This window comes from Nocardia brasiliensis NBRC 14402 (genome assembly GCF_000308475.2).
In the GTDB taxonomy this organism is placed as follows: domain Bacteria; phylum Actinomycetota; class Actinomycetes; order Mycobacteriales; family Mycobacteriaceae; genus Nocardia; species Nocardia brasiliensis.
On record NZ_BAFT02000030.1, the window covers coordinates 1 to 92,822 of the forward strand.

Consider the following 92,822-nt stretch of genomic DNA (forward strand, 5'->3'; position numbering starts at 1 on the left):
CGGGTGGTACCCGGCGGCCACGGCACGCCCAGCGCGGCAGGCACGACCAGCACGGCGAGCGCGGCAGGCACGACCCCGCGGCGCGGGAGGTGCGGTGGGGTCAGGGGGTCGGGCGGGCCAGGTCGGGGCGTTTGAGGTAGTCGGTCAAACCGATCACGTTGCCCCAGGGATCGGTCAGTTCCACACTCCAGCCGGTCGCGACTTCGAAGGGCGCGGTGCGCATGTCGACACCGTGCCCTTCGAGTTCCGCCGCCGCGGCGCGCGCGTCCGGCACCTCCAACCACACCCGCATGGCCGGGGCGGTCCCCGCCCCGCGGCCGGGTCCAACTGCGCCATGATGCCGGGCGTCTGCGCCGCGACGCCGAACAGGGCGATCCCGCGCTCCGGCACCGTGAACCGCACCGAAAGCCCTAGCCTGCTGCCGTAGAACTCGACCGCCGCAGCCAGATCCCCCACCGGAACCAGCACATTATCGATCCCTCGCACATCCACCCCGCCATCGTGCCGCAACCCTTCCGACTTCACGCACCCTTTCCGTCCTCCCGCACCCCCTGTGCCACGCCACAGCGAGTGCGCGAACGCAGAACCAGTGCGGGAACCAGAAGAAGTGCGCAGCGGGGGCCGCCTCCAGGCTCGAGGCACGGGACACCGCATTGCCCGGCTAGAACCCTGGATCTCGAACGCACTCGGCGATTGCGATGACTACACCGTCTACTACGCACCTCGGGACTACGAGAGGGCCGCCCGCCGAGGCGAGGAGGGCTGCTGCTTCGGCGACGCTCGGGGTGCCGACTGCCGCGGCGGTTCGCGAATCCGGCTTCGGCACAGTCACTTCGGCAAGTTCCGTAGCACTGAATGCCTGCACACGAACCGCCAACTCCACCGCCGCCCCTTGTATCCCGGCCTCCACCGCCCGCCGATCGATCGTCGCCAAACACTCGATCGCGCGCTCCCCCACCACCTCCCGCACCACCCGCACGATGCGCTCAGCAGTGGTCCCCGGCCGCACCCCGAGCCCGACGACAACCTCACCCATCCGCCGCGCGCTTTCCGGCCTGCGCCCCACCAAGCCCGAGCCCGCGACCGACACCGTGACCGTGACCGTGACCGCAGACGACCACACTCCGCGTCACGGCGCGTACATCCATCCCGGCCGCTCCCCGCCGAGCACGTACAGGCGGCCCGCACTGCTGCGACCGCGGACGAACGCACTCGGCCCAGCGACCGACACAAGAACTCGCGAACTCCGCTGCGACCCTGACGAAACAGGTTTCCGCTGAGGGGCTTCCATCGCGACAGGTGCGCAGAGGAGACGTCGACGTGGCAGACGAGAGCGCCGTCCATGACGCAGACGCCGTCACTGCCGCTCCCCGCCGAGCACGGACGGCGGCCCACACCGTGACCGCGGAAGTGCGCACCCGATGTCAGCGACCGACACGAGAACTCGCGAATTCGGTTGCGGCCGCGACGAAACGGTTTGTCGCCTCGGGGTTTCCGGCGGGGTGGGTGTGCAGGTAGGAGGCGTGGACGCGGTGGACGAGGGCGCCTTCCATGGCGCGCGTTCCGTCGCTGCCGCGCCAACCCCATGCGGGGGCGGCGGTATTCGACGTGGTCAGGCGGGTGCGGTGGAATTCGTGGCCGCGTACTCGTTCGCCTGCCCGCCACAGTGCGGAGTCGGCCAGTGCCACGGCGTCGCGGTAGCCGAGGGTCAGGCGTGGTCCGAATTCGGCGTCGGCGTCGACCACGCCCGCCATCGGATGGCCGTCCAGGGTGCGCGTGAGGTACAGCAGGCCCGCGCATTCCGCATGCACCGGCAGACCTCGCGCCGCAAGCGACCGCACCGCCGCGAGCAGACTCGTGTTCGCGGCCAGCTCGGCCGCATGCTCCTCGGGAAACCCGCCGGGCAGCACCAACCCGGCCGTCCCGCTGGGCAATTCGTCCCGCAACGGATCGAACACCCGCACCCGCGCCCCCGCCGCACTCAACAACTCACGATGCTCCGCATACCCGAACGTGAACGCCGGACCCCCCGCCATCGCAATCACCGGCCCCACCCCTGTACGAAAACCACCTCCCCCATGCACCGAACCGCCACCGCCCCAATGATCACCGTCGCCCCCGACACCTCCTGCGCCTCCTGCACGACCACCACCGCGCCCGCCTTCACTTCCCCTTCGAACGGCACCGTCTCCCCCACACCCACCGCCGTCTCCTACTCCGCGACTTCCGACCCCGCCCCCGCAGGCAACCACGCCGCCTGATCGGGCCCCGTTGTCCCTGACACCATCACCACCGGGCGCAGCCACGCCTTCACCCCGACCGCCGACGGCCTCGTCCCCCTCGCGAACACTGTCGCCCCCCACACCATCACCTTCGGACGCAGCCACGCCTTCACCCCGACCGCTGGGGGCCTCGTCCCTCTGGCGAACTCCGTCGCCGCCGACATCATGAACCGCACCGGCGTGGACAGACCGCCCGTCCGCACCGGCGACGGCGAAACCGCCGCGTGCCTCCGCTACGACTGTCTCGGGATCCCACGCCGCGCCCGCGACGCTCGAGCGGGCCAGTGCCGCTATGGCGCGCAGGTCTAGGTGGGCGGCGACGAGATCGGTCATGGCGGCGACGGCGGCGGTGGCGGCGGAGCCGTGTTCGACGGCGGGGATCAGGCCGAGATGCCTTGAGGGCACTTCTAATTCGGCCATGCGCGGCAACGAGCCGAGGACCGGGAGGCCGACGCGATCGCAGGCGGCGCGCAGCACCTGGTCGTGGCGTTCGCTGCCGACGCGGTTCAAAATCACGCCGCCGAGCCGGATTCCGCTGTCGAAGGTCGCGAAGCCGTGCAGCAGGGCGGCCAGGCTTTGACTGTGCCCACGCGCGTCGACCACCAATATCACCGGCGCACCGAGCAATCCGGCGACCTGCGCAGTGGATCCTTCGGCGACCGGACCCGCATGGTGTTCATCGATACGGCCGTCGAACAGCCCCATCACCCCCTCGACCACCGCGAGGTCACAGCCGAGTGAGCCGTGCCGATACAGCGGCACCACGCGTTCCGGGCCGACCAGCACCGGATCGAGATTGCGGCCCGGCCGTCCCGCCGCCAACCCGTGGTATCCGGGATCGATGTAATCGGGCCCCACCTTGAACGGCGCGACCCGATGCCCGGCCCGCCCCAGCGCACCGATCAACCCCGTCGCGACCGTCGTCTTCCCGCTCCCCGAGGCAGGAGCGGCGATCACCACCGCAGGCACGCCCGCCATCAGCGCCCCCACCCCGAGCCGGCGACCGCAGGTGCCCCGAGTCGACTCCCCGGATCTTCGCACCCGGCACCCGCAGCGCCGAAGACCCGCAGACCTTCAGTGTCCGAAACGGAACCCCTTCGCGCACAACGTATCCCGCGCACAGACACCGACACCACGAGCGCCCCCGCTCCGGCGGCGCCCCCACCCGCCGCCCGCTCACCGAGGGGGAACTGACGGCGGCACCCACTCGGGTTTCGCCGCCACCAGTTCCCCCTCGACGAACTCACCATTCGATACCGCGCTGACCTTTGCGGCCCGCGTCCATGGGGTGCTTGACCTTGGTCATCTCGGTGACCAGGTCGGCGGCGTCGAGCAGGGCGCTGGGCGCGTCGCGGCCGGTGATGACGACGTGCTGGTTCCCTGGGCGGGTGCGCAGGGTGTCGACGACCTCGTCGATGTCGACCCAGCCCCATTTGAGCGGGTAGGTGAATTCGTCGAGCACATAGAAGCGGTGCTGTTCGGCTTGCAGTCGACGGGAGATCTCCTGCCAGCCGGCCAGCGCGGCGGCGGCGTGGTCTTCGTCGGTGCCCTGCTTGCGGGTCCAGGACCAGCCTTCGCCCATCTTGTGCCATTCGACGGGACCGCCGGCGCCGGTCTGCTCGTGCAGGGTGCCGAGGGTGCGAAAAGCGGCCTCCTCCCCCACTTTCCATTTGGCGCTCTTCACGAACTGGAACACGGCGACGTCGAAACCCTGGTTCCAGGCGCGCAGGGCCATGCCGAACGCCGCGGTCGACTTACCCTTGCCCGGCCCGGTGTGCACCGCCAGCACCGGCTGATTGCGCCGCTGCCGTGTGGTGAGCCCGTCTTCGGGCACGGTCTCGGGAACACCTTTGGGCATCGAATCTCCTTGTCAGTCACGGCTCGTCGCCGAGCCGCCGGTTCAGCACAGGTACCCGGCGTCCCGGCCAGGGACCGGGACACCCGCGACGCGGTCGCGGCCCGAACCACTCCGTCTCGTTGCGGCAGACACGTCCGCATCGCCGCTCAAGCGGCACGCGCCCCCGCCCGCCCGGACCCGGCACGCACGATGTCGGCGACCGAATCCCCGGTCAGCTCAGCCAATCTCAGGTATCCGCCGCGCAGTTCGCGGGCGAGTTCCGCGGCGAGCCCGAGCCGGATCATGCCGCGCTCGCAGTCGACGACGATCGAGGTGACGCCGTCCTGCGCGAGCAGCGCGGCCGCGGTCCGGGCGCGCGGCACCGGGTCGACCCCGCCGGTGGCGCGACCGTCGGTGAGCAGCACCAGCATCGGGCGGCGACGCGGGTCGCGGACGCGTTCACGCTGAACGATCTCGCGCGCTTTGAGCAAGCCCGCGGCCAGCGGCGTCTTGCCGCCGGTGCGCATCCCGGACAGCCGCCGGACCGCGATATCGACCGACGAGGTCGGCGGCAGCACCAGTTCGGCGTCCTGGCCACGCACGGTGATCACGGCGACCTTGTCGCGCCGCTGGTACGCGTCCCGGAGCAACGTGACGACCGCGCCGGTAACGGCGGACAACCGGTCCCGGGCCGCCATCGACCCGGACGCGTCGACCACGAAGACGACCAGATTCCCTTCGCGCCCTTCGCGATACGCGCCCCGCAGATCCTCGGCGACCAGTTTCAGCGGCCCGTCGCCGCGCCCGCGCGCGTGCTGATGCGGCGCGGCGGCGAAGACGGTGCCGAGCAAGTGCAGACCGGTGCCGGTGTCCGAGGTGGGCCGCACGACCCGGCCATGCCGGGATTCCGCGCGCGAGCGGCGGCCGGGCGCGCCTTCACCGATGCCGGGCACCTCGAAGCGCGGCGGCGGCGCCGCGGCGGAAACCGGTGCGCCGGTGCGCCCTTCGCGGGCCGGCCGCCCACCACCGGGACCGTCCGGCGGCGAATCGGGATCATCGTCGGGGTCCGGCCCCGTCGTCTCATCGCTCGCCGTGGTTTCTGTGCCGGATTCGTCGCGGGGCGGATCACCGGCCTCCGGACGAGCGTCACCGGACTCGTCGCCGGCGCTGGACGTTCCGTCGTCGGTGGCCGATTGTTCCGCGTCTTCGCGCGCCACCTCGTCGGCGGCATCGCGCATCGCGTCGTCGAGCTGCTCTTCGCTGATTCCCGGCTCGTCGAACGGGTCGCGCCGGCGCCGGTGCGGCAGTGCGAGTTCCGCGGCGACCCGCACGTCTTCTTCGGTCACGACGTCGGCCCCGCGCCATGCGGCGTGCGCGGTCGCGGTGCGCGCCACCACCAGGTCGGCGCGCATGCCGTCGACGTCGAAAGCGGCGCACAGCGCGGCGATCCGGCGCAGCTCGGTGTCATCGAGGCGCACACTCGCCACCCGATCGCGCGCGCCCAGGATGCGTTCGGCGACGGCACGATCCGCGGCGGCGTAGCTCGCGGCGAAGCCGGCCGGGTCGGCTTCGTAATCCAGCCGCCGGCGCACCACCGCCATCCGCACGTCCACATTCCGCGAGGCGGCCACGTCGACGGTGAGCCCGAACCGGTCGAGCAGCTGCGGCCGCAGCTCGCCCTCTTCCGGGTTCATGGTGCCGACGAGCACGAATCGGGCCGGATGCGAATGCGAGACGCCGTCGCGCTCGATGTGCACCCGGCCCATGGCCGCGGCGTCGAGCAGCACGTCGACCAGGTGGTCGTGCAGCAGGTTGACCTCGTCCACGTAGAGCACGCCGTGGTGCGCGGCCGCCAGCAGGCCGGGGCGGAACGCCTGTTCGCCGTCGCGCAGTACCCGCTCCAGATCCAGCGAGCCCACCACGCGGTCCTCGGTGGCGCCGACCGGCAGCTCCACCAGCCGCGCGGGCCGGGCACCGGTCTCGTCCACCACCGGCGGCAGCAACTGCGCGAGCGCCCGCACGACGGTCGATTTCGCGGTGCCCTTCTCGCCGCGCACCAGCACACCGCCGATACCGGGGTGCACCGCACACAGGATCAACGCGAGCTGTAACCGCTCTTGACCGACCACGGCGGAGAACGGGAACCCGGCCTCCCCGTCGGCGGCCGAGCGCGCGGACGACCCGGTCAGCGACCCGGGCGACGACAGTCTTTCGGCATGGGACAACGACACGCCCCAACTCTAGGCGCGCCACCCCGCGCCGCCGACGCTGCCCCACGCCGCGACCCCTCGACGGGTTCTAGCCCTTGCGCATCGGCAGGTGCGGGATGCCGTCCTCTTCGAATTCCTCGCCGTCGGGCTTGAATCCGTGCTTGGCGTACATGTCGACCAGGTAGGTCTGCGCGCTCAAGCGCACTGTCGCCGAGCCGACCTCGGCCAGCGCCGCCTGCAACAGCCGGGTGGTGTAGCCGTGGCCCCGCGCCGGGACCGCGGTGCAGAGGCGGCCGATCCGGAACGTCTTCACACCGTCGACGTGTTCCTCCAGCAACCGCAGGGTCGCGATGACCTCACCCTCGTCATCGAGCCAGAAGTGCCTGGTCTCCGGCAGCAGGTCGAGGCCGTCCAACTCCGGGTACGCGCACTTCTGTTCGACGACGAAGACTTCTACCCGGAGTTTCAACAGCTGATAGAGGATGGCGGTGTCGAGATCCAACGCCCAGGACCGTTTGAGAGCAACCGTTGACATCATCGCCTGTTGCTATCACAACTAGACGTTTGCCGCGACCCCCGCGTGCTTCGGCGTGTTACCCGAATCACCCGTGAGGTTCAGCGTCTTGGACGTCCAGTCCCACACTTCGCGGAACAACGCCTGGTCCTCGGAGAGCTTGGCGCCCAACGACGGAATCATTTCCTTCAGTCGCGGCGTCCAGCCCGCGTACTCCGCGGGGAAGCAGCGCTGCATCACGTCGAGCATCGCGGTGACACCCGTCGACGCACCCGGCGACGCGCCGAGCAGGCCGGCGATGGACCCGTCCGCGGCGGCGACCACGGCGGTGCCGAATTCGAGCACACCGCCCGCGCCCTTGCGCCGGATCACCTGGACGCGCTGGCCCGCGGTGATCAGCTCCCAGTCGCGGCCGACGGCGCGCGGGATGAACTCCTTGAGCGTGTCCACCTTGCCCGCTTCGGACTTGAGCAGCTCACTGACCAGATACTTGGTCAGCCCCAGCTCGGTGACGCCCACGCCGAGCAGCGAGAACAGGTTGTTCGGCTTCACCGACTTGAACAGGTCGGTGAGCTTGCCCTCCTTGAGGAACTTCGGCGTCCAGCCGGCGTAGGGGCCGAACAGCAGGCCCGGCGTGCCCTTGATGACGCGAGTGTCCAAGTGCGGCACCGACATCGGCGGCGCGCCGACCGCGGCCTTGCCGTACACCTTGGCCTCGTGCTGCCGGATCAGGTCCGGGTTGGTGCAGCGGAAGAACTGACCGCTCACCGGGAAACCGCCGAAGCCGTCGATCTCCTTGATGCCGGACTTCTGCAGCAGCGGCAGCGCGCCGCCGCCCGCGCCGACGAACACGAATTTGCTGTTGAGCGTGCGGGTTTCGCGGGTGCGCAGGTTGCGCACCTTGACCAGCCAGGACCCGTCGGACTGCTTGGCCAGGTCGCGCACCTCGTGCCCGAACGCCAGATCCGCGCCGGTGCGGCCGAGGTAGGCGAGCAGTTCCTGGGTGAGCGAACCGAAGTCGATATCGGTGCCGCCCTCGGTCCAGTTCAGCGCGACCGGATCGGAGAAGTCGCGCCCGCGCGCCATCAGCGGCAGCCGGCGGGCGAACTCGTCGGGGCTGTCGATGTACTCCATGCCTTCGAACAGCGGGTGCCGCGACAGTGCGTCGTAGCGCTTGCGCAGGTAATCGACGTTGTCCGCGCCGTGCACGAAGCTCACGTGCGGGATCGGGTTGATGAACGTCGAGGGCTCGCCGAGGATGCCGTTCTCGACCGCGTAGGACCAGAACTGGCGCGACACCTGGAATCGCTCGTTGATGTCGACAGCCTTGGTGATGTCCACCGAGCCGTCGGCGTTCTGCGGGCTGTAGTTCAGCTCGCATAGCGCCGAGTGTCCGGTGCCCGCGTTGTTCCACGGGTCGCTGCTCTCCGCCGACGCGGCGTCGAGCCGCTCGAACAGGGAGATCGACCAGTCGGGCTGCAGCTGCCGCAGCAGCGCGCCGAGGGTGGCACTCATGATGCCGGCACCGATGAGTACTACATCGGTCTTTTCAGTCATCGCAGCGTTCGGCACGGGTAGATCGACTTCCTTGTCCTTCTGCGCGGGCCCACCGGGCGGGTGGACCTGCCTGGGCACGGTACTTACGTGTGATGCCTCGGTTCGGAAACCATGGCGGGGGTTAGGTTACCCGCCGTTCACCTAGCTCCAATTGTGCACCTCACCACGCCGATCCCCCGCGCCGAACCCGCCGAATGTGACATAGATTGTGTGTGTGACAAAGGAAACTTCACTTGCCGTTCCCGAGACGCGCACGCAGGCCGACGGGCAGTGGAAAGCCGATGTCCTCGGCGCGAACTACCAGCAGCGCACGCTGTCTTTCGGCGCCGATCCCGACGGTGAGGGTGAGGTCGTGGCCACGCTGGTCCGATACGCCCCGGGCGGCGAGATCGCGGCCACCGCGGGCGCGGTGCTGTACGTGCACGGGTTCACCGACTACTTCTTCCAGGAGCACATCGCCGAGCATTTCGCGGCGCGCGGCTACCAGTTCTACGCACTGGACCTGCGCAAGTGCGGACGCTCGCTGCGGGACGGCCAGACACCGCACTATGTGACCGATCTCGCACTGTATGACGAGGAGTTGAACGAGGCCTTACGCATCGTGCGCGCGGAGACCGGCGCGCCGGTGGTGCTCAACGCGCATTCGACCGGCGGACTGATCCTGGCGCTGTGGCTCAACCGGCTCAACAAGACCCAGGGCACAGCGCAGGCGGGCATCACGGGTCTGGTGCTCAACAGCCCCTGGTTCGATCTGCACGGGCCGTCCTACTACCGGACCGTCGGCACGCCGATCATCAAGGCGGTCGGGCGTTTTCGGAAGATGCTCGAGCTGCCCGCGAGCAAGGCCAGCAGCTACGGCGACAGCCTGCATCACAGCGTCGCGGGCGAGTGGGACTACAACCTGGACTGGAAACCGTTGCAGGGCTTCCCCATCCGGTTCGGCTGGCTGCGCGCGATCCGCAACGGCCACGCCGAATTGCACGGCGGTCTCGACATCGGTGTGCCGTCGCTGATCCTGCGCTCCCGGATGACGAAGTTCGCCCGCAAGTACGGTCCCGCCGTCGACGTGGCCGACGCGGTGCTCGACGTCAAGCAGATTCAGCGCTGGTCCGGCTGCCTCGGCGACCGCACCAACATCGTGCCGATCGACGGTGCACGCCACGACGTGTTCCTGTCCGCGGCCGAGCCGCGCGCACACGCGTTCGCCGAACTCGACAGCTGGCTGGATTGGCTGGCCGGGTACCTGGCCCAGGCACCCGCCGCCAACGGCTCACCAGGTGCTGGTGCGTAGCACGATCTCGGTGGCCAGCTCGTGGTCGGCCTCGGTCGCCACGTTGCTGACGTCGACGTCGACCACCCGGAATTCGCCGTAGACGAAGCGGCCGGAGGCGTCGGCGACCGACCGGGGCAGGTTCTTGGTCACCAGCACCGTGGTCGGCAGTTCCACCGGTCGCACGGTGGCGTCGGAAACGGTGCCGTCCGCGCCCGGGGCCGCGGGATGCCCGCGATCGGCCACCACGAGGCTGATGAACCGGCCGAATCCGGCCGCACAGGTCCGCCAGGCCAGGTCCGCGCCCGCACCGCGGGCGGCGACGTTCGCCCAGGGCACCCCAATCTCGTCCAGGATCGCGGTGACGCCCGCCGCGTCGAGCCCCTCGATCGTCTCCGGCACCACGGTGCGCAGATCGGAGTTGTGCAATCGGGCACACACCTGGTCGTAGACGTCCACCGGGTCACCGAGATCGGGCAGCAGCAACACGCTGTGCCGGGATTCCGGCCCGTCGACCCGCACGGTCCATGCCCGGTCACCGACCGTGATCTGCCGAGATTTCATGCCGAATCACGCTACACGGCTCAGCTGAACGAAGTCCGGTCTTCCTCGGTCGGGCTCAGGCCAGTAATCGCATTCCGGCCTGCTCGCCCGCGTTGTGGTCGAACGTGACGGTGAGATCGCAGCCCGCCTCCTGGCCCAGCTGCTGGATGAGCGCGTCGGCGAAGTCCGCGCCGTCGGCGGCCCGGCGCAGCGCCTGGCGCACGGTGTCGGCCCGCTCGATGACGATCTCGGTGGAGTCCAGCAGGCCGAGCAGCACGTCGGTGACCGCCTCGGGATCCTGCTTGTAGCCGCGGCGCAGCACCCAGTGGATCTCGGCGAGCACGATCATCGTCACGTAGCCGGGCCGGCTCTCGCTGAGCCCGTCGATCACCTGGTTGGCCCGCGCGGACTGCTCCGGGTCGTCCTGGGTGAGGTAACGGATCAGCACGTTGGCGTCCAGACCGATCATTTCTGCTTGCCTTCCACGATGTTGCCCGTGATGGCCTCGTTCATCTGCACGAGCCCGATCGGCGAGCCGGACCAGCCGACGATTCCCTTGAGCGACTTGATGGTCCGGGTTTCGGGCACCAGTTCGTAGGTGCCGTTCGCGGTCGGCACGAAAGCGACCCGGACCCCCGCCCGCAGCCCCATCGCGACCCGGACGTCGATCGGGATGGTGATCTGCCCCTTGCTGGTCACGGTCGCGGACACCACATTGCCCGACCTGCCGCCGGGTCTCTTGTCTGCTGCCATTTCGCTCACCGACCAAACTTCCGTGCCGAGGACCCGTGCCTTACCCGGGGTCGAATTCCTTACTGAAAGGTAAGGGGCGGGGTTCGCCGCGTCAACAGTTCCGGTCGACGTCGGTGCTCGCGCGCGTGCGCAAGATCGGCAATCCGGCCGGCGCGCCCGCGGCGACGAGCCGTTCCAGCTGGGCGATATCCAGGTGCTGTTCGATCAGGTCGGCCAGCAGATCCAGCTGGCTCGCGCGGACGGCGTCGACCGAAGTGTCTTCGGCGGCAACGAAACCCGTCCGGCCCGCGGCGGTGGCCACCGAACGCAGCCAGGCCCGGCGGAACTCGTCCGATTCGAGCAGCCCGTGCAGGTGCGTGCCCCAGAGCGCCGCGCGGACCGAACCTTCCGGCTCGCCGTCGAGCCGCAACCACGCCGGATCACCGCTGCGCACCACCCGTCCGTGATGGATCTCGTAGCCGTGCAGCGGAATTCCCGCGACCTCAGCCGCGTAGCCGTGTCCGCTACTGCGCCGCAACACCTTCGGATCGGCGAAGGAGATCTCCAGATCGAACAGGCCGAGCCCCGCGACCTCCCCCACGCCCGACTCGACCGGGTCCACGATCCGGGTGCCCAGCATCTGGTAGCCGCCACAGATACCGAGGATCGGCCGTCCGGCGCGGGCGCGGGCTTCGAGCACATCGGCAAGTCCGTTGCGCCGCAACCATTCCAGATCCGACACGGTCGCCTTGCTGCCCGGCAGCACCACCAGGTCGGCCTCCCCGAGCCGGGAGGGTTCGCTCACCCAGCGCACGGAAACCCCCGGCTCACAGGCCAACGCCTCGACGTCGGTGGAGTTGGAGATACGCGGCAACCGGATGGCGGCGACCGTCAGCCATTCGGTGCCGACGGGTGGGCGCGGACGGCCGACCGGCGCGTCCGCCACGGTGCTCAGCGAATCCTCGGCGTCGATCCACAGGTCCTCGGCGAACGGCAGCACCCCGAGGGTGGGGCGGCCGGTGAGTTCGGACAGCCGGTCCAGGCCGGGGCGCAGCAGCTCGACATCGCCACGGAACTTGTTCACCACGAAACCCGAGATCAATTGCTGGTCTTCGGGTTCCAGGATCGCGACGGTGCCGAACAAGTGCGCGAGCACGCCGCCGCGGTCGATATCGCCGACCAGCAGCACCGGGAGCGACGCGGCCTGCGCGAGTCCCATGTTCGCGAGATCCGTTGCCCGGAGGTTGATTTCGGCGGGCGATCCGGCGCCCTCAGCGATCACCACATCGAATTCGGCACGCAGGGCGGCGAATTCGGTCGCGACCACGGCGCGCAGTTCCTGGCGATGCCGGAAGTAGTCGCGCGCACCGACGGTGCCGACCGCCTTGCCCCGCACCACCAGTTGTGAGCGCCGGTCACTGCCCGGCTTCAACAGCACCGGATTGAACCGCACGCTCGGCTCCAGGCCGCAGGCCCGGGCCTGCAACGCCTGCGCCCGGCCGATCTCCCCGCCGTCGAGGGTGACCACCGAGTTGTTCGACATGTTCTGCGCCTTGAACGGCGCGACCCGCACGCCGCGCCGCGCCAGCATCCGGCAGATCCCGGCCACCACGACGCTCTTGCCCGCGTCCGAGGTCGTACCCGCGACGAGCAGCGCACCTTTCACCGCGACGGCCGATTTCCGCGGCCCCACGGACCGAGCCGTCCGCTCACGGCAAGGTCAGGATTTCCGCGCCGGTTTCGGTGACTACCCAAAGGCGCGAGCTTCGGACCGAGCCGTCCGCTCACGGCAAGGTCAGGATTTCCGCGCCGGTTTCGGTGACTACCAGGGTGTGTTCGAACTGGGCCGTCCATTTGCGGTCCTTGGTGACCACGGTCCAGCCGTCGTTCCAGATCTCGTAGTCGATCCCGCCGAGGTTGATCATCGGCTCGATGGTGAACGTCATGCCCGGCTCGATGATCGACTCGATGGCGGGCTGGTCGTAGTGCAGGATCACCAGTCCGCTGTGGAAGGTGGGGCCGACGCCGTGCCCGGTGAAGTCGCGCACCACGCCGTAGCCGAAGCGGTTCGCGTAGGACTCGATCACCCGGCCGATGACGTTCAGCGCCCGCCCCGGCCGCACCGCCTTGATGGCCCGCAGCGTGGCTTCCTCGGTCCGCTCGACGAGCAGACGCACCTCCTCGTCCACCTCGCCGGCCAGGTAGGTCTTGTTGGTGTCGCCGTGCACGCCGTGGATGTAGGCGGTGACGTCGATATTGACGATGTCGCCGTCCTCGATCACGGTGGAGTCCGGAATGCCGTGGCAGATCACCTCGTTCAGCGAGGTGCAGCACGACTTCGGAAAGCCCTTGTAGCCCAGGGTCGACGGGTAGGCGCCGTGGTCGCACATGTACTCGTGCGCGATCCGGTCCAGTTCGTCGGTGGTGACGCCGGGCGCGACGGCCTTGCCCGCCTCTGCCAGGGCCTGCGCCGCGATCTTGCTCGCGATCCGCATCTTCTCGATCGTCTCCGCGGTCTGCACCCAGGGCTCGCGACCCTCGTTGACGGTCTTCTTCCACGCGTATTCGGGGCGCTCGATCGTGCGCGGGACCTCGCGGGTGGGCGAGAGGGTCCCGGGGGTCAGCGGCTTACGAGTGCGGACAGACATGTGAACAGGGTAGTCGGCGCGCGGCGGCCGCGCCGACGGCCCTACTGGTCGTGGAACTCCCGCGCGGTCCGTTCGACGACTTCGGCGACCGAGCACACCGCGTGCACGCCGCTGACAGAATGACCGCCGCTGTAGAGATCGCGCCAAGCCTCGGCTCCGTCCGCCTGCGCGAGCAACGTGCCGACGTCGGCATCGCCGGTGTGACGATCGAGCTCCAGGCCCGCCGCGTCGAGCGAGGGCCGCAGCATGCTGGTGGGCAGCCCGGTCAGGGCCGAGGTGCGGACGCGGACGGGAACGCGGAGCCGCCGTGGAATACCTGCGGACCGTGGTCCGTTTAGGGTGGTAGTTGGCATCGACACTACCTAGGAAAGAGGGTCCACCGTGGAATTGGGACTCACGACGTTTGCGGAGCTGTACCCCGTCGGCGATCGGCCCGCGCCGAGTGCGGCCGAGCGGCTGCGCCAGGTGGTGGACGAGGCCGTGGCGACCGAGCGGGCCGGGCTCGAGGTGTACGGCGTCGGGGAACACCATCGCAAGGATTTCGCCGCTTCCGCACCCGCGGTCGTGCTGGCGGCGATCGCGGCGCGCACCGAGAAGATCCAGTTGACCAGCGCGGTGACGGTGCTGAGTTCTGACGACCCGGTCCGGGTGTATCAGGATTTCGCGACCCTGGACGGACTGTCCAACGGTCGCGCCGAGCTGATGGCCGGACGCGGGTCCTTCACGGAGAGTTTTCCGTTGTTCGGCTACGACCTGAGCGACTACGACGAACTCTTCGAGGAGAAACTGGCGCTGCTGCTGCACCTGCGCGAGGACGGTCCGGTGAACTGGAACGGCAAGTTCCGGGCACCGCTGCGCGACGCAATTGTCTACCCGCGCACCGACAATCGGCCGCTGCCGGTATGGATCGCGGTCGGCGGTAGCCCAGAGTCGGTGGTCCGCGCCGGCCTGCTCGGCCTGCCGTTGGCCATCGCTATCATCGGCGGCCAGCCCGCCCGGTTCAAGCCGCTGGTCGACCTTTACCACCGCGCACTCGCCGAAGGCGGGCACGACAAGCAGCCCGTCGCGGTGCACGCGCACGGCTATATCGCCGACAGCGACGAGCAGGCCGTCGCCGACTTCTACGAGCCCTATGCCCTCGCGATGAGCACGATCGGCCGCGAACGCGGGTGGGGAGCGATGACCCGTCCCCAGTTCGAGGCCCTGCGCTCGAAGGAAGGTTCACTGTTCGTCGGCACCGCCGACTACGTCGCCGAAAAGATCGCCGACATCCGCGACACCCTCGGCCTGGACCGCTTCATGCTGCACACCAGCGTCGGCACCCTCCCGCACGAAAAGGTCCTGCACAACATCGAATTGCTCGGCGAGAAGGTGGCGCCCCAGGTTCGCTGATCGCAACCGGCACCGAGCCCTCGACTCAAGGGCTCGGTGAAACTGGTTAAGGCACAGCGATTTCGTTTACCCATCGTTTGCCAGAACAATGATTGACATGGTCGCCGGACGTTTGTTTGCCTTACAGCACCCAAACATCGGACCGTACTACTGAGACGGCATGGACAAAGATTCGGCGGGTTCATCGCTCGCGGGTCGAGATAGGAACCGATGCCGAGCTCGAGACTGAAGTCACGGCCGCTGAACAGGATGGACAATCCTTACGCGATAAACATCGATGAATTGTCGTGCCGGCAGGTAGCGCGCCGCGATCCGCTCTCCGCCGATGCGTTGCTGGCGAATCTTCCGGTAATGAACGCGGCGGCCGATCTACGCCAGCTCGCGACCGCGTTCCGCGAGTTGCTGACCCGGGCGCGCGAGGCCGAGTTACCGGATATCGCCGATCGGCTGGCGGCTATGCGCGATGTCGGCATGCTCATGTCTTCTTTGCGCAGACACGGTGTCGAGCCGCTCGATGCCGTGCCCGAAGCCGCCGGCGTATTGCTCGCGTGGGGCCATTCGGCGGGCATGGTGCCCCGGGACACCGTGCTGCACTATGGCGCGTGGAATCCGCGAGGGAAGCGCCAGCGGATGTTCCTCGGCGAGGATCAGGAAAACGTCGTGCTCGATGCGGTCCGCGTGAGCACCCTGCTGATCAGCGAGATCGCGCCGCAGCTGGCGGGTTTGGCCGAACTCCACCCGGACGACACGGCTTTCGGCGAGATCTGCCACGCGGCGGCCGACCAGTTGGAGACCCTGCCGCAGTTGATGAGCGGCCTGTACCGCACCGTCGATCCGATCGAGTTCTACGCCGCACGATTGCGGCCGTTCATGGCAGATGTGGTCGTGGCCGACCGCTCGTACTACGGCCCCGCCGCCGTCCACGTGCCGCTGTATCTGATCGACCGGCTCGTCTGGTCGTCCGATCACGGGGGCGTCGGCATGACGTACTTCCAAGACGATCTGCTGAACTACGGACTCCCCCGGTGGCGGCGGATGTTCGAACACACCACGGACACTGAGTCATTGGTGACCAGGCTCGTCCGGGAATTCGACCGCCCCGACGGCCCGCCTTCGACCAAGGCGGCCTACGCCATGGACGGCGTCATCCGAATCCTGGACGGACTGGTCACTTTTCGCACCAAACACGGCCTGCTCGCCCGCGCCGCCTACACCGACGGCACGCGCTACGCCATGGGCATCGCAGGCGTCAGTCCCGCCGTCCTCGACCACGTCCTCGCCCTCACCCGCCGCTGCGCGGACTGGGCCCGCACCCGCCGCAAAGGCGCCCGAACCTGATCGGCCCCGCGAAATCAACTGCTACACAGATCTATTCATCGAGGTGTGCTTCGAAGGCGATGCGGTCACCCCGGTAGAGGCCGCGGACCCGTTCGATGGGCGCGCCGCCGGTGTCGACGCTGCGGCGGTGCAGGAGCAGCAGGGGCAGGGCCGTGGTGCATTCGAGCAGGGCGGCCTCGCGGGGTGAGGCGAGGACGGTTTCGATGCGTTCGGTGGCGCGGCCGAAGGCGACGCCGGCGGCGCGCACCGCGGCGTACAGCGAGGTGGTCGGGTCGTAGCTGGTGCGCAGATCGGCGAACCGATGCAGCGGCAGGAAGGTGCTCTCCAGCCCGATGCGTTCGCCGTCGGCGAGCAGCACCCGCTCCAGGTGCATGACCGAAGTGCCCACGGGCACAGCGAGATCACGGGCCACATCGGCATCGGCGGGCACGTCGTCCCAGCCGACGAGCAACCGTCCGGGGACGCGGCCGTAACTGATCGCACCCTCGGTGTAGGAGCGCAACGACAGCGGTTGCACCATTTTCGGGCGCGAGACCACCGTGCCCCGGCCCTGCCTGCGAATCCGCCCCTCCACCAGCAGGTCTCGCAACGCCTGCCGCACCGTTTCCCGTGCCACCTCGAATCGAACGGCCAGATCCCGTTCGGACGGAACCGGATCCCCCTCGTGCAGTTCTCCGAGGATCGCCTCGATCTCGGTGCGTACGCGATAGGACTTCGGTAGCCGATCCGGCAGCGCGAACTCCGCGCGCCCGCCCCCGCCGCCCGCCGCGGCACCGACCCTGCCCACCTCCGTCGCGTCCATGGTCCCCAGCGTACCCGCAATTGGTCTATACCAATTGTTAACCTGCCGTTCGCGCCACTAACACCCGTTGGTCTAGACCAATGTGCACCATGGTCGCATGCGATTGGTCATCATCGGCGGTGGGATCCTCGGCACCGCGCACGCCCTGGCCGCTGTCCGCCGCGGTCACGAGGTCGTGCAGGTCGAGCGGGAGACCGAGGCGCGCGGCGCCACGGTCCGCAACTTCGGCCTGGTCTGGGTTTCCGGCCGGGCCGCGGGCGAACTCGAGCTGACCCTGCGCTCCCGGCAGCTGTGGGAAGAACTCGGCGGCAAGGTCCCCGGCGTGGGTTTCCGCCCCGCCGGATCGATCACGCTGGTGCGCACGCCCGCCGAGCTGGCGGTCGCCGAACAAGCCGTTGCGGACCCGTCGGCCGAAGCCCGCGGTTTCGCCTTGCTGGAGCCCGCCGAGGTACGTGCGATCAACCCCGCGCTGCGTGGCGAATTCCTTGCCGGACTGCATTGTTCGGCCGACGCGGCGGTGGAGTCCCGACAGGCGCTACCCGCGATCCGCGCCTACCTCGCGGCCACCGGCCGCTACACCTTCCACGCGGGTACCGAAGCCAGATCGGTCACCGACACCGCCGCCGGTGCGACCGTGCACGACGACCAGGGCCGCCGATTCGACGCGGACCTGGTGCTGGTCTGCCCCGGCGCGGCACACACCGGACTGACCCGTGAGCTGGCCGGTGTGCTGCCGGTGCGCCGGGTCCGGTTGCAGATGATGCAGACCGCGCCGCTCGGCGAGCCGCTCACCACCGCCATCGCCGACGGCGACAGCTTCCGCTACTACCCCGGCTTCGCGGGGGCGGCGGTCGACACGCTGAATCGCGAGCAGTCCCAATCGGCGACCGCCGCGGAGCACAAGATGCAGTTGCTTTGTGTGCAGCGCTTGCACGGCGGCCTGACCATCGGCGACACCCACGAATACGACGAGCCGTTCGCCTTCGACGTGGACGAGGCGCCCTACGAACATCTCACCGCGGTCACCGAAAAACTGCTCGGACGCGCACTGCCGCAGGTGGTTCGGCGCTGGGCAGGCGTGTACAGCCAGAGCACCGATCCCTGCGCGCTCGTCACCCGCGCCGCGGCCGGAAAGCACACCTGGGTCGTCACCGGCCCGGGCGGCCGCGGCATGACCCTCGGACCCGCACTCGGCGAGGAAACCGCCGAACTTCTGAATCTGTGAGGACAACCTTGTCGGACAACACTATTCAACTGGCCGTGCTGGACATGGCGGGCACCACCGTGGCCGACGGCGGCTTGGTGCTGCGCGCCTTCGAGGCGGCCGCCACGGCGGCAGGCATCGCGGCAGAGGGGCCGGAGCGCGAGGCGGCCCGCACCTATGTGCTCGACACCATGGGCCAGTCCAAGATCGCCGTGTTCCGCGCGCTGCTCGGCGACGAGGACCGCGCGCAGCGAGCCAACCTGACCTTCGAGGCCGCGTACGAGGCGCAGATCGACGAGGTCGCGATCACCCCGATTCCCGGTGCCGCCACGGCGATCGGCAAGCTGCGCGGCGCAGGCGTCAAGGTCGCGCTCACCACCGGCTTCAGTCGCTCGACCCAGGACCGCCTGCTGCACGCGCTCGGCTGGCACGACATCGCCGACCTGACACTGGCGCCCGCCGACGCCGGACGCGGACGCCCCTACCCCGACCTGGTACTCACCGCACTGCTGCGCCTGCAGGCCGATGCGGTGGATCGGGTTGCGGTACTGGGCGATACGACCAGCGATATCGCCACCGGCCTGGCCGCGGGCGCACAGATCGTCGCGGGCACGCTCACCGGCGCGCACGACGAGGCACAGCTGCGCGCGGCGGGCGCCACCCACGTGGTGCCCTCGGTCGTCGAATTCGCCGAACTGATCCTGGCCGAACACTCCTGACCGGCCCGTCCATTCCTTCGACTCCGACACCCTCACGAACCGAAAGTTGTAGTCACGTGCGTACTTCCAACACGCAGACCCGCCTCGCACGCCGCCGGTCCCGGGCCGCGCTGCTCGTCGCGGCCGTCACCACCGTCGCGGCCACCGCGGCCTGCGGCGGCACCGGTACGGACAGCGCGAGCGGTAAGACCGTCACGGTCTATTCCGCCGACGGCGTAGGCAGCTGGTACCAGAACCAGTTCGCCGAGTTCGAGAAGCAGACCGGCATCGCGGTCAACCTGGTCGAGGCCGGCTCGGGCGAGGTCGTCAACCGGGTCGACAAGGAGCAGGCCAACCCGCAGGCCGATGTCGTCGTCACCCTGCCGCCGTTCATCCAGAAGGCGAAAGCCGCTGGGCTGCTGCAGGACAGCGGCGTGGACACCAGCGCCGTCCCGGCCGCGGACAAGGACGCCGAAGGTAAGTACGTCACGCTGGCGAACAACTACCTGTGCTTCATCGCCAACCCCGCGGTCGACGCGAAGGCACTCACCTGGGACGACCTGCTGCAGCCGGAATTCAAAGGCAAGCTGCAGTATTCGACGCCCGGCCAGGCCGGTGACGGCACCGCGGTCCTGATCCTGTTGCAGAAGTTGCTCGGCAAGCAGGGCGCGCTCGACTATCTGGCCAAGTTGCAGGCCAACAATGTCGGGCCGTCCTCGTCCACCGGCAAGCTGCAGGCCAAGGTCGACAAGGGCGAGCTGAGCATCGCCAACGGCGACGTGCAGATGAACCTGACCACCATCAAGGAGAAGGGCTCGAAGTTCAGCGTGTTCTTCCCGGCCGCGGCCGACGGCAAGAAGTCGACCGTCGCGGTGCCGTACGTGATGGGCCTGGCCAAGGGTGCGCCGCATCAGGCCGACGCCAAGAAGCTGATGGACTTCCTGCTCTCGGCGCAGGCGCAGAAGTCGCTCGGCACAGACGCTTTCGCGGTGCCCGCGCGGGCCGAACTGCGCGAGACCCCGGCCGCCGGTTCGGGCCCGTCGCCGAGTTCGGTGTTGCAGGGTGTCGAGCTGCTGCCGGTCGACTGGACCAAGGTGCTCACGGATCTGGACGGCGACCTCGCCGCGTACCAGAAGGCCACCGGTAGCTGAAAAGCGCTAGCGCACAAGGGAGTCGATCATGTCCACCGGTGACGCGCGGACCAAGTCATCCACCTCAGCCTTGACCGGGACGCGGCCCGGCGCCGAACTGGCGATCGTATTCGATCGGGTCGGCGTCAGCTATCGCAGCGGCCGTAAAACCACTGTCGCACTGGCCGATTTCACTTTGCGCGTCGCCGCGGGTGAGACGGTCGCCCTGCTGGGACCCAGCGGTTCGGGGAAGTCGACGGCGCTCAAAGCCTTGGCCGGTTTCGTCCGGCCGACCTCGGGCGCGGTCCGGCTGGCCGGTCGCGACGTCACCGAACTCTCCCCGGCCAAGCGCGGGATCGGCGTCGTCGTGCAGTCGTACGCACTGTTCCCGCATATGACCGTGCACGGCAATGTGTCCTTCGGGCTGAAGGCACAGCGCGTGGCGCGCAAGGAGATCAGCGCGCGGGTCACCGAGGCGCTGGACATGGTCGGCATGGGGGCCTATGCCAAGCGCCTGCCCCGGGAACTGTCCGGCGGGCAGCAGCAGCGGGTGGCGATCGCCAGGGCGCTGGCCATCCGGCCCAAAGTGTTGCTGCTCGACGAGCCGCTCGCCGCGCTAGACGCCCAGCTGCGCCAATCCATGCTCGGCGAGTTACAGCAGTTGCGGGCCGCGCTGCCGGAGACGGCCATGCTGTATGTGACCCACGACCAAACCGAGGCGCTCGCCTTGGCCGATCGCATCGCGGTCATGCGCGATGCCCGCCTGGTCGACCTCGATACCGCCGAAAACCTTTGGCGTCGCCCGCCTTCCGATTTCACCGCCGCCTTCCTCGGCGGAGCGAACCTGCTGTCCTGCACCGTGAACCGGGTGTCCGGCGGCGCGGCCCTGGTCACTGTCGGCACCCGGACGCTGCGGGCGGAAGCGCCCACACCCGGTGTCGGTCAGCAGAATTGGGCTCCGGACTCGCCCGCGCTGCTGTGTGTGCGCCCGCACACCATCCGGATCGGCGCCACCGCCGAACGAGACGCGCTGCACGGCACGGTGACCACCGCGGTCTGGCGTGGTGCCTCGACCCGCTTGCACCTCGCCATCGAAGGGCTGGCCGACGCGGTCACCGCCGACGTTCCCGGCCACGTGGAGACGGCGGTCGGCTCGGTCGTCGGGGTCCGCTTCCCCGACCCGGCCGGTGTCCTCATCCCCCGCGCGGTGGGGGCGGACGCATGAGCACACCCGCGCTGCTCGAACCGATCACCGAACTGAGCCCGCAACGCCCCGTGCGGCAACGCAACTGGAAACCGGTGCTCTGGAGTCTGCCGCCGATGCTGGTGGTGCTGGGCATCGCGGTGTACCCGATCGTCCGGGTACTCGCCGAGTCGACCGTGACGCCGTCCGGCCGGGGCGCCGCGGTGTGGTCGGACGTGCTCGGTTCCGAATCGTTCCGGAACGCGTTGTGGCGCACGGTGTCCATCGCGGTCGTGTCCACCGCCGGGTGCCTGGTGCTCGGCACCTTCCTGGCCATCGTGCTCGCCTTCGTGCCGTTTCCCGGCGCGCCCGTGGTGGGCCGGCTCATCGATACCGTGCTGACGCTGCCCTCGTTCCTGATCACGCTGGCTTTCACGTTCCTCTACGGCACCGCGGGCGCGGTGAACGCGCTGATCGCCGAGCTGACCGGGGGCACCGAGCCGGCACTGGACTTCCTCACCACCCCGCTCGGCGTAATCCTCGCCGAGATCACGTTCTTCACCCCGTTCGTGGTGCGTCCGCTGCTGGCCGCGTTCGCGCAGTTGCCGCGGGAACAACTCGATGTCGCCGCGAGCCTGGGCGCTTCGCCGTGGCGCGTCCTGCGTCAGGTGGTGCTCCCGGAGGCCTGGCCCGCGCTGGCGGCGGGCGGCAGCCTGGTTCTGCTGTTGACGCTCAACGAGTTCGGCATCGTGCTGTTCACCGGCGCGAAGGGCGTGCTGACGCTGCCCGCGCTGATCTACACGCGCGGCATCGTCACGTTCGACCTGCCCGGCGCCGCGGTCCTCGCCTCGGTACAGGTGCTGTTGTCGCTCACGCTCTACATCGGCTACCGGCTCGTGTTCGCGCGGTTCACCGGTGCCGCCGCGAAAAAGGACTGAAACATGCTGGTGTGGACGAAAAAAGGCAGAGCCGTCGTGCTCGCGGCGTTCGCGCTCGTCGTGCTCGTGGTGTTCCTCGCCCCGATCGCGACGGTGGCGGCGGCCGCGCTGGCGGGCAGCTGGACCGGCCCGCTGCCCGCGGACCTCGGCTTCGCCAACTTCGGGCGGGCGCTGTCCGGCGAGCAGGCGGCCAGTCTCTCGGTGAGTCTGCAGACCGCGCTGCTGGCCGGCGCCTTCTCGCTGGTGCTCGGCACCTGGGCGGCGCTGGCGGCGCGCGAGGCGCCCGGCTGGTGGCGGCGCTGGACCGATGCCGTGTTCCATCTGCCGGTCGCGGTCCCGTCGGTCGCCATCGGCCTCGGCGTGCTGATCGCGTTCAACGAGCGGCCCCTCCTGCTCGGCGGCACGAAATGGATTGTCATCCTGGCGCATTCGGTGCTGGTGCTGGCGTACGCGTTCAGTGCGGTATCGGCCGCGTTGGACCGGATCGACCCCGGCTACCGGCAAGCCGCCGAATCGCTGGGCGCGGGACCGGCCAGGGTTCTGTTCCAGGTGACGTTGCCCTTGCTGCTGCCCGCCCTCGGCGCGGCCGCGGGCCTGGCCGTCGCGCTGTCGATGGGCGAACTCGGCGCCACCATCATGGTGTACCCGGCCACCTGGAAGACGCTGCCGGTCGGCATCTTCGCCCAGACCGATCGCGGCGAGGTCTTCGACGCCGCGGCGAGCACCACCCTGCTCGTGCTGACCACCCTGGTGGCGCTGATCCTGCTCGGACGGATCCGCAGCCGCGCGACCCTGCGCTGACCCGGCCCGCGTTGGTCCCGGCCGGTGCGCGCCGGCCGACCTAGGATGGCGAGGTGACCGCACTTCCGTTGATCTTCACCGCGGGCTGGGCGAGCGGGGTGAACGCGTACGCCGTCGTCCTGCTGCTCGGCCTCTTCGGGCGCACCGGCCTCGCCGATTCGGTGCCCGCGGCGCTGCAGCGGACCGATGTGCTGATCGCCGCCGCGGTGCTGTTCCTGATCGAAGCGGTGGCGGACAAGATCCCGTACCTGGACTCGTTCTGGGATGCGTTCCACACCGTGGTGCGGCCCCTCTCGGGCGCGGTGGTGGCGGCTTTGATTGCCGGACAGGACGGTTCGCTGCCGGAGCTGGCGGCCGGCGCGGTCGGTGGCTTCAGCGCGCTGGCCAGTCATCTGGTCAAGGCGGGCACGCGGATGGCGATCAACACCTCGCCGGAGCCGGTCAGCAACGTCGTGGCGAGCACCGCGGAGGACACCGCGGTCGCCGGGATCGTCACGCTGGCGATCTTCCATCCGATCCCGGCGGCGATCATCGCGGGCGTGCTGCTCGTGCTCGGTTCGGTCGTGGTGGCCTTCCTCGCCACCCGCATCCGCCGCTATCTGCGCCGCCGCCGGGAACGCAGGGCGGCGCGGCACGTGCCCGCGACCTGATTGCCCCGCGTACCTCGTCAGCTCCCACCCAGCGGTATCCGAAAGGCGGGCCGTCGAACCATGGCAGCACCGGCGACAAAACTCCTGAAGGACCTCGAACCGCTGGCCGCGCCGCAGCGCAGGCGCGCGATCGCCGCCACGGCCTTGCGCCTGAGCGGCACACCCGAGTTCGGCGCACTGCTCGGCGACCTCGGGGCGCGCGGCCACTACGAGCGCGTCCTCGCCATCCAGCTGGCCACGGTCGCCGCCGACCACGCCCACCTGCTCGCTCAACTCGATTCGGCGGAAGCGGAATTCGGCTGCCGCGCACTCGCCGGGCTGGTGCGCATCGGCATCGCCCCGGCGGAACTGGTCGCCCGGGTGCCGCGATTGCCGCAGCGCGTCCGGCGCACGCTGTTTCGCGCGATCGGGCGTCGTTCGGCAGGCCCCGAGCCGGCCGATGCGCTATTGCCCGAGATCAGAACGCATTTCGGCGATACCGAGGCGGCGCATATCCTGCCGTACTGTTCCGCGGCGGTGGTCGCCGAATACCTGCCACGGCTCGACTACGCCACGTCGAATTGGCGCACGCTGCACCGCAAACACTCCGATCTCGTGCTCAGTTATCTGGAGGGCCTCGCCGCGCTGGCCGGGGAAGCGGAGTGGCCGCACCTGTGGCCGTGGGTCGCCGCGGGCGCCGACACCGGCGCACTACGCCACCCGGACCGGCTGCTCGCCCTCGCCGCCCGCGCGGTCCGGTATGTGCCGCTCACCGGACTGCACCGTATCGTCGGCGCGCTGGCCAGGCACGACGTGGACGCGGTCGGCGCTTTGATCCTGCATCCGAGTGGGCGCGGCTCCGGTCTGACCGGACGTGCCCTGTTCACCGCGTTGCGCGAACTACCGGACGACCGGCTGATCGCCTTGTGCGCCGCCTACCCGGACCACCAGCGACGGGCCTTCCTGCGCACGCTGGCACCGGCGCGGCGGGCCGCGGTGATCCAGGTGTTCATCCGGCCCGGCACCGATCCCGCGCGGGCCGATCTCGACGCGCTGGACCAGCTGCCCCGAGACGAGCGGACGGCGCTCGCCCGGCTGCTGCTCACCAAGCACGGCGGCACCGAGGTCCGAGCCGTCCGCGAGCGCTTGATCGCCCGCCTGCCGTGGGACGAGGCCGAACCCGCACTACGCGAGAGCATTCGCCGGCCGACGGCCGAGGAGCGCGCGCAGGCCTATCCGCTGCTGGTGACCGCCGCGATCGGCAGCCGCGATCCCGCAGCGGTCGGCGCGCTGCTCGACCTGCTGCGCCGACTGCGCAACGAGCAGGACCCGGTGCGGCGCATCGCGTTACAGGCGATCGGCCGGATCCCGCCCACGCTGTTGCGCAGTGCCCACCTGCCCGCGCTGGAAATGCTGACCGCCGATGCCGTACAGGCACGGGACCGGTCGTCCGCGACCATCGACGGCGTCGGCCGGATCGCCCGCACGCTGCTCGTGCACGGAGCCCGCACCGGCGACACCGCCTTCGCGAGCGCGGCCTTACGCATTATCGAAAGCCTTGCCGCACACGAGAGTTCGGTACCGCTGTGGCGGCTGCACCGGGACCTGCCGCGCGGCGCGGACCACCGCGTCTTCGATACCCTGCGCCCCCGGCTCGACAGCGCCGCCGCCCGCGACGAGTGGGATCTCACTTTGCGCCTGGCCCAGGGCCTGGACCGGCGCGCCTGGCAGGTACCGGCGTTGCAGCAGTTGCTCTTACGCGCCTGCGGCGCGCGCGACGACCACGTCATCCGTACCGCCGTCGATCTGGTGCTGGCGAACCCGGCCACCCGCGACGAGCACCTGGCCGTCCTGCTGCACCGTGACCGTTCCCTCATCGCGCTGCCGCGGGTGCGGCAGTTGATCGCGACGCGCCGCACCGACCTCCTCGGCCTGGTCCTCGCCGGGGCGAACCCGGGCCGCTTCGGTTCGCCCAAAGTGCGCATGGTGCCGGACTTTTCGACGGGATTCGGGGGATGGACGCCACGACAGGTCGAACTGTACGCCCGAGCGCTCACCGCGCTGGTGCGGTCGAAGCAGACCGCGCCGTGGGAGAAGGCTTGGGCGATACAGCGTCTGGGTCGCCTACCCGAGAGCGTCGCCCGCCTGCGCGGCTATCCGGACGACCCGGAACTCACGGTGGCCGAGGCCGCGCTCACCGCGCTCGGCCGCAGCGATCCGGCCGCGGCCGCCATCGATGTACTCGGCCGCTACGTGACCGGCGACCGCGCCCGGGTCGCGGTGAGCGGCATGGCTTCCCGCGCCAGGAGCATCGCCCCCGACCGGCTCGCGGTGGCCTTGCGACCACTGCTGGACTCCGCGAAGGTCACCTCCGTGAAAGAGGGCGTGCGTCTGCTGGCGACGTTGCACGCGCCGGCCGCGATGCCCACGCTGCGAGCGCTCTGGGATCGCCCGGAACAGCACCGAGACGTGCGGCGCGCCATCGTCTTCGGCTGCCGTTGGCTGCTGCGGCACGAGGAGGCATGGCAGATCCTGGACGCGGCCGTACGGCTGCCCGAGGTGGCGAGCGAGGTGCTGGCGCTCACCCCCGGCGAGCTTCCGATCGTGCAGCGGCATCGCATGGCCGAACTCGTCCACACGGTGGCCGCCGACCCGGATACCGCGCTCGCCGGAACCGCGCTGCGAGTACTGGGTACCTGGCACCGCTGGGCGCCCGCCGACACCGGCGACCTCCTGGTGCGCAGGCTGACCGACCTCGGCGAGGTCGGGTTGTGGCGGCAGGTGGTGCCCGTGCTCGTGCACGGCGGCTTCCACCCGCGCATTCCGGCGGCCGTCGATCGGCTGCTCGCCTCGGCGGACCTGGTGTCGGCCGATCGTGATCTGCCTGCACGCCAGCGACTCTCGACCTTACTCGACGCGCTGGCCATCGCCGCCGAGAGCTCGGAGCAGGCGCGCACGATCGCCGCGACCGTCGCCACCCGGCTCGCGCACGAGCCCGGCTGGCAACGTGCGGCCATCGATCTGCGGCTCACCCGGATCCAGTGGGCCGAAGCGGATTCCGGGGTGCTGGCCATCCGGCAGGCGTGTGCGCACGCGCACGGCGCACTGCTGACCTACCCGGCGCAACGGCTGCGGTCCCGGCTGGCGGCCGCACCGAATGTCGTTGACGCGGACACCATGGCAGCGGTGGTACGGGCGGTATCCGCCGACTCGACCGCGGCGGCCCTGTGTGCGCTGACGTTGATCTCGCAGTGCGGCACGCACTTCGGCTGGACCGCGGACTGGGCCGAACTACTCGCCCGAATGCGGTCGCACGAGCAGGAGGATGTGCGGTTCGCCGCGCACGAGGTCTTCACCGTTGCGGAGTGATTGCGGAGGGCGGGTTTTCAGCGGGCGTGCCGCGCCAGTCGACCACGCGGCACGCCGGGCGAGGCGCCCCGTTGCGCCCGCCGTCACTGTGCGACAACGTGAATGCCCGGGCGAAATCACTGGTCGGATGATTGCGCCCGGCACGTCGCCTATAGGGCTGTGACGCCGTCGGGTCCGAGCGTCACTTTCACGAAGGCAATCGACGACGGCCACCGGCCACGTCGGTTACCAAATCAGTGTACCCGTCAACGAGTTCGGCCAAGTGATACCAATGTTTATGGGTATTGTCGCTGCGCGCACCCTCGGTGTCGATGGCTTGATTGGCGTCCACCCAGCTGCGGGCCATTCGATCCACCACCGCGCCGAGGCTTTCGGTGTGCAGCGACGCGCCATTGCGATGCTGGGGTATCTCCTTGCCGATCCAGTCATTGATGTCGTCTACCAGTTCGCTTCTGCGGCAGTCGATTTCGATGATCAGAGCGGAGTCTCCGACCTGTCGCCGCCGGGCGTGTAGCTCGGCGAGCGCATGTGCCGAGCGCAGCATTTCCCGGTCCTGGAAACGGCGCCCCTGAAAGGCACACAACAATTGCGGAGCAGTCGGCAGTACCCCCACCGTTGGCGCACTCATGCCTCCACCCCGACTTCACCCGACACCAACGCGCTTTGTACCAACATAATTGGCTCTCGATTCGGTTATCCCGGTCATCGGATCGGTTGTTCACAACTAGGCTAGCTGGATCATGCTCTTACAGATGCAAGAACGCAAGAGTGCGTCCGCATTGCTGCACCAACTGTGTCCTAACGCCGTTTCACTGCCCATCACTGCACTGCCGCAACAACTTAGGGCCAGCACCGGCAGCGCCGGGACCAGCGATTTCGACTAGCAGACCGATCGGCCTGGCTACGGTCGCGCAATCGTGAGCTACCGACCGGTTCGTCTCGGAACGGAGACAAAACGGGCTCGAAAGCCGCAGCTTTCGAGCCCGTGCCGGGAACCGAGAAGTGGAATCGGCGTTCAACGCATCCTGGTGAAAGTCGCGTAGTGATCGCCTGTGTACCAGGCGGAGTGATCGCTGCCGGTGACTATTCGCTCGGCATCGCGGTTGTGCCCGGGCTGTTTGATGTTGACGTCCCACTCCCGGTACGCGATCGTCTTGCCCGCCGCGTCGGCGCGCGGCAGGGTGCCGTCGCGGTTCTGCCAGGTGCCGCCGCCTTTGGTGCCGGAGCCGTCGTCCGGCGGCCAGGTGCCCGCGTCGATGCGTGCGAGCGTGTCCCAGGCTCGCTGCGGAACGCTGGCTCCGACCAGCGTGATCGAGTCGGCCGGCATCGGCCGTGCCGCTTGTTGCGCACCCGTCGACAACCCGAGCACCAAGGTCAGGCCCGCCACCAGCGCGGCAACGGTGATCCCGACACGCTTCGCTATCGATGCCACCCCAATCATAGGCGCAGAACCTACTGCCCCGAGCCGAACACCAGGTTTCCGCAGGTTTCCGTGCGGTGAAGATTGGGGTGCCGAGGGCGGGCATGAAATGTCATGTGTGCCCGCAAACCTCGGTTCCGCGCAGCATGGAACGGGGTACGCTCTGATTTTCGCTGGCGCACATCGGAGGGATGTTGTCATGGCAGGCAAGCGCACCGTCCTGACCGTGCGATTGCGCAGATTGGCCGCGATGCTGCACGAGATGCGCGAACACGCCGGGCTCAGCAAAGAAGAGGTCAGCGCGAAAACCGGCATCAACGTCACCACGCTGTATCGGATCGAGACCGCGCAGGCTCGGCCGCAACGGCGCACCCTGCAGGCGATGCTCGACCTGTACGGCGTGAGCGAGGAGCAGCGCGAGGACGCCAGCGAACTACTGTCGGACGCACTCAAGCCCGGTATGTCGCGGGCTTACGAGGGCAGCGTCTCCGAGGTCTACGCGGCCTACATCAACTTCGAGGCCGAGGCGCTGTCCGCGCGGCACTACCAGACCTCCACCATTCCTGGACTACTACAGACCATGGAGTACGCGACCGCGGTGATCGACACCTCGATGCCGAAGGTGGAGGCGTCGGTGATGGAGGACCGTGCCCGCGCCAGGATGGACCGCGCCGCCAACCTCACCAAAGAGGAACCGCTCGAGCTGTGGGTGGTGATGGACGAGGCGGCGATCCGGCGTACCGTCGGCGGGCCCGCGGTGATGCGCGGCCAGCTGGACCGGCTGCTCCAGGAAACCAAGCGCAAGAACGTGATTCTGCAGATCCTGCCGTTCGACGCGGGCGCCCACCCCGGGATGGCGGGCTCGTTCACGCTGCTCGACTTCCACGACCCGGCCGATCCGGAACTGGTCTACGTGGAGGGCATCGCGGGCGACGAACTGATCGAGGGCCATCCCGAGATCCGGCGCTTCGGCGTGATCTTCGACCAGTTGCGTGCCATGGCCCTGAGCCCTCGCGATTCCGCGGCGATGATCACCGACGCCGCGGGCAAGATGGGCTGACTAGGCGCGGCTGGCCCGGCGGTAGCCGACGGCCGCAGGCACCGCGAACAGCACGATCGCCCCCACCGACCACGCCACCGTGGCGAGCAGCGGCGCCCGGACCGCCCCGCCGAGGGACAACCCGCGCATCGCGTCGATCGCATGGGTCATCGGTTGATGCGCGACGATCGGCTGCGCCCAGCGCGGATACGCGCTCAGCGGCGCGAAACCCGTGCTGAAGAACATCATCAGCGACGAGCCGAGCGAAACCGCCTCCACCAAAGCGGCTTTCGCGGTGCACACGGCGACGGCGGTGACCAGTGTCGCGAAGCCCAGCCCGTAGAGCAGCGGCACGCCGAACAGCGCGAGCCCGGCCAGGACGCCCTGCTCGAAGCGAAACCCGAGCAGGACTCCCACGGTGAACAACACGGTGGTGCACACCAGGATTCGTACCGCTTCGGCGACGATCCGGGACGCCAAGCCGGACGCCCGGTGCACCGGCAGCACCCAGAGCCGGGCCAGCAGTCCCTGGTCGCGCTCCCGGCCCAGCGTGATCGCGCCGGCCAGCGAACCGGACATCACCCCCACCAGGGCCACCATCGGCACCGAACCGTACAGCGCACTGGCACCGGCGAAGATCGAGATCTGCTTGCCGAGCACGGTGTTCAACACGATCAGCAGCAGCGCCGGGAACACCAGCGACTGCACCGTCGTCAACGGATCACGCCCCCAGCGCAGCAGCAACCGCCGCGTCTGGATGACGGTCTGCGGCACCAGCAGTCGCCAGCTCTCGGTCCGTCCGGACACCACCGGCAATGCCGCGGCAGCGCGAGTTCCGGTCATCCCGACCTCCGCCTGGCGACCACGGCACCGAGCCCACCGAACACCAGGAAAAGGCCTACCGCCCAAGCCAATCCGGGCCCGAGCACCGGCCGGCTCACGACACCGGCGTTGCCGCTCGGGTCACCGGCCAGCGCGCGCATCGCGTAGACGAACTGGGACACGGGCTGGTTGCGCGCGAATCCTTGCAGCCAGGAGGGGAATTGGTGAGCCGGTGCCAGACCCGTGGACACCAGGCCGAGAACGAGCTGCGGGAAGATCAGCGCCTGCGAGATCGCCTCGGGCTTGGCGACGATACTGCCGATCAGGTCGGCGCCGAGGGTGAGCGCCAACGCCACCAGCAGCACGAAAGCGACGAAACCTGCCGTCTCCAGCCGGCTTCCGTAGAAGCGCACGCCGATCGCCCAGCCGCATACCAGAGCGACGGCCAGCGAGACGGCGGCACGATACAGCGCCGCGGCGGTCCGTGCGGCCAACGGCACCGCGGACGGCATCGGCAGCGACCCGAACCGCACGGTGAGCCCGTCTCGAGCATCGGTCGCGGCCCGGAACGCGGCCGAGGTCGCGCAGAACGCCACCGCCTGCATCACGATCATCGGCAGCAGGAACTGCGCGTAACTGCTGAGTCCGTGCCCGTATCCGCTCATCACCAGGTTCAGCGGCACATAGAACCCGAGGGTGAACACCGTGGGCGCGACGACCGCAGTGATCAGCTCGCCGTTGCGCCATGACGGCCGCACCAACCGGCAGGTCAGCACCCACCACTGCGCCACCGCGCCGAACCGCGGCCGCGGCGCCACGGTGGGCAGGCTCATTCGCACGCTCTCATCCTGCGACCGCACCCTCTCATCCTGCGGACAACCGCACCGGTTCCCGGGGAACCCGCCCCGGTCCGCATGTCGCGGACGGTTGTCTATGGATACCGAGACAGCGGGCGATCCGGTTCACCAACCGGGCCAGGTTGCGGCGAAAGCCGCATTCGGTCGACTATTTTCACCTGGTTCTGGGTACTTCATCCATCTGTCACACAGAGACCGGGAGGGGAACCATGGCCGACACAACCGCTGAGCGGGCCGCCGAGCCGGAGCTGAAACGGGTGATGGGCCCGGGCTTGCTGCTGCTGTTCGTGGTGGGCGATATTCTCGGGTCGTCGATTTACGCGCTCACCGGCAAAGTCGCGAACGAAGTGGGTGGCGCGGTCTGGGTGCCGTTCGTGGTCTCGTTCCTGGTCGCCCTGGTCACGGCGATGAGCTATCTGGAACTGGTCACCAAATATCCGCACGCGGCGGGCGCGGCCCTCTATACCCACAAGGCTTTCGGCATCCAGTTCTTCACCTTCATGGTGGCGTTCGCGGTGATGAGTTCCGGTATCACCTCGGCGGCGACAGCCTCCCGGGCCTTCGGCGCCAACTTCTCCGCGGCCTTCGATCTCGACCTCGGCCCGGGCGCGGTGATCACGCTGATCGCGCTCGGCTTCATGCTCCTCGTCGCCGCGATCAACCTGCGCGGCGTCAGCGAGGGCGTGAAGCTGAACGTGGTGCTCACCTGCATCGAGCTGACCGGCCTGCTGATCGTCATCGGGATCGGCTGCTGGGCGCTCGGCGTCGGGGACGGCGATTTCAGCCGGATCACCGAATTCGAGACCGGCGACCGGACCGCCGTCGGCGGCGTCATCGCGGCCACCACCCTGGCGTTCTACGCCATGGTCGGTTTCGAGGACTCGGTCAACATGGCCGAGGAGTGCAAGCAGCCGAGCCGGATCTTCCCGAAGGTGCTGCTGGCCGGCCTCGCCATCACCGCGCTCATCTACGTGCTGGTGTCCATCACCGCGGTGGCCCTGGTGCCGATCGCCGAGCTCGGGCAGGGCGACACCCCGCTGTTGCAGGTGGTGAAGGTCGGCGCACCGGCGTTTCCGACCCATGTCTTCGCCTACATCAGCATGATCGCCGTGGCGAACACCGCGCTGATCAACATGCTGATGGCCAGTCGCCTGCTCTACGGCATGGCCAGGCAGGGCGTGCTGCCTCGGCAGCTGGGCCGCGTCCACTCGGGGCGGCGCACGCCGTTCGTGGCGATCCTGTTCACCACCTTGCTCGCGCTCGGACTGATCGCGTTCGTCGGCGAGGTGCCCGAACTCGGCGGGACCACGGCACTGCTGCTGCTCGCGGTGTTCACCGTGGTCAACGTCGCCGTTCTGGTGTTGCGGCGAGATCCGGTCTCGCACGAGCATTTCCGGACGCCGACCGCGCTACCCGTCATCGGCGCGCTGACGTGCGGCTTCCTGGTGACACCGTTCACCGATCGCAATCCGCAGCAGTACGTGATCGCCGGCATGCTGCTCGGTATCGGCGTCGTGCTCTGGGGTGTGAACCACTTCGCGATCAAGCGTCTGCACGCCGAACCGTCCACCGCGGAACCGTCCGCGTAGTGGCCGATCCGACGGCCCGGATCAGCGGGTGACGCGAGGCGAACCGGTGGGTAATGTGTGCCGAGATGACCAGCATGGACGCTCGTTTCGGTGATGCCACCCGAACCGTGCCCCTCCCCAACCCGTGGGATCTGTCCGCGTACCTCGCCGCCGTCGCCGCGCACCGGGGGCGCTCCATCACCCTGCACACCGCGCCGAAGGCGTTGCTGCACGAGATCGGTTGCGGCGCCGGGGGTCTGTGGGTCGCGCGCACGCACGACGACATCATCGTCTACGACGGCGACGCGACCGGACGCAACGCCGACCACATCGTCCTGCACGAGGTGGGGCACATGCTGCTCGGCCACGGCGAGCAGGAGCCGGCCCGCACCGATCCGTTGCCGCCGTCGCTGGCGGTGCTGCTGCCGGCGATGTCACCGCGATCGATCAAACATGTGCTGGGCCGCCGCGATTTCGGCGAGGATCGCGAACGCGAGGCGGAGGTGTTCGCCGATATGACGATGGTCTACGCGATGTTGCCGCGGCGGCGGGCTCGCTCGTTCCGGTTGTTCGGCCGCGGCCGGTAGTCACCGGTCGTCGTAGGGATCGTCCGGTAAGCGGCGGATGCCGTGGCGCAGGTCCTCGACCAGCTGCTGGTAGCCGGCGGCCAGCGCTTCGATGCGCACCCACGCGTCGTAGAAGACGGGTTCCGGGGCATAGGTCAGTGCGGTGCTCGCCTGCGCGGTCATCTCGGCGAGTCGATCCACCAGCCGGCCGACCGTTTCGGGATGTTCGACCGCGGCGAGTTCCGGGACCGGCGTGGCCAGGGTGACCCAGCGATCGATGGTGCGCACCAGCTGGATCCGCCGCCGCTCGATCTTGATCGACTCGGCGGCCGGGGTGCGTTCGCGCGCCAGATGCAGCTGCGCCAGCTCACCGGCGGCCTCCAGCATCGGGTGGTCCGCGTGCGGAAACCCCCGCAGCGCCGCCAGCAGCAGGTACTTGCCGGGGATGACCCGGTCGTTACCCGAACGGTTCACGTCAGCGGCGCCTGACACACATCGATAGCGTGAACGAGAGTGCCCCCCTCCACGTCGTTTTCACCCACTTCCGTCGGTCCGACACGCAGCATTCGCCCAGCTCCCCACCAGTCGGCCGCACGTGCACCGGGCTTCGGCTAACTCTGAGTGACCACACCTTAATCTGCCACTCGGAAGTAATTTCCTGGGGCTATGCCCAACCGACGCGCCGTCGCAGCCAATCCCGGGCAAGTCCGGCGAAACGTCGTTGATGCGTGCGCAGCTTCGGCGAACTCGGTATCACGGGCTTGCGTGAGTTGGTGGCCCAGTATCCACCCATCGCACAGACCACCGCATCGACGGCCCCCGGATCGACCGCGGCGGTGACCGGGTGGGTCGCGATGATCGGGTCGGGGTCGACCCCGGCTGCCGCGAACGACGGCGCCAGCAGGACCAGGTCGAGCCAGGCCGCGCCCCGGCACGCCCACGCCCAGTCGACCACGAGCACCGCCGCGTCCGCCCGCCGCAGCAGATTGCTCGGACTCAGATCGGTATGCAGCAGCGTTTCCCCGGAAGCGGCTGCGAGCCAGGTCTTTTCGAGTTCGGCGAGCCGGTCCAGGTGCCGCAGCGACCAGTCGTCCAAGTCGGTGGGCGGGCCCTGCTCGGCGAAGGTGCGCCACCCGACGAACGCCGAGCCCAGCGCGTCCGCGATGGTCGGTACATGCGGTACCGGGTTCGGTGTCAGCACCTGCGCCATCCGTCCGATGGTGCGCAGCACATCGGCCGACTCCCCCGGCTCGGCCAATCGCGGATGCGCGCCCTCGACCTCGTCGAACGCCGCGACGAACCAGCCGGCGATCTCTTCGCCGAACCGGCACCGCGGCGTCGGCACCCGCTCCGGCAAACACAGCGCCGTCCGTGCCTCCGACCGGTACGCCGTCGCGAGATCGTCCGCGGCGTCGATCGCTTTCACGAAAACCCGTGCGCCGTTTGCCAACCGCACCCGGGCCGCAAGTCCGTGACTGAATCCGCCACGCTGGCCGACGGCGCGCCGCACCGTGCCGCCGAGCCGTTCCTCGATACCCGCGCGGACCTCGTGCGGCAGTTGCCCCCAGTCGATCCGGAAGGCGGTGTCCTCCTCGATCCCGGTCATGCCCACATCCTGTGGGGTGGCCGCGCCGATCTCCAGTGAATAAGTACCTCGATCAACCCGCGTCGGCGAGGTAGTCCGGGCCGCCGACGTAGGTGGTGTGGCCGGACTCCGCGGTCGAGGTGGTGGCTTCGGCTACGGCAGTGGCGAATTCGGCAACGGTGGGCAGCGCGGCCTGCTCGCGCCGAGCCGAGACCGCATCCGGATTCCGGCGTTCCAGCAGTTGCACGATGATCGTGCCGTCGATCATGTCACCGGAAACGATGTGCAGCGGGATATCTCGCGCGGCGAGCTCGGGAATCATCGCCCGCAGCGCGTCCTCACCGGCGCGCTTGCTCGCGGCGATGGGCTCGTAGTCGGCGGGCACCGGCTTGCGGCCGTGGAAGTGCGCCTGATGACTCGTGACGAAGACGATCCTGGCGCCGGATGGCATGTGCGGCAGCGCGAATCGCACCAGCCGGGTCTGCGCGTCCCGGTTGATCGCCATGGCGTAGCCGGGCGCGGCCTGGCGCTCGAGACCGCCCGAGGCATTGAGGACGAGCACGTCGATCCGGCCGAACTGCGCGACGATGCCCTCGATCAAGGCGCGGGCCGAATCCTCGTCGGAGATGTCCGCGCCCGCGGTGGACGCGCTACCTCCGGCGGCCACGATCCCGTCGGCGATCACCTTGGCGCGCTTGAGCTTTTCGCGATAGTTGATGATCACGTGATCACCACCGGCCGCCAGGATCCGGGCCGTTTCCGCTCCGATGCCCCGGGACGCGCCCGTGATCAGAACGACCCTCTGTCCGTCTGCTTCGCCCACCGTCGCCCTCTCGATCGCGGGCCCGGCGGCCCGGCGAATTGCTTCTAATTCAGAACCACTATGGTAGTTCTAAATGAGAAGCGCAAACGGGGCGACGCCACCGAACGGCGGGCGAGATCCGGCGAACGCGCCGGTCCTTGCCGCGATGGAGCTGCTGGGCCAGCGCTGGATGCTGCGCATCCTGTGGGAATTGGAACCGGGCCGCCTCGGCTTTCTCGAGCTGCGCCGGCGCATGGACAACTGCTCGTCGAGCATGCTCTCGGTCCGGCTCCAGCACCTGCAAACCGCGGGCCTGATCGTCAAGAACGCGGACAAGTCCTACGAGTTGACCACCGCCGGAACCGGACTCACCGCCGCGCTGCGCCCGCTCTGGGACTGGTCGCGGCACTGGACGCCCACCGGGGGCGAACCGGCGGTTTGACCTTCGGCCTACTCGAGACTTCATGATGGCCGGGTGGCAGAGTCCGGCAAATTGATCACGATCGGCGTGCTCGCGCGAGCCAGCGGGCTCACGGCGAGCGCGCTGCGCTTCTACGACGACTGCGGGCTCCTGGTGCCCGCCCAGGTCGATCCGCTCACCGGGTACCGGTACTACACCGAGGAGCAACGAGAACGCGCGACGCTGATCCGCAGGCTGCGGGCCATCGAGGTGCCGCTCGACGCGATCGCCGACATCCTGACCGGTGATGTCCGGCGCGCCGAGCAACTGCTGGATCGGCACGTGGCCGACCTGCACCGGCGGGCACGCGCGGCCGAACAGGCCGCGGCGGCGATCAAACAGACGCTGGCCGGCGACCGGGTCACTGTGCCCGCGGCGCTGCTCGCCACGGCGTTCCAGCAGGTACGCGCCGCGACTGCGGTGAATCCCGAAATCTCGGTCCTGGCAGGCATTTCGTTCGAAGTGGACGCCACATCGCTGACGCTGACCGCCACCGATCGATACCGGCTCTCGACCAGGAGCGTGGTGCCGCGGGAGCGCCGGGGAGCGGACTGGTCCCTGGTCGTCGACGCACGCGAACTCGGACCGATCATCGAGTGGCTCGGCGAGCTCGACGAAATCGTCGCGGCGCCAACGGCTCAGGGGCTGAGACTGGTCAGCGGCGATGAACAGCGCTGCTGCGCCGTGATCGACGAGCGGTTCCCGGACTACCGCGCCATGCTGGACGCGCTCGCGCCGGCACGGCTGCGCGTGGTCACGGCCCGTGAACCGCTGCTCGCCGCCCTCGAAAGCGCCTCTGCCACCGTTCGATTCGCGGCCGAGCGCACCGGGCTCATGATTTCGGACGCCCACGGCGCACACCGGCGGTTGCCCGCCGAGCGCACCGGCCCCGATCTCGCCCTGACCTTCACCACCGCGACGCTGCGCTCGGCGATCCACAGCGCGCTCGGCCCGGATCTCATGATCGACATCGCCGCCGCCGACCGGCCGGTCGTCGTCCGTTCCGCCACCGACGGCGACCTCACCACCCTTGTCATGCCCACCCGTCCCACCGCACCGGAGGAGAACCAATGACCACGACCGACACCACCATGACCGCCATCACCCACGCGGTGGAACTCGGCCGGGACGGACAGCCCGACGCCGCCCGCACCGCACTGCTGGACCTCTGGAATTCCCTTGGCCCCCAGGGGGATCCGCTGCACCGCTGCGCACTCGCGCACTACCTGGCCGACCTGCACGACGACCCGGCCGAGGCGCTCACCTGGGATATCCGCGCCCTCGATGCGGCCGACAGCCTGACCGATGCCCGGGCCCAGCAGTACCACTCGTCGCTGCAGGTCCGCGGCTTCTATCCGTCGCTGCACCTGAACCTCGCGGACAATTACCGCAGGCTCGGCTCGTTCGCCGCCGCCCGCCGCGAAATCGCCGCCACCCGTACGACATTGCCGGACCTGCCGGACAGCCCCTACCGCACGGTCATCCACACCGCGCTCGGCGAAGTGGAAACAGCCGTGCGGGCCGGCGACACCAGCCCACGCGCGTCTGCCCCGACCGGTCGACCGGATGCCGGTGAATAGGGCGACGCTTTCTGTTCCAGCGAGAGAATGAGGCCGCCGTTCAGGTAAAGCTACCCTTATTGCCGACGGGATTCGGCGGTATGTGAAACCCCCGGGAACCAACAGGTTTAGGCTGTGCGCCGTGGTCGAATCCCAACCGCCAATCGCACCCCATCCCGATATCGCCCCCTTGGCTGCGCTGCTCGGCACCTGGCGCGGCAACGGACACGGCGAATACCCGACCATCCAGCCGTTCGACTATCTGGAAGAAGTCCGGTTCGGTCATCTCGGCCGGCCGTTCCTCACCTACCGGCAGCGCACCCGCGCGGCCGACGACGGCCGCCCGATGCACGCCGAAACCGGATATCTGCGCTGCCCGCGTCCGGATCGGGTGGAATTGATCTTGGCCCATCCCACCGGGATCACCGAAATATGCGAGGGCGCACTGACGGTCGACGACGGTGCGCTGCACCTGGAATTCGACTCGACCAGTATCGGCCGTTCCAGTACCGCGAAACTCGTTACCGCACTCGGCCGTACCTTTCAGGTCAAGGGCGACACGATCGACTACACGGTGCGCATGGCCGCGGTCGGCGAGCCGCTGCAACACCACCTCGCCGCCACCCTGATCCGCGCCGAGTAGCCCGGAAAAATCTCTCCCGATTCGATGGAACCGAACGCCGTCGTGTCGCGTCGAACCAGTATCGGACCCGGACGGCCGCCGACGACGTCGTCCTCCGGAGTAGCCGATCCGGTACCGGACGACGACAACGGGAGGACCCGATGGCCGAAGAGCTCCGAGTACGGCCCGATCAGCTGGACGAGTTCGCCGCCACACTAGGCGACCTGGCGGGCCAGGTCGGCTCCGCGAAGGACTACGCGGCCACCTGGTTCGCCTTCGGCGACCACGACGGCCGGATCTATGCGCAGGTCAAAGGCATGCTCGAGGAAGTACGCCGGAATCTCGAGTCCAATTACATCCACCTGCGGGTGCTGAGCGAGACAGCGTCGACGGAACTCGCCAACAGTGCCGAGATGTACCGGACCACCGATCTGGCCACGGCGATCCGCCTGGACCGCACCTACGTCGGGGTGCCGAAGTGACCGGCCCGGCGGCGGCCCTGCAGGTTCCCGAGGCCACCGATCCGCTGCCCGGCTGGATTCCCTTCTTCCTCGGCGGGAACTACGTCTCCCCGGCCTACTACATCGGTCAGGCCATCCAGAGCATCACCGGCACCGATGTATTCGGCCTGGCCTCGGAGTTCGTCGCGGGCGACTGGGCGGGGGTGAAGCAGGCCGCGGACGCCGCGGGAAACCTGGCCGGATTCAACGCCGCCTTCCACGATTCGCTGGAGACCGAGTGCCAGCGCCTGCTGTCCGAGTCGTGGCGCGGCAACGCCGCCGACCAAGCCCGCGGCTACTTCCACCATCTCGCGGGCGGCGTCGAATTCCAGGTCACGGCACTCCGGGAGATCGAACGCACGCTGAACAACATCGGCAACTCCATGCTCAACCTGGCTCGGCTGCTCGGCGACCTGCTGCAGGACATCGTCGATTGGACGATCATGTGGCTGGCCGAAATGGCCGCGGCCACGGTGCTGTCCTCGACGCTCGTCGGCGCTCCCGGCGCGGCCGCGGCCGCCGCGGTGGCCGCCGCCCACGCCGTGATGATCTTCGCCCGATTCGAGCAGATCCTGACCGTGACGACGGGCGCGTTCAAAACCGTCGTCGGCCTCGGCGCCACCGCACTGGAACTGTCCAACAGACCGCCGAGCGAGCTGCCGCCGCTGGGCACCGCGACCTACGACCACCCGGGAGCGTGACCGAATGCCGCAGCAACCCGAAGTCGTCTTCGATGTGGCGCAGGGCGATCTCGGCGCCGCACGCCACCTGCGCCGCTCGCTCGAGGTGCTCGCGTCCTCGACCGCGGACCCGGAATTGCGCCGCACCCTCGGCGAGGTGCTCGCCGGCCGGGCGAGCATGCGCGAGTTCGGCAAATCCGACGGGTTCGCGCGACTGCTCGACGGTATCGCCCAGGGCATGTTCCATCGTGCCGGCGCGATGTCGGCGGCCGAGCGCGAACGACTGGCCGCGCTCGGGCAAGCGGAATTGGATCAGCTGCGCGAGTCCGGCGCGTCGCACGAGCAATCCGAACCCCAGGCGGCGGTGCGGCCCGACACACCGAACCGCGACCCGATCGCCGACCCGGGCGAGCCGGACGCGGACGACCGGTACTTCGAGGACCATCGGCGCCGTGGCTGGCTCGAATAACCGCTACCGGAGCAGATTCGACCTGCCGTTTCCCGGCGGATGGGATCGGCGGGCGTTCTACTCATATCGGTACGCGGTCCTGCCGTGCTGCGTCGCGGTGGTACTGCTCATTCCGCTCAGCGCGGCCGTGCTCGGGCTCGGCCGCCTGGTGCACGGCACAGCCGACGCGGGCACCCTGCTCGGCGCCGCGATCTGGACCGCGGTGACCGCGGGCGTGCTCTGCGCGCTGTGGCGAGCCTGGCCGAAAGACGCCGTGGTACAGGCGAGCACCGTGCTCACCGGCCCCGAAGCCCAGTCCGCGCTGGCGATCCCGGTGCGGCTGCCGTCCAGGATCCGGCCGGTGGCGCTGGCCACGGGCGGCGTGCTGCTGATCGGATGCGGCGCATGGTTCATGGCCTGGAAATTCGGCACCGATCCGTCGCTCGGATATCTCGTATGTGCGGGGCTGAGTGCCGCGGGCGCATTGTGTCTTTTCCTGGCACGCCATACATTTCGGCCGCACGTGACGCGAGCGAATACCGGAATACTGCTCACCCCGCGGCAATTGCGCACCGACCACGGCGCCGGCCCGGTCGTGCTCGACTGGACCGATATTTCCGGCATTCACGCCGCCCATGTCCGCAACAGTCCGGCCGCGCTCGCTACCGCCGCGGCGACAAACATGATCGTCGTCCTGGTCGATGATCCCGCAGTACTCGGTCCGGACGATCCGACGACCACACCGGACGAACGTTTCCCCGATGCGGGCTACCTCGCCTATGAAATACCCCATCAGCAAATCGACACCGACCCCACCCTGGTGTTCCACGCACTGCGTTATTACCTGCACCACGGAGAGCTCCGCCGCGAACTCGGCACCGAGGCCGCGTTGCGCCGATTCCGAAGGGGACATTTCGCCGCCCCGGGCGATTCCGGCGCCTCGACAGAACAGACCGATCCGGCAAAATCCGGATAGCGTCCGCTCGAGCGCAAAGAGTGCGCGATTTTATCTGTCCGAATGGCCCGTTCCGTGTACTTGTTCCAGCATCGATGGATTTCGCGACAAGGTCGCGCGCCAGCTGGGTAGTCTCACCGCAGACCATTCGAGAATGTGACCCATACCACTATGGCCCACGCTGTGCCATCGGCCACATGTCCTTGTTCACCGAATCGCCCAGAGATTACGGTTCGATCAGCCAGCAAACTTTCAGTCAACTTCGCGTGGCGAACCCACTCGATGCAAGAACCCCGTCGACACCCCTGACCTGAGGGAGCCGAACAATGAAGCGTTCCACCACCGTTCTGGCCAGCGTCGCCATCATTCTCGGGGGCGCGGCGACCGTCGAGATCCTGGACGGCGGTGATGCCGGCGCCATCATTCTGGAGCACGGCGCGTCCTCCAGCAATCAGCAGGCCGGCCCCGGCAGCACCCAGCGGTAGCCGCCGTCAGTAACCACCGGGCAACGCGGCGAACATATCGCGGGTGACCGCGACCGCGTTGTCTGAACTACCGCCCTTGACCAGCAAAGTCGCGAACGCCATATCCCCGCGATAGCCGACGAACCATGAGTGCGACCCGCCCTCCACCTCGGCCTCGCCGGTTTTTCCGTACACCTCGCCCTGGTCGGCGATCCGCTCGGCGGTGCCGCCGGTGACCACCCGGCGCATCATCGCGCGCAGGCCGGCGATCACCGCCGGGTCGGGCGCGTCGCCGGGATCATCGATGGTCGTGGTGCGACCCGCGATCAGGTACGGCACCGGCAGCGAGCCGTGCGCGATCGTCGCCGCCATCAGCGCCATGCCGAACGGGCTGACCACCACCTTGCCCTGGCCGATGCCGTCCTCGGTGCGCTGCACCAGTTCATCCGCGGGCGGTACCGACCCGGTGAACGTCGGCAGACCCGCGATCGTGTAGCCGGTGCCGAGTCCGAATTTCATCGCGGCGTTGTGCAGGGCGGTACCCGGCAATCTGCTGGCTATGGTCGCGAACGAGGTGTTGCACGACCGCTCGTACGCCGTGATCATCGGTACGTCCCCGACGGTGAAGAGATTGTAGTTGGGAATCATGCGCTCGCCGATGGTGATTCGGCTCGGGCAGGGCAGCACCGTGTCCGGCGTCGCGATACCGGTGGACATCGCCGCGGCCGCGGTCACCGTCTTGAACACCGAGCCGGGCGGATACTGACCGATGGTCGCCACCGGCCCGTCCCGATCGGCCGCCTTGTTCTGCGCGATCGCCAGGATCGCGCCGGTGGAGGGCCGCAGCACCACCATCATGGTCTGGTCGGGGCGCAGGTCGACCGCGCGTTGCGCGGCGTTCTGCACGTTGCGGTCCACGCTGAGCGAGAACGACGGCGCAGGTTGCGCCGGCACCTCGGTGAGCACGTCGGTATCGGCGCCGTTGGCGTTCATGGTGACCACGCTCCAGCCCGCCTTGCCGTCGACCTCCGCGATCACCGTCTTGCGCACCTGCGCGAGCAGGTCCGGCGCGAAATTGCGATCGGTGGGCACCAGATCCCATTCGGAGGTGAGCTGCACTCCTGGCAAACCGATGAGATCGGTACTCACCTGGTCGAATTCGTTCTCGTTGAGCACCATGACGGTGTACGCGCCCGGAGTAGCGGTGGCCGCGTCCCGGATGGCTTCGGGGGTGAGCTTCGGATCGAAGCGGTTCAGCGCGGCCGCCAGGGCCGTTGCCACCGCGCCGGGATCGGGCGCGCTCGCCGCGGTGAACGCGACCCGGGACACCTTGCCGGGCACCAGCACATCGCTGCCCGCCTGCTCGTTCACCCGGGCCCGCGGCGCGGGCGTGGCACGCAGCGCGAGCGTCTGGGTGTTGCCGAGATTCGGGTGGATGTTCGAGGAGGTCCAGCGCACCACCCAGCGGCCTTCGCTGCGGCCCATCTGCAATTGGCCGGTGTAGCGCCAGGTCCGGTTCTTGGGCAGCCGCCACTCGTAGGTGTAGTCGACGGTCGCGGTGTCGCCGCTGACCCGCGCCGAGCCGGTGCGCGCGTCCAGTCCCTCCGCCTGCAACTGGTCCCACGCGGAATTCAGTGCGGCGGTGGCCTTTTCGGGTTGGTTGGTGAGCCGGGCCGCGGCCGCCGGGTCGCGCGAGGCGAAGGCTTCGACGAAATCGTCGGCGACCGGCGTCGGTCCCTGCGGACCGCCGCCACAGCCGACGGCGGACAGCGTGAGCACCGCCACGCTCAGCGCGCCGAGCAGCGATTTTCGCAACGGTACCGTCCTGGTCTGCATCGGCACCGATGGTAGTGGCCACCTCCGGGCAAACCCCGGCGGCACACCGTGTTTCAGTCGAGCAGGATAGTGGAGAAGGTCGCGATCTGCCGGAATCCGACGCGGCTGTAGGCCCGGCGGGCGATCGCGTTGTAATCGTTGACGTACAGGCTCGCGGTCCGTCCGGAGGCCACCACGGCGTTCGCGATGGCCGCAGTGCCTGCGGTGCCGCGCCCGCTGCCTCGATGTTCCGGATGCACCCAGACACCTTGGATCTGACCGGTGCGCCGCGACAGCGCCCCCACCTCCGCCTTGAACACGACCTCGCCGTCCTCGAAACGTGCCCAGGCCCGGCCGGATTCGATCAAGCTCTGAATGCGCCGCCGATATCCGCGGCCGCCGTCACCCGCACGCGGATCGACGCCGACCTCCTCGATGAACATGGCGATCGCCGCACCGAGATAGCGATCTATTTCGTCCGGGCGCACCCGGCGCACATTCGGATCAGGAGTCGCCAGTGGCGGTTGCGCGAGCGCGAGCAATGGTTGCTCGCCGCGTAATTCGCGTTCCGGACCCCAATGACCAGCCAGCATTTCCCACAGCGGCAAAGCCAATTCGCGCCGCCCGACCACCGAGGACGCTATTCGAGGCCAGCGCACGGCACGATCGGCGAAGGCGCGCAACGCGTCGTGGTCGCCACGCAACGGCACCAGATTCGCGCCGGAGAAACACAGCGATTCCGACGGCCCGCCGCGGCTCCACAATTCACCCTGCCCGCAGCGCGCGGCATCGAGGCCGAATTCCTGGAGCCGGGCCGCGACCATACACGAGGCCACCGGATCGGCGTCCAGAACTCGAAGGACCTGCGCCAGGTCCCGATTCGCGAGCTGCCGCGCGGGGACATATTTCGCCCTTCGCGTCGGCTCCAGCAGACTCCGCACGTTGACAGCCTGCCACGAATATCCGCGATGTGGTACGGCTATGCCGAACGCAACAGTCCCGCCGTTAGCCGACCGTGACCACGGGCTCGCCCGAGCCGACGTCCTCGCCCATTTCCTCGGCGATCCGCATGGCCTCTTCGATCAGCGTTTCGACGATCTGCGCCTCCGGCACAGTCTTGATGACCTCGCCCTTCACGAAGATCTGGCCCTTGCCGTTGCCCGAGGCCACACCGAGATCCGCTTCCCGGGCCTCGCCCGGTCCGTTGACGACGCAACCCATCACGGCCACCCGCAGCGGCACCTCCATGCCCTCCAGTCCGGCGGACACCTCGTTGGCCAAGGTGTACACGTCAACCTGAGCGCGCCCACAGGACGGGCAGGAGACGATCTCGAGCTTGCGCGGCCGCAGATTCAGCGACTGCAGGATCTGGCCACCGACCTTGATCTCCTCGGCGGGCGGCGCGGACAGCGAAACCCGGATGGTGTCGCCGATGCCCTCCGAGAGCAGCGCACCGAATGCCACCGCGGACTTGATCGTGCCCTGGAACGCCGGACCCGCCTCGGTCACGCCGAGATGCAGCGGGTAGTCGCTCTGCGCGGCCAGCTGCCGGTACGCCTCCACCATGATCACCGGGTCGTTGTGCTTGACCGAGATCTTGATATCGCCGAAGCCGTGCTCCTCGAACAGGCTCGCCTCCCACAGCGCGGACTCGACCAGCGCCTCCGGGGTGGCCTTGCCGTACTTCTCCAGCATCCGCTTGTCCAGCGAACCGGCGTTGACACCGATCCGGATCGGGATGCCCGCGGCGCCGGCCGCCTTGGCGACCTCGCCGACTCGACCGTCGAATTCCTTGATGTTGCCGGGATTCACGCGCACCGCGGCACAGCCCGCGTCGATCGCGGCGAAGATGTAGCGGGGCTGGAAATGGATATCGGCGATCACCGGGATCTGACTCTTGCGCGCGATCGTCGCCAGCGCGTCCGCGTCTTCCTGACGCGGACAGGCCACCCGCACGATGTCGCAGCCCGAAGCGGTGAGCTCCGCGATCTGCTGCAGGGTGGCGTTGATGTCGTGGGTCTTGGTGGTGGTCATCGACTGCACGGAGATCGGGTGATCGCTGCCCACTCCGACATTGCCCACCATCAGCTGGCGGGTCTTGCGTCGAGGTGCGAGAACGGCCGCGGGTGCGGCGGGCATCCCCAATCCGATTGTGCTGGTCACCTTCGGCTGCCTACTTTCCGTCCGTACATTCCGGGCCGTTCGCCTACGAGCTTAGTCGCGCCCGCCGAACGGCCACCCTGTGACGCCCGCGACAACGTGCTCTCCCCTAGGGCCGGCGACAGGGTACCGCGCCGGCGAAACTCAGAACAGTTTGATCGGATTCACGATGTCGGCCACCAGGGTGAGCACCATGTACGCGCCGCCGATCACCACCGCGACGTAGGTGACCGGCAACAACTTCAGATAGTCCACCGGCCCACCGGGGGCGAGTCCCTTCCAGCCGCGGATGGTGTTGCGGACCTTCTCGTAGAGGACCACCGCCATGTGGCCGCCGTCGAGCGGCAGCAACGGCAGGATGTTGAACGCGCCGAGGAAGAAGTTCAGGCTGGCCAGCACCAGGATGAAGACGTTCCACAGGCCGCGTTCGGCGGTCTCGCCGCCGATCTTGCTGGCGCCGTACACGCTGACCGGGGTCTCCGCGTCGCGCTCGCCGCCGGTCACCGCGCTCCACAGCGCGGTCACCTTCTGCGGCAACTGGGCCAGCGACTGGAAAGTGCGCACGAACATGTCACCGGTGAACGCGCCGGCCGCGGGAATAGCGGCCAGGACGTTGTATTGGACCGGCTCGTAGAAGTCCATGCCGACGCCGACTGCGCTGACCTCACGCCCCGCACCGCCACCCTCGGGGTAGCGCACGACCCGCTCCGGGGTCACCGGGATGGTGAGGCTCTGCCCCTTGCGATCGACGGTGTAGGTGAACGGACCGTTCTGCTTCTGGGTCTCGGACTGGAATTCCTTCCAGGTCTTCACGTTCACCCCGTTGACCGCGGTCACCAGGTCACCGCGTTGCAGTCCCGCGCGCTGCGCCGGACCGGTACCGGTGCACGGTTGCATGCTGCCGTCCGGATTCTGTTGCGCCACACAGTCCATCACCCCGAGCGCGGTGGCGGGCGGCTGATCGAACCGGGGCAGGCCCCACCCGACGGCGAGGAACACCACCAGGATGTAGCCGAGCAGGAAGTTCATCGCGATACCGCCCGACATCACCACCATCCGTTTCCAGGTGGCCTGGCGATACATCGCGCGTTCGACCTCTTCGGGCTGCAACTCGTCCAGCGCGGTCATGCCCGCGATATCGCAGAAACCGCCGAGCGGGAGCGCTTTGAGCCCGTACTCGGTCTCACCCCGCCGGAACGAGAAGATCTTCGGCCCGAATCCGATGAAGTACCGCCGCACCTTCATACCGGTGGCTTGCGCGGTCCACATGTGCCCGCATTCGTGCAGCGCAATCGAAATCGTGATGCCTAGAGCGAACAGCACGAAACCCAACGCGAACACCATGTGATTTACAGCCCTCCTGCTGTGCGCAGCTCGCCTGATGACATGCGGCCGCCCGGTCCGGCCGCCCACAAACCCGGGTGCGCGAGTCCGTCGCGGCCGCGAGCCCACGACCACAGTAACCGGACACCCATCAGCCCCGGGTGCTCAGTCTGCCAGCCGAGGCTCACTTCGCGAGTCGGAAACCCTCGGACGCGGGTCCGCGCCGGACGGCACGGTCGGCCCCGCCTACGCGGGATCGACCCGGCCGCGGGTGAAATCGCGGGCCCAGGTGTCGGCGGCCAGGACCTCGGCGAGCGACGTGGGTTCGGGCCGCCACTGGTCGGCGGCCTCGACCGCCGCCGCGACGGTGCGCACGATCTCGGGGAAGCGGATCTTGCCGTCGAGAAACGCCTGCACCGCGACCTCGTTGGCGGCGTTGTAGACGGCGGTGACGCTGCCGCCCGCCTCGCCCGCCCGCCGGGCCAGATCGATGGCCGGGAAGACCGCGCTGTCGACCGGCTCGAAGGTCCAGGTGGAGGCAGTGCCCCAATCGCAGGAGGCGGCCGCGCCGGGCACCCGGTCCGGCCAGCCGAGGGCCAGCGCGATCGGCAGTTTCATATCCGGCGGGCTCGCCTGCGCCAGCGTGGAACCGTCGGTGAAGGTGACCATCGAGTGCACGATCGACTGCGGGTGCACGGTGACGTCGATGCGGTCGTACGGAATGCCGAACAGCAGGTGCGTCTCGATCAACTCGAGGCCCTTGTTCACCAGCGAGGCCGAATTGAGCGTGTTCATCGGGCCCATCGACCACGTCGGATGTGTCTTGGCCTCAGCCGGATTCACCGATTCCAGCATCTCGGTGGTCCAGCCGCGGAACGGACCGCCCGATGCGGTGAGCACGAGACGGTCCACCTCGTCGGCCCGCCCGCCGCGCAGGCACTGGGCCAGCGCGGAATGCTCCGAATCGACGGGCACGATCTGGCCGGGTGCGGCCGCGCGGGTGACGAGTGAACCACCCGCGACCAACGACTCCTTGTTGGCCAGCGCCAACCTGGTACCCGAGTGCAGGGTGGCCAGGGTGGGCTCGAGGCCGAGCGAGCCGACCAACGCGTTGAGCACGACGTCGGCCTCGGTGCGGCGGACCAGTTCGGTCACCGCCGCGGGCCCGGCGAGCTCCAGATCCAATTGCGCGGCGGCGGCCGGGTCGGCAACCGCGACATTGCGCGTCCCGGTGGCCGCCATCTGCTGCGCCAGCAGCGCCGTATTACCGCCGCGCGCCGCCAGGCCGACCACCTCGAACCGGTCGGGATTGGCGGCGATCACCTCGAGCGCTTGGGTACCAATGGATCCGGTGCTGCCGAGGAGCAGGACTTTCACGATGTCGGACACCCGTTCATTGTGGCGCACAGAAAAGTTCGCGCGACGGGCGTGGCCCGACTGTCAACGACGCCCCGTCGTATGTCACGATATCGAGCAGCAGTCCCTTCGAGGTCGTACCGGAACCCGCGGTACCCGAACCAGCTAAGGAGCGATCGTGGCCGCCACGGAACTCGAACCCGCCAGCACCGAGCGCGGCATCGTCACTCACGTGGACACCGCCGAGGTCCCCTCCGCCGCCTGGGGTTGGAGCGGCGAATCGCCCAAGACCTTCCGCGTCGCGGGCTGGATCACCGCGCTCATCCTGATCGCGATGGTGATCGGCAACCACAAGGGACATGTCGAGGACATCTTCCTGATCGGCTTCGCCGCCGCCATCGTCGCCATCCTGATCCGCGACTCGATCCTCAAGCGCAAGCCGCGGTAGGGAATCGTCCCGCCCGCGCGGACGTGGTGCCGCGGACGACGCCTGCTCGACGGCGCCACCGCATCACACTGACTTCGGTGATCGCCGCGGTTGCCGGCAAGGCGCATCATGGCCTCTGCGAACGCGCGGGGTGACCGACCTCGACCCGGTCACCGACGTGCTCCGGCGGCAACGCGTGAAGTGGCGAGTGGGGACACGTCGATGTAGCGGCCCCCGCTCGCTCAGCGTCCGCGGCGCTTCGCCGGCTTCTTCTTGGGCTGAGATTTCCCGGCAGTCGGCCGCTTGGCCGGTGTCTTCTTCTGTGGCGCAGGGCTTTTCGCGCGCGTGGCCGGTGAGCGGGAGCTGCGTTCGGAGCGGCCCCGCACAACGCCGACGAACTCCTCGACCAAGTCCGTGGTGCGCGCAGCGGGCCAAGCCAGGGCGATCTCGGTGTCCGCACGATCCATGACGGTGCGGTAGACGACATCCTTGCGGGCGTGCAGCCGCGCGATCGAATGCGGCACCACGGTCACCCCGACGCCCGCGGCCACCAATTCGATGGCGTCCGCAGCCGCGTCGATATCCGTGGCGTCCTGCATCCACTCGCCGGACAGGTCCGCCATGCCGACCTGGTCGAAAGCCGAGATCGGGTGATCCTTCGGCACCACGACGACCGGCACCTCCCGATAAAGCGGAATCGCGCTCATCCCGTCCCGATCGATCGGCAGCCGGACGAAGCACAGATCCACCCGCTCGTCGCGCAACGCCGACTCCTGCTCCGCCATCGGCAGCGCCACCACCTCGAGCGGGATGTCCGGAAACCGCTCACCCCAGATCCGCGTCCACTTCGACACCGTGACGCCGGGCACGAACCCCACCCGCAACGCGGGCGCCGCCGCCGGAGTCTCGGCCGCCACCTCCTCCGCTCGCGCGATCAACTCCCGCGCCGCCTCCAGCAGTTCCACCCCGTCCGCCGTCAGCTGCGTCGGTTGCGCGCCCGGCACGAACAGTTTCGTACCGAGTTCCGCTTCCAGATCGATCACCGTCTGACTCAACCGCTGCCGCGAAATGTTCAGCCCCTTCGCCGCCCGCGCGAAATGCAATTCCTCGGCAACCGCGACAAACCACCGCAGGCGCGCGATATCGATCGACTCGAACCGGCTCATGCAGGGAAGCGTATCCGTACCGGATAGGCTGGTGCAGTGAGCGAGCGACAGCGAGTGAATCGAAGGCACGGCGCCCTCAGGCTTACGACGGAGCCGAGCGTCAGCGAGGCGCAGCCGTGAGCCTGGACCCGCAGCAGATGAAGCCCCTGACCGCAGCCAACAAGCTGGGCATCTATCTCCCCGCGGCTCCCGAATCCTTCCGAACCACTCCCCTGTCCCGCGCCGACCTCGAGGCCTTGCGCACCGATCCCCCGGAGTGGCTCACCGAACTCCGCCGCACCGGCCCCTTCCCGCGCGATATCACCGCCCGCAAACTCGGCATCTCCAACTCCGGCCTCTCCCGCGCCGGCGTCGCCGACGCCCTCACCGCCGACGAGATCGCCGCCCTCCTCGCCGACCCGCCGGAATGGCTGACCCGCGAACGCGAAACCTACGCCGAAGTCCGCAAGGAAAACGAGCGCATCGCCACCAAGGAAGCCGAGCGCCGCGCCGCCACCAACCGCCCGGCCAAGAACCGCTTCTGACCGTTCTGCTCGCTGCGGGTTGTCGGCCGCGGCCGGTAGAACAAGTGCCGCAGCCGCTACGGCACGGCTGGGGAGCCGCCCGCCACCACCGGCAGTCCGGCGGCTTTCCAGGCTCGGAAGCCGCCCACCAGGTCGGTGGCGTCACGTATGCCTAGTTCGCGGGCGTCGCGGGCGGCGAAGCTGGAGGCGTAGCCTTCGTTGCAGAAGATCACGACCGGTGTATCCGGGGTGAGGTCGGGGAGCCGATGGTCGCCGTGCGGGTCGAGGCGCCATTCCAGGACGATGCGTTCGACCACGACCGCGCCGGGAATCTCGCCCTCTGCCGACCGGTTCGCGTAGGGCCGGATGTCGACCAGCAAGGCGCCTGCGGTGCGCAACGATTCAGCCTGCTCGGGACTGACGCGCACCAGGTTCTCGCGCGCCCGGGCGAGCAACGCCTCGGCGCTCATGCGCCGGAAACATCTGCGAGAGTGCGGTATTCGCGCATCGGCCGCAGCGGCGGCGAGTAGGCGTGCACCGTCGCGGCGTCGTGGGCGCTGGTGTTGCGCAGCCGGTGCGCCCGCTCCGGACCGAACGCCACCGTGCTCCCGGCGCGGCGCTGAGCGGCACGGACCGGACTGTTCGGGAACGCGAATTCCTCGTCCAGTTCGCCGTGCAGGACCGTGAACGAACCCGAGGCGCCCCCGTGATCGTGCGGTTCCGTCCCCTGCCCCGGCATCCAGGACAGCAGCCACAATTCGACGCCCATCGTCAGCGCCAGCCGCACCCACCAGCGTTGCGCCGGATCGAAACGCACCATGTCGAGCAGCGGCACGGTCAGCTCGCGCGTCACCACACTTGTCAGCTCGTGCAGTTCATCGGGGGTCCACAGGGTGCGATCCGCTCGGACGAGCTCGTCGAGCAGCGGCAGATCGAGATCAGGGTGCAGGTCTTTGGCGTGCTTCAATTTCACCGGAAGTGACGTGGTCACAGTGCGCTCCTGGCAGAGGTGTGGCGTGCAAGGTCGGGTTACGTCACCGACGACACGCACAGGCCGCGACACGAACCAGGTCGACGACCCGGTCACTGGTCAGCAGAAGCCTTTGCACGAGTGCAGCTTACACAGCCCGCCGCCGCCATGGGGACGCTGCGCCCTGACAACAACCAGCCAGTCCACTAACCCGCCCGCATCTCCCGAACGAACTCGCGATACAGAAATTTCTGATGCAACCCCTCGAGATTGCCCGCATGCCGCCGAAACGGCACCATCGCCAGCCGCAACGGCCGCGTAACCGGCACCCCGGTCCCCCACTCCGCCACCGAAGCGACCGTTTCGATCAACCCGTCCTCGGTCGCGTTCCGCTCGGCGGAGTCCAGTCCGAGGTGCCGCAGCAACTGATCCCGTACCCCTTCCACGTCGAGCTCCAGCCGCCGCGCTTCCTCCTCGGTATCACAACGAGACAGCGCCCTACGGAAATCGACTGCACGAGAACGGTATTCATCGATTCGACCGCACACCATCTCCAGCCAGCGGTCCGGACTCGACCGCCCGCGATCCTGCAACGACCACAGCCGCCCACCTAGCAGCGGAAGCTGATACTCGAGCAGTTGCAGGCGTCGTCCCTCCCGCGGTCCGGCGACCTTGCGGATATCACTGGGAATCCCGCGAACCGCGGAAATAACCTCCTCGATCGTGTTCTCCGGAACGCCGTCGTCGAACAGATCGAACATGACCGAGAAATCACGCCGCAGCGGATGCGGCGTATACGCAACACCATTCACCTTCGCCCGCGCCGAGTAACGCAGCGAACGCACGAGTGTGGCAATCAGCCACAATTGCTGGTGCGTGTCCGCGATCAGGTTGCGGAACTGTCCCTCCATCGCGAACGACGAGGCCCGCGCCCATTGACCGAACGCGTCGAGTTCCACACCGTCCACGCCGCCGATCCGAGCGCGGTGATGGTCGTCGATCCGGACGTTTTCCCACTGGTAGTCCGCCCACGCCGCGATGTTCGCCAGCATGCGCTGACCGCCGCCGCGCTCCTGCACCTCTCGATCCGCTCTGCGGGTCTTGTCGATGAACCGCAGCATGGTCTCGACACCGGTTGTCTTCAGCGTCTCCATCGCCGCGGCTTCGGCGGCGTCGAGCGCGGGCCGATCCTGCGGGCCGATCGCCATCGGCACCGCGATTCGGAGGTCGAACAGATGACGCAGGATTCGCGGATAAGTACCGTAGTCGGCGGCCACCGGATTCAATTTTGTCGGGTGCGGCACCAGCACTTCGTCGAAGTAGATCAGGGACTGTACGAGTTCCGCATAACACTGCTGCGCAAAAGGATCGCGCGGCCTTGCCGGTTGCCGGGAATTCTGCGAAAGAATGAATTCCTCCGCGCTGATGAACGTCGTGACGTCCACCATGACACGATTCGACATCAACCGCTCCGCGACTCCGCCAGTACCTGAATGAACCAACGGACCGAATCGGGTTCGCCCGCAACTGTTTCGGCGAATGTCGGTTCGCGTTGCGCGAGAAACTGCGGCTGCAGTGGTAGTTGACTCCGCCCGTCGCCGCCGGTCGCCGTGCGGCCCATGGCAGTGGCCAACCCGATGCCCGCCACCCCGTCCCAAACCTTCTGGTTCGGCCGGTAGAACAGGTCGAATTGCTGGTCCGGCGCCTGTGTCCACGCGGACAGATCGATGCAGGTGCGAACCATGTCCAGCGTCTGAGAGGTGGTGCGCAGCTTCATCGCGCACCCGATATCCGCGAGCGGGGCTTCGAAATTCCGGGGCACCGAACCTTTGCTGCGTGTGACGGACGCGCGTCGCGGTTTCGCCGCCGCCGTCAACTGCGGGGCCGGCTGCCCGTTCACGACGACCTCCCCGGACCAGTGGATCGCGATCGGCGTCCGGCCGGCACCCAATTCGGGCGCGAGCACATAGGCGGCCACCGGCACGCCCGCGTCGAGAAGGCACACGACACTGCAGAATTCACGCCCGTCCGGCGAGACGAACTCGCTGGTGCCGTCGATCGGGTCGATGATCCAGGTCGGCTCGCCCGAACTCGGCAGCTCGGCCTCGTCCTCCTCCGCGACGAACCGAGACCCCGGATAGTGCCGTTGAATGGTCTCGATGATCGCCGTCTGCGTCGCGAGATCCGCCTCCGACAGCAACGTGTCATCGGCCTTCCGATCTACCTGCAACGATGCGAGATTCTTCCGATACCCGCCGAGCAACGGCAGCAACTGCTCGTCCAATGCCTTCCACAACGATCCGACATCGCTCAAGGGAGCCCTCCGCACGAGTTGGTCCTCTGAGGGTAGCTAAATCACCGGCTCCTTTGAGCCGATGCTCACGAATCCGACACGAACGCCGACCTGCGCGCTTCGGCTCTCCCGCCGAACAGACTCCCATGCAACGGGTTTCAGGTTGGATGCCCACCGGTTCGCCTGCTGGGTAGTGTGCGGACGGCGTTCCTACGCAACGCCCCTGCCGGCGGGTGCCACCTGCTAATTGTCGGCAGTAGCGAATTCTGGGTGCGCCGGGGCGGCCTCGGCCGTCGGCTGCATGATGAAATCGCCGCCGCGCTTGGCGATGTCGCGCGATCGCACGGTGACGAGTTGCGTGACCTGCTCCATCAACGGTTGAAACAGGACGGAGCCGGGTCGACTTGGCGGTGCGCCGGTCCGGGTACGTCATGGACGCACTGGTCACGACCGACACCGGGGCGGCAACCGCGGTCGTCCTCGATACCGGCGCCGCTTCAGCCGAGGAGTTCGCCCGCCATCTCCGGCCCCAGCAGCGACGTGCGGCGCTGCTGACAGCATCCGGTACGCAGCGGAAAGGGTATCGTCTGCCCGCCTGGCAGCTGTTCGAGAATCGGCCGACTCCGCAGGTCGCGGCGTAGCTCCAACAAACTGGACGGTGGTCCAATACTGTGCTGCGGTTAACACTCAGCAAGTCTTGCTTGTGACGACTCGCCGACTACCGTTGAAGTCATACATTCATGCGGAATCGCTATCGTCAGCGGGGCTGCGCGACGCCCACGCCGTCGCGGGACAAGTCCGCAATCCCGAACCGATGCGCGGTACCGCCGTGCCGACAGGCCGAAACCGAGGATGAGTGCGCATGACCCGATCGACGAAACTCGTTGCCGTGGTGGCATGTACGGCTGCCATCGTGGCCGGCTCGGTCACATCGGCCCAGGCCGACCCGGAACCCGCGGGCCTCCGGTACACCGCGCAGGCCGTCGGCACTTCGATGACCCTTACCACGGACACAGGCTCCCTCGACACCGCCGACGACCGCCTCGAGATCCGAGACAACGACGGCAACCTGATGGCCGCGTTCCCGCTCGGCTACTACCGGGACAACCAGCGCTACCCGATCGCCGCCGTCATCGACGGCAACACCGCGACCCTGACCCCGAGCGTCGACCCCGCGACCGCGACACCCGCCCCCGGCACCACCGACCAACTGCACGACGTCGCCCTGGACCCCACCTCCCCCGCGTTCGGCGCCGCCCTGTCGACCTTCTCCACCGTCGTCGGCATCGGCACCGCCCTGGGCACCATCATCGGCACCCTCGTCGGCGCGTCCCTCGGTTGCCTCCTCGGCGGCCTCCTCGTCGGCGGCGCCGCCACCCTCCCCACCTTCGGCGTCCTCACCATCCCCGGGTTCCTCGGCGGCTGCATCGTCACCGCCATCCCCGGCGCCGCCCTCGGCGCCATAGTCGGCACCATCGCCTTCGGCGTCCCCGCCATCATCATCGGCGGCATCCTCCTCGCCGGCACCCTCGGTGCGATGTGAGGCGCGACGCAGAGCCTCGGGCGCTCAACTGCTGTCGTCGGATACCCAACTGTCGATTCGACACGACAAAGGGGAATTCCCGCCGAAGGTGTGGCTCCACTTCGTCGGCCGGTCCTGGCGATAGACTGATCGTGCAAGCACTCTCATCGAGAAGAGACCACAGATGGACCCGACGCACGGCGAGCGGAGATACCACAAGCCTGTCGCCGTCCCGGAAAACCTACACCTCTTGGTCGGTCCGACCACCGGCGTCGTCCACCTCCCTGCTCACCTGGATTGGTCCGGTCATGCGGAATACGATCTCGACCGCCCAGGTCGGATCGTCGATCTCTACCGCACGGTGATCAACGAAGCTGCCAGCGCGAGTGACCTGCACACTTATCTCAACGAATCAGTACTCGAGCGACTCTGGTCCTACATGTGGCTTCCCGTGCAGACCAAACTCGCCTGAGAGAATCGATTTCCCGAGCTCGCCCAACTGAGCCGACTGGCTTCGGCGTACGCGTCCAGTGGAGCCACACCATCGCAAACTCGCCGAAATCGCACTCTCGGTAGCCGGTGACCAGGGCTTCGCGCTGGCCGGAGGTTACGCCATCCGTGTGCACGGTATGGGCGAACGTCCCAGCGGCGACGTCGATCTTTCACCGACTGGCACCGTCGTGCCGACTTCCCCGGTGCCCGGTCCGCACCCACGACCGCCAGGCTGTCGTGCCGTGGTGGAATTCCTCTGCGCCGCAGCGCTGTTACCGTCGCAGCTGCCGCTGTCGCGGTGAGTGCGTCGGTTTCGGAGAGCACCAATCGCTGACCGGTGGCAGCGGTGATCGATTGCACGGCAGCCGATTTCGTCGCGTCGAGCCCCATCAGGAATACCATGGTGATGTGCTCGGGCAGTTCTGAGATGCGCGTGGCGACGGGATATGGGCGACTCGACGTCACCGGGACGACCGAGGCTCGAATCGCCGTGTGTTCGGTCAGGAGTGCGGTGTAGTCCTCCATTGCCGTCCAGCACGAGCGACTCGTCCGTTCGTGGAGGCCGCTTCCGTCCCACACCGCGACCACCGCGACACCGAGGGAATTCGAGGTTGGCGCGACGTCGTGGTTCGTGCCGGAATCGATGTGACTGGTCATTGCCGATGCCTCGCTCTCACGGACTCGGGCGCGGACGTGATGTATGGATCTTGGAAAATCCGAAACCAACCGCCAGCGCGCTGAGCGGTGATCGACGGGCGGGTCAGCCGCGTCCGTGACGTCGTTCGTAGGCTTCCCGGGCCGCGGCACCTCGTTGGCGTTCGCGCTGGTCGGCCAGTGCCGGGTCGAGGCCGTGTTTGGCGAGGCGAGCGCGACGGTAGACGTACATGAGCGCGGTGGTGAAGTAGATGAGCGGCAGGTACAGCAGTGCCATCATCGCCAGCCCCATCCACAGTGGGCCGGGGATCAGCAGGAACAGGCACAGCGGCGGAATGATCGGGATCAGGATGCGCAGCAGGTAGCGTCGCGCTGCGCCCGCTCCGGTGAGATCTTGGATCACCCACTCCGACATCGATGTCGGCAAGGTGCCGCCGGTGATGTAGCGGATCCGTTGCGTGAGTTTGGGTGTGGTGCGTTCGGTCATGGGGTGCTCCGGGCGAGGGCGGGCGCCAGCTCCCGGGCACAGGCGATGGCGTCGGGTGTGTGGTCGAACAGGTGTGCCGTGCCTCCGGCGGGCAGCGCGCCGATGGCGGTCAGCCGCCGCTGGTGGTCTTCGCGCAGGCCCGACATCAACACGATGACGTGGTGGTGTTCGAGTTTGCTGATGGCGTCCTTGAGCACCAGCGCGCCGGTGGTGTCCAGGGCGGTGACGTGGGACATGCGCAGGATGACGACGTGGACGTCGGAGACCTCGGCGAGTTCGAGCAGGAACCGGTGGGCGGCGGCGAAGAACAGTGGTCCGTCGAGACGGAAGGCCACGATGTGGTCGTGCAGCAGGTCGTGTTCCTCGGCCAGGTGATCGGTGTCCTCGATCGGCAGTTCGAGCGGGATCTGATGTAGCCGAGCCTCTTTGGCCACCGACCGCAGTGCGAGCAGCACCGCGATCGCGACCCCGACGGCGACCGCGGTCACCAGGTCGAGCGCGACGGTGACGACGAAGGTAACCGCCATGATGGCGGCATCGCCCTTGGACGCCCGGGCGATCGCGGACAGTGACGCGGTCTCGACCATCCGTACGGTCGTCGCCAGCAGCACCCCGGCCAGCGCGGCAAGCGGAATATCGGCGACCAGTGGCGCGGCCAGGTAGATGATCGCGGCCAGGATGACCGCGTGGGTGAGCGCGGCGAGGCGAGTGCGGGCACCGGAGCGCACATTGACCGCGGTGCGGGCGATCGCGCCGGTGGCCGGGACGCCGCCGAACAGGGGTGCGGCGATATTGGCCAGCCCTTGGCCGAGCAGTTCCCGGTCGGGGTTGTGCCGGGTGCCCACAGCCATGGAATCCGCGGCGGTCGCGGACAGCAGCGACTCCAACGCCGCGAGCGCGGCCACGGCCATCGCGGGCGCGAGTAGCGAACCCAGTTGGTCGAGGTGCACGAATCCCAGTGTGGGAGCGGACAACCCGGCCGGCAGTGCGCCGATCGGAGCCAGGTCGAGATCGAACAATCGCGCGGCCACGGTGGCGGCTGCCACGGCGATCAACGCGAACGGCAGTTTCGGGAGCCAGCGACCGCCGATCAGCATGATCGCGGCCACGGTGAGCGCGGTGACCAGTGTCAGGTGATGCGGCCCTGAGATGTATTGGCGCAGTGCATCGATCGCGACCTGCCACACCTTCTCGCCTTCGGCGTGGGTGATGCCGAGGGCGGACGGGAACTGCTGCAGCGCAATAACGACCGCGATACCGGCGGTGAAACCCTCGATCACCGGAGCCGGCATGTATCGAACTACCCGTCCGACCCCGGCGACCGCGAGCACCACCAGCACGAGGCCGGCCATCAGCCCCACGGCCAGCACCCCGCTCCCCCCATGCCGGTGGAAGATCGGCACCAGGACCACGGTCATGGCGCCGGTCGGCCCGGACACTTGGAAGCGGGAGCCGCCGAACACCGCAGCCACGATGCCCGCGACGACGGCGGTCGCGAGACCGGCTGCAGCACCGAGCCCGGAGGAGATGCCGAAACCGAGCGCCAGTGGCAGCGCCACCAGCGCAACGATCAATCCGGACAGCAGGTCCGCTCCCGGGGAGCGGACCGCGGGTTTCCAGTCCGACCAGGCCGGTAGCAGCGCTCGCACGGTCAGCGCCCCTGGGCGGCGGTGCCGTCCGAAGGCGCCTCGGCGAGAAGAGTTTTCAGCGCGGCCAGCTGCTCACGCAGTTGTTCGGGCAGCCGGTTGCCGCCGATAGTGGCGTACCAATCGTCGATCGATCCGATTTCGGTCACCCAATCGTCGGTGTTCACCGCGAGCGCGGCGGCGGCGAGTTCACGCTCGGCGGCGGACAGACCGTCGAGATCGAGGGCCTGCGCGGTCGGCACGTAGCCGATGGGCGTCGTCTCGGCGGGCGCGGTGCCGTCCAAGCGCTCCAACGCCCATTTCAGCACCCGCACATTGTCACCGAAGCCGGGCCAGAGGAACTTGCCGTCGGCGCTGCGCCGGAACCAGTTGACCTGGAAGATCTTCGGCAGTTGCGCACCCTCGCGGTCGGCGAGCGAGAGCCAGTGCGCGAAGTAGTCGCCGACGTGATAGCCCAGGAACGGCAGCATGGCCATGGGGTCGCGGCGCACGACACCGACTTTGCCGGCTGCGGCGGCGGTGGTCTCCGAGGACAATACCGAGGCGGTGAACACTCCGTGGGCCCAGTCGAAGGTTTCGGTCACCAGCGGGATGGTGGAGGCGCGGCGGCCGCCGAAGAAGATCGCCGAGATCGGCACGCCAGCGGGGTCGTTCCACTCCGGGGCCACCGAGGGGCACTGTTCGATCGGGGTACAGTAACGCGAATTCGGGTGTGCGGCAGTGGTTCCCGAGGCCGGGGTCCAGTCCTTGCCGTGCCAGTCGATCAGGTGGTCCGGTGCTTCGTCGGTCAGCCCTTCCCACCAGATGTCGCCGTCGTCGGTGCGGGCGGTGTTGGTGAAGATGGAGTTGCCTCGGTCGATGGTGGCGATGGCGTTGGGGTTGGTCTTGGCTCCGGTTCCCGGTGCGACACCGAAGAATCCGGCTTCGGGGTTCACCGCGTAGAGCCGACCGTCCGCGCCGAAACGCATCCACGCGATGTCGTCACCGACCGTTTCGGCTTTCCAGCCCGGGAGTGCGGGTTCGAGCATGGCGAGGTTGGTCTTGCCGCAGGAGGACGGAAACGCCGCCGCGATGTAGTGCGTCTTACCCTGCGGCGAAGTCAGTTTCAGGATGAGCATGTGCTCGGCCAGCCAGCCCTCGTCGCGCCCGAGCACCGAGGCGATGCGCAGCGCGAAACACTTCTTGCCCAGCAGCGCGTTGCCGCCGTACCCGGAGCCGTAGCTCCAAATGGTGCGGGCCTCCGGGAAATGTGAGATGTACTTGGTCTTGTCGCACGGCCACGCGACATCGTCTTGACCGTCGCCCAGCGGCGCACCCACCGAGTGCAGGCACTTGACGAATTCGGTGTCCACGGTGAGCTTGTCCCACACCGCCGCGCCGGAGCGGGTCATGATCTGCATGGACGCCGCGACGTACTCCGAATCGGTGATCTGCACACCGAACTTCGGGTCTTCGGCGTTCAAAGGCCCCATGCAGAAGGCGATCACGTACATGGTGCGACCGGCCATCGACCCGCGATAATGCTCGGTCATGACGGTGCGCATGTCGACCGGGTCGACCCAGTTGTTCGTCGGCCCGGCATCGTCCTTGTTCTCTGAACAGATGAACGTCCGGTCCTCCACCCGCGCTACATCCTCCGGGTCGGAGACACACCAGAAGGAGTTCGGCTTCTGCTCCAGCGGCACGAACGTGCCCTTGCCCACCAGGATGCCGGTGAGCCGGTCCCACTCCTCGCGGGAGCCGTCGCAGAACACGATGCGCTCTGGTGCGGTGAGTTCGGCGACCTCGGCCACCCAGGCGAGCACGCCCTCGTTTTCGGTCGGTGCCGAAGCGGCCCCTGTGACAGCGGTGGACTGATTGGTCACGGCGAGTTCTCCTTCGCAAAACTGCTAGGTAGTGAGTTTAGAAAAGCTGCAATCAGTGAGGACGCGCACACCCCCCGACCGGGTGTGCGGGTTCGTTTACGCGGGCTGTTCCAGCGCTTCGACCTGGCCCGCGACCACGCCGGTGAGGATGGCTCGGGCGGCGGCGAGTAGTTCGGCGACGTCGGAGGTGGTGAGTTCGTAGGTCACCGAGAGCCCTTCGCGACGGGCGGCGACCAATCCGGCGCGGCGCAGGATCGACAGCTGTTGGGAGAGGTTGGCTGGCTCGACGCCGATCTCGGTGAGCATTTCCGACACGGCGTGCTCACGCTCGCTGAGCAACTCCAGCACCCGGATGCGCACCGGATGGCCGAGGGTTTTGAAGAAGTCGGCCTTCATCTGATAGAGCGGCCGTTGCAGTCCTGGCATGTGCGCGCCACTCCTTCCGCTGACGGCGGGGACCGATGACCGCCCTGTTGATTGCGAAGTTTAGCAAACAGCGCAACTACGCTGACAGCCGCGTATCGCTCGCGCCGCGAAGCCACCTCACCACAGCCGGGCGCAGCGTGTCCGGGCAGAGGTCGAGGCGACTGACCCCGGCCACGACTGTAAGCGTGTGATGGTCCAAGCGTGACAGCGCAGTGGACGTCGTGTTCGTTCAGTCGGACCAAACGAATCCCGACACTGTCGGCGGCTGTGCGTGAAGCGCTGTGCGAATCCGCACCGCGAGCAACTGCCGACGCGGTGGTCGATGAGTAAAGGTCGACTAGGTTCCTCGATTGCTGATTGCGACCCTATTCGACTGCGATCACATCCCGACAGACCACTGGTCGCACCCTTATCCTCACCCATTTTCCCAGGTCGGATCGTTTCGCCGGGAATCGGAATTGCACGGTGCCAGTCAGCCGGGAACATTGCGAGCCCGTGGGATCAGCCCATGGAGGCCGAAATACCACCGGGGACAGCGCGATTCGGCCTGATCAGAAAGGAAAGCCGCACATTGACTTCTCTGGAAAGCGACGGTCGCCGACATGGCGCTGTATCGGAGCGCTATCCCTCGGCAGCGAGCTGCCCGCAGGCCGCGGCGATCTCCTGGCCCCGCGTATCACGCACCGTACACGGCACACCCTGCCCCTGAACCCGCCGAACGAACTCCCGCTCAACAGGTTTCGGACTAGCATCCCACTTGCTGCCCGGTGTCGGATTCAACGGGATCAAGTTCACGTGCACCTGGGAACCGAGAGCCTTGTGCAGCTTCTCGCCCAGCATGTCGGCACGCCAGGGCTGATCGTTGACATCCCGAATCAGCGCGTACTCGATCGATACACGCCGACCCGACTTATCGGCGTAATAGCGTGCGGCGTCGAGAACTTCGGCGACCGGCCAGCGGTTGTTAACCGGGACCAGGGTATCGCGGAGTTCATCATCGGGAGTGTGCAGCGACACCGCGAGAGTGACCGAAAGATCCTCATCAGCCAGCTTGCGAATCGCCGGGGCCAAACCCACCGTCGACACCACCACATTCCGCTGCGAAATCCCGAAACCATCCGGCGAGGGCGAGGTAATGCGACGCACAGCGGAAACTACACGCTTGTAGTTGGCCAGGGGCTCACCCATGCCCATGAAGACGATGTTGGAGAGTCGGCCGGGGCCGCCGGTGACCTCGCCGTCGCGCATGGCGGCGGCCGCGGCACGGACCTGGTCGACGATTTCGGCGGTGGACAGGTTGCGGTTCAGGCCGCCCTGGCCGGTCGCGCAGAACGGGCACGCCATACCGCAGCCGGCTTGGCTGGAGATGCACAGCGTCGCCCGGTCGGGGTAGCGCATCAGCACGCTTTCGAGCAGCGTGCCATCACCCGCGCGCCACAACGTCTTTCGGGTTTCGCCCGCATCGCAGGCGACGTGCTTGACGACCGACATCAGCGGCGGGAACAGTGCCGCGCCGATCTTCTCGCGCACCTGCGCGGGCAGGTCGGTCATCTGTTCCGGGTCGGCTTGCAGCCTGCCGTAGTACTGGCGGGCGATCTGGTCGGCGCGGAACTTCGGCAGTCCCAGCTCCTCGACGGCCGCCCGCCTGCCCTCGGCATCGAGGTCGGCGAGGTGCCGCGGCGGCATGCCACGGCGCGGAGCATCGAAAACGAGGGGCAGGGAGACGGTCATAGTTCCCCCATTCTCCCATCTGGGCGAATGCGCCGCACACTCGCCCGCTCCAGCCGGACGACATGCCCAGTTCGTTGCCAGGAAATACGTGTGGTTGTAATAGCAGTGGGTAATGATCGACCCATGTCGACCAATCCTGACCACCTGCCGGAGCCCGATCCCGATCTGACGGACGAGCGCACCGCCCCCACCCCGACCCGGTCGCCCCACCTGTGACAACCGGGCCGACGACCACGGTTCCGACCAAGCACCGCCAGTCGCTGTCGTCACGCACGGGCAACACCTGGGTGGCCTTGATCGCCGGCGCACTGATCCTGATCGTCCTGCTGGTCTTCATCCTGCAGAACCTCGACCAGGTGAACGTGGGCCTGTTCTTCTGGCATTTCTCGCTGCCGCTCGGTGTCGCGGTCCTGCTGTCGGTGATCGGCGGCGCACTCGTCATGGCCCTCGTCGGCGGTGTCCGCATCCTCCAATTGCGCCGCGCAGCCAAGAAGTAGGTCACCGCGCCAGCGCCCGCACCAGTGCGCGGATTCGAGCAGGGTTCCCGCTCCACTTCCGCAAGGCCTGCCCGGGCCGGTCGAAGTACTCCTGCAACAAGCCGAGCGCTTCGGTGAACGTGGCCCCTTCGGGCCACCGGCCGCCGTCTGCATAACTGCACTCCAGCAGTCGGCCGATGTCTTCGGCGTCGCGCGGTACCCGCCGCTGCAGATAGCCGAACACCTTGATACAGAGCGCGGTTGCCACGCCGGGGATCGCGACCCGCGCCGAGAGGCGGCTGCCGTCGGTCAGGGTGGCCGCGAGCGCGATCCAGATCGGCTCCTGTGCCAAGGCGACGTGGACCGCCGGGATCCCGTTCACCGCAATGGGACCCGCGTCGAGATCGGGTACGTGCCGATTGGTGAACGAGGGAGCGAGCAGGTCGATGGTCGCGAATGTCCCGCCGACCGATCGCTCGAATCTGTTGCCGGACCGGGGATTGTCGTAACCGAGCAGACGTAGGCGGTCCAAGAGCGCACCGCCGCGAATGCTGACCAGTTCGACGGCGAGGTCGGCGTCCCTGGTCGCCCGCAACGGCACCGACACGCCTGTGCGCAGGACGTGCAGATTGACCATGTGCCCGCCGATCACCGCCCAGGAACCCGACGCCACCGCGGCGCCGGCGGCATCGGCCAGCGCAACGTACGCACCGTCTTCCGCGCGAGATCCGCTGACGACATTCAGCTCGTACACGACGAGACCTCGAGGTCAGCGCGCGCGCTGAGAAATCGCTGTTCCAGTTCGGCGACCGCGTCGAGCGCGTCGGGACCGCCGACGGTGCGGATATGCCTGGCCACCTCGATGACCGGCGCCAGCGGCCACGCCAGATCCCGCGGACCGCCCATCGCGGCCGCAAGCCTCGAATCCAGATGCCATCCCGGCGAAATCGCACCGACACTGACCACCAGGGTCGCATCGGACGGATCGGTTTCCACCCGGACGAATCCGGCACTTTCCAGGTCGAGGCGGCTATCGGCATGAATCAGCACGATGTCGGGGATCCGCCACGGCGCGACGAGGTCGGCTGCCCAATCACCGCAGACCCGCACCGAGACGTGCTGCGCCGTAGCGTGTTCCAGCACCAGCTCGATCTGCCTTTGCGCGCTGTCGAGGCTGTACCAGGCTTCGGCAGCTTCCTGTCTCGGCGCACGGGCCGCAACCAGTCGATCGAACAATTCGCGAGGTCGCCGGACCTGCCAGCCGTCAGCGGATCGCTCGGTCCAGCCTTTCGCGTCGGCCGCGGTCAGAATCTGCGAGATACGCGCCTGTGTGACGCCGGTGGCCGCGGCGATATGGACCTGGCGTTGCGGCGTAGGGTTGCCGAGGAGGTAGGCCAGCACCGCGACCTCGGCGTGCGCCAAGCGTTTCTCGGACATGCGCCGAGTGTATAAATTTTTACGGGGATGTGCGAGAAAATTTATACCTGCAGTTCAGAGCTGCTTCTCGATGCTCGTTCAGAGCAGGGTGCTCAGGACCAACCAGGAGACGAACGCGGAGGGGAGCATCGAGTCGAGGCGGTCCATGATGCCGCCGTGCCCGGGGAGCAGGGTGCCCATGTCCTTGATGCCGAGTTCGCGTTTGATCTGGGATTCGATCAGGTCACCGCAGGTGGCGACGAGCACGAGGCCGACACCGAGCACGACGCCGATCATCGAGTTGGCGTCGAGCAGCAGGGTGACGGTGAGTAAACCGCCGATGACGCTGAAGACGAGCGACCCGCCGAAACCTTCCCAGGACTTCTTCGGACTGATCGACGGCACCATCGGATGCCTGCCGAACAGGACGCCCGCGACGTAGCCGCCGACGTCGGAGCAGACGACCAGGATCATGAAGGTCAGCACCCGCAGGTTGCCGTCGTCTTCGAGCAGCAGCAGGGTGGCGAAGGAGGCGAGCAGCGGGATCCAGGCCAGCGTGAAGATCGTGATGGCGGTGTCGCGCAGGAAGTTTCGTGGCGCGGTCTGCAGGCCGTGATCGAACAGCCGCCACACCATGCAGGTCAGCGTGGTCGCCGCGAACGCACCGGCGACCCCACTGGCCCCGTACGGCCAGCCCAGCCAGAACACCGCCTGCCCGCCCACGATGAGCGGGATGCGCGGGACCAGTACGTCGGCCTCGCGCAGTCGTTTGGCGACCTCCCAGGTGGCGACGCCGACCGCGACGCCGACGACACCGATGAACACCTTCGGCACGAACAGCAGGATCGCGATGAGCGAGAGGCCGAGCCCGAACCCGACGGCCAGCGCCGCGGGCAGGTTCCGGCCTGCCCGCGAACCGGACGCCGGAGCGCCGGCGACCACGGCCTGCGGGCCGTGCGCCTCGGGGTCGTGCTCATCGGCGGCGACCACGGCAGCCTCACCCCCGGTCGCGGACCATTCGGACCCCGGGACCGCCGAGCCGACCGTCGCGTCGGCTAGAGCCTCGTGACCAGATGCTCCCGCATCGCGCACGTGCTCCTGCCTCGCTTCAGCTGTACCGTCCACCGGCATCGGCTCCTCTGCCGCACCGGTCGCGGCGGCGTTCTCGGCCACGATTGTCCCGTCGCTCAACTCGTCGTTCCGTTCGTCCTCCGCCCGAGCGGGCCTTCGGCTGCGTTCGAACCCGCGGCGACTGCCCCGGTGCGCACGCCGTGGCGTCAGACCTCGAGCAGTTCCGCTTCCTTGTGCTTGACCAGTTCGTCGATCTGGCCGACATATTTGGCGGTGGTCTTGTCGAGGTCCTTCTCGGCGCGCCCGACCTCGTCCTCCCCCGCCTCGCCATCCTTCTGGATGCGCGACAGTTCGTCCATGGCTTTGCGGCGGACATTGCGGATTGACACCTTTGCGTCCTCGCCCTTGCCCTTGGCCTGCTTGGCCAGTTCGCGGCGGCGCTCCTCGGTCAGCTGCGGCACCGAAATCCGAATGATGTCACCGTTGTTCGTGGGGTTCACGCCGAGATCCGAGTTGCGGATGGCGGTTTCGATCGCGCCGAGCTGAGCCTGCTCGTAGGGCTTGATCACGACCATGCGCGGCTCGGGCACGGTGATGCTGGATATCTGGGTGATGGGCGTCGGCGAACCGTAGTAGTCGACCACGATCCGGGAGAACATACCCGGGTTGGCCCGCCCGGTGCGAATGGATCCGAGATCGTCCTTCGCCACCGTGACAGCCTTTTCCATCTTCTCCTCGGCGTCGAAGAGCGCTTCTTCAATCACGACCATGTCCTTCCTTAGACACCGGCTCCACAGCGTCGTCATCGTCATCGTCCGCGGGTCGCGGGGTCAGGACCGAACCAATGTGCCGATCTTCTCACCGGCGACCGCTCGGGCGATATTGCCCTTGGTCAACAAATTGAACACCAGCATCGGCATCTGGTTGTCCATACAGAGACTGAAGGCCGTCGCGTCGGCCACCTTGAGACCTTGTTCGATGACCTCTTTGTGGGTGATCTCGGAGAACATGGTGGCGTTCTCGTCGACCTTCGGGTCGGCGGTGAACACCCCGTCGACCGCCTTCGCCATCAGCACCACCTCGGCGCCGATCTCCAGTGCACGCTGCGCGGCGGTCGTGTCGGTGGAGAAGTACGGCATGCCCATGCCCGCACCGAAGATCACCACACGCCCCTTCTCCAGGTGCCGCTTGGCGCGCAACGGGAGGTAGGGCTCGGCGACCTGACCCATGGTGATCGCGGTCTGCACCCGGGTCTCGATCCCCTGCTTTTGCAGAAAGTCTTGCAGCGCAAGGCTGTTCATCACGGTGCCGAGCATGCCCATGTAGTCCGAGCGGGCCCGCTCCATACCGCGCTCCTCGAGCTCGGCGCCGCGGAAGAAGTTGCCGCCACCGATCACCACGGCCACCTGCACGCCGGTCGCGACGACCTCGGCGATCTGCTCGGCGACCGCCTCCACGACGTCGGGGTCGAGCCCCACCCTGCCGCCGCCGAACATCTCGCCACCCAATTTGAGAAGTACCCGGCGATATCCTGGGCGGTCGTTCCCCGGGTCCGTCATGGGTGTTCTTCTCCTTCGGCGGTCAACGTTGTTCTCGGCAGGCAAGTGCGTCAAAGAATTCGGCAGCTCGGAAAGGCTCCTCGACACGGAGCGGCTCCTATCCTGCCTCATGCGGGTTCGGCGGCATGAGAAGACCCCCCGTCAACCGGCGAAACGGTCGACGAGGGGTCTGCTCGATATAGCCATAGGGCGGTTGTCAGACCAGGTCGGGCTGACCGTGCGGGGCACGATCAGTTGGAGCCGACCTCGAAGCGGGCGAAGCGGGTCACGGTGACACCGGCCTCGTCCAGCAGGGCCTTGACGGTCTTCTTCGAATCGGTGACCGACGACTGCTCCAGCAGCACGACGTCCTTGAAGAAGCCGTTGACGCGGCCTTCGGTGATCTTCGGGAGGGCGGCCTCGGGCTTGCCCTCCTCGCGCGCGGTCTGCTCGGCGATGCGACGCTCGTTCTCCACGACATCGGCCGGAACCTCGTCGCGGGTCACGTACTTCGCCTTGAGCGCGGCGACCTGCATGGCGGCGGCACGGGCGGCCTCGGCGGCCGCGTCACCCTCGCCCTGGTACTCGATCAGCACGCCGACGGCCGGCGGCAGATCCGAGGCCCGCTTGTGCAGGTAGGTGGCGACCGGGCCGTCGAGCGCGATCACGCGACGCAGCTCGAGCTTCTCGCCGATCTTCGCGGCGAGCGCCTGCACGGCCTCGTCGGCGGTCTTGCCACCGAGGTCGAGGGCCTTCAGCGCGTCCAGGTCGGCGGGCTTGGCGGCCGCGGCGGCGGTCACGATCTGGTCGGCCAGCTCCTGGAACTCCGCGTTCTTGGCGACGAAGTCGGTCTCGGAGTTGAGCTCGACCATCACGCCACCCTTGGCGGCGACCAGGCCCTCGGCGGTGGTCCGCTCGGCACGCTTGCCGACGTCCTTCGCGCCCTTGATGCGCAGGATCTCGACGGCCTTGTCGAAGTCGCCGTCGGTCTCGGCCAGCGCGTTCTTACAATCCATCATTCCGGAGCCGGTGAGCTCGCGGAGCCGCTTCACATCGGCAGCGGTGTAGTTCGCCATCGGTGGCGAGCCTCCTTCGGAGAAAGTTCTTCGAGTACTGGGCAGCGGTGATCACCATCGCACGCGTTGGTGATCACCGCTGGAACAGCGAGTTACGAGACTCAGGCCTCGGCCGGGGTCTCCACGGCAGCAGCAGCCTCGGCCGGAGCTTCGGCAGGCGCCTCGGCGGCCGGGGCGGCCGACGCGAGGAGCTCCTGCTCCCACTCGGCGAGCGGCTCGCCCGCGCCGGCTTCCGGCTTGTCGTCACCGGAGGACAGGCCGGCCCGCGCCTGCACGCCCTCGGCCACCGCGGAGGCGACGACCTTGGTCAGCAGCGCGGCGGAACGGATCGCGTCGTCGTTACCCGGGATCGGGTAGTCGACCAGGTCGGGGTCGCAGTTGGTGTCCAGGATCGCGATGACCGGGATGTTCAGCTTGCGCGCCTCGCCGACGGCGATGTGCTCCTTGTTGGTGTCGACGACCCAGATGGCCGAAGGCACCTTGGCCATGTCGCGGATACCGCCGAGGGTGCGCTCCAGCTTGTTCATCTCACGCGTGAGCATGAGGATTTCCTTCTTGGTGCGACCCTCGAAACCACCGGTCTGCTCCATCGCCTCGAGCTCCTTGAGGCGCTGCAGACGCTTGTGCACGGTGGAGAAGTTGGTGAGCATGCCACCCAGCCAGCGCTGGTTGACGTAGGGCATCCCGACGCGAGTCGCCTCGGCCGCGATCGACTCCTGGGCCTGCTTCTTGGTACCGACGAAGAGGACGGTGCCACCGTGGGCGACGGTCTCCTTGACGAACTCGTAGGCCTTGTCGATGTAGGTCAGCGTCTGCTGCAGGTCGATGATGTAGATGCCGTTGCGGTCGGTGAAGATGAACCGCTTCATCTTCGGGTTCCAGCGCCGAGTCTGGTGCCCGAAGTGTGCGCCGCTGTCGAGCAGCTGCTTCATTGTTACGACAGCCATGGCTCTCGTATCTCTCTTTCGTTGCCGGTTGACGCAGCGAATCGGTGATTCGTTGCCCTGGCGCCTCCGAATCGTCGGACCCGACCGCGAGGGTGGGGACCAGCCGACGACTCCCTGCTCCGCACAGGAGCTGCCGCGAACCCGAGGATGTGACTGGTTCGAACAGCGCCGTTGCGAACAAGCACGGGGTGGCGCGCGAAGTCGGTCCATGCAGGCACAGACCGCTCGACCAGTCTATCGGGTCCGCCGCCAGCTGCTAAATCGGCCTGTCAACGGGGTGAATCGGGGGCGCACGCGAGGTGGAACGGGCGATGTCCACAAGTCGGAAAGTTGTGCACATTCGGGGTGGTGGGGGTACCGGGATCTCGTCCGGGCGATGAGGCTTTTCGTATGCCTCCACATCCGATCTCCACACTGATGACACTGGTCATTCCCCTTTTCTTCGTGCTGGGCGTGGTGAGTGCGCCGCCCGGTACGGCCGGGCCGCTGAGCACGAGCGCCACGACCGCTCTCGCCGGTATGCCCTGGCCGCCCGATGAGGTCGGGCGGAAGTGCTCGGGTTCGGCTTGCGAGTTGCGGCGGCTCGCGCCGCGGGCGGTGGACGAGGGGTTCGGCGGGAACTTGCCTGCGGGTCCGGCGGGGCCCGCCTGGTGTGCGTCGCTGGGGCCGATCACGGTGATTCCGACGCCCGCAGCTGATTGTGCGGCGAATGGGTCGGATCCATTCGAGCGCACTCCCCTTGATCGCGAGTACTGCGAGTATGTCGGCCCGGCACCGTTTTTCCTGTCGCCGAGTGATTCCGAATTCTGCGGGTTCGTGTCGCCTGCGCCGCTGTCGGTGCCGTCGGTGGGCGCGGGGCGACCGGCGGGATGAAATGGGCTGGCGCGCTTCGGTTCACGCCGGTGGTGGGGATGGTGCTGGCGCTAGTAGCGGGTGCCGAATCGCTTGCTGTCGCCGAACCCGTCGGGCCGTTCGGCTGGCCGCTGCAACCGCGGCCCGCCGTGGTCCGGCGGTTCGACAAACCCGCGCAGGACTGGCTGCCCGGACATCGCGGCGTCGATCTCGCGGGCGCGGCGGGACAAGTGGTGCTGGCCGCGGGTGACGGGATCGTGGTGTTCGCGGGAACTGTCGCCGACAAACCCGTGGTCTCGATCGATCACCCCGGCGGTCTGCGGACCACCTACGAACCGGTCCGAGCGGAGGTGTCGGTGGGCCGCCGGGTCACCCGCGGCACACCGATCGGCACACTCGAACCCGGACACGAAGGCTGCGGAACCTGCCTCCACTGGGGTCTGCGCAGCGAAGGCTCCGGCAGACGCAAACGCGAATACCTCGACCCGCTCGGCCTACTCCACCTCACTCCCCTACGCCTGAAACCCACCTCGCCCTAGTCCCCACCATCTGTCTTGGATGATGACGACCCCGGCCGGACAATCCATTTCCTGCCTCTGTGTTCGCCGGAGCCACACGCGCTCCCGCTCCTGCTCAATCACAGTTACCCCACCTCGTTCGTGGAGTTCCTCGCAGCCCGCGGACCGCTGACCGACCCGCGCGCACACGGCGGCGACCCGGCCGACGCCTTCCCCCTCGTCATCCCTCGCTGCCCGGCTTCGCCTTCTCCAGCCCGCTCTCCGCGCGCGGTTGGCACCTCGAACGGACCGCGCTCGCGCTCGGAGAGCTGACCCGACCCCTGTTCGTCGACGACCTCCGCGACGTCTTCCGGCGGCTCCGCGGGCGACGCTCACGACCGACGGCCGGAGCGCTAGGGAACGCGGTGGGTCGGGTTCGTCCGCGAGGCGGCGGTGTGTCGGAGGAGACGGGGCCGAATTGTTCCGCGATCGGGGGTGGCGGGTGAAGATCAGGGGATGGAGTATGCGCCGGGCGAGCCTTCGTTCACCTATCCGGAAGTCGGTGCCACCAGTGGTGAACCGCCGCAGGGGTATCACCATTTCCGGTTACGGCGGCGGATCGGGCAGGGGCGGGCGCTGTTCGAGCATGCGGCGGTGGAGATTCTCGGGTATCGAATGCAGAAGGGAACCCACATCTTTCACACCGCGTCCACGCCGACGGCCGAGCCGGGTACCCGGCTGACGGTACGACTCGGCATCGGACCGTTGAGCATCATCGCGCCATGCCAGGTGGTGTACGTGCTGGCCGCGCCGAATCAACGCGGCTTCGCCTACGGCACCTTGCCCGGACACCCGGAGATCGGCGAGGAACTGTTCGCCGTCGAATACGACCCGTCAGACGACAGCGTCTACGGCGTGGTCACCGCGTTCTCCCGCCCAGGCACCTGGTACACCCGCCTCGGCGGTCCCGTGGTCCGCGGGATTCAGCGGTTCTTCGCGGGTCGATACATCCGCACCCTGTCCACCAGCGTGTAAGCGCACCCAAGGCGCATGTCCGACTCACCAGAAGTGCGGGCGTGCGCCCACAGGGGTTGCCCAGCAACACTGTTCGACCCGCGCCTCTCGAACCACGCCCGCTGCCCCGCCATCCAGCGCCGTCCACCACACGCACCTGGAGACAGGTCAATTACTCCGGCCTCCACCGCTGTCCAACACGCGCAGTTGAGGCCAGCCCCGCTGTCCACGCACACATTTCGAAGCGAGTCGGCCACCCAGCCATCCGACGCTGCTCAACCCGCATGGTGAAGCGGGTCACAGGCCCGGCATCAACACCCGAGCAGCCTTGCGCGACCGGCCGATTCTCGTGGCTTGGACCGACACTCACCCACCTGCGTCCTGGACCCTCTGTGCCCTGCCACCGAGCTGCCTGGATGCCCGGGTCACTGCTCGGACGAGTAGTGATTCATCGGAAGTAGATGTAGTCCTGGACCCAGTGGAACCCACGGCTGCGGAGGGTGAAGCTGTTCAGGTCGACGCGTTCGAGGGTGATCACGACCGGGAGACCGCGGAGGGTACCGCGCAGAAGCAGTTGGTTCGGGACGGGTTGTTCGTGCGACAGCATCGCCAAAGGCGTTGTTGTGCCGGTGGTTTCAACTGTGCTGAGTTCAACGATCCCGTTGGGCAAGAAGTTCGCACCGATGGGGACGAGGTCGCCGTCCATTTCCTGGTAGGTCGCCTGCTCTGGATCATCGAAAATCAGCCGTTGCCAGCGGGTTTCGTCGGTGGTCAGGGGCGGGAGCGTTCGGCCGTCGAGGGCGAACTCGCGTACGTCCCAGATGCCGTACAGCTCGGATTTGGGGCTGGCGGGACCGTACTGTTCCTGCCAGACCCGCCAGCGGTCGGTGCCGCTGATCAGCGCAATCCAGATACCGAGACACACGGTGAGCCATAGTGCGACGCGGTTCTTCCGGTCGTCGGCGAACAGCGCGGGTTGCGTCAGCGGCTCGCACGCACGTTGGCGCACGAAGACATCGACCAGCCGACGCAGATACGGCGCGAGCAGGATCAGGCAAATCATCAACAGGTGCGAGGCGAGCAGCTTCTCCGGTATGTCGAAGGCCATGTTCATCAGCAGAATCTGCGCGCAGCTCGCCAGACTCAACGCGGTACCGAGCACCGTGGTCCGAGACACGAAGACCAGTGCCCCGGCCACGACTTCCACTGCGCCGAGCGTCATCTCGTACGGATAAGAGCTGCCGACCTGCAACCACAGCACCGACGCCGGGCTCATATCGCCGTACGGTTGCAACAGCTGAGCCAACCCGGGGCCGGGCATCTGTGTGGGGATCAGTTTGGCGAACCCGAACCCCAGCATCGTCGCACCCAAGGACATCCGGAGGAACAGCGTGAACCACGCCATCAGCCGGGGGTGCGAGGCACGAGAGTCGAAGACCGTCCACACCGCGGCGGCGACCACGGCGATGACAAGGACGCAGAACATCAGCACCCAGGCGGCCGTCTGATCGCCGGCGCCGGAGTCCTGGTGCAGCGCGGTATCGACCCCGAAAACCATCCGGCCCACCCAACCGGTGATCGGATCCGTATGGGACGGGATCCACCACCCGCTGTATCTGCGGAACCACGGCCCGAAGAGTCCGATCACCGTGAAGGGAACGAAATTCAGGAGCAGGTTGTACAGACCGAAATAGACGACGCAGAACCGGAACGCGATCTGTGTGGCCGGATGCCAATCATTCTGCGTGGCAACGGGTTCGGCGGCGTGCGTAGCCTCGGTGAGCCGCTGACCCGTCACCGCCGCACCCCGCAGAGGTAGGTGATCCGAACCGGGCGCTCACGATCTCCGACTGCACAGCGCCGCTCGAAGGGTTCGATCTGGCGCGCTTCGCATTCGAGGGATCGCGCCCCGACCCCCACGCGAACGGCCGACCCGACCCGGTCGAGCCCGGCCGGCTGACTCTGATTCATGCCTCCAGTGAAGGCAGTGCGGTGTTGCGGGCGCATATGCGAATTTCGATACGCCCGCGATATGTCCCGTTCGGCAGGATCCCGAAGTACCTGTGCCGTCGTCCAGACTGAGGCGGGTTCGCCCCAACGCAAGCCGAGCCCGAACCCGGCCGAGTTCCGGACGACCGGTACGTCCCCTAGAGCTGCGCCTCCAGCGCTTCCGCTTGCGCACGCAGGTCCGCCGCTTGTTCAGTGCGTTTGTGCGTCTCGTACTGAGCTGCGACAGTGCGACGTTCGGCGATTTCCGCGCGGACGATCTGCTCTACGTCGGATTCGGTGAGCTCGCGACGCGCCACCTCGGCGACGCCGAGTCCGACCGGGGAGCTTTCCACCGAACCGGCGCGGTGCTCGCCGACATCGACGGCCTCCGCGTTGTCGATGGCGCCGAGGGTGGACCGCAGCGCGGAGACCGCTGAGCGATCGCGGGCCTTCATCGCCACCGACAGCGCGTCGCGGAGCCGCGTCCGCAGCGGGGGGCGTTCGGTTGACATGATCACCACCGTAAGGAGAGGGGTTGTCGGCGTCGAACGGTTTTCGCAGGCGGTCTACCCGATCGTCCCGCGCGGCGTGACGATCGTGAAGTCCGGGTCGGGTGCGTCGAACACGCCGACCAGCTCGGCCAGCTTGGTGACATCGCCTTCGATCTGGATATCGCCCGCGGCGGCTGCGACCCCGAAGTCTTCGCCGAGCAACAGGACCCGGACCAGCGTCGCCTTCGTCAAGGTGAACGTCGCGTCGGGCGCCGGGAGGCCGATGCCGTCGGGCACTTCGTAATGGGTCAGGCGTCCGTTGCGCAGTTCGAGCCGGTGCGTGCGCTTCTCGTCGCTGAGCTCCCAGTCCGTCAGCGCCCGCTGATTCCACGCCTTCGGGCCGTCGACGCGCAGCGCCATCGCGTCGAATATCTGCTCCACGGTCATGGCGGCGAGCATCGTCGGCGAGCTGGGTTTGGTCGGGGTGCCGAACGAGCCGTAGCGCAGCTCGTAGGCCCCGCTGAGATAGAAGTTGCGCCAAGTGGCGTTCTCCGCCCCGTAGCCGAGTTGTTCGAAGGTGCTGGCCTGCAACGCTTTGGCGGCATCATTCGCCGGATCCGCGAAGATGACGTAGTTGACCACCTCGGCGACCCACCGAAAGTCCCCGGCGTCATAGGACTTCCGCGCTTTACGCAGCACTTCCTCGGCCCCGCCCATGAATTCCACATGCCGCTTCGCGGATTCGACCGGTGGGTGTTCCCAGAGATGAGCGGGGTTGCCGTCGAACCATCCCATGTATCGCTGATAGATGGCTTTGACGTTGTGGCTGACCGATCCGTAATACCCGCGGGTGTGCCAGGCGCCGTCGACCGCCGGTGGCAGCGTGAGCATTTCGGCGATCTCCGCGCCGACGTAACCCTGGTTCAGCAGCCGCAAGGTCTGGTCGTTCAGGTACCCGTATAGGTCTCGTTGCAGCGCAAGGTATTCCACCAGCCGGTCGGTTCCCCAGGTGGGCCAGTGATGGGAGGCGAACACCACATCCGACTCCCGGGCGAACAGGTTGATCGCCTCGGTCAGATAGTTGGCCCAGACGTAGGGGTCGCGGACCAGCGCGCCGCGCAGGGTGAGCAGATTGTGCAGTGTGTGCGTAGCGTTTTCGGCCATGCACAACGCGCGCCGATCCGGGAAGTAGAAGTTCATCTCGGCGGGCGCCTCGGTGCCGGGCGTGACCTGGAAGACGATACGGATGCCGTCGATGGTCTCCGTTTGACCCGTCGCGGTGATATCGGTGGTCGGCGGAATCAGGGTGACCGTACCGACCGAGGTGGTCTGCCCGAGCCCGGCGCCGACCGCGCCGAGCGGTCCGCGCGGCAGCACCGCCCCGTACATGTATCCGGCCCGGCGTGCCATCGCCGTACCCGCGTAAATGTTCTCGGCCACCGCGTGTTCCATGAAACCGGCCGGCGCGAGCACCGGACAGCGGCCCGCCGCAACCTCGTCGAGGGTGGTCACTCCGAGCGCACCACCGAAATGATCGACGTGTGAGTGGGTGTAGATCAGCCCGGTCACCGGCCGATCCCCGCGCTGCGCGCGATACAGCGCGAGCCCGGCCGCGGCGGTTTCCGCCGAGATCAGCGGGTCGATCACGAGCACCCCGGTCTCGCCTTCGACCAAAGTCATATTGGACAGGTCGAGCCCGCGAATCTGATAGATCCCCTCGGTCACCTCGAACAGCCCCTGTTTCGTCACCAGCCCGGATTGCCGCCACAGGCTCGGGTTGACCGAGGCGGGACAGGGTTCGCGCAGGAACTCGTAGGAGTCGTTGTCCCACAGCACGGTTCCGTCGGCGGCGGTCACCACGCCGGGTTCCAGTGCGGCGATGAACCCCCGGTCCGCGTCGGCGAAGTCGGTGGTGTCGGCGAACGGCATCGAGGCGGCCGCACGCTGCTGCTCCGCGACGATGAAATCGCTCGGCTCGGTCGCTGTGCTCATGTCATCCTCCTGGAAGTCGAGTGCCGAAAGATGCTGTGCCGTGGATGTGCTAGGGCCATGGATCGGTCAGCGTGATGACCGCGGCCAGCACGGCCACCGCGACGACGACCGTGGTCGCCACGGCGACAACGGTTCTGCCGTGGCCGTAGTGGCCCGAACGCAAGCTGCGGTTGCGGGCGAAACCGGCGCAGGCCAACGCCGCCATGGTGAGCGCGGCACCGATCGGTGCGAGCATCGCGGGGCGCCACCCGCTGGTCACCGCGTGATTCAAGAACAGCGCGCCGGTGAGCATCGCGGCGATCGCCGTGCGCCGCCAAGCCAGCGCGGTGCGTTCGGCGGCGAGTCCGGCGCGGTTCATCGGAGCAACACCGCGACCGTCGCGAGGATCGAGACCACGGCGATCCCGGCCGAAAGGATCGGCACCAGCACGGTTTCGGGCAGTGGCTGCCCCCGCCGCATCGCCACGCCGACTCGTCGCCAATGCGCGTACGCACCGATCGCGACGACCACGGCGAGCACCAGACAGCTCAGCGCGAGCGCCCGCCGCACGCCGCCCATCCGGAAGGGTTGCACCAGTGTGTGTACCGCGACGCCGCCGGCGAGCAAGCCGAGCGCGGTGCGCATCCAGGCCAGGAAGGTGCGTTCGTTGGCGAGGGTGAACCGGTAGTCGAGGTCCGCTTCCCCGTCCTCGGATTCGGCGTCCGGGCTCGGCAGCGTCATGTCGCGCCGAACAGCACCGTCATCGACGCACGGCACTGATCATCGGAATCCACTGGGCACCTTCCCACACAGGCAAACGCTCGGCTAAGTCACCCTAACCGGGCACGCGTGGGGAATCCATGCACCGCGCGACGCCGTGACCATGCGGTTATCCCGACTCAGACGGGGACGGCGTCCTCGAACGTCATGGCCAGCCCGGCGATGGTCGAGGTCATGATCGCGCGATGCGGCAAGCGCAGTGAGCGCAGTTCGGCGGCGATGGGATGATCGCCGAGGGTCAGGGTGGCGCCGCCGGGTCGTCCGCGCACGCCGGACGGTTCCATTCGCCAAGGTGTGCATCGGGTTACGCCGTCGATATGCGAGTAGGCCTCGAAGGAAGTGCCCGCACTCGTGCGGCGCGGCGTGGCGACACCCTGTCGAACGGTCAGATCGACGATGAGATCGCCGTCCTGATGGAGTGTGCCGTGCCGGAGCGGGCCGCCGTGGTGCACGTCGAAGTCGGCCAGTTGCTTGGGGAATCCCCAGATGCCGCGCCCGGCGGCCAGCGTGAAATCGCCGTCGACCGGCAGTTGATGGATGAACACCCCGGCCTGGTTCGTCGCGAGCGCGCGGAGATCGCCGCGACCACGATCGGCCCGGTGGTGGCGGACCATGAACGAAACGCCGAACTCGTTGTAGGGACCGAGATCACCGTCCACGTATTCGACGAAGACGAGCGAGCACATCGCTCGCCCGGCGGGCAGCCGCAGCACCCGCAGACCGGAGTAGTCGATCAGTCGTTGCGCGGCGTCGGCGGGCACCAGATAGCTCGCCATGAACGCGTGTGCCAGCCGGATCCGCACGGGCATACGAACTTCCTGGCCGAGGACCGTGTGGGTGCTCACTCGAACGCCTTCCCGTGCACCGCGCGACGTGCGACAGTACCGCTGATCTGGATCTAGAACGCGTTCTAGTTTATCAACCCGCCTGCGACCGAAAGGGCGTAATCCGAAAAGGAACACGTGTCAGCACTCCCTGCGACGCCGCGATTGCGGCAATAGTGGAGCAAACAAGATCCGCGGTGCACCCGACCACCGCCGAGGCCGAAGGGTTGCCCGAACCATGACAGTGCGCTCGCTGCCTGCCTTCCTTGCCATCGCCACCGCGCTGCTCACCGGCACGAGCGCGACAGCACACGCGGCCGCCGAGCCGAACCGCGTCGTCTTGATCGTGCCCGGCCAGTACATCGGCGCACTGCCCTACGGACCGATGGCCGACGCGCTGCGCACCGACGGAACCGAGGTGCGGGTGCTGGATCTGAACGGCTTCGATCTCACCGCCGACGCCGCGACCATCGACCGCGTCGTCACCGAAACCCGTGCCCGGCGCCCGAATGCCGAGATCGATCTGGTGACCCACAGCATCGGCGCGATCAGCTCCCGCCATTATCTGAAGTCCCGCGGCGGCGCCCGGAACATCGGCACCTACGTCTCGATCGGCGCGCCGCAATACGGTTCACCGGGTGCGTGCGGCCAACCCGCCGCGCCGGAAGCCTGCCCGAGGACCGAGTTCATGACCGCGCTCAACACAGGTGACGACACCCCGGGACCGACCAGGTACTACTCGATTCGCAGCGCCCGCGAGTGGGCCGACGGCCGGCTCGACGGCGGCCAATGCCGGATGACACCGTTCCCCTCGCTCGGCAACGGCGGCCTCGACCACACTCTCGAACCGGCCAACCCGGCTGTCTGGCAACAGGTTCGACAGGCCCTCGCGGGCGAGTGCGCCGGTGAATACGCCGACGAGCCGGACGGCGCGATCACTCCGGAAGCCACCCTTTACCCGGGCGGCGTGTAGCTCTGCTGGAATTCCACGTCGTGGCCCAGCCGCGCCTCGAGGCCGTCCAGCACGCAGAGCAGGCCGAAGTCGAAGGCCATAGCCCGGGCGAACTCGGGATCGGTGGGTGTCGTGGTCCGGAAGTCCGCTTGTAGTTCGGGGTAGTCCCGGGCCGCGTGGTCCATCATCTCCACCACGGATTCGCGGTCGAATTCGAGTTGGCCGTAGGAGTTTCGCCAGGCGATCTCCGGTAGCACCACGCCGAGTACGTAGGACATCACCGTACCGCTGGCGAGATAGATGTCCGTACCGCGGAACCCGGCACCGACGTAGGCGCGGCGCAGGCGATCGGTGACGCGCAGCGCGTTCGGCCCCATGCTCGGTAACCGGCCGATCAGCATCGCGCCCCACGGATGCGCCCGTAGCACCGTGCGGAAGTTGTAGGCGAAGGCCGACAACAGCTCTCGCCACGGCACGTCGTCGGGCTCCGGCGTATCCGCCATTCCCCAGAACTCGTCGAGGGCCAGTTCCAGCAGTTCGTTCTTGTTGGCGACGTACCAGTAGAGACTGGTCGCGCCCGCGCCGAGTTTGGCGCCGAGCTTGCGCATGCTCAACGCCTCGAGCCCCTCGGCGTCGAGGATCTCTACCGCGGCGGCGACGATCTGCTCGCGATGTAAGCCCGACGCCTTGGGCCGGCGCGGTTCGCGGAGCCATACCGAATCGAACTGCTTGGTCACAGGCCCAATCCTATATTGACTCGCACACTGTTCCAGTTCATCGTACGCTGTGCGAGTGGAATCGAACGTTGTACGAGATCCTCGCCGTTGGTGGATTCTGGGGGTCCTCTGTCTGTCCTTGCTGGTGCTGATGCTCGACGGCACTGTGCTCAATCTCGCTATCCCGTCCCTGATCCGGGAACTGAACGCCACGCCCTCGGACATCCAGTGGATCCTGGACGCCTACGTCCTGGTCTTCGCGGGACTGCTGCTGACCGCGGGCAGCCTGTCCGACCGGTTCGGCCGGCGCCGGATGCTGATCCTCGGCTTGGCCGTGTTCGGTGTGGCGTCGCTGGCCGCCGTGCTCGCGACCGAACCGTGGCAGGTGGTCGGCGCCCGCGTGGCGATGGGTGTCGGCGGTTCGCTGCTGATGCCGTCCACGCTGTCCATCCTGATGACCACGTTCGCCGAGGACGAACGACGCAAGGCGATGGCGGCCTGGTCGACGGTGTCGATGGTCGGCATCGTGGCCGGACCCACCCTGGGCGGCTTTCTGCTGCAGCACTATTGGTGGGGCTCGGTGTTCCTGCTCAACATCCCGGTCGCGATCCTCGCGATCGTCGCCGCGGTGGTGCTGATGCCCGAAACCACCGGTGAGCAGCGACCGGTCGACCTCGTCGGCGTGCTGCTGTCCATCGTCGCGCTCGTCTCGACGGTCTACGTGATCATCGAGCGCGAGTGGAACATCGGGATGATCGCGCTCGCCGCGCTCGCCGCGGTCGGATTCGTGGTGTGGGAGAGCCGATCCGAACATCCGATGCTGCCGCTGGCGGTGTTCCGCAACCGCGACTTCACCGGCACCTGCCTGACCCTGCTGCTGATGGTGTTCGGGATGGGCGCGGTCATGCTGATGCTCACCCAGTACCTGCAGTTCGTGCTCGGGTACGGACCGATGAAAGCCGGTCTGGCCCTGCTGCCCTACGCGGTGGCGGCCGCCGTGTGCAACGGACTCGGCGCCACCCTGGGCAAGACGCTCAGCAACAAGACGCTGATCGTCTCCGGCCTGCTGGTGATGAGCGGCGCCTTCGCGATCCTTGCGGTCGGCGAGGGTTACCTGTGGGTGCTGGTCAGCATGTTGGTCATGGGCATCGGCGGCGGCCTCGCCGGACCCGCCGCGTACGCGGCGATCATGAGCGCCATCCCGCTCGAACACGCGGGCGTCGGCTCGGCGATGAACGACACGCTGCAGCAGGTCGGCATGGCGATCAGCATCGCGATGCTGGGTAGCGTGCTGGCGGGCGTGTTCACCGAGCACATGCCCGCGGACGCACCCGAGGCAGCTCGCGAATCCATCGGCGCCGCTTTCCAACTCGGCTTCGCCGAACCCGCGAAGGAAGCGTTCACCGCGGCGATGTCCACGGGTTCCTGGATCAGCGCGGGCTTCAGCCTCGCGGCCGCGCTGCTCGGCCTGACGCTGCTGCGCACGCCGCGGAAACCGGCCGAACAGCCGCAAACGGATCCGGTCGACGTCGGATAGTCACCCCGCCCGGACCCACCTCGAAGGTGGGTCCGGGCGCGAGTCGTTCACCAGTCGTACTGCCACCAGTCCCAGGTCCAGCCGTCGTCCGGCCAGTCGTCACCGGGCGACTCCGGCTCCGGCCACTCGCTGTCCGGCCATTCGTCCTCGGCCTGGTTCTCCTCGCCGTCGGTGCCGGTCCCCGGGGTAGGGCGAGTCGGCGGCGCGGGCTCGGCGCAGTCGGGAGCGACCGGGCCGTTGCTGCCGGTGTAGAGGAAGCCGTCGCTGATCCACTTGCCGGTGTCGAGCTTGTTCCACAGATCGGTGGGGCCCCACTTGCCATCGAGCCGGTCGCCGCGGGCGGTGCAGACGATCGTCACGGAATCGCCGTCACGGACCGTGCCGACGATCGCGTTGCGGGTACCAGGGCCGGAGCGCAGGTTGACCTTTCGGTTCCGGTCCGGATAAGGGCGCACGATGCCGTTGGCCAGCGTGGGATCGGGTTCGGGCGTCGGGGGTTCGGGAGTTGTCGGTGGTTTGGGGGTCGGCGGTGCCGGCGTGGGCGGTTTCGGGGTGGTCGGGGGTTTCGGGGTGGTCGGCGGTTTGGGGGTCGCGGTCGGCGGGGCAGGATTCGCATCGTCTCCGCCGCCGTAATTCATCAATCGGCCGCCGGCCCGGACCTGTTTGCCCTCGCGCTCGGCGAAACCGCCGTAGGCTTCCGGGCCTTCCCGGAAAGTCCAGCCGCCCATGGTCGTACCGTTCAAGCTGATCGGCTCGTTGCCTCGGTAGAGGGACATGTGCACGTGCGGACCGCTGGCGAAACCGCCGCACGGCAACTGGGTTCCGATATGTCCCAGATACGTTCCCGCCGCGATCTCGGATCCGTTCGCGGCATCGATCACATTGGTCATGTGGTAGTAGGTGGTGCTGAGTCCGTTGTTGTGCACGATTTTCACCTCTGCACTGCCATTGCGCACGCACGTCTTGTAGACCCGGCCGGACGCGGGCGCCACCACCCGGCCGTCGCCGCCGTTGAAATCCAAAGAATTGTAGGGACGGCTCGAACCGGAGATGCCGTGCGGTCCGCCACCCATGTACCACGCTTGCCCCTGCGGCCACGGCAGGGAAAGCGCCGTGTTCGCCGAACGCGGTTGCGGCGCGGTCAATGCCGCTTTCTCGCCGTGGCTCACCACCGATTCCGGGGCCGCGCTCACCAGGTGGCCGAACTCCGGCGTTCCTTCCAACGCGACGGTCCAATCGTCGTCATCGTCGAGTTTCGCGACATATAACGTCGATTTCGGTGCGTCTTCGCTATCGCCGTCCTGCGGGACGGTCGCCGCACCGAACACCCATTCACCGTCGCTGCGCATGCGATCGATCACCGGATCCTTTTCGGTGGCCTCCGGAACCTGTTCGCGCACAAGGGTGTCGCTGATCGCGTCGTCCAAGCCGTCGGGGGTGGGTTCGGCGCCGACCGGTCCGGCGGCCACCGCCAAGGCGATGATGGTGATGCTGACCAAGATTGTGATTACACTCGAAATTATCCAGCCGCTGGATCGGCGTGGATCGGTCGATCTCAAGATAAGACAACTTCCTACGTCGGTCGGTGATTTTCGGGCGCAATAATGTTGCGCGAGTTCCCATTTCCCGACAGCGAGCGTAGGGCGGCGGACCGCATAAGCCCAGCAAAGCTGGTGCTTCTATAGGACAGATTAAGCCTGTCTAATCACGATTGAATCACGTTCGGCGAATACCGGACCGCAGAACCGGTGCCGAGATCAGGCGCGGGGGTGCGCCTGATCGTGCACCTTCTTGAGGCGCTCGATCGAGACGTGCGTGTACAGCTGCGTGGTGGCCATGCTGGCGTGGCCGAGTAATTCCTGGACCACGCGCAGGTCGGCGCCGCCCTCCAGCAGGTGGGTGGCGGCGGTGTGCCGCAGACCGTGCGGACCCATGTCCGGCGCGCCCGGGATGGACGAAACGACCTCGTGCACAACGGTTCTGGCCTGTCGCTGATCCAGGCGCTTACCCCGGCGGCCGAGCAGGAGCGCGCGGCCGGACTCCGGGGTCGCGAACGCCGGGCGACCGTGCCGGAGCCAGGCGCCGATCGCCTCGTCCGCCGGAACACCGAACGGCACCGACCGCTCCTTGTTGCCTTTACCGAGCACGCGCACCACGCGGCGTTCCCGATCGACATCCTCGATGTCCAGGCCGCACAGCTCGCTCACTCGAATTCCGGTGGAGTACAAGAGTTCTACAATCAACCGGTCGCGCAGCGCCATCGGCTCGTGCTGGGCGGCACCCGATTCCGCCGCGTCCATGGCGCCGACAGCCTGCTGACGGCCGAGTACCGCGGGCAACACTCGATGCGCCTTGGGTGAACCGAGGCGCAGGCCCGGGTCGACGGTCAGGCGGCCGGTCTGGGTGAGCCATGCGGTGAACGTTCGTGCCGAGGAGGCACGCCGGGCCATCGTCGTCCGGGCGACACCTGCCGCGGATTGCTGCGCGAGCCAGGAGCGCAGAAGCGACAGATCCAGTTCTCGCACCGCGGAATCCGCGGACCGGGCGTACAGGTGGCCCAGCAGTGCGCGCGCGTCACCGAGGTAGGCGCGCACCGTGTGGGCCGAGCGATTCCGCCCGAGACGCAGATGCCTGCCGTACTCCGTCAGCAGTGCTTCCAGGTCTTCGGGTAGTTCGTCCATCACACCACCGTCCCCACCGTCCTCCCGATTGGCAAGCCACCGCGCCGGTTCGGGCCGCGGCGCGGGTTCGGGCCGCGGCACTGGGCCGCGGCCGTCACAGATCCTCCGGCAGGATGCGGAAGGCCTCGGATCCCGTCAGCGGGCGGATCGCCCGGAAATCCCGCTGATCCAGGGTCAGGATCACGTCGGTCTCGAACTCTGCGGCCAGCACAACGTTCGCCGCGTCGGTGAGATCGAGCCGTAGGTCGGCGTATTTGTTTTGCACCGCACGCGCTTTACGCAGGTAGTCACTGAGCAGGGCGGGCACGGCAACCCGGCCCGTCGGCTCGTGTTCGAGCAGCCAGTCGTTGATCACACCCGCCGTCGACCAGTCGAAGTCTCGTTTCGCGAGGTGCTCGAGTTCGAGAAAGACCAGCGGGCAGACCACCGTCAACGCCGCGGCCGCCAACGCGGACCGCGCCCGGTCGTGCTCGGGTGCGCTGGCATCGAAGGCGGCGAAGAGGCCCGACGTGTCCGCGACGACGATCACGTATTCCGCCGGACGATCTCCTCGTGCACTATTTGTTTGAGCTCGTCGTGCGTCCATTCGCGGCCGGAACGGAACGTCGGGATGTCCCAGTCCTTGTTCCAGCGCTTCGTACGCAGTGCGGCGATGTGGAACGCCTCGCGGAAAATCTCCGACTCCGGGCGTCCCTCCCGCGCGGCAGCGGCTTTGATCAGGGCCAGGTCCTCCTCGTCGACCATGACCGTCGTCTTTTTCAGCATGGTGGTTATGGTACCAGTGCCATACATTGTGACCTGCCTCTTTTATGGGGGTTGTGTGCATGTGGTCAGGCTTTCTCGGTAGTTGGGCGATCGGTCGGCATGCGGAACCAACCGCCCGCGCCGGTGCCGACCGCTCCGGCGAGTTCCAGGGCCGGCAGTGCGGCCCGCACCACCGCCAACGACAGGCCCGATGCCTCGGCGAGCTCACGCGGGGTCCGGGTGCCGGTCTCCGGTAGTGCGGCGAAGACGACGGCTTCGTCGCCGGACAGGATTTCGGCGGTCGGGTCCGCTGCGCCGGGTAGTGGCAATCGGAGCGGACCAGCCTCCTCGATCACCTCTTCGGCACAGGTGACCAGTCGTGCTTCACCGTCACGAATCATGCGGTGACAGCCCACGGAGGCGGCCGAGGTGACGGGGCCCGGCAGCGCCAATGCCGGACGGCCCAGGCGCCGAGCCCATTTCACCGTGTTGCGGGCACCGCTGCGCGCACCGGCCTCCACCACCAGGACACCGTCCGCCAGGGCGGCGATCAAACGGTTCCTGGACAGGAACTGATGTTTGAGTGCCGCGGTCCCCGGTGCGTATTCACTGACCACCGCACCGGTTTCGGCGATCTCCGCCAGCAGACGATCGTGCTGCGCGGGGTACGGACGGTCGATGCCGCAGGCGAGGACCGCGATGGTGCCGCCGCCGGCCGTCAGGGCCGCACGGTGTGCCATCCCGTCGATGCCGAAGGCCGCACCGGACACGATCGTCCACCCCTGCGCCGCGAGCTCGCCCACGATCTCCGCGGTGGCGTGGTTGCCGTACCCGGAACTGCATCGAGCGCCCACCACCGCGAGCGCACGCTCGCTCGCCTGCCGCAGCGAGCGAGGGCCACGCACCCACAGCACGAGCGGCACCGCGCTGTCGCGATCGCGCGCGGCCTCGAGCTGTGTGAGACCGAGCAACCGCCAGGACGGCCACTCCGGATCGTCGGGTGTCACGACCCGGCCGCCGATGCGCGTCATCCACTCCAGATCCCGTACCGCCGAGTCTGTGCCACGCCGCTGCTCGGTCGGCCCACGCAGCGATTCCGGCAGCACGCACTCGCGCACCGCCCGCGCCGCCTCCACCACCCCCACCGACTCGATCAGTGCCGACAGTGCCGCACAGGGCCCACCGACCACCCGCGACAGGTAGACCCACGCCAGCCGTCGCTCCTCATCCTCGGCCGCCGACCCCGCAGGGCGCGCACCCGGCTCCGTTGCGCCGCTCACCGCGCATCTCCCGGCGGAGAGCCCAGCGCAGCACGACCTGTCTGCCGTGCTGGACCGTGCCGTTCAGCGCGACCCCGCACGAGTCCGCACCCTTCGGCCAGTACAGCGCGATCGCCACACCGCAGCACGGTCGCGCACACCGTCCCTTCGCTGCGTAATGGCGTACCGGTGCTGTGCCGCATCGAGTAGCCCGGCTTCACGGCGCACCTCGCTGGCGGAAGTTCAGGGCGGCCAACACATCTCGGTCGGTGGGGAGCGCCGCGGCGCGAAGGTCGGCGATGGTCCAGGCCACGCGGATGGCCCGGTCCGCGCCGCGAGCGGACATGCGACCCAGGCGCAGGGCGGTTTCGACGGGCGCGATCGCCTCGGGTGGTAGACGGAAGCGTTGCCGCAGAATATGGCCGGGGACTTCGGCATTCGTGAGCCAGCCGTATTCGCGCCAGCGGTGTACGGCCGCCTGGCGGGCCGCTGCCACCCGCTCCCGTACCACCGCGCTGCTCTCGGACTGGTCCGTGCTGAACGCGGCCCCGGATTGGCCACGCATCTGTACCCAGATGTCGATTCGGTCCATCAGCGGACCCGAGAGCTTGCCGAGATAGCGGCGGCGCGCCAGTGGCGCGCAGATGCAGTCGATATCGCGGGCGGGGGCGCACGGGCAGGGGTTCGCCGCCAGCACCAGTTGGAAACGCGCCGGATAGCGAGCGACGCCGTCGCGGCGCGCGATGCGAACTTCGCCTTCCTCCAACGGGGTTCGCATCGCCTCCAGCACCTTGGTACCGATCTCGGCGCACTCGTCGAGAAAGAGCACGCCGCGATGCGCCCGGCTCACCGCGCCGGGACGCGCGGTGCCCGAGCCGCCGCCGATCATCGCGGTCACCGAGGTCGAATGATGGGGCGCGACGAACGGCGGCATGGTGATCAGCGGATGGTCGCCGGACAGCACGCCCGCCATCGAATGGATGGCGGTCACCTCCAGCGATTCGGTTTCCGACAGTGGCGGCAACAAGCCCGGAAGACGTTGCGCAAGCATCGTTTTGCCGATGCCGGGTGGACCGGTGAGCAACAGGTGGTGACCGCCCGCGGCGGCCACCTCCAGCGCCCATCGTGCTTCCTCCTGCCCGACCACTTCGCTGAGATCGCCGCCCTGGTGCACCGGGGCGGGCAGGTCTCCGTTGGGCTCGGGCAGCGAACCTTCGCCGCGCAGCCAGGCGATCACCGTGCGCAGGCTCGCCGCGCCGAAAACCGTTATGCCGTCGACGAGCCCGGCCTCCGCCAGCGCCGCTTCCGGCACCACGACCGCGGGCCAGCCGGCGTTACGCGCGGCGATCACCGCGGGCAGGATGCCGCGGACCCGGCGCACCCGGCCGTCCAGCGCGAGCTCGCCGAGCAGCACCGTCTTCGCCAGCGGCTCCGACGGCACCGCCCCGGCCGCGTCCAGCACCGAGACGGCCAGGGCCAGGTCGTAGACGCTGCCGATCTTCGGCAGGGTCGCGGGCGAGAGCGCCAGGATGACCCGGCCGTCCGGCCACTTCTCCCCCGAGTTCGCCACGGCGGACCGCACCCGGTTGCGTGACTCCTGCAGCGCGGTATCGGGCAGCCCGACCAGATGCACCGAGGGCAGGCCCTGCCCGATATCGGCCTCGATCTCGACGAGCAGTCCGTCGACACCGGTGACCGCGACCGAGTGGGCCCGGCCGAGGGCCATCAGAACACCGCCTCGAGATGGTCGATCACCGGTTTGTGGCCGCGGGTCAGCAGCACCGAGACGACATCGAAGCGGATTCGCCGCCAGGGGCCTTCCTGTTCGGCCAGCCACAGCAACGCGAGGCGCCGGATGCGTTGCCGTTTGGCGAAGGTGACCGATTCGGCGGGTACCCCGAAGCCGAGCCCGGACCGGGTCTTCACCTCGACGAAGGCGGTGACCTCGGCGTCCTGGGCGATCAGGTCCAGTTCGCCGTAGCGGCAGCGCCAATTCCTGGCGACGATCTCCATGCCCGCCGTGCGCAGGAATTGCGCGGCCAGTTCTTCTCCGTGCGCACCGAGTGCCTGTTTATCTGTCACCCGCTCAGCGTGCTCGGCGCCGCGCTGCGGGCCTGGGCGCTGACCTGGGGAAATACAAAGGCTGTGGAGAGCGGGCGTCCTGTGCACAACTCGCCGTGCACGGGCGGACGGTTACTCCGGCAGCCGCAGGTCCGGCTTCTCCAGCTCTTCGATGTTCACGTCCTTGAAGGTGATCACGCGGACGTGCTTGACGAAGCGGGCGGGACGATACATGTCCCAGACCCAGGCATCGCTCATCCGCACCTCGAAATACACCTCACCGTCGGCGTTCTGCGGGCGCAACTCGACGGAGTTGGCCAGGTAGAAGCGGCGTTCGGTCTCCACCACGTACGAGAACTGACCGACGATGTCCTTGTACTCGCGATACAGCGAGAGTTCCATCTCGGTTTCGTACTTCTCGAGGTCCTCGGCACTCATCGGGTGGGACGTCCTCCTTCTCGCCGCGTTGCGTCAGTTGCTGACATCATCGCGCATGGGTCGCGCCGGTAGCCACTCGGCTATCCGGACGCATGGCTTCTGACTCATCGGACAGCATCGGGTCGACCTCGCCCGCGAGCACCGCGTCGGCGGCCTCGGTCCCGGCGTCGACCGGCCGGAGACCGGCCATCTCCCGCACATTTCGCCATGAGCGCCGATGCTCATCGCTGGGGCCGAGCCGGTGCAGGGCGGCGATGTGGTCGGGCGTGTTGTAGCCCTTGTGCGACGCGAAACCGTAGCCGGGGAATTGCTCGTCCAGCTCGACCATCATCCGGTCCCTGGTCACCTTGGCCAGGATGCTGGCGGCGGCGATACAGGCCGCGGCGGCGTCACCGCCGATCACCGGCAGCGACGGCACCGGGATGCCGGGTACCCGGAAGCCGTCGGTGAGCACGTACCCCGGGCGCTCCCCTAGTCCGGCCACCGCGCGCCGCATGCCTTCGATATTGGCGACGTGGATGCCGATCGAGTCGATCTCCCAGGCCGGGATGACCACCACGTTCCAGGCCAGCGACAGGCGCAGGATCACCGGGTACAGCTCTTCGCGGACGGACTCGGTGAGCTTCTTGGAGTCGTCCAGTCCGGCCAGCTTGTCGTAGGCCTTCGGCGCGAGCAGGCAGGCCGCCACGACCAGCGGCCCCGCGCACGGTCCGCGGCCGGCCTCGTCGACACCCGCGACGGGACCCAGTCCGCTCCGGATCAGCGCTGCTTCGAGCGTGCGCAAGCCACCGGCCTTGCGCATCACCACGCGCGGCGGCCACCCATTGCTGTGTACCACTCGGCTTTGCCCCACCGTCCAATTATGCTGCGGCCGCTGATGATCAGTTCGCTTGGGCGTTCTCAGAACGCACCGGACCGATCCGGTTCGGCGGCCAGATCTTGAACACAGCCTTGCCCCGGACGTTGTCCACCGGGACGGTGCCCTGCAGTTCGTCGCTGATGTGCGCGCGCGAATCGGCGGACTCGTTGCGGTTGTCGCCCATCACCCACAGGTGCCCCTCCGGCACCTTGACCGGCTTGAATTCCCGGCCGCCGCCCGGGCCGTACGGCTGGCCGGGGACGTAGGGGAAGATGTAGCGCGCGTACGGCTCGTCGAGCGGCTTGCCGTCCACCTTGACCCGGCCCTGCGCGTCGCAGCATTCGACGGTTTGGCCGCCGACCGCGATGACCCGCTTCACCAGATCGTTCTCGTCCGGCGGCACCAGGCCGAAGAACGAGAAGAAGTTCTGCACGCCGCGCACGGCGGCGTTGTCCGAGCGGATCGACTGGTAGTGCGTGTTCCACGACGGCGGGCCGACGAAGACGACCACGTCGCCCGGCTGCGGATCGCCCCAGTAGTAGCTCAGCTTCTGCACGTAGATCCGGTCGCCCGTGCACCCGGCGCAGCCGTGCAGCGTGGTCTCCATCGATTGCGACGGAATCACGTACGGCCGCCCGACGAAAGTCACCATCAGCGCGGCGATCACCGCGGCGATCACGATGAGGATGGGCAGCTCCTGCCAGAACGGCCGCTGCTTCTTCTCCCGCCGCCGCTTCCCGCGACGCCGCGATACCCCTTCGTCGCCCGAATCGGACACCGACACCGACCCACTTTCGTCTGCCACGCCGAACAGATTAGCCCGGCATCCTGTGACGCGTCCGACGCCGGGCGCGGCGTGGTCCGGCTCCCCCTACTGGTTCAGGGAAAAACAGTAGCCCGGCACCGGGACTGGGGTCCGGGGCCGGGCTACGAAAAAGCTTGTGCTGGACGGCTGGGTCAGCGCTTTTCTTTGATCTTGGCGGCCTTGCCGCGCAGATCACGCAAGTAGTAGAGCTTGGCACGGCGGACGTCACCGCGGGTAACGACCTCGATGTGGTCGATGTTGGGGGTGTGCACCGGGAAGGTGCGCTCCACGCCGACACCGAACGACACCTTGCGGACCGTGAAGGTCTCGCGGATGCCACCGCCCTGGCGTCGGATGACGACGCCCTTGAAGACCTGGATGCGCTCCTTCGAGCCTTCGATGACCTTCACGTGCACATTGAGGGTGTCGCCCGGCCGGAAGTCGGGGACGTCGCTGCGCAGCGACTTCTCGTCGACGAAGTCAAGGGTGTTCATTTCCATCCTTCTGGGTTCGCGCGAACAGAGGACCCTGGCGGCACGGGACGTGCTCGACCGGTTCATGCTCCGATTAAGGGGGTGCGCCGGGCCGATACGCACCCAGGGCAACCTGAGCATTGTGCCAGATCGGCAGGTCGCGAGAAAAATCGACCCCCGCTCACCGGCTCAGATCCCGCACCGCACGGTGCAACGCTGCGGCCAATCTCTCGTTTTCGCCCGCCTGGAAACCGAAGGCGGCGCGTCTGCGGGTGTAGCCGTAGGTCAGGCCGCTGTGCGGGTCGGCGAAGCCGTCCGAGCCTGCCGCACCGGTGTGACCGAACGCCTGCGCGCCGAGAAAAGGATAGATCAGACCTTTCGCCTCGAAACCGACCGAGTAGGGGGTGTGATCGCCGCGGACGAGATCCCGGCCGTCCGTCTGGATGGTGGTGAACTCGGCGAGGATATCGGGTTTCAGCAGGGGCGCTCGGCCGTCGACCGCCGAGATCGCCGCCGCGTACATGGCGGCCAAGGCGCGGGCGCTGCCGACGCCGCCCATCGAGGCGGGACCGTTGGCGCGCAGGCGCGGGTCGTTCGGTAGGGCGAGCACGTCGTGCGGGGTGAAGCCGGCTGCGTTCAGGTTGTAGGCGATGCCCGGAATGCTGTGCGGTCCAGGCGCATTCGATTCGAACGCGGCCTCGAGCGCCGGCGCGGCCAGCCACGGCAGCACCGGTAGGTACCGATCGTCTTGCGCGGCAGGCAAACCCAGGTAGAGATCCAATCCGTACGGTGCGCGGACGCGTTCCTCGAACAGTTCCTGGATCGAACGGTCGACGACCCGCCGGAGCACGGCATCGAGAATGGCGAAGGTGACGAATCCGCCGTAACCCTGCACCTCGCCCGGCCGGAAGTACGGGCGCTGACCGGCCACGCGACGCGCGATCAGTCGATCGTCGGCGAGTTCCGCGCGGTCGAACCCGCCGTCGACGCCGATCACCCCGGATCTGTTGGTGAGCACCTGCCGCAGGGTGATTTCCTCCTTGCCGCCCTCGGCGAACTCCGGCCAGTAGGCGGCGACCGGCTGATCCAGTTCCACTCTGCCCTCCTGTGCCAGCAGCGCGACCACTATCGTCGCCGCGCCTTTGGTAGAAGAGAGAAGACCCGTCAGCGTGTCCCCGGTCACCTGCGGTCCGGCCCACAGGTCGACCACCGGTGTGCCGTGCACGAAAGCGGCCAGCTGCGCGCCGGATTCGCCGTTCTCCGCGGCGACGACCGCCGCGAATTCGGTGCGTATGCTTTCGAATCCCGGTGCGACAGTGCCCTGTACATCGATGCTCATGCGGATCGCCCCGAGCGACGCAACAGCGCCAAAGGATTTCGTTGCCCGACCGGCGGGCGCAGCCGCCAGGACACGAGGGTGATTCCCGCGAACACCAGCGGCCCGACCCACGCCTTCGGCTTGTCGCCGACCGCGAGATGCGAGGCCGCCGCGCCCACGAAAACGAAAGTCAGCCCGGCATAGGCCCATTCCTCGGCCCGCGGCTGCCCCGGCAGCACGATCGCGGCCGCCGCCGCAGATTTCGCGGCACCGAGGATGCTCGCGAAATACATCGGATAGCCGAGATGCTCGAAAGCGGTACGGACATGGGGGATTCGAGCAAGATCCCAGTAGGCGCCGACCACCGATTCGGTGAGCAGCAGACCTGAGGCGCCCAGATAGGCGAGGTCCTTCGCGCGGCTGTGCATGGGTAGTCCTTCCGTCGAGTGTGCTGCCCCTCTGACGGATGGCGGAACGAAAAGGTAACAAGCCTTGTCACACTCTGCCCGCGCGCACCGTCATAAGTATGGGACGAGGCGGAGGAGAACACGTGGACGAACACCTGGCCGACCGGTTCGAGGCGCACCGCGCGCATCTGACGGCGGTGGCCTACCGGATGCTCGGCTCGCTGACCGAAGCGGACGACGCGGTGCAGGAAGCGTGGCTGCGGTTGGCCCGGGTGGACCCGGCCGAGATCGGCAATCTGGGCGGCTGGTTGACCACCGCCGTGAGCCGGGTGTGCCTGGACATGCTGCGCTCGCGGCGGATTCGACGCGAGGACTCGTTCGAGGAGCAGCTGCCGGATCCGGTGGTCCGCCTCGACGACGGTGCCGACCCGGAACAGCAAGCGGTGCTGGCGGATTCGGTCGGCCTGGCATTGCTGGTGGTTCTCGACTCGTTGAATCCGGCGGAGCGGCTGGCGTTCGTGCTGCACGACATGTTCGCGCTGCCGTTCGATCAGATCGGGCCGATCCTGGGCAAGTCGTCGGCCGCGGCCAAAACCATCGCCAGCCGGGCCCGGCGGCGCGTGCAGGCCGGTGCGCCGCGGCTCGACCCGGATCTGCCCCGCCAGCGCCGCGCGGTCGCGGCGTTCCTCTCCGCCGCGCGCGAGGGCAGCTTCGACGCGCTGCTCTCCCTGCTCGACCCCGACGTGGTGCTGCGCGCGGACAGCGGCTCCGGCGGACTCCAGATCATCCGCGGTGCGTCGGCGGTGGCCGGGCTGCTGGACACCTTCCACACCTTCGCCAACCGGTACGCAGTCGCGCCCGCGATCGTCAACGGTGGCGCGGGCCTGCTGAGTACCGTCGACGGCGCACCGAAGTCGGTGCTCGCCTTCACCGTCGCCGACGATCGAATCACCGCGATCGACCTGATCGCCCACCCCGAACGCCTAGCCACCCTCCCCCTCCCCGCAAACCACTAGCCGAGGCCACGAAGCATCGGTTCCGCGCACCAATTCGCATCACGCGCACCCATTCGTCAGGCGAATCCGCACGCGCCGCGCGAATCCGCACGCGGCGAGCACTGTAGCGACGACAGGCGAACCTGTGCGCGCCAAGCGAACTCGTACACGGCACGCAAGCCCGCGCCCGCGAAGCCCCGTCCCGCGCGCGCGAACCTGTGCGCGGGACGGCGACTCCGGCCCGGCAGGGCAACTCCGGCCCGGCAGGGCAACTCCGGCCCGGCAGGGCAACTCCGGCCCGGCAGGGCAACTCCGGCCCGGCAGGGCAACTCCGGCCCGGCAGGGCAACTCCGGCCCGGCAGGGCAACTCCGGCC

General features: G+C 68.0%; 99 protein-coding genes and 1 pseudogene. 35 read left to right on the forward strand and 65 right to left on the reverse strand.

What is annotated here, in order from left to right; all coding sequences use genetic code 11:
* Nucleotides 1-100: 100 nt before the first annotated feature.
* The 8 genes and pseudogenes from TY25_RS43615 to mqo all read right to left on the reverse strand — a co-directional run bounded on the left by TY25_RS43615 (nucleotide 101) and on the right by mqo (nucleotide 8,400).
* The gene (locus tag TY25_RS43615) at nucleotides 101-292 is read right to left on the reverse strand and encodes a VOC family protein (protein WP_201773650.1); all 192 of its coding nucleotides are present in this window, start codon (nucleotides 290-292) and stop codon (nucleotides 101-103) included.
* Between the two features lie 71 nt (nucleotides 293-363).
* Nucleotides 364-654, reverse strand: a pseudogene (locus TY25_RS44655) (VOC family protein); the annotation flags it as partial.
* A 7-nt stretch (nucleotides 655-661) separates the two neighbouring features.
* The gene (locus TY25_RS08330) at nucleotides 662-1,036 is read right to left on the reverse strand and encodes a cobalamin biosynthesis protein (RefSeq protein WP_042255418.1); all 375 of its coding nucleotides are present in this window, start codon (nucleotides 1,034-1,036) and stop codon (nucleotides 662-664) included.
* 388 nt (nucleotides 1,037-1,424) lie between these two features.
* Complete coding sequence (locus TY25_RS43945) at nucleotides 1,425-3,260, reverse strand: cobyrinic acid a,c-diamide synthase CobB (RefSeq protein ID WP_081868759.1); 1,836 nt, start codon at nucleotides 3,258-3,260, stop codon at nucleotides 1,425-1,427.
* Nucleotides 3,261-3,525: 265 nt separating this feature from the next.
* Nucleotides 3,526-4,140, reverse strand: coding sequence for a cob(I)yrinic acid a,c-diamide adenosyltransferase (cobO, locus tag TY25_RS08340; RefSeq protein WP_042255349.1), 615 nt, complete (start codon nucleotides 4,138-4,140; stop codon nucleotides 3,526-3,528).
* 146 nt (nucleotides 4,141-4,286) lie between these two features.
* On the reverse strand, nucleotides 4,287-6,326 hold the full coding sequence (locus tag TY25_RS08345) for a VWA domain-containing protein (RefSeq protein ID WP_042255420.1): 2,040 nt from the start codon (nucleotides 6,324-6,326) through the stop codon (nucleotides 4,287-4,289).
* Nucleotides 6,327-6,417: 91 nt separating this feature from the next.
* Nucleotides 6,418-6,867 (reverse strand): GNAT family N-acetyltransferase, encoded by a 450-nt coding sequence (locus TY25_RS08350; RefSeq protein WP_029895853.1) that lies wholly within the window; start codon nucleotides 6,865-6,867, stop codon nucleotides 6,418-6,420.
* Between the two features lie 18 nt (nucleotides 6,868-6,885).
* A complete protein-coding gene (gene mqo / locus TY25_RS08355; protein ID WP_041562976.1) occupies nucleotides 6,886-8,400 on the reverse strand; it encodes a malate dehydrogenase (quinone) in 1,515 nt (504 codons plus the stop codon).
* 214 nt (nucleotides 8,401-8,614) lie between these two features.
* On the opposite strand from mqo, the gene TY25_RS08360 reads away from it, so the two are divergent.
* Nucleotides 8,615-9,691, forward strand: a complete 1,077-nt coding sequence (locus TY25_RS08360; protein ID WP_370466264.1) for an alpha/beta hydrolase — start codon at nucleotides 8,615-8,617, stop codon at nucleotides 9,689-9,691.
* Here TY25_RS08360 and TY25_RS08365 read toward each other — a convergent pair.
* The 6 genes from TY25_RS08365 to TY25_RS08390 all read right to left on the reverse strand — a co-directional run bounded on the left by TY25_RS08365 (nucleotide 9,671) and on the right by TY25_RS08390 (nucleotide 13,946).
* On the reverse strand, nucleotides 9,671-10,234 hold the full coding sequence (locus TY25_RS08365; RefSeq protein WP_042255350.1) for a hypothetical protein: 564 nt from the start codon (nucleotides 10,232-10,234) through the stop codon (nucleotides 9,671-9,673). The two genes, TY25_RS08360 and TY25_RS08365, sit on opposite strands and share 21 nt — an antisense overlap.
* A 55-nt stretch (nucleotides 10,235-10,289) precedes the next feature.
* The gene (locus TY25_RS08370) at nucleotides 10,290-10,682 is read right to left on the reverse strand and encodes a type II toxin-antitoxin system VapC family toxin (protein WP_042255351.1); all 393 of its coding nucleotides are present in this window, start codon (nucleotides 10,680-10,682) and stop codon (nucleotides 10,290-10,292) included.
* Entirely contained in the window at nucleotides 10,679-10,966 is a 288-nt protein-coding gene (locus TY25_RS08375; protein WP_200882160.1) for an AbrB/MazE/SpoVT family DNA-binding domain-containing protein, read from the reverse strand. The genes TY25_RS08370 and TY25_RS08375 overlap by 4 nt, the downstream gene beginning before the upstream one ends.
* Before the next feature lie 91 nt (nucleotides 10,967-11,057).
* Nucleotides 11,058-12,611: a cobyric acid synthase gene (locus TY25_RS08380; RefSeq protein WP_042255422.1), complete on the reverse strand. Its 1,554-nt coding sequence runs from the start codon at nucleotides 12,609-12,611 to the stop codon at nucleotides 11,058-11,060.
* Between the two features lie 118 nt (nucleotides 12,612-12,729).
* Entirely contained in the window at nucleotides 12,730-13,593 is an 864-nt protein-coding gene (gene map, locus TY25_RS08385; protein ID WP_042255352.1) for a type I methionyl aminopeptidase, read from the reverse strand.
* Nucleotides 13,594-13,634: 41 nt separating this feature from the next.
* Nucleotides 13,635-13,946, reverse strand: a complete 312-nt coding sequence (locus TY25_RS08390) for a hypothetical protein (RefSeq protein ID WP_174484631.1) — start codon at nucleotides 13,944-13,946, stop codon at nucleotides 13,635-13,637.
* A 28-nt stretch (nucleotides 13,947-13,974) separates the two neighbouring features.
* Here TY25_RS08390 and TY25_RS08395 point away from each other — a divergent pair, with 28 nt between their 5' ends.
* Both TY25_RS08395 and TY25_RS08400 read left to right on the forward strand, forming a co-directional pair.
* Nucleotides 13,975-14,985, forward strand: coding sequence for an LLM class flavin-dependent oxidoreductase (locus tag TY25_RS08395; protein WP_042255354.1), 1,011 nt, complete (start codon nucleotides 13,975-13,977; stop codon nucleotides 14,983-14,985).
* A gap of 351 nt (nucleotides 14,986-15,336) precedes the next feature.
* Nucleotides 15,337-16,323: a monodechloroaminopyrrolnitrin synthase PrnB family protein gene (locus TY25_RS08400; RefSeq protein ID WP_162184190.1), complete on the forward strand. Its 987-nt coding sequence runs from the start codon at nucleotides 15,337-15,339 to the stop codon at nucleotides 16,321-16,323.
* A 31-nt stretch (nucleotides 16,324-16,354) separates the two neighbouring features.
* Here the strand turns inward: TY25_RS08400 and TY25_RS08405 are convergent, their stop codons facing one another.
* Nucleotides 16,355-17,125, reverse strand: a complete 771-nt coding sequence (locus tag TY25_RS08405; RefSeq protein ID WP_226887229.1) for a GntR family transcriptional regulator — start codon at nucleotides 17,123-17,125, stop codon at nucleotides 16,355-16,357.
* Between the two features lie 97 nt (nucleotides 17,126-17,222).
* On the opposite strand from TY25_RS08405, the gene TY25_RS08410 reads away from it, so the two are divergent.
* The 8 genes from TY25_RS08410 to TY25_RS08445 are packed head-to-tail and all read left to right on the forward strand — an operon-like array spanning nucleotide 17,223 to nucleotide 27,077.
* A complete protein-coding gene (locus tag TY25_RS08410; protein ID WP_042255356.1) occupies nucleotides 17,223-18,350 on the forward strand; it encodes a TIGR03364 family FAD-dependent oxidoreductase in 1,128 nt (375 codons plus the stop codon).
* Between the two features lie 8 nt (nucleotides 18,351-18,358).
* On the forward strand, nucleotides 18,359-19,048 hold the full coding sequence (locus TY25_RS08415) for a phosphonatase-like hydrolase (protein WP_081868755.1): 690 nt from the start codon (nucleotides 18,359-18,361) through the stop codon (nucleotides 19,046-19,048).
* A 56-nt stretch (nucleotides 19,049-19,104) separates the two neighbouring features.
* The gene (locus TY25_RS08420; protein WP_172595819.1) at nucleotides 19,105-20,178 is read left to right on the forward strand and encodes a 2-aminoethylphosphonate ABC transporter substrate-binding protein; all 1,074 of its coding nucleotides are present in this window, start codon (nucleotides 19,105-19,107) and stop codon (nucleotides 20,176-20,178) included.
* A 28-nt stretch (nucleotides 20,179-20,206) separates the two neighbouring features.
* Nucleotides 20,207-21,382 (forward strand): ABC transporter ATP-binding protein, encoded by a 1,176-nt coding sequence (locus TY25_RS08425; RefSeq protein ID WP_042255357.1) that lies wholly within the window; start codon nucleotides 20,207-20,209, stop codon nucleotides 21,380-21,382.
* Nucleotides 21,379-22,278 (forward strand): 2-aminoethylphosphonate ABC transporter permease subunit, encoded by a 900-nt coding sequence (locus TY25_RS08430; protein WP_042255358.1) that lies wholly within the window; start codon nucleotides 21,379-21,381, stop codon nucleotides 22,276-22,278. The genes TY25_RS08425 and TY25_RS08430 overlap by 4 nt, the downstream gene beginning before the upstream one ends.
* A gap of 3 nt (nucleotides 22,279-22,281) precedes the next feature.
* Nucleotides 22,282-23,079 (forward strand): ABC transporter permease, encoded by a 798-nt coding sequence (locus TY25_RS08435; protein ID WP_042255359.1) that lies wholly within the window; start codon nucleotides 22,282-22,284, stop codon nucleotides 23,077-23,079.
* Between the two features lie 53 nt (nucleotides 23,080-23,132).
* Nucleotides 23,133-23,729, forward strand: a complete 597-nt coding sequence (locus TY25_RS08440) for a DUF4126 domain-containing protein (RefSeq protein ID WP_042255360.1) — start codon at nucleotides 23,133-23,135, stop codon at nucleotides 23,727-23,729.
* A 60-nt stretch (nucleotides 23,730-23,789) separates the two neighbouring features.
* The gene (locus tag TY25_RS08445; RefSeq protein ID WP_042255361.1) at nucleotides 23,790-27,077 is read left to right on the forward strand and encodes a hypothetical protein; all 3,288 of its coding nucleotides are present in this window, start codon (nucleotides 23,790-23,792) and stop codon (nucleotides 27,075-27,077) included.
* A gap of 187 nt (nucleotides 27,078-27,264) precedes the next feature.
* On the opposite strand, the gene TY25_RS08450 is transcribed toward TY25_RS08445, so the two are convergent.
* Both TY25_RS08450 and TY25_RS08455 read right to left on the reverse strand, forming a co-directional pair.
* Nucleotides 27,265-27,621 carry a DUF4254 domain-containing protein gene (locus tag TY25_RS08450; RefSeq protein ID WP_029895816.1) on the reverse strand — a complete coding sequence of 119 codons (357 nt, stop codon included), beginning with the start codon at nucleotides 27,619-27,621 and terminating at the stop codon, nucleotides 27,265-27,267.
* A gap of 471 nt (nucleotides 27,622-28,092) precedes the next feature.
* Nucleotides 28,093-28,518 (reverse strand): guanyl-specific ribonuclease, encoded by a 426-nt coding sequence (locus tag TY25_RS08455; RefSeq protein WP_042255362.1) that lies wholly within the window; start codon nucleotides 28,516-28,518, stop codon nucleotides 28,093-28,095.
* A gap of 178 nt (nucleotides 28,519-28,696) precedes the next feature.
* On the opposite strand from TY25_RS08455, the gene TY25_RS08460 reads away from it, so the two are divergent.
* On the forward strand, nucleotides 28,697-29,557 hold the full coding sequence (locus TY25_RS08460) for a helix-turn-helix domain-containing protein (RefSeq protein WP_042255363.1): 861 nt from the start codon (nucleotides 28,697-28,699) through the stop codon (nucleotides 29,555-29,557).
* Here TY25_RS08460 and TY25_RS08465 read toward each other — a convergent pair whose 3' ends face one another.
* Together TY25_RS08465 and TY25_RS08470 are read right to left on the reverse strand one after the other, a co-directional pair.
* Nucleotides 29,558-30,379, reverse strand: coding sequence for an ABC transporter permease (locus TY25_RS08465; RefSeq protein WP_042255364.1), 822 nt, complete (start codon nucleotides 30,377-30,379; stop codon nucleotides 29,558-29,560).
* A complete protein-coding gene (locus TY25_RS08470) occupies nucleotides 30,376-31,191 on the reverse strand; it encodes an ABC transporter permease (RefSeq protein WP_042255365.1) in 816 nt (271 codons plus the stop codon). Before TY25_RS08470 ends, TY25_RS08465 begins: the two co-directional genes overlap by 4 nt.
* Before the next feature lie 233 nt (nucleotides 31,192-31,424).
* On the opposite strand from TY25_RS08470, the gene TY25_RS08475 reads away from it, so the two are divergent.
* Together TY25_RS08475 and TY25_RS08480 are read left to right on the forward strand one after the other, a co-directional pair.
* Nucleotides 31,425-32,804, forward strand: a complete 1,380-nt coding sequence (locus tag TY25_RS08475) for an APC family permease (protein WP_042255366.1) — start codon at nucleotides 31,425-31,427, stop codon at nucleotides 32,802-32,804.
* Between the two features lie 65 nt (nucleotides 32,805-32,869).
* The gene (locus TY25_RS08480) at nucleotides 32,870-33,370 is read left to right on the forward strand and encodes a hypothetical protein (protein ID WP_226887228.1); all 501 of its coding nucleotides are present in this window, start codon (nucleotides 32,870-32,872) and stop codon (nucleotides 33,368-33,370) included.
* Here TY25_RS08480 and TY25_RS08485 read toward each other — a convergent pair whose 3' ends face one another.
* From TY25_RS08485 to TY25_RS08495, 3 genes are all read right to left on the reverse strand, one after another.
* The gene (locus TY25_RS08485; protein WP_042255368.1) at nucleotides 33,371-33,823 is read right to left on the reverse strand and encodes a hypothetical protein; all 453 of its coding nucleotides are present in this window, start codon (nucleotides 33,821-33,823) and stop codon (nucleotides 33,371-33,373) included. It lies immediately after the preceding gene.
* A gap of 190 nt (nucleotides 33,824-34,013) precedes the next feature.
* The gene (locus TY25_RS08490; protein WP_042255369.1) at nucleotides 34,014-34,955 is read right to left on the reverse strand and encodes a phosphotransferase; all 942 of its coding nucleotides are present in this window, start codon (nucleotides 34,953-34,955) and stop codon (nucleotides 34,014-34,016) included.
* Between the two features lie 52 nt (nucleotides 34,956-35,007).
* Nucleotides 35,008-35,727, reverse strand: coding sequence for an SDR family oxidoreductase (locus tag TY25_RS08495; RefSeq protein ID WP_081868760.1), 720 nt, complete (start codon nucleotides 35,725-35,727; stop codon nucleotides 35,008-35,010).
* A gap of 103 nt (nucleotides 35,728-35,830) precedes the next feature.
* Between TY25_RS08495 and TY25_RS08500 the strand changes: the two genes are divergently transcribed.
* From TY25_RS08500 to TY25_RS42505, 9 genes are all read left to right on the forward strand, one after another.
* Nucleotides 35,831-36,178, forward strand: coding sequence for a winged helix-turn-helix transcriptional regulator (locus TY25_RS08500; RefSeq protein WP_042255371.1), 348 nt, complete (start codon nucleotides 35,831-35,833; stop codon nucleotides 36,176-36,178).
* Between the two features lie 33 nt (nucleotides 36,179-36,211).
* A complete protein-coding gene (locus TY25_RS08505) occupies nucleotides 36,212-37,270 on the forward strand; it encodes a DNA polymerase III subunit beta family protein (protein ID WP_042255372.1) in 1,059 nt (352 codons plus the stop codon).
* The gene (locus TY25_RS08510; RefSeq protein ID WP_042255373.1) at nucleotides 37,267-37,776 is read left to right on the forward strand and encodes a hypothetical protein; all 510 of its coding nucleotides are present in this window, start codon (nucleotides 37,267-37,269) and stop codon (nucleotides 37,774-37,776) included. The genes TY25_RS08505 and TY25_RS08510 overlap by 4 nt, the downstream gene beginning before the upstream one ends.
* A gap of 121 nt (nucleotides 37,777-37,897) precedes the next feature.
* A complete protein-coding gene (locus TY25_RS08515; protein ID WP_014986983.1) occupies nucleotides 37,898-38,398 on the forward strand; it encodes a peroxynitrite isomerase in 501 nt (166 codons plus the stop codon).
* A gap of 140 nt (nucleotides 38,399-38,538) precedes the next feature.
* Nucleotides 38,539-38,859, forward strand: coding sequence for a type VII secretion target (locus TY25_RS08520; RefSeq protein ID WP_042255374.1), 321 nt, complete (start codon nucleotides 38,539-38,541; stop codon nucleotides 38,857-38,859).
* Nucleotides 38,856-39,578 carry a WXG100 family type VII secretion target gene (locus TY25_RS08525; RefSeq protein ID WP_042255375.1) on the forward strand — a complete coding sequence of 241 codons (723 nt, stop codon included), beginning with the start codon at nucleotides 38,856-38,858 and terminating at the stop codon, nucleotides 39,576-39,578. Before TY25_RS08520 ends, TY25_RS08525 begins: the two co-directional genes overlap by 4 nt.
* A 4-nt stretch (nucleotides 39,579-39,582) precedes the next feature.
* Nucleotides 39,583-40,026, forward strand: a complete 444-nt coding sequence (locus TY25_RS40405; protein WP_052382872.1) for a hypothetical protein — start codon at nucleotides 39,583-39,585, stop codon at nucleotides 40,024-40,026.
* Nucleotides 40,010-40,981, forward strand: coding sequence for a hypothetical protein (locus TY25_RS08535; protein WP_042255376.1), 972 nt, complete (start codon nucleotides 40,010-40,012; stop codon nucleotides 40,979-40,981). The genes TY25_RS40405 and TY25_RS08535 overlap by 17 nt, the downstream gene beginning before the upstream one ends.
* 305 nt (nucleotides 40,982-41,286) lie before the next feature.
* Nucleotides 41,287-41,445 carry a hypothetical protein gene (locus tag TY25_RS42505; RefSeq protein ID WP_156055067.1) on the forward strand — a complete coding sequence of 53 codons (159 nt, stop codon included), beginning with the start codon at nucleotides 41,287-41,289 and terminating at the stop codon, nucleotides 41,443-41,445.
* 6 nt (nucleotides 41,446-41,451) lie between these two features.
* Here TY25_RS42505 and TY25_RS08540 read toward each other — a convergent pair whose 3' ends face one another.
* The 5 genes from TY25_RS08540 to dxr all read right to left on the reverse strand — a co-directional run bounded on the left by TY25_RS08540 (nucleotide 41,452) and on the right by dxr (nucleotide 48,111).
* The gene (locus tag TY25_RS08540) at nucleotides 41,452-43,260 is read right to left on the reverse strand and encodes a penicillin-binding transpeptidase domain-containing protein (RefSeq protein ID WP_042255377.1); all 1,809 of its coding nucleotides are present in this window, start codon (nucleotides 43,258-43,260) and stop codon (nucleotides 41,452-41,454) included.
* Nucleotides 43,261-43,313: 53 nt separating this feature from the next.
* The gene (locus TY25_RS08545) at nucleotides 43,314-44,180 is read right to left on the reverse strand and encodes a GNAT family N-acetyltransferase (protein WP_081868756.1); all 867 of its coding nucleotides are present in this window, start codon (nucleotides 44,178-44,180) and stop codon (nucleotides 43,314-43,316) included.
* Between the two features lie 64 nt (nucleotides 44,181-44,244).
* Nucleotides 44,245-45,402 carry a flavodoxin-dependent (E)-4-hydroxy-3-methylbut-2-enyl-diphosphate synthase gene (ispG, locus tag TY25_RS08550; RefSeq protein ID WP_014986990.1) on the reverse strand — a complete coding sequence of 386 codons (1,158 nt, stop codon included), beginning with the start codon at nucleotides 45,400-45,402 and terminating at the stop codon, nucleotides 44,245-44,247.
* A 141-nt stretch (nucleotides 45,403-45,543) separates the two neighbouring features.
* Nucleotides 45,544-46,743 carry a M50 family metallopeptidase gene (locus tag TY25_RS08555; RefSeq protein WP_042255378.1) on the reverse strand — a complete coding sequence of 400 codons (1,200 nt, stop codon included), beginning with the start codon at nucleotides 46,741-46,743 and terminating at the stop codon, nucleotides 45,544-45,546.
* A 225-nt stretch (nucleotides 46,744-46,968) separates the two neighbouring features.
* Entirely contained in the window at nucleotides 46,969-48,111 is a 1,143-nt protein-coding gene (dxr, locus tag TY25_RS08560; RefSeq protein WP_042255427.1) for a 1-deoxy-D-xylulose-5-phosphate reductoisomerase, read from the reverse strand.
* Between the two features lie 145 nt (nucleotides 48,112-48,256).
* On the opposite strand from dxr, the gene TY25_RS08565 reads away from it, so the two are divergent.
* Nucleotides 48,257-48,526 (forward strand): DUF2631 domain-containing protein, encoded by a 270-nt coding sequence (locus TY25_RS08565; RefSeq protein WP_029893099.1) that lies wholly within the window; start codon nucleotides 48,257-48,259, stop codon nucleotides 48,524-48,526.
* A 221-nt stretch (nucleotides 48,527-48,747) separates the two neighbouring features.
* Here TY25_RS08565 and TY25_RS08570 read toward each other — a convergent pair whose 3' ends face one another.
* On the reverse strand, nucleotides 48,748-49,671 hold the full coding sequence (locus tag TY25_RS08570; RefSeq protein ID WP_042255379.1) for a LysR family transcriptional regulator: 924 nt from the start codon (nucleotides 49,669-49,671) through the stop codon (nucleotides 48,748-48,750).
* A 137-nt stretch (nucleotides 49,672-49,808) separates the two neighbouring features.
* Here TY25_RS08570 and TY25_RS08575 point away from each other — a divergent pair, with 137 nt between their 5' ends.
* Complete coding sequence (locus TY25_RS08575) at nucleotides 49,809-50,195, forward strand: DUF5997 family protein (RefSeq protein ID WP_041564607.1); 387 nt, start codon at nucleotides 49,809-49,811, stop codon at nucleotides 50,193-50,195.
* 56 nt (nucleotides 50,196-50,251) lie between these two features.
* On the opposite strand, the gene TY25_RS08580 is transcribed toward TY25_RS08575, so the two are convergent.
* The 5 genes from TY25_RS08580 to TY25_RS44425 all read right to left on the reverse strand — a co-directional run bounded on the left by TY25_RS08580 (nucleotide 50,252) and on the right by TY25_RS44425 (nucleotide 53,809).
* Nucleotides 50,252-50,644, reverse strand: a complete 393-nt coding sequence (locus tag TY25_RS08580) for a rhodanese-like domain-containing protein (RefSeq protein ID WP_042255380.1) — start codon at nucleotides 50,642-50,644, stop codon at nucleotides 50,252-50,254.
* Nucleotides 50,641-51,165: a cysteine dioxygenase gene (locus TY25_RS08585; RefSeq protein ID WP_042255381.1), complete on the reverse strand. Its 525-nt coding sequence runs from the start codon at nucleotides 51,163-51,165 to the stop codon at nucleotides 50,641-50,643. Before TY25_RS08585 ends, TY25_RS08580 begins: the two co-directional genes overlap by 4 nt.
* Nucleotides 51,166-51,350: 185 nt before the next feature.
* The gene (locus TY25_RS08590; protein ID WP_042255382.1) at nucleotides 51,351-52,607 is read right to left on the reverse strand and encodes a hypothetical protein; all 1,257 of its coding nucleotides are present in this window, start codon (nucleotides 52,605-52,607) and stop codon (nucleotides 51,351-51,353) included.
* Nucleotides 52,607-53,458 (reverse strand): inositol monophosphatase family protein, encoded by an 852-nt coding sequence (locus TY25_RS08595; RefSeq protein WP_042255383.1) that lies wholly within the window; start codon nucleotides 53,456-53,458, stop codon nucleotides 52,607-52,609. The genes TY25_RS08590 and TY25_RS08595 overlap by 1 nt, the downstream gene beginning before the upstream one ends.
* 222 nt (nucleotides 53,459-53,680) lie before the next feature.
* Nucleotides 53,681-53,809 carry a hypothetical protein gene (locus tag TY25_RS44425; protein WP_256656762.1) on the reverse strand — a complete coding sequence of 43 codons (129 nt, stop codon included), beginning with the start codon at nucleotides 53,807-53,809 and terminating at the stop codon, nucleotides 53,681-53,683.
* A 32-nt stretch (nucleotides 53,810-53,841) separates the two neighbouring features.
* Between TY25_RS44425 and TY25_RS08600 the strand changes: the two genes are divergently transcribed.
* From TY25_RS08600 to TY25_RS08610, 3 genes are all read left to right on the forward strand, one after another.
* Nucleotides 53,842-54,078, forward strand: coding sequence for a hypothetical protein (locus tag TY25_RS08600; RefSeq protein WP_146153908.1), 237 nt, complete (start codon nucleotides 53,842-53,844; stop codon nucleotides 54,076-54,078).
* A 221-nt stretch (nucleotides 54,079-54,299) separates the two neighbouring features.
* Nucleotides 54,300-54,980 carry a DUF8020 domain-containing protein gene (locus tag TY25_RS08605; RefSeq protein WP_042255385.1) on the forward strand — a complete coding sequence of 227 codons (681 nt, stop codon included), beginning with the start codon at nucleotides 54,300-54,302 and terminating at the stop codon, nucleotides 54,978-54,980.
* Nucleotides 54,981-55,143: 163 nt separating this feature from the next.
* On the forward strand, nucleotides 55,144-55,431 hold the full coding sequence (locus TY25_RS08610) for a hypothetical protein (protein WP_042255386.1): 288 nt from the start codon (nucleotides 55,144-55,146) through the stop codon (nucleotides 55,429-55,431).
* 780 nt (nucleotides 55,432-56,211) lie between these two features.
* Here the strand turns inward: TY25_RS08610 and TY25_RS08625 are convergent.
* From TY25_RS08625 to rlmN, 5 genes are all read right to left on the reverse strand, one after another.
* Nucleotides 56,212-56,592: a DUF5313 family protein gene (locus tag TY25_RS08625; protein WP_042255389.1), complete on the reverse strand. Its 381-nt coding sequence runs from the start codon at nucleotides 56,590-56,592 to the stop codon at nucleotides 56,212-56,214.
* The gene (locus tag TY25_RS08630) at nucleotides 56,589-58,241 is read right to left on the reverse strand and encodes a SulP family inorganic anion transporter (RefSeq protein WP_042255390.1); all 1,653 of its coding nucleotides are present in this window, start codon (nucleotides 58,239-58,241) and stop codon (nucleotides 56,589-56,591) included. Before TY25_RS08630 ends, TY25_RS08625 begins: the two co-directional genes overlap by 4 nt.
* A 2-nt stretch (nucleotides 58,242-58,243) precedes the next feature.
* Nucleotides 58,244-60,103 carry a phosphoenolpyruvate carboxykinase (GTP) gene (locus tag TY25_RS08635; RefSeq protein WP_042255391.1) on the reverse strand — a complete coding sequence of 620 codons (1,860 nt, stop codon included), beginning with the start codon at nucleotides 60,101-60,103 and terminating at the stop codon, nucleotides 58,244-58,246.
* A 96-nt stretch (nucleotides 60,104-60,199) separates the two neighbouring features.
* Nucleotides 60,200-60,529 carry an ArsR/SmtB family transcription factor gene (locus TY25_RS08640; RefSeq protein ID WP_042255392.1) on the reverse strand — a complete coding sequence of 110 codons (330 nt, stop codon included), beginning with the start codon at nucleotides 60,527-60,529 and terminating at the stop codon, nucleotides 60,200-60,202.
* 621 nt (nucleotides 60,530-61,150) lie between these two features.
* A complete protein-coding gene (gene rlmN, locus TY25_RS08645; RefSeq protein WP_042255393.1) occupies nucleotides 61,151-62,260 on the reverse strand; it encodes a dual-specificity RNA methyltransferase RlmN in 1,110 nt (369 codons plus the stop codon).
* 212 nt (nucleotides 62,261-62,472) lie between these two features.
* Here rlmN and TY25_RS08650 point away from each other — a divergent pair, with 212 nt between their 5' ends.
* Nucleotides 62,473-62,757: a LapA family protein gene (locus TY25_RS08650; RefSeq protein WP_042255394.1), complete on the forward strand. Its 285-nt coding sequence runs from the start codon at nucleotides 62,473-62,475 to the stop codon at nucleotides 62,755-62,757.
* 1 nt (nucleotide 62,758) lies between these two features.
* Here the strand turns inward: TY25_RS08650 and TY25_RS08655 are convergent, their stop codons facing one another.
* The 7 genes from TY25_RS08655 to rpsB form a co-directional block, all read right to left on the reverse strand.
* A complete protein-coding gene (locus TY25_RS08655; protein WP_042255395.1) occupies nucleotides 62,759-63,490 on the reverse strand; it encodes a hypothetical protein in 732 nt (243 codons plus the stop codon).
* Nucleotides 63,478-64,173 carry a MarR family transcriptional regulator gene (locus tag TY25_RS08660; RefSeq protein WP_042255396.1) on the reverse strand — a complete coding sequence of 232 codons (696 nt, stop codon included), beginning with the start codon at nucleotides 64,171-64,173 and terminating at the stop codon, nucleotides 63,478-63,480. The genes TY25_RS08655 and TY25_RS08660 overlap by 13 nt, the downstream gene beginning before the upstream one ends.
* Before the next feature lie 78 nt (nucleotides 64,174-64,251).
* Nucleotides 64,252-65,343 carry a phosphatidate cytidylyltransferase gene (locus TY25_RS08665; protein WP_226887227.1) on the reverse strand — a complete coding sequence of 364 codons (1,092 nt, stop codon included), beginning with the start codon at nucleotides 65,341-65,343 and terminating at the stop codon, nucleotides 64,252-64,254.
* Between the two features lie 86 nt (nucleotides 65,344-65,429).
* Nucleotides 65,430-65,987 (reverse strand): ribosome recycling factor, encoded by a 558-nt coding sequence (frr, locus tag TY25_RS08670; RefSeq protein WP_042255428.1) that lies wholly within the window; start codon nucleotides 65,985-65,987, stop codon nucleotides 65,430-65,432.
* A gap of 66 nt (nucleotides 65,988-66,053) precedes the next feature.
* Nucleotides 66,054-66,782 (reverse strand): UMP kinase, encoded by a 729-nt coding sequence (pyrH, locus tag TY25_RS08675; protein ID WP_014987009.1) that lies wholly within the window; start codon nucleotides 66,780-66,782, stop codon nucleotides 66,054-66,056.
* Nucleotides 66,783-67,012: 230 nt separating this feature from the next.
* Nucleotides 67,013-67,837 (reverse strand): translation elongation factor Ts, encoded by an 825-nt coding sequence (gene tsf, locus TY25_RS08680; protein WP_042255397.1) that lies wholly within the window; start codon nucleotides 67,835-67,837, stop codon nucleotides 67,013-67,015.
* A gap of 101 nt (nucleotides 67,838-67,938) precedes the next feature.
* The gene (gene rpsB / locus TY25_RS08685) at nucleotides 67,939-68,784 is read right to left on the reverse strand and encodes a 30S ribosomal protein S2 (RefSeq protein ID WP_042255398.1); all 846 of its coding nucleotides are present in this window, start codon (nucleotides 68,782-68,784) and stop codon (nucleotides 67,939-67,941) included.
* Nucleotides 68,785-69,695: 911 nt separating this feature from the next.
* On the opposite strand from rpsB, the gene TY25_RS08695 reads away from it, so the two are divergent.
* The 3 genes from TY25_RS08695 to TY25_RS08700 all read left to right on the forward strand — a co-directional run bounded on the left by TY25_RS08695 (nucleotide 69,696) and on the right by TY25_RS08700 (nucleotide 71,168).
* Nucleotides 69,696-70,175, forward strand: coding sequence for a M23 family metallopeptidase (locus TY25_RS08695; protein WP_042255400.1), 480 nt, complete (start codon nucleotides 69,696-69,698; stop codon nucleotides 70,173-70,175).
* 15 nt (nucleotides 70,176-70,190) lie between these two features.
* Nucleotides 70,191-70,466: an epoxide hydrolase N-terminal domain-containing protein gene (locus TY25_RS41545; RefSeq protein WP_342448134.1), complete on the forward strand. Its 276-nt coding sequence runs from the start codon at nucleotides 70,191-70,193 to the stop codon at nucleotides 70,464-70,466.
* 183 nt (nucleotides 70,467-70,649) lie between these two features.
* Nucleotides 70,650-71,168, forward strand: coding sequence for a DUF1990 domain-containing protein (locus tag TY25_RS08700; RefSeq protein ID WP_042255401.1), 519 nt, complete (start codon nucleotides 70,650-70,652; stop codon nucleotides 71,166-71,168).
* Nucleotides 71,169-71,595: 427 nt separating this feature from the next.
* Here the strand turns inward: TY25_RS08700 and TY25_RS08705 are convergent, their stop codons facing one another.
* From TY25_RS08705 to TY25_RS08730, 6 genes are all read right to left on the reverse strand, one after another.
* The gene (locus TY25_RS08705) at nucleotides 71,596-72,864 is read right to left on the reverse strand and encodes a DoxX family protein (protein WP_162184191.1); all 1,269 of its coding nucleotides are present in this window, start codon (nucleotides 72,862-72,864) and stop codon (nucleotides 71,596-71,598) included.
* A gap of 430 nt (nucleotides 72,865-73,294) precedes the next feature.
* The gene (locus TY25_RS08710; RefSeq protein ID WP_042255429.1) at nucleotides 73,295-73,648 is read right to left on the reverse strand and encodes a GatB/YqeY domain-containing protein; all 354 of its coding nucleotides are present in this window, start codon (nucleotides 73,646-73,648) and stop codon (nucleotides 73,295-73,297) included.
* A gap of 54 nt (nucleotides 73,649-73,702) precedes the next feature.
* Nucleotides 73,703-75,619, reverse strand: a complete 1,917-nt coding sequence (locus TY25_RS08715) for an alkyl/aryl-sulfatase (protein ID WP_042255403.1) — start codon at nucleotides 75,617-75,619, stop codon at nucleotides 73,703-73,705.
* A gap of 49 nt (nucleotides 75,620-75,668) precedes the next feature.
* Entirely contained in the window at nucleotides 75,669-75,977 is a 309-nt protein-coding gene (locus TY25_RS08720; protein ID WP_042255404.1) for a DUF202 domain-containing protein, read from the reverse strand.
* A complete protein-coding gene (locus TY25_RS08725) occupies nucleotides 75,974-76,339 on the reverse strand; it encodes a YidH family protein (RefSeq protein ID WP_042255405.1) in 366 nt (121 codons plus the stop codon). The genes TY25_RS08720 and TY25_RS08725 overlap by 4 nt, the downstream gene beginning before the upstream one ends.
* A gap of 158 nt (nucleotides 76,340-76,497) precedes the next feature.
* Nucleotides 76,498-77,223 (reverse strand): acetoacetate decarboxylase family protein, encoded by a 726-nt coding sequence (locus TY25_RS08730; protein WP_042255406.1) that lies wholly within the window; start codon nucleotides 77,221-77,223, stop codon nucleotides 76,498-76,500.
* 217 nt (nucleotides 77,224-77,440) lie between these two features.
* Between TY25_RS08730 and TY25_RS08735 the strand changes: the two genes are divergently transcribed.
* A complete protein-coding gene (locus tag TY25_RS08735; protein ID WP_042255407.1) occupies nucleotides 77,441-78,175 on the forward strand; it encodes an esterase/lipase family protein in 735 nt (244 codons plus the stop codon).
* On the opposite strand, the gene TY25_RS08740 is transcribed toward TY25_RS08735, so the two are convergent.
* Nucleotides 78,157-78,891, reverse strand: a complete 735-nt coding sequence (locus TY25_RS08740; RefSeq protein WP_042255408.1) for a TetR/AcrR family transcriptional regulator — start codon at nucleotides 78,889-78,891, stop codon at nucleotides 78,157-78,159. The two genes, TY25_RS08735 and TY25_RS08740, sit on opposite strands and share 19 nt — an antisense overlap.
* Nucleotides 78,892-78,946: 55 nt before the next feature.
* Between TY25_RS08740 and TY25_RS08745 the strand changes: the two genes are divergently transcribed.
* A complete protein-coding gene (locus TY25_RS08745; protein WP_042255409.1) occupies nucleotides 78,947-80,407 on the forward strand; it encodes an MFS transporter in 1,461 nt (486 codons plus the stop codon).
* Nucleotides 80,408-80,454: 47 nt separating this feature from the next.
* On the opposite strand, the gene TY25_RS08750 is transcribed toward TY25_RS08745, so the two are convergent.
* The 13 genes from TY25_RS08750 to TY25_RS08810 all read right to left on the reverse strand — a co-directional run bounded on the left by TY25_RS08750 (nucleotide 80,455) and on the right by TY25_RS08810 (nucleotide 91,473).
* On the reverse strand, nucleotides 80,455-81,906 hold the full coding sequence (locus tag TY25_RS08750) for a peptidoglycan DD-metalloendopeptidase family protein (RefSeq protein WP_052382874.1): 1,452 nt from the start codon (nucleotides 81,904-81,906) through the stop codon (nucleotides 80,455-80,457).
* Between the two features lie 258 nt (nucleotides 81,907-82,164).
* Nucleotides 82,165-83,088 (reverse strand): tyrosine recombinase XerC, encoded by a 924-nt coding sequence (locus TY25_RS08755; protein ID WP_042255410.1) that lies wholly within the window; start codon nucleotides 83,086-83,088, stop codon nucleotides 82,165-82,167.
* Between the two features lie 94 nt (nucleotides 83,089-83,182).
* Complete coding sequence (locus TY25_RS08760) at nucleotides 83,183-83,617, reverse strand: type II toxin-antitoxin system VapC family toxin (protein WP_052382875.1); 435 nt, start codon at nucleotides 83,615-83,617, stop codon at nucleotides 83,183-83,185.
* On the reverse strand, nucleotides 83,614-83,853 hold the full coding sequence (locus tag TY25_RS08765; RefSeq protein ID WP_042255412.1) for a ribbon-helix-helix protein, CopG family: 240 nt from the start codon (nucleotides 83,851-83,853) through the stop codon (nucleotides 83,614-83,616). Before TY25_RS08765 ends, TY25_RS08760 begins: the two co-directional genes overlap by 4 nt.
* Nucleotides 83,854-83,918: 65 nt before the next feature.
* The gene (gene dprA, locus TY25_RS08770; protein ID WP_226887226.1) at nucleotides 83,919-85,112 is read right to left on the reverse strand and encodes a DNA-processing protein DprA; all 1,194 of its coding nucleotides are present in this window, start codon (nucleotides 85,110-85,112) and stop codon (nucleotides 83,919-83,921) included.
* Nucleotides 85,113-85,308: 196 nt separating this feature from the next.
* Nucleotides 85,309-86,817 (reverse strand): YifB family Mg chelatase-like AAA ATPase, encoded by a 1,509-nt coding sequence (locus TY25_RS08775; protein WP_042255413.1) that lies wholly within the window; start codon nucleotides 86,815-86,817, stop codon nucleotides 85,309-85,311.
* Complete coding sequence (locus TY25_RS08780; RefSeq protein ID WP_029893067.1) at nucleotides 86,817-87,173, reverse strand: YraN family protein; 357 nt, start codon at nucleotides 87,171-87,173, stop codon at nucleotides 86,817-86,819. Before TY25_RS08780 ends, TY25_RS08775 begins: the two co-directional genes overlap by 1 nt.
* Nucleotides 87,174-87,284: 111 nt before the next feature.
* Nucleotides 87,285-87,590 carry a DUF2469 domain-containing protein gene (locus TY25_RS08785; protein WP_011210678.1) on the reverse strand — a complete coding sequence of 102 codons (306 nt, stop codon included), beginning with the start codon at nucleotides 87,588-87,590 and terminating at the stop codon, nucleotides 87,285-87,287.
* A gap of 46 nt (nucleotides 87,591-87,636) precedes the next feature.
* Entirely contained in the window at nucleotides 87,637-88,392 is a 756-nt protein-coding gene (locus tag TY25_RS08790; protein WP_042255432.1) for a ribonuclease HII, read from the reverse strand.
* A gap of 79 nt (nucleotides 88,393-88,471) precedes the next feature.
* Complete coding sequence (gene lepB / locus TY25_RS08795) at nucleotides 88,472-89,254, reverse strand: signal peptidase I (protein WP_169744331.1); 783 nt, start codon at nucleotides 89,252-89,254, stop codon at nucleotides 88,472-88,474.
* 152 nt (nucleotides 89,255-89,406) lie between these two features.
* Nucleotides 89,407-89,748 (reverse strand): 50S ribosomal protein L19, encoded by a 342-nt coding sequence (gene rplS, locus TY25_RS08800; RefSeq protein WP_029893064.1) that lies wholly within the window; start codon nucleotides 89,746-89,748, stop codon nucleotides 89,407-89,409.
* A 160-nt stretch (nucleotides 89,749-89,908) separates the two neighbouring features.
* Nucleotides 89,909-91,066 (reverse strand): EstA family serine hydrolase, encoded by a 1,158-nt coding sequence (locus tag TY25_RS08805; protein WP_042255415.1) that lies wholly within the window; start codon nucleotides 91,064-91,066, stop codon nucleotides 89,909-89,911.
* Nucleotides 91,063-91,473 (reverse strand): DoxX family protein, encoded by a 411-nt coding sequence (locus TY25_RS08810; RefSeq protein ID WP_042255416.1) that lies wholly within the window; start codon nucleotides 91,471-91,473, stop codon nucleotides 91,063-91,065. The genes TY25_RS08805 and TY25_RS08810 overlap by 4 nt, the downstream gene beginning before the upstream one ends.
* A 98-nt stretch (nucleotides 91,474-91,571) precedes the next feature.
* On the opposite strand from TY25_RS08810, the gene TY25_RS08815 reads away from it, so the two are divergent.
* Nucleotides 91,572-92,468 (forward strand): sigma-70 family RNA polymerase sigma factor, encoded by an 897-nt coding sequence (locus tag TY25_RS08815; RefSeq protein WP_370466263.1) that lies wholly within the window; start codon nucleotides 91,572-91,574, stop codon nucleotides 92,466-92,468.
* The last annotated feature ends 354 nt before the right edge of the window (nucleotides 92,469-92,822 follow it).

Excerpts from the sequence above, each read along its gene's own strand:
- TY25_RS08625 (WP_042255389.1), bottom strand. The coding sequence starts at position 56,592 with ATGACCGAACGCACCACACCCAAACTCACGCAACGGATCCGCTACATC.
- TY25_RS08365 (WP_042255350.1), bottom strand. The coding sequence starts at position 10,234 with ATGAAATCTCGGCAGATCACGGTCGGTGACCGGGCATGGACCGTGCGG.
- TY25_RS08610 (WP_042255386.1), top strand. The coding sequence starts at position 55,144 with ATGGACCCGACGCACGGCGAGCGGAGATACCACAAGCCTGTCGCCGTC.
- TY25_RS08765 (WP_042255412.1), bottom strand. The coding sequence starts at position 83,853 with ATGCTGAAAAAGACGACGGTCATGGTCGACGAGGAGGACCTGGCCCTG.
- TY25_RS43945 (WP_081868759.1), bottom strand. The coding sequence starts at position 3,260 with ATGGCGGGCGTGCCTGCGGTGGTGATCGCCGCTCCTGCCTCGGGGAGC.
- TY25_RS08470 (WP_042255365.1), bottom strand. The coding sequence starts at position 31,191 with ATGAGCCTGCCCACCGTGGCGCCGCGGCCGCGGTTCGGCGCGGTGGCG.
- TY25_RS08590 (WP_042255382.1), bottom strand. The coding sequence starts at position 52,607 with ATGTCGAATCGTGTCATGGTGGACGTCACGACGTTCATCAGCGCGGAG.
- TY25_RS08370 (WP_042255351.1), bottom strand. The coding sequence starts at position 10,682 with ATGATCGGTCTGGACGCCAACGTGCTGATCCGTTACCTCACCCAGGAC.
- TY25_RS44425 (WP_256656762.1), bottom strand. The coding sequence starts at position 53,809 with ATGGAGCAGGTCACGCAACTCGTCACCGTGCGATCGCGCGACATCGCC.
- cobO (WP_042255349.1), bottom strand. The coding sequence starts at position 4,140 with ATGCCCAAAGGTGTTCCCGAGACCGTGCCCGAAGACGGGCTCACCACA.
- TY25_RS08350 (WP_029895853.1), bottom strand. The coding sequence starts at position 6,867 with ATGATGTCAACGGTTGCTCTCAAACGGTCCTGGGCGTTGGATCTCGAC.
- TY25_RS08720 (WP_042255404.1), bottom strand. The coding sequence starts at position 75,977 with ATGAACCGCGCCGGACTCGCCGCCGAACGCACCGCGCTGGCTTGGCGG.
- TY25_RS08375 (WP_200882160.1), bottom strand. The coding sequence starts at position 10,966 with ATGGCAGCAGACAAGAGACCCGGCGGCAGGTCGGGCAATGTGGTGTCC.
- TY25_RS08465 (WP_042255364.1), bottom strand. The coding sequence starts at position 30,379 with ATGACCGGAACTCGCGCTGCCGCGGCATTGCCGGTGGTGTCCGGACGG.
- TY25_RS08785 (WP_011210678.1), bottom strand. The coding sequence starts at position 87,590 with ATGAGTGCCGAGGACCTCGAGAAGTACGAAACCGAGATGGAACTCTCG.
- TY25_RS08425 (WP_042255357.1), top strand. The coding sequence starts at position 20,207 with ATGTCCACCGGTGACGCGCGGACCAAGTCATCCACCTCAGCCTTGACC.
- mqo (WP_041562976.1), bottom strand. The coding sequence starts at position 8,400 with ATGACTGAAAAGACCGATGTAGTACTCATCGGTGCCGGCATCATGAGT.
- TY25_RS08570 (WP_042255379.1), bottom strand. The coding sequence starts at position 49,671 with ATGAGCCGGTTCGAGTCGATCGATATCGCGCGCCTGCGGTGGTTTGTC.
- rplS (WP_029893064.1), bottom strand. The coding sequence starts at position 89,748 with ATGAACACCCTTGACTTCGTCGACGAGAAGTCGCTGCGCAGCGACGTC.
- TY25_RS08605 (WP_042255385.1), top strand. The coding sequence starts at position 54,300 with ATGACCCGATCGACGAAACTCGTTGCCGTGGTGGCATGTACGGCTGCC.
- TY25_RS08715 (WP_042255403.1), bottom strand. The coding sequence starts at position 75,619 with ATGAGCACAGCGACCGAGCCGAGCGATTTCATCGTCGCGGAGCAGCAG.
- TY25_RS08810 (WP_042255416.1), bottom strand. The coding sequence starts at position 91,473 with ATGCACAGCCGCGCGAAGGACCTCGCCTATCTGGGCGCCTCAGGTCTG.
- TY25_RS08490 (WP_042255369.1), bottom strand. The coding sequence starts at position 34,955 with ATGACCGGGATCGAGGAGGACACCGCCTTCCGGATCGACTGGGGGCAA.
- TY25_RS08400 (WP_162184190.1), top strand. The coding sequence starts at position 15,337 with ATGAACGCGGCGGCCGATCTACGCCAGCTCGCGACCGCGTTCCGCGAG.
- TY25_RS08555 (WP_042255378.1), bottom strand. The coding sequence starts at position 46,743 with ATGGTGTTCGCGTTGGGTTTCGTGCTGTTCGCTCTAGGCATCACGATT.
- TY25_RS08330 (WP_042255418.1), bottom strand. The coding sequence starts at position 1,036 with ATGGGTGAGGTTGTCGTCGGGCTCGGGGTGCGGCCGGGGACCACTGCT.
- TY25_RS08390 (WP_174484631.1), bottom strand. The coding sequence starts at position 13,946 with ATGCCAACTACCACCCTAAACGGACCACGGTCCGCAGGTATTCCACGG.
- TY25_RS43615 (WP_201773650.1), bottom strand. The coding sequence starts at position 292 with ATGCGGGTGTGGTTGGAGGTGCCGGACGCGCGCGCCGCGGCGGCGGAA.
- TY25_RS08725 (WP_042255405.1), bottom strand. The coding sequence starts at position 76,339 with ATGACGCTGCCGAGCCCGGACGCCGAATCCGAGGACGGGGAAGCGGAC.
- TY25_RS08475 (WP_042255366.1), top strand. The coding sequence starts at position 31,425 with ATGGCCGACACAACCGCTGAGCGGGCCGCCGAGCCGGAGCTGAAACGG.
- TY25_RS08405 (WP_226887229.1), bottom strand. The coding sequence starts at position 17,125 with ATGGACGCGACGGAGGTGGGCAGGGTCGGTGCCGCGGCGGGCGGCGGG.
- TY25_RS08775 (WP_042255413.1), bottom strand. The coding sequence starts at position 86,817 with ATGGCCCTCGGCCGGGCCCACTCGGTCGCGGTCACCGGTGTCGACGGA.
- TY25_RS08520 (WP_042255374.1), top strand. The coding sequence starts at position 38,539 with ATGGCCGAAGAGCTCCGAGTACGGCCCGATCAGCTGGACGAGTTCGCC.
- TY25_RS08460 (WP_042255363.1), top strand. The coding sequence starts at position 28,697 with ATGGCAGGCAAGCGCACCGTCCTGACCGTGCGATTGCGCAGATTGGCC.
- TY25_RS08695 (WP_042255400.1), top strand. The coding sequence starts at position 69,696 with ATGGTGCTGGCGCTAGTAGCGGGTGCCGAATCGCTTGCTGTCGCCGAA.
- map (WP_042255352.1), bottom strand. The coding sequence starts at position 13,593 with ATGTCTGTCCGCACTCGTAAGCCGCTGACCCCCGGGACCCTCTCGCCC.
- TY25_RS08700 (WP_042255401.1), top strand. The coding sequence starts at position 70,650 with ATGGAGTATGCGCCGGGCGAGCCTTCGTTCACCTATCCGGAAGTCGGT.
- TY25_RS08735 (WP_042255407.1), top strand. The coding sequence starts at position 77,441 with ATGACAGTGCGCTCGCTGCCTGCCTTCCTTGCCATCGCCACCGCGCTG.
- TY25_RS08445 (WP_042255361.1), top strand. The coding sequence starts at position 23,790 with ATGGCAGCACCGGCGACAAAACTCCTGAAGGACCTCGAACCGCTGGCC.
- TY25_RS08710 (WP_042255429.1), bottom strand. The coding sequence starts at position 73,648 with ATGTCAACCGAACGCCCCCCGCTGCGGACGCGGCTCCGCGACGCGCTG.
- TY25_RS08500 (WP_042255371.1), top strand. The coding sequence starts at position 35,831 with ATGAGAAGCGCAAACGGGGCGACGCCACCGAACGGCGGGCGAGATCCG.
- pyrH (WP_014987009.1), bottom strand. The coding sequence starts at position 66,782 with ATGACGGACCCGGGGAACGACCGCCCAGGATATCGCCGGGTACTTCTC.
- TY25_RS08480 (WP_226887228.1), top strand. The coding sequence starts at position 32,870 with ATGACCAGCATGGACGCTCGTTTCGGTGATGCCACCCGAACCGTGCCC.
- TY25_RS08450 (WP_029895816.1), bottom strand. The coding sequence starts at position 27,621 with ATGCTGCGCTCGGCACATGCGCTCGCCGAGCTACACGCCCGGCGGCGA.
- TY25_RS08430 (WP_042255358.1), top strand. The coding sequence starts at position 21,379 with ATGAGCACACCCGCGCTGCTCGAACCGATCACCGAACTGAGCCCGCAA.
- TY25_RS08640 (WP_042255392.1), bottom strand. The coding sequence starts at position 60,529 with ATGCCAGGACTGCAACGGCCGCTCTATCAGATGAAGGCCGACTTCTTC.
- TY25_RS08790 (WP_042255432.1), bottom strand. The coding sequence starts at position 88,392 with ATGCGCAAGGCCGGTGGCTTGCGCACGCTCGAAGCAGCGCTGATCCGG.
- TY25_RS08455 (WP_042255362.1), bottom strand. The coding sequence starts at position 28,518 with ATGATTGGGGTGGCATCGATAGCGAAGCGTGTCGGGATCACCGTTGCC.
- rlmN (WP_042255393.1), bottom strand. The coding sequence starts at position 62,260 with ATGACCGTCTCCCTGCCCCTCGTTTTCGATGCTCCGCGCCGTGGCATG.
- TY25_RS40405 (WP_052382872.1), top strand. The coding sequence starts at position 39,583 with ATGCCGCAGCAACCCGAAGTCGTCTTCGATGTGGCGCAGGGCGATCTC.
- TY25_RS08435 (WP_042255359.1), top strand. The coding sequence starts at position 22,282 with ATGCTGGTGTGGACGAAAAAAGGCAGAGCCGTCGTGCTCGCGGCGTTC.
- TY25_RS08575 (WP_041564607.1), top strand. The coding sequence starts at position 49,809 with ATGAAGCCCCTGACCGCAGCCAACAAGCTGGGCATCTATCTCCCCGCG.
- TY25_RS42505 (WP_156055067.1), top strand. The coding sequence starts at position 41,287 with ATGAAGCGTTCCACCACCGTTCTGGCCAGCGTCGCCATCATTCTCGGG.
- TY25_RS08805 (WP_042255415.1), bottom strand. The coding sequence starts at position 91,066 with ATGAGCATCGATGTACAGGGCACTGTCGCACCGGGATTCGAAAGCATA.
- rpsB (WP_042255398.1), bottom strand. The coding sequence starts at position 68,784 with ATGGCTGTCGTAACAATGAAGCAGCTGCTCGACAGCGGCGCACACTTC.
- TY25_RS08540 (WP_042255377.1), bottom strand. The coding sequence starts at position 43,260 with ATGCAGACCAGGACGGTACCGTTGCGAAAATCGCTGCTCGGCGCGCTG.
- TY25_RS08410 (WP_042255356.1), top strand. The coding sequence starts at position 17,223 with ATGCGATTGGTCATCATCGGCGGTGGGATCCTCGGCACCGCGCACGCC.
- TY25_RS08510 (WP_042255373.1), top strand. The coding sequence starts at position 37,267 with ATGACCACGACCGACACCACCATGACCGCCATCACCCACGCGGTGGAA.
- TY25_RS08660 (WP_042255396.1), bottom strand. The coding sequence starts at position 64,173 with ATGTCCGAGAAACGCTTGGCGCACGCCGAGGTCGCGGTGCTGGCCTAC.
- tsf (WP_042255397.1), bottom strand. The coding sequence starts at position 67,837 with ATGGCGAACTACACCGCTGCCGATGTGAAGCGGCTCCGCGAGCTCACC.
- TY25_RS08755 (WP_042255410.1), bottom strand. The coding sequence starts at position 83,088 with ATGGACGAACTACCCGAAGACCTGGAAGCACTGCTGACGGAGTACGGC.
- TY25_RS08815 (WP_370466263.1), top strand. The coding sequence starts at position 91,572 with ATGGGACGAGGCGGAGGAGAACACGTGGACGAACACCTGGCCGACCGG.
- TY25_RS08580 (WP_042255380.1), bottom strand. The coding sequence starts at position 50,644 with ATGAGCGCCGAGGCGTTGCTCGCCCGGGCGCGCGAGAACCTGGTGCGC.